This window comes from Agromyces bracchium (assembly GCF_009709675.1).
In the GTDB taxonomy this organism is placed as follows: Bacteria; Actinomycetota; Actinomycetes; order Actinomycetales; family Microbacteriaceae; genus Agromyces; species Agromyces bracchium.
The window spans coordinates 168,016-280,198 of the sequence record NZ_WMLB01000017.1; the positions used below are offsets into that span (position 1 = coordinate 168,016).

Here is a 112,183-nt window from a genome sequence, read left to right on the forward strand (position 1 = left end):
GAGCTTGCCGTCCTCCGAGCCGCTGCCGGACGTGCAGCCGGCCAGGGCGCCCGCGACCGCCAGCGCGGTGATGCCCGCGATCGCGATCCTGCGTGATGACTTCATTGTCGTGGTCCTTTCGGTGCTGTGTTCAGGTGGTGGTGCGGAGGTGGGTGCGTCCCGCGGCGAGCCGCGGACTCTCCGTCCCGGTCCGCACGCGGAGCCAGGCCGTCGAGTCGGGTGCGAGCAGGCCGTCCGCGAGCGGGGCGCTCGCGAGCAGGATCCGCTCGTGATCGGGGAGCTCGACCGGCGTGCGGCCGAGGTTGGTGACCGAGACGAGGTCGTCGCCCCGGGAGAAGGCGAGCACGTCGGGCCCGAGGTCGAGCCAGGCCATGGGACCGTCGCCGAACCCCGCCTCGCGGCGGCGGATGCGCAGCGCGTCGCGGTAGAGCCGGAGCATCGAGCCGGCGTCGGCCTCCTGCGCCTGCACGCTGAGCGCCGCCCACTCGGCCGGCTGTGGCAGCCACGGTGCGGCGCTCGCGCCGTCGGGGCTGAATCCGAAGGGCGATGCGGTGCCGCGCCAGGGCAGCGGCACGCGGCATCCGTCACGCCCCGGGTCGACCCCGCCGGAGCGGAAGTGCATCGGGTCCTCGAGCACCTCGCGGGGCAGGTCGACCTCGGGCAGGCCGAGCTCGTCGCCCTGGTAGAGGTAGAGCGAGCCGGGCAGGGCGGCGGTGAGGAGCGCCGCGGCGCGGGCGCGCCGGGTGCCGAGTTCGACGTCGGTCGGCGTGCCGAAGCGCTTGCGCGCGAACGCGAACCCCGAGTCCTCGCGGCCGTAGCGCGTGACCGGACGGGTCACGTCGTGGTTCGAGAGCACCCAGGTGCTCGGGGCGCCGACGGGCGCGTGCGCGTCGAGCATGAGGTCGATCGAGGCGCGGAGCTCCGCGGCGTCCCACGGGCGTGCCATGAAGTCGAAGTTGAACGCCGTGTGCATCTCGTCGGGACGGAGGTAGGCCGCGAAGCGGGCGGCATCCGGCACCCACACCTCGCCGACGAGCACGCGCGTGCCCTCGTACGAGTCGGCGATGCGCCGCCACGCGCGGTAGACGTCGTGCACCTCGTCGCGGTCCTCGGTCGGGTGGCCGCCGGGCTCGACGAGCTCGGGCACCTCGGGCAGGTTCGGGTCCTTGATGAGCAGGCCGGCCGAGTCGATGCGCACGCCCGCGACGCCGCGGTCGAACCAGAACCGCAGGATGTCCTCGTGCTCGGCGCGCACGTCCGGGTGGTTCCAGTTGAGGTCGGGCTGCTCGGGCGCGAACAGGTGCAGGTACCACTCCCCCGGCGTGCCGTCGGGGTTCGCGGTGCGCGTCCACGTGCCGCCCTGGAAGTTCGAGACCCAGTCGGTCGGCGGCTCGTCGCCGTTCGGGCCCTTGCCGGGGTGGAACCAGAAGCGCTCGCGCTCGGGGCTGCCCGAGCCGGCGGCGAGCGCCGCGCGGAACCACTCGTGCTCGTGCGAGACGTGGTTCGGGACGATGTCGATGATGGTGCGGATGCCGCGCTCGAGCGCCGCACCGATGAGTTCCTCCGCGTCGGCGAGCGTGCCGAACGCGGGGTGGATGTCGCGGTAGTCGGCGACGTCGTAGCCGCCGTCGGCGAGCGGGCTCGGGTACCAGGGGTTGAACCAGAGCGCGTCCACGCCGAGCTCCTGCAGGTGGTCGAGGTGCGCGAGCACCCCCCGGAGGTCGCCCGTGCCGTCGCCGTCGGAGTCCGCGAAGCTGCGCACGTAGACCTGGTAGATCACCGCGCTCCGCCACCAGAGCGGGTCAGCCGTGAGCGCCGCGGGGATCGTCGCAGGCGCGGCCTGCGGTGCGTTCGCCGACGCGTTCGCCGGTGCGTCGGCGGCCTCGGTGAGGGGCGTGGTCACGGCGGTCGTGCTCCTGTCGTCGGCGGGCGGCGCGCCGAGTCGGGGGGACCACGGCGTCGATGCCCGTCAACGTAATGAGAGCAACAGGATGATGCAACTTTTCAACATCTGAACAAAAGTTTGCGACGACTTGCGAGCGATTGCGACATTCGCTTGCGGGACGGCGGCAGCGGGCACGGGGCGGCACGGAGGTCGCGGCAGGGACGGATCGGCGGGGTTCGGCCGTCCGCCGGCGGGGTTGGGCGCCTCAGCGCCGGGCCGGCGCCGTCGAGGCGCGCACCACGAGCTCGGGCGCGAAGAAGACCTCGTCGCCGCTCGCACCGTCGCTCGTCATCTGCCGCATGAGCAGCTCGATGATCATCTTGCCCATCGACTCGATCGGCTGGCGCACGGTCGTCAGCGGCGGCTCGGTGCAGTTCATGAGCGCCGAGTCGTCGTAGCCGATGACCGACACGTCCTCGGGCACGCGCAGCCCGGCGCGGCGGACGGCGCGCACCGCACCGAGCGCCATCGGGTCGCTCGCGCACACGATGCCCGTGACGCCCGCGGCGAGGAGCTTCGCGGCGGCCGTCTGGCCCGACTCGAGCGAGTAGAGCGAGTGCACCACGAACTCGTCGGGCAAGTCGACCCTTTGCCGCTCGGCCATCGCGAGGGCCGCGGCGTGCTTGCGCTGCGAGGGCACGTGGTCGCGCGGTCCGAGGAGGATGCCGATGCGCTCGTGGCCGAGCTGCAGGAGGTGCCCGAACGCCTGCTCCATCGAGGCGACGTCGTCGCACGAGACGGTCGCGAACCCGAGGTCGTCGACGGGCGCGCTCACGAGCACGGTCGGAAGCTTTAGCTCACGCAGCCGCTCGTAATGATCGTGGTTCGCCTCGGCCTGGGTGTACGCGCCGCCCGTGAAGATCACGCCCGACACCTGCTGGTGCAGGAGCAGCTCGACATAGTCGGACTCGGAGACCCCGCCCGCCGTCTGGATGCAGAGCACCGGCGTGAAGCCGTTCTGGGCGAGGCCGCCGCCGATGACCTCGGCGAGCGCGGGGAAGATCGGGTTCTGCAGCTCGGGCATCATGAGCCCCACGAGCCGTGCACGTTCGCCGCGCAGCTTCGTCGGCCGCTCGTAGCCGAGCACGTCGAGCGCGGTGAGCACCGCGTCGCGCGTCGACGCCGAGACGCCGGGCTTGCCGTTCAGCACGCGACTGACCGTCGCCTCGCTCACGCCCACCTTGCGCGCGACGTCCGCCAGCCTCCTCGACACGGCCGCAATGCTACGTGAACGAGCGCAAGAACTCGACAGGATTGCGGGTCGACTATGCCTCAGGTTCGAATCCCGGCGTGCGACCGTCGCGGCCCACGTACTTGACGACGAGGCTGCAGTCGAGATCGCCGTATCCCTCGTCGATCAGCTGCGTGAACCGCTCCATCGCGAGCCTCCCGGCGGCGAGGTCGAGCCCGGCGGCCTCGCCGGCCTCGAGCGCGTACGACAGGTCCTTCTCGGCGAGGCGCGTCGTGAAGGTGGCCTCGAAGTTGCGGTTCGCGGGGCTGGTCGGCACGACCCCGGGCACCGGGTACCACGTGCGCAGCGGCCACGAGTCGCCCGACGACACCGTCGCGATGTCGTGGAAGATCGTCGGGTCGAGCCCGAGCGCCTCGGCGAGCCGAGCGCCCTCCGACGACGCCTGCAGCGTGATGAAGAGCATCAGGTTGTTCGCGAGCTTGGCCGCGATGCCCGCGGTCGGCCCGCCCACGACGAACACGTGCCCGGCCATCGGCCCGACGAGCCCGGCCGCCTCCCCCGTCGCGGACTCCTCGCCACCCAGCATGAACGTCAGCGACCCGGCGTGCGCGCCGGCGATGCCGCCCGAGACGGGCGCGTCGACGAAGCGGATGCCGCGTGCCTCCGCCGCGTCATGGCACGCGCGCGACGTGGCGACGTCCACGGTCGACGTGTCGAGCACGAGCGCATCGCGCCGCACGACGTCGAACAAGCCGACCCGGCCGCCCGCTCCCCCGATGAGCACGTCGCGCGAGTGCTCGGACCTCGGCAGCGAGGTGAACACGGCGTCGGCGTCGCGCGCCGCGGTCGCGGCATCCGTCACGACCCGCACGCCCGTGACGGCCGCACGCTCGGCCATGCCCGCGTCGACGTCGAAGCCCACGACCTCGTGCCCCGCCTCGACCAGGTGCGCGGCCATCGGCCCGCCCATGTGCCCGAGTCCGATCCACCCGATCACGGCCATCGCGTCCTCCTCGACGTCGCGCGCAGCCCCACCGCCGCACCCGCTCCCACGCTACGGTGCGGCGCGGCACCGCGCACGGGTCGCTCGTCCCGCGCCGACTCCCGTCGCCTCGACTCGTCGACACGGCACCGCCCACCGCCGGAGCGCCCGCTCGACTGGAACCGCGGCGCACCGTCAGTGCGGGGTCCACCCGTCGAATGCCGCGAACCGAACGAGCGTCCCTCCGCCGCAGCAGGGAGAAAAGTGTCCGCGCCCTCTTCGTCAGGCTGGCTGTGAGTCGGTTCTTGAGGAGGTTGTGGGTGTCGGTCGGTGTGGGGTTCACGGATGATGAGATTCGTGAGTTGGTGGCGGAGTATTACCGGCAGCGGCATGGGAGCAAGGGTGTGTGGCTTGCCGCGCGCGGGCTTACCCGGCGACGGATGGAGCGATGGTCTGCGGCGGTGTTCGAGGGTGATCTTGACCGGGGCTTGGTTCCACGTAAGGGTGCTCTCGTGACGGTTCCGCCGGGCAAGCGGGCCGCGTTCGAGCGGCAGCGGGCTGCGGAGCAGGCCGCGCATGAGGCCGAGATCGCGAGGCTTTCCGCTCGGATCCGCGAGTTGGAAGCGACCAACGACGCGCTGGGAAAAGCTATCGGGCTCTTGCACGAGAGGAACGGACAAGAGCCCGACGGCACCTCGATGACGGCCGATCGTCCCGATTCCTGACCACCGAGAACGAGCTCGTGGCGGCGTTGACCGTCGCGACCGGATCGCAACGGCAGACGCTCATGATGACCGGCCTGTCGCGATCCACGTGGCACTACCGTCATCATCCGCGTGCCCGGGTGCCGGACCCGGTCCCGCAGCGGGACCGGGCGTATCCGGCACGGATCGATGACGCGGACCGCGCCGTGATCAGCGAGCGGATCACCGCCGGCTGGCAGGCGGGCCACTCCGTGGATCATGCGTTCGCTCAGGCGTGGGATGACGGGGTGATGCTCGGCTCGCGCCGCTCGTGGTGGCGGATCGCGGCGGCGATCGAGGACCAGTCCGCCCGCCCGGTCGCGCCCACGAGACGAACGGCGAAGACGCCGCGGGAAGCGCCGGTGCTCGAGGCGACCGGGCCCGGGCAGGTGTGGTCCTGGGACATCACCGACCTGCGCACCCCGTGGCGCGGCGTCGCGTTCAAGGCGTACTCGATCATCGACATCTACTCCCGCAAACTCATGGGATGGCGGGTCGAGGACCGCGAGGCCGACGAGTTGGCGGTCGAGATGTTCCGGCACTCGATCGCCGCGCATGGCGCACCGAACGTGGTGCACGCCGATTCCGGGCCCGCGATGCGGTCGGACGCGCTGAAGACGTTCCTCGGCCCGCTGGGCATCACGCAGACGCACAACCGGCCACGGGTATCGAACGACAACCCGTTCTCAGAGTCCGAGTTCCGCACGATGAAATACCGGCCGAACTACCCCGGCACGTTCACCGATATCGAGCACGCCCGCGCGTACATGAGCTGGTACGTGCCCTGGTACAACCGGAACCACAAGCACTCCGGCATCGCACTGTTCTCACCCGACGAGGTCCACGACGGCAGCTGGTACTCCCGTTGGCAACACCGCGAGCGAACCCAGCAGGCGTACTACGAGAAGCATCCCGAACGATTCCGCAACCGTCCACGCACCCCAGCCCCCGCCAACATCGTCGGCATCAACCTGCCCCAACCAGAAGCCCGAAACCAGACCGAACGACTCCACGCAGCTTGACAACGCCCGGCGGGTCACCTTTCTCCCTCAATCGAGGAGAGACATGGTCTCCACGCATCGAGGAGTGAGCGGCTCATCCTGGCGAGGCGGTGACGACGCGCCGGTGGCACCGAGCGAACAGGTGGCGAAGGGGCGGGGGCACCGAGCGAGCAGGTGTCGAAGCGGCGGGGGCGATGTCCGCGGGAGTCGCGGGCACGCGGGCGTAGCGGGCACGCGGGCGGCAAGCCACGCAGGGGCGGCGGGCGGGGGCGGGGCGCGGGCGGCAAGCCACGCAGGGGCGGCGGGCGGGGGCGGGGCGCGGAACGGCGGGCAGGGCGGGGCGCGGAACGGCGCGCGGCGCGCCCTCAGGGGATCGTCTGCGCCGTCACCTCGAGGTCGGAGACGGGGCGCTCGCGCTGCGTCGCGAGCGCGACCGCAGCGGCGCCGCACACGATGAAGATCGCGATCGCCTCGATCGGCGTGAACGACTCGCCGAGCACGAGCACGCCGAAGACCGCCGCGATGACCGGGCCGAAGCTCGTGATGATCGCGTAGAGCCGCGGCGTGATGCGGCGGAGGATGTACGTGTCGAGGCTGTACGGCAACGCCGAGCTCAGCACGCCCACGCCGAGCAGCAGTCCCGCGATGCGCCAGTCGACGACGGATGCGTCGAACGTCCAGATCGCGACGGGCAGCAGCAGCGCGAGGCTCACCAGGCTCGCGACCGTCAGGCCCTCGAGCCCCGGCAGGCGAGTCGCCACGCGGCGCGTGAGCAGGATGTAGGCGGCCCAGCTCGCCGCGGCGGCGAGCGCGAGCAGCACGCCGAGCGGGTCGACGCCGTCTGCCGCCGAACCCGCCGCGGCCGCGGCATCCGCCCCGCCCTCGCCGATGCCCGGCGCGATCAGGAGGTAGACCCCTGCGCCGGCCGCGATCGCGCACGCCACGTCGAGCACGCGCCGCGAGGTGAACAGGGCGATCGAGAGCGGTCCGAGGAACTCGATGGTCGCCGCGATGCCGAGGCCGAGGCGGTCGATCGACATGTAGAACGTGACGTTCATGACGGCCAGCACGACGCCGAGCGCGATCGCCGGGCGCAGGCGGTGCCACGTGAGTTCCGCCCGCTTCGGGCGGTAGAACGGCAGCACCGCGGCGGCCATCACGAGTTGGCGCACCGCGACGACGACGAACGCGCCGACGACGGGGATGACGAGTCCGGCGAGCGACGAGCCGAAGTTGATCGACACCTCCGTGCCGAGCTGGGTCGCCGCCCCTGCGAACCGGCGGCGCCGGAGGGCGGCGTCGGCGTGGGCGGGAAGCGACCCCGGATCGGTCTCGTGCGGCACGGAACGACGATACGCGGTGCGCGACTCGCCCCCGAACCTGTCGCCGAGCCGCGGCGCGCTGCGGTTGGCTGGGATCAGGGGTGCACGATGACGAAGCCATTCGGAAGCCTGACCGACGACGAGGTGCAGCACGCGGGGCGAGTGGAGTTGCGCCGGGTCGTGGTGACCGACGACGTCGAGTCGTGGGACCTGCTGCTCTTCACGGCCGGCAGCATCGAACCGGTCGCGGTCGACGCGTTCAGCCTCGACGAGCTGAACCGCATCAACCCGCCGTCGTCGCGTGACTTGGCCGACGGCGTCGCGAAGGTGGTGCTCGGATGCCACGGCCTCCGCCGCACCGAACCCTGGACGATGTCGCGCGACGCGACCACCTGGTCGGCGCGCGTCGCACCCGTGCCGGTCGCCGCGTCCGAGGAGGCGCCGACCGGGGGCTGACGCCCGGGTCGCGACATGGGTCGCGGCGCGGGTCGGGCGGGCGCCGGCCTTCGGCGCCCGCCCGGGAGCTCACCCGTCGAGCTGCTCGACGAAGCTCGCGGGCACCGCACCCCGCCGTGCGCGGCGGCCTGCCACGACGCTCGCCTCGGCCGCCACGAACCCATCGGGGCGCACGAGGTAGAGCCGATCGGATCGCAGCCGCCCCGCCGCAGGCGGGAACATGTGATGCTCGAGACCCAGTGACTCGGCGACGCCCCGCACGAGTTCCGCGGGCGCCCCGTACCCGTGCACCTGCCACCGGAACGAGCGCAGCGCGTCGAGGTTCGACGGCTCGCCGCCGGCGTAGGGCAGCCGCTTGCCGACGACGTCGTCGCGCACCTGCGAGCGCGAGGGGCGGCTCGGCGACATCCGGTACCTGATGCGGATCTGCGAGATGAGGCCGAAGATCCGCGCGCCGCCGAGGATGCGGGGAAGCAGCGGCGCGAGCACCGGCCCGACCGTCGGGATCATCCGGCCGCGGATCGTGTGCGCGAGGCGCGACTCCGATGTCACGTTCGAGAAGAGCCGGTCCGTGGTCGCGACGAGCTTCAGCGCGACCGGGCGGCGCTCCGCCTCGTAGCGGTCGAGGCGTGCAGGGGGCATGCCGCCGACGAGGACGTCGCCGAGCGCGTTCGCGAGGTTGTGCGCGTCCTGGAGACCCGTGTTCATGCCCTGGCCGCCGACGGGCGAGTGGATGTGCGCCGCATCGCCGACGAGGAAGCAGCGCCCGTCGCGGAACCGCGCCGCCACGCGGTGGTGCAGTCGGTAGGTCGCGAACCAGGTCGACGCACGGTAGCCGACCGTGAACCCGCGGGCGAGGCGCGAGCGGAGGAGCTTCTCGGAGAGTTCGTCGGCGCCCTCGAGCTCGGTGTCGCGCACGACGCCCAGGACGCGATGGTGCCCCTCGCCGCCCATCGGGAACGTCAGCAGCAGGTCGTCGGGCGCGAAGCGCACGTTGACCCAGCCCTCGACGAGCCCGCTCGCGCCGACCGCGTCGGCCACGAAGAACGTGTGCTGGTTCGTCACGCCCTCGAACGGGATGCCGTGCAGCTCGCGGACGGCCGAGTGCGCGCCGTCGGCGCCGATGACGTGCCGCGCCTCGATGACGACGGTTCCGCCCGGATGCTCGAGGGTCGCCGAGACGAGAGAAGCCTGCGACCGCAACCCCACGAGCCGGTGTCGCCATCGGACCTCGTGCCCCGACTCGGCGAGCGCGTCGACGAGCAGCCGCTCGTTGCGGCTCTGCTCGAAGACCGTGAGATCGGGGAACGGCGTGAGCCCCTCCCCGAACCGGCGCAACGGGATCCGTCCGAGCTCGCGGTGCCGGAAGCAGAGGACGGCACCCTTCGCGTCCGCGCGACCGGCGAGCACCCGGTCGGCGAGCCCGAGCTGGTCGTAGAGCTCCATGGAACGCGCCTGCACGAGCAGCGCGCGCGACTCGTGCGTCGGGCCGTCCTTGCCGTCGACCACGATGGCGTCGACGCCCCGGCGGGCGAGCACCACCGCGGCCATGAGCCCGCTCGGCCCCGCGCCCACGACGAGCACGTCGGTGCGGAGGATCTCGGGTTCCGCCATGGCCCCAGCCTGTCACCGGGCGACGGATGACGGAATGCGTCGCCGCGGCGCGGCACGGGATGCGATGCTGGGCGCCGTGACCCACCCCCTCGTCATCGTCCCCGGCATCGGCGGCTCCGGCCCGGAGCACTGGCAGTCGCGCTGGGAGGCCGCGCTGCCCGGCACGGTCCGCATCGCACCGGGGTCGTGGGACGAGCCCGACCTCAGCGACTGGGTCGCCGCGATCGAACGTGCGGTCGCCTCGACCCCGGCGCGGCCGGTGCTCGTCGCGCACAGCCTCGGCTGCCTGGCGGTCGCCCACTGGGCGGTCGAGACGGATGCCGCCTCCGCGCGCATCGCGGGCGCCTTCCTCGTCGCACCACCCGACCCCGCCGGGCCGGAGTTCCCGTCAGCGGCGGTCGCCGGCGGCTTCACGCTCCCGCTCGGGCCGCTCGGCATCCCCGCGACCGTGCTCGCCTCCTCCGACGACCCGTATGCGGAGCTCGCGTGGAGCGCGGCCGCGGCAGCCGGATGGGGCGCCGGGTTCATCGACCTCGGCGCCCGCGGGCACGTGAACGCTGCGAGCGGTCTCGGCGAATGGCCCGAGGGACTGCAGCTGCTCGAGGACGCCGCGACTACCGCGCGCCGAGCAGCAGGTCCTCCGGCCGCGTGACCTCGCGCGGACCGGCGGCGGCGAGCGCACGCGGCATCCGGTCGGCAGCGACGAGCGCGGGCATCTCGAGCCCGGTGATCGCGGCGATGTCGGCCACCGCCACCTGGAACGTGCGGAATGGCCCGAGGTTGGGCACGGCGGTGGCGCCAGCGGCGACCCGGGCGCGCTCGCTCGCGGCGATGCCCGCCCGACTCCGGACCGGGTCGTCGAGGTCGACGACGGGCGCCTGGTCGAGCAGGAAGCCCGCGGTCGCGAGCTCGTCGACCGAACGCCAGGCGACGACCTTGACGAACCGCAGCGGCACCCGGATGCCGCGGTACGGCGGGTCGTCGTCCGCGAGCACGGGCGCGGTGAAGACGCTGAGCTTCTGCTCGTGGGCCCGCGCGAACTCGAGCACGTGGTCCTCGAGCCCGTTCCAGAGCTCGAGCGACTGGTTGAACTCGGCCTGCTGCGGTGCCGCGTTGGGGTAGCGGAACGTCTCGGCGTTCGCGCGCACCGCGACCTCGGGCGGGCCCCACACGGGATCGCGGCGCCGGACGAGGTGTCCGCGATCGAGGTCGTTGCGGGCGTACACCTCGGGCCCGGCCTGCCAGTCCTCCGGGATGCGCGCGTCGCACTGCCAGTCGTCGCCTCGCTCGACCTCGACGAGCGCGGCGCCGTCGACGTTCACGCCCGTGATGCGCGCGAACCGCCTGCGGGTGTCGAGCACGATCGCGAAGTGCAGGTAGTCGAGGGCGACGGATGCCGCGGCATCCGCCTCGGGAACGGCCGGCATCGGCGCCTCGACCCCCAGGAACCGCGCATCGAACCCCATGCGCCCAGCCCATCACGCGCCGCCGACACAGCGGGGGCGTGGCGGGGCTCGTCGCGCGACGAGACGCCCAACCGGATCGCGAGCCGCACCGAACCACTCGCAGCGGGCATCCGACTCCCGCGGCTGCGGAGGGGACATGGCGCGTACGAGCCGACCGGTGCGGGGCGCCCGACTGCGATTCCTCGCCTGGGCCGCCGCCGCCGGCATCGCGGCGGGCGCCGGGTTCCTCGCGGTCGCCGAGCTCGTCGCGCTGCTCGTCGCCCGCACGGCGAGCCCGGTGCTCACGGTCGGCGCGTTCGTCATCGACGTCGTGCCGCAGCCGCTGAAGGAGTTCGCGATCGCGACGTTCGGCGAGGCCGACAAGCTCGTCCTGCTCGGCGGACTCGGCCTCGCGGTGGTCGTCGCGAGCGCGGCGTCCGGGATCCTGCAACTCGTCCGGCCGCCGCTCGGGCTGCTCGCGCTCGGGCTCGCGGGGGCGGCCGCCGTCGCCGCCGGCATGACGCGGGCGGGCGCGTCCGGATGGTCGTGGCTGCCGGCCGTCGCGGGCACGTTCACCGCCGTCCTGCTGCTCCGCGAGGCCGTCGCCCGGCTCCGAGCCTGGCGCGACGGCGCCCGGCAGCACGCGGGGGTGGGCGCGGGGCCGGGCGCGGGGGCGGACGCCGATCGGAGCCCACGGCTCGACCGACGGCGCTTCCTCGCGCTGACCGGCGTCGCCGCGGCATCCGCCGTCGTCGTCGGCCTCGGCGCGCGACTCGCGAGCGCCGCGACCTCGTCGATCGAGGCGATCCGAGGCGCCCTGCGCCTCCCGGCGCCGCGATCGGTCGTGGCCGTGCCGTCCTGCGCCGAGCTCGACGTCCCGGGCCTCAGCCCGCTGATCACGCCGAACGCCGAGTTCTACCGCGTCGACACGGCCCTCACCGTACCCGAGGTGGACCCCTCGACGTGGCGACTCGCCGTCGACGGGTTGGTCGACCGGCGCATCGAGCTGGGCTTCGACGACCTCGTCTCGATGGGACTCGACGAGTACGCGGTGACGCTCACCTGCGTGTCGAACGAGGTCGGCGGCGACCTCGTCGGGAACGCGATCTGGCTCGGCGTCCCCGTCCGCGACATCCTCGCCCTCGCCGGGCCACAGGCCGGCGCCGACATGGTCCTCTCCCGCAGCGTCGACGGGTTCACCGCGTCGACCCCGCTCGACGCGCTGACCGACGACGAGCGCGACGCGATCCTCGCGGTCGGCATGAACGGGGAGCCGCTGCCGCTCGAACACGGATTCCCCGTCCGGATGGTCGTGCCGGGGCTGTACGGGTATGTGTCGGCCACGAAGTGGCTCTCCGGCCTGACGGTCACGACCTTCGCCGAGGACGAGGCGTACTGGACGCCCCGCGGCTACAGCGCCGAAGCGCCGATCAAGATGTCGTCCCGCATCGACACGCCGAAGCCGGGCCGCCCGGTCCCGGCCGGGCCGACCGTGATCGCGGGCGTGGCCTGGGCGCAGACGGTCGGCATCGAGCGCGTCGAGGTGCGCATCGACGACGAGGACTGGCGCCCCGCGACCCTGTCGACGCCGATCAACGCCGACACCTGGGTGCAGTGGATGCTCGAGTGGGATGCCGCGCCCGGCACGCATTACGCGACCGTGCGGGCCGTCGGCCGCGACGGGCGCGTGCAGGTCGAGGAGCGGGCCCCGATCGCGCCCGACGGATCGACGGGCTGGCAGCGCACGCTCATCACCGTGACGTGAGCTGTCAATGCCTCGACGGATGCCGCGCCCGAGACGAGCATCGGAGGAGGCGGCCCGCACGCCCAGGCATGCGGGACTCCTCGCGGGTGGCGGCCAGGGTGGTCGCCGGCGTACTCGTAGGCTGGGCCCCATCACGGCACGCTGGGGAGGACCCATGAGCGACGAGACGCGCACGGCAGGGCGGCCGCCCAAGCGGATCATCGCCGTGGTCGTGCTGACCTACCTGGCCGGATTCGTCGACATCGCGCTCGGGGTCCTGCTCGTGCTCGCACGCTACGACGCCGAGGTCCGGCGGGACGGCGAGCAGCTGCCGGTCACGCTGCTCGGCGCGGCGCTGATCCTGATCGGCCTGCTCACCATCGCCATGGCCTCGGGTCTCACGAGAGCGCGCAACTCGGCCCGGATCTTCGTCACCGCGCTCATGGGACTCTCGCTCGCGACCTCGGCGCTCGACCTCGTGCGCGACGCCGACGCGATCTGGTCGACCCTCATCGGCGCGATCGTGCCGATCGCCGTCATCCTCGTGCTGTGGACCGGTCTGGGCGCTCGATACTTCCGCGAGGGTCGCTCGTCACGCCCGGAGCCGTCTGCCTGACGGCCGCGACGAGCGCCGCCGGAACCGTCGGGGTCATCCGCGCGACCGCCCTGCGGTGCACGAACCGCACCACCTCGATGCCGGCGATCGAGACGAGCGATGCAGCGAGCGCGAGGACCGCCGTCGTCTCGCTGAGTTCGACGAGCTCGAGGAAGTCGGCGGCGATCGGGATGGCGTAGATCCCGATCAGCCCGATCGCCATGCCGCCGATGATGACGATCTTCCACCCGTCGATCGGACGCGAGAGCACGATGAGCACCCAGAGCCCGACGATGCCGAGGATCAGGGTCGAGCCGCTCCGGAGCTCGTCCTCGGGGATCCCCGCATCGGTCGCCATCCGGCTGTAGAGCGCGAGCACGAGGGCGATGACGACGCCCGCCGGGATGGCGAAGCTCAGCGACCGTCGCAGGAACCCGGGGACGTACCGGCGGGCGTTCGGCATCAGCGCGAGGAAGAACGCGGGGAACCCGATCGTGAGCGCGTCGGTGACCGAGAGCTGCCGCGGCAGGAACGGGAAGGGCAGCAGCATGACCCCGAACAGCACGGCGAGGCCCGTGGCGTAGGCGGTCTTCGTGAGGAACAGCATCGATACCCGCTCGATGTTCGCCGCGACGCGCCGGCCCTCGGCGACGACCCCGGGCAGGTGCGAGAACCGGCCGTCGAGCAGCACGAGCCGCGCGACCGCCTTGGTCGCCGACGAGCCCGACTCCATCGCGATCCCGATGTCGGCCTCCTTGATCGCGAGCGCGTCGTTCACGCCGTCGCCGGTCATCGCCACGGTGTGGCCGCGCCGTCGGAGCGCCGTCACGATGTCGCGCTTCTGCGTCGGCGTCACTCGGCCGAAGACGACCTCGCGCTCGAGCAGTTCGCCCAGCTCGTCGAGGTCGTCGGGCAGGGTGCGCGCGTCGACGCCGTGCGGGGCGTCGACGCCCACCTCGCGCGCGATCGCCGCGACCGTCTGCGGGTTGTCTCCCGAGATGATCCGCACGGCGACGCCCTGCTCGGCGAAGTACTCGAGCGTCTCGCGCGCGTCGCCGCGCACGTTCTCCCGGAAGGTGAGCAGCACGACGGGAGTGAGCGAACGAGGCAGTCGCTCGGCTGCTGCGCGTTCGGCGGTCAGCTCCTCCGGGCTGTGGGCGAGCACGAGGGTCCGACGCCCGGTCGCGGCGAGTTCGGCGGCCCGCTCCCGGAGTTCCGACGTATCGGTCGCGCCCGCGGCATCCGTCGCGGGGAAGACCATCTCGGGACCGCCCAGTACCCACGTGCCCCCGCCCGGGAAGCCGACCGCGCTCCACTTGCGCGAGGATGCGAAGGCGACGCGCGCCTGCGGCTCGAGCGCCTGCCGCACCGGGTACGGCTCGACGAGGCAGCGCGCGGTCGCGTTCGCCTCGGGGTCCGCGCCGTACCAGGCGAGCACGTCGGTCCACCCCTCCGGCGGCTCGAGCGCCACCGGGTGCGCCGCGTCGAACACGATGTCGCCCTCGGTGAGCGTGCCGGTCTTGTCGAGGCAGATCAGGTCGACGCGCGCGAGACCCTCGACGGCGGGCAGCTCCTGCACGAGCACCTTGCGGCTCGCGAGGCGCACCGCGCCGACCGCGAACGCGATGCTCGTCATGAGCACGAGCCCGAGCGGGATCATCGCGACGATCGCGGCCACGGTCGCGACGACCGCATCGTCCCAGGTTCCGCCCTCGATCGCCTCGGCCCAGCCGCCTGCGGCGGCCATCTGCGCGTTGAGCACGAGCAGGCTGACGGGTCCGATGATCCAGGCGATCCATCCGAGCAGCCGGTTCAGCGACGATCGCAGCTCCGAGGCGACGAGCGAGAACTGCTTGGCCTCACTCGAGAGCTTGTTCGCGAAGGCGTCGGCGCCGACGCGGTCGACGACCGCGGCGCCGGCGCCGCCGATGACGATGGAGCCCGACAGCACCTCGTCGCCGGGTTGCTTGTCGACGGGGTCGGACTCCCCCGTCAGCATCGACTCGTCGAGCTGCAGGCGCTCGGATGCCACGACCTTCGCGTCGGCCGGAACCTGGTCGCCCGCGCGCAGCGCGAGCCGGTCGTCGTGGACCACGTCGGCGAGGGGCACATCGTGCTCCGCGCCGTCGCGCCGGACGCGCGCGCTCGGCGCGTGGAGGAGCGCGAGCCGGTCGAGCGCGCGCTTGGCGTTGAACTCCTGCCACGAGCCGATGATCGTGTTCGCGATCGCGCTGAAGCCGAAGAGCGCGTCCTGCCAGCGGCCGATGAGGAGCAGCACCACGAAGCACGCCGCGATGATGCCGTTGAAGAGGGTGAAGACGTTCGCCTTGACGATGCTCCACGCGCTCCGGCTCGTCGGACTCTCGAACGCGTTGGTCTCGCCGCGCGCGACGCGCTCGGCGACCTCGCCCGCGCTCAGACCGTCGGTGCGCTCGTCGATGGCCGTCTCACCGGTGCCCACCCGGTCATCCCACCACAGGCGGGTCCGGCGACGCACGCACCGGATGGGCGCGGCGCCGCCGGGCGCGGCAGGATGGGACGGATGCCGCGCCCGGCGCGGCCGGGAGGAGCAGCGCGTGAGCGGCAGGGTCGTGGTCTCGGGACCGGCGTCGTGGAACCGGATGGTGCAGGTCGAGCACCTGCCCGAGCCCGTGCCGCACATGCAGTTCGCGCTGGGCGACCACGAGACGGTCGGCGGCACGTCGGCGGGCAAGGCGCTCGGGCTCGCGGCCTTCGGGAGGCCGGTGACCCTGTTCACGCTCATCGGGTCGGATGCCGACGGCGATCGCCTGCGCGGCATCCTCGAGCGGGTCGACGGACTCGAGCTCGACGTCGTCGACGGGGGGCGCACCGAGCGGCACCTCAACCTCATGACGCCCCTCGGCGAGCGCGTCTCGATCTACCTCTCGACGCCCGACGACCGCGCCACGAAGGCCGACGGCCGCCTGGCGGCCGCGATGGAGGATGCCGCGGCGATCGTGCTCGACCTCTCCGAGCGCTCGCGCCGGCTGATCCCCGATGCCCGCGCCTCGGGGCGGCCGATCTGGACCGACCTGCACGACTACGACGGCGAAGCCGAGTTCCACCGCCCCTTCCTCGAGGCGGCCGACGTGGTGTTCCTCAACGCCGACCGGCTCGGCGGCGACCCGATGCCGTTCCTGCGGCGCGTGATCGACGAGGGGGCGCGTCTCGCGGTGTGCACGCTCGGCGCCGCGGGCGCCGTGTCGCTCACGAGCGAGCACGGCCGCGTGACGGAGCACCGCGTCGACGCGGTGGCCGTCGAGGTGCTCGACGCCAACGGCGCGGGCGACGCGTTCATGTCGGGCGTGCTGCACGCGATGCTCGACGGGGCCGGGGTCGACGCGGCGCTCGAGGTCGGCGCGCAGCACGCGGCATCCGTCCTGGTCACCCGTCACCTGCACCCGACGCTGGACGCACTCGTCCTCTGATCGAGACCGCGCGAATGCAGGTCGGGCGCTGCGGGCCCGGCCGGCTGCGGTTCCGGGCAATCGGCGTCAGCGCTGGAACTCGCGCCCGCGCACCTCGGTCGGCTGGATCCGCACCCAGCGGTCCTTCTCCTCGGGCGCCCACGGGTGCACGCCGAGCGTCTCGGCGTGCTCGATCTCGCTCTGCCGCTCGAGCTGCCGCGCCTCGCCCTTCACGACCACGCTGAACGCGTCGGCGTCGGTGTAGCCGTCGACCTCGAACGCGATGTGCGAGTGAATCGTCAGCTCGAGCAGCTTCGTGCCCGCCGCCGTGCGGAAGACGAGCGCGGGCGCGTCGGGGCCGTCGCGGTCGACCATGTGGTTGATCGGGAAGATGTCGACCTCGCCCGCGGCGAAGACCGCGATGCGGCCGAACGGGGCCGCCTCGATGCGCTTCCAGCACTCCTCCTCGCTGAGCTGCTGCGTGGGGGGCCGCACGTCGTCCTGTCCGTCCATCGGGGTTCCTTTCTCCGTCCTTCTCGAGCTTGGCAGTGATCGGATGTCTCCGGCGAGCCCTCAGTCAGATCGACGCGTCGATCGCCGCGACCGGGTCGGGCGCCGCCGCGGCCCGCGCGAGGCCGGGTTCGAGCGGGGCGACCTGGCCGTGGTCGGGGACACGCACCCGCCATCCGAGCTCGTGCCTGATGCGCGCGCGGAGCGTGTCGGCCGCGTGCGCCTCGCCGTGCACGATCCAGGTCATACCGGGCGGTTCGGGTGCGGTCCGCATCCAGGCGAGGATCTGCTCGGCGTCGGCGTGGGCCGACATCGATTCGATCGTCACCACCTCGGCGCGGATCGGCAGGTCGCGGCCGAACAGCCGCAGGGTGCGCTCGCCGGCCTGCAGTGCCGCGCCGCGCGTGCCGCCCGCCTGGAAGCCGGTCAGGACGATCGCGTTGTGCGGATCCGACGCGTAGGCCTCGAGGTGGTGCAGGATACGGCCGCCCGTCAGCATGCCGCTCGCAGAGATGATCACGAGGGGGCCGCCGCGGAGGTTCAGCAGCTTGGAGTCGTCGACCGACGTGACGCGCCGGGCGAGGCCGTACATGCGCCGCAGTTCGTCGTGCCCGAGGCGGTGCTCCTCGGGGTGCCGCTCGTAGATCTCGGCCGCGTCGACCGCCATGGGGCTGTTGAGGTAGATCGGCACGTCGGGCAGTTCGCCGCGGTCCGCGAGGCGCGAGAGGTGCAGCAGCACGCTCTCGGTGCGGCCGATCGCGAACGCGGGGATGAGCACCACACCTCCGCGTCGCGTCACGCGCCGGATGACGTCGCCGAGCTGCCGCTCGGGATCGTCGTCGGCGTGCGTCCGGTCGCCGTAGGTGGACTCGGCGACGAGCACGTCGCAGCGCTCGAGCGGCTCGGGCGGTCGCATGAGCGGGTCGTCGGCGCGGCCGAGGTCGCCGGTGAAGTGCGCGGTGGCGCCGTCGACGTCGAGCCGCACCTGGGCCGCCCCGAGGATGTGGCCCGCGTGCGTCAGTCGCGCCTCGATGCCCGGCGCGACCGTGCGCGTCTCGTGGAAGTCGAGCGGCTCGAAGCGGGGCATCGTCCGCCGCGCGTCCTCCGACGTGTAGAGCGGTCGGGGGTCGGGGTGCTTCGACCAGTGGCGGGATGCCGCGTGGCGGGCCTCCTCCTCCATGAGGTACGCGCTGTCGGCGAGCAGGATCTCCACCAGCTCGATCGTGCCGGGCGTGGCGAGGATCCGGCCGGAGAAGCCGTCTCGCACGAGCGCGGGCAGGTACCCGGAGTGGTCGAGGTGCGCGTGGGTCAGCACGACCGCGTCGATCGACGCGGGTTCGACGGGGAACGCCTGCCGGTTCCGCGCGCGGAGCACCTTGTACCCCTGGAACAGGCCGCAGTCCACGAGCACGCGTGCACCGTCGCACTCGACGAGGTGGCGCGACCCGGTGACGGTGTCCGCTGCACCGAGGAACCGGATGCTCCGCGCGCCCACGGGTCTACCCGACGTCGCTGACGACGATGACCGGTCCCGTCGCGCGCAGCAGGAGGTCGTGGCTGACGGAGCCGAGCAGGAACCGCGCCATGCCGCCCGCCGTGTGGCTCGCGACGATCACGACGCTGGCGGACTCGGTCGCGACGGCCAGCACCTCCGCCGCCGATCCGCGCTCGAGTCGGCCCTTCGGGTCGGACCCGTGGGCACGGGCGTGCGCCAGCGCGTCGTCGAGCACGTCCCGCCGCATGTCCTCCATGACCGAGACGTCGCTGAGGTACTCGATGTACGCCGAGTTCCAGCTCGTCGGGACGACCCATGCGTGCACGAGCTCGAGCGGCTCGCCGAGCCGCACCGACTCCTCGATCGCGAAGCGCACGGCGTCCTTCGCCCGCGCGGATCCGTCGACGCCGACGACCACGCCGCGGCGGTCGACCGCCTCCCAGTCGGGCGGGATCACGGCGACCGCGCCGCGACCCCGTCGGCCGGCGAGTCGGGCACCGAGCGTCCATGCGGTCTCGTGGCCGCTCTGCGACGAACCGACCACGACCAGGGCGCCGCTGTCGAGGTAGGCGGCCAGTTCCTTGTCGGGGCGCCCGTGGACGGTGAGCGTGTCGATCGTCCGCGACGGATGCTCCGCCCGCAGTCGGTCGGCGCGGTCGATGAGCTCGACGCGCGCCTCGGGGAGGTCGCCCGTCGCCCGGAGGTACTCGCTCGACGTATCGGGTCCCGGCAGGGTGTGCACGATGAGCAGCGGTGCGGCGTCCCCGCGGTCCGCGGCCCACTTCAGCGCGGCCTCCGAGTTCGGCGACCCGTCCCATCCGACGACGACCTGCGTGAACACCTGCGATCACCCCTTCGTGCTGTGAGGACTGCGTGCCCCCAGCCTCGCCGAGGGCGGTCGCGGTCGCCGGGCCGAAGGTCACTCGGTCGGCAGGGGCGACGGATGCCGCGTGGCCGGTCGACGACGACCCGGCTCAGCGACCTCGGTGATCGACGAACGACATCCGCGGCCCGCGTCGCGGCCTGCCGCGCAGCCCGGCCGCCATCATCAGCCGGATCACGCGGTAGCGCTGACCGGCCCACGGTTCGAGCGCCTCGAGCATCTCGTCGTCGGTCATGTCGCGCCCGAACAGCGCGTGGCCGACGTAGTTCGACAGGTGGTAGTCGCCGACCGAGACGGCGTCGGGATCACCGAGGGCGCGCTGCGCGACCTCGGCGGCCGTCCACGCGCCGACGCCGGGGAACAGCGTGAGTCGCGCCGCGGCGTCGACGTGCGCGAGGTCGGCCGCCTCCTCGATGCGGGCGGCACGAGCGGCGACGCGCTGGATCGCGGCGGCGCGCTTGGGGTCGACGCCGGCGCGGTGCCACTCCCAGACCGGAATGCCGCGCCATCCGTCGGCCGAGGGCGCGACCCGCATCGGCCGGGGCACCGGGCCCGGCGCCGGCTCGCCGAAGGCGAGAACCAGTCGTCGCCACGATGCGTGCGCCTGCAGCGTGATCACCTTCTGCTCGAGGATGGCCGGCACGAGCGACTCCATGACGCGCGCGGTGCGCGGCACGCGCAGGCCGGGGTTGCGCCGGTGCGCGGCGTCGAGTTCGTCGATGCCCGTGCGGAAGCCGGTCGTGTCGTCGCGCTCCCCGAGCATGGACGGCGCGAGGGCGACCGCCGCCGCCGATCCCGGCCCCCACGCCTCGACGCGGATGGAATCGACGTCGCGCTGCTGGATGCGGAGGGTCGCCGCCCCGGCGTCGGTCAGCGTCGCCCGCCAGATCGCGCCGTCGGGCGTGCGCGTGAAGGTCGGGTCGCCAGGACCCCGCCGCAGCACGCCGAGCGTCTGCGCGACGTCGGTCTCGTGCGGGGCGCGCCAGTCGAGCGCGAGGTCGGGGCTCACCCCTCCAGTGTGCGCCCCGCCACCGTCGCCCGCCGACCCGTGCGACGAGCTGCGAAGCGCGGCACGCCGGTTGTCGCCGCGCGGCCCCGGTGGGATCATCCGGGTGTGGCGAAGTTGACCGCGATGCTGCTTCCGACGCTGCAGCGCAACCCGCTCACCGACCTGCTCGACCAGCTCGACCTCGGGTCGGGCGATCGGGTGGGCAAGCGCAGCGGCTTCGTGATCATGCTGGTGCTGTCGGCGATCATCGCCGCGGCCGGGGTGCTGCTCGACTCGACGGCCACCGTGATCGGGGCGATGATCATCGCTCCCCTCGGCACGCCGATCCTCGGCATCGCCGCCGGGATCGTCACCGGTCGCGCCCGGCTGGTCGTGGCATCCGTCGTCTGGGTCGCCGGCGCGGTGGCCGCCGTGATCCTGATCGGGACCGCGTTCTCGATCGTCCTGCCGACCGGCGCGAACCTCGCCGCGAACTCGCAGATCGCCGGGCGCACCTCGCCGCAGCTGATGGACCTCGTCGCCGCGCTCGCGACCGGCGTGGCCGGCGCGTTCGCCATGAGCCGCAAGGACCTCAGCGCGGTCCTGCCCGGTGTCGCCATCGCGATCTCGCTGGTCCCGCCGCTCGCCGTCGTCGGCGTCACGCTCGGGCAGGGCGACTTCGACGGCGCGTTCGGCGCGTTCCTGCTGTTCTTCTCCAACGTGGTCGCCCTGATCATCGCCGGGGCGATCGTGTTCACGCTCGCGGGGTACTCGCGCGACGCGCTCGCGCTGCCCTCCCGGCGGCGGCGCGCCTACACGATCGTGACCGTGCTGACGGTGCTGACCGTGATCCCGCTCGGGCTGAACACCCTGGTCATCGTCGCGCAGGCCACGTGGACGGCCCGGATCCAGACCGCCGCGAACGAGTGGATCGGCGACGACGGCGGCGAGATCGACGGCATCGCCTGGAAGAGCCTCGTGGCCCGGATCTCGGTCCAGGCGCCCGGCGGACGGATCCCTCCCGTCTCCGAGCTCCGCGACGCGCTCGAGTCGGAGGTGCCCTCGATCGTCGGCGTCGAGGTGGATGTGACCGACGCCGTCGTGCACCCCGTCATCGACCGGGAGTGACGCGCGGGGACCCGGCCTCCGCCTCTGCGAGGATCGAGGGACGCCGCACACGAGGAGCACGAATGCACGACCACGAGGACGCACCCGCCCTGCACCCCGAGACCGTCGCGGTCCACGCCGGCCGGCCGCCGCGCGAGCCCGACGGGCCGATGAGCACCCCGGTGCACCTCGCCTCGACCTTCCACGCGGGCGGCCCGACCGCCTACGGCCGCTACGGCAACCCGTCGTGGACCGCGTTCGAGGAGGCGCTCGGCGCGCTCGAGGGCGGCGAGTGCGTGGCGTTCGCCTCGGGCATGGGCGCGATCTCCGCCGTGCTCGCGCTGGTCCCGACCGGCGGCACGGTCGTCGCGCCGCGGCACTCGTACACGGGCACGATCGGCCTGCTCGACGACCTCGTCGCCACCCGGAACGTCACGGTCCGGTACGTCGACGTCCGCGATGCCGCAGCGGTGGCGGATGCCGCGCAGGGCGCCGACCTCGTCTCGGTCGAGTCGCCCACCAACCCCGCGCTCGAGGTGGCCGACCTCCCGGCGATCGGCCGTGCGGCCCGCGCGGCCGGTGCGCTCTTCGCGGTCGACAACACGTTCGCGACGCCGCTGCTGCAGCGGCCGCTCGAGTCGGGCGCCGACCTCGTGGTGCACTCGGCGACGAAGTCGATCTCCGGCCACAGCGACGTCGTCATGGGCGCGGTCATCGCCCGCGACGCCGCCCTCCGCGACCGCATCGTGACCCGGCGGAGCCTCGGCGGCGCGATCCCGGGCCCCCTCGACGCGTTCCTCGCGCTCCGCGGGCTCCGCACGCTCCCCGTTCGGCTCGAACGCGCCCAGGCGAACGCGCGCGACCTCGCCGCCCGCTTCGCGGACCACCCCGCGCTCGACGAGGTCCGCTACCCGGGCTTCGGCACGATCGTCTCGATCGTCGTCTCGGGCGGGGCGGTTGCCGCGGAGCGCGTCGCGGCGTCGACCCGCGTGTGGGTGCACTCGACGAGCCTCGGCGGCGTGGAGTCCCAGCTCGAGCGCCGCCGCCGCTGGCCCGCCGAGGCGGAGACGATCCCCGAGGGACTCGTGCGCCTCTCGGTCGGCCTCGAGCACGTCGACGACCTCGCGCGCGACCTCGAGCAGGCGCTCGAGGTCGCGGCCGACCCCGGCGACGGCGCGCAGGAGCGTGCGACCGGCACCACGGCGGGCCCGGTCCCGCCCGCGGCATCCGGGTACTGACGACGGCCCCGCGCCGCGGCATCCGCGTGACCTTCGGCCCAGCGGCGCCGACGGCGCCGGATCAGGCTGGGTGCCGACCCGGCCCACGCGAAGGGGGTGTCGACGATGACCATGCAGGGCATCGCGCGCCGGGTGCTGCTCACCGTGCAGATCTTCGTCGGCATCACGAGCGTGCTCGGCGGGGCGGCCCTCGTGCTGAGCGGGGTGATCGACTTCAGCGGGACCGCGCTCGCGATCCCGCCCGACTACCTCGGGGGTTCGCCGTTCACGTCGTTCGTGATCCCCGGCCTCGCGCTCACGATCGTGGTCGGCGGCACGCACCTCGTCGCGTTCGTGATGCTCTCGCGCCGCATGCGCTGGGCCATGATCGGCTGCGCGGTCGCCGGCTTCGGCATGCTCGTGTGGGTCTTCGTCCAGATGATGTTCATCCCGTTCAGTCCGCTGCAGGCGATCTACTTCGGGCTCGGCCTCATCGAGCTCGCGGCGACCATGGTGCAGCTCGACATCCTGCACCCGTGGGCGCACGCCACGGTGCACCGCGACCAGGCATCCGAGGCCGAGACCGCCGGCCACGGCTAGGCGTGCCGGCGGCGCTTCCGCCGCCTCGTGATCCGTGCCATGGTGGGGACGTGGGGGCACCTGCTGCCGGACACGAGATGAGGTCGTCATGACCCGGATGCCGCGGAACGGAGTGTTCGCCGGGCGTCGCGCCCGCGCCGGCGCGTCGTTCCTCGCGGTCGCGGTGGTCCTCGCGGCGACGAGCGTCTCGGTCGACCTCGCCGTGCCCGGATTCGGCTCGGCGATGCAGCGAACGGTCGTCGGGGTCCTCTCCGACGTGCTGGAGGTCGCCGCGGTCTGGGGTGCGCTCCCCCTCGGGCTGCTGCTGCTCCTCCTGGCGGGCGAGCCCCGGGCGTGGCGACGCTGGGTCGCCGTGCTCGTCGCGGTCGGCGCGCCGATCGTCGTGCAGCTCACCGGCGTGGGCCGCTCGCCGTTCCTGATCCTGCTCGCCCTCGCGGCCGCGGTCGGCGGCTACGCGCTCATCGCGCTCGGGCTGTCCGAGCACCGCCGCGATCCGAGCCGGCCGGACCGGGTCCGGGTCGCGGTCGTCGTCCTCGCGGCCGCGGAACTCGCGGTGATCGCGCTCGGCGTGCTGCACCTGCTCGTCTGGAATCCGATGGCGACCGTGCCGCAGCTGTCGCTCGCGCAGATCTACGGGATCCTCGTCGAACGGTTCGGGATCATCGACGGCGGCCCGTTCGTGTGGGCGTTCGGGGCCACGCTCGCGACGGCGGCGGGGTCGATCGTGGCGATCCAGGGCTCGCGACGCGGCGTCGTCACGACGCACGACGTGATCACCGTCGGGTTGCTGCTCATCCACGCCACGACGTTCTTCCTGTGGTGGGCCGGTTTCGCGCTCGGGCTGAACCTCGCCGACGCGTTCGCGGCCGTCGGCGGCGACGTCTCGTCGGTCGGCTCGCTGCTCGCGCTCGTCGGGGCATCGTGCCTGGCTGCGGCGATCCTCCTCCAACTGCGCCGCCCGGCGGTGCGCGACGACGACGACGACCCCGCGCTCGATGACGGGACGGATGCGCCCGCCGAGCGTGCGGACGGGCACTCGGCCGACGACCCGGGCGGCACCGAGGGAGCGCCGGCGGCGGTCACCCCCTAGCGTGGTGTCATGGCTGCGCGCAGCGACGACGCCGTGGTCCTCGAGGTCGGGGGGCACGAGGTCCGCGTGAGCCATCCGGGCCGCGTGGTCTTCCCCGAGCCCGGGCTCACCAAGCTCGACCTCGTCGAGTACTACCGCGCGGTCGCCGACGGCGCACTGCGCGGCGCGGGCGGTCGGCCCATGGTCCTCAAGCGCTTCGTGAAGGGCATCGGCGCCGAACCGTTCTTCCAGAAGCGCGTGCCCGAGAACCACCCCGACTTCATCGACACGGCCACGCTGCAGTACGCGCGCGGCACCTCGGCCGAGGAGGCGGTCGTACGGGATGCCGCGGGGCTCGCCTGGGTCGTGAACCTCGGGTGCCTCGACCTCAACCCGCACCCCGTGCGCGCCGAGGACCTCGACCACCCCGACGAGCTCCGCGTCGACCTCGACCCGATGCCGGGAGTCGACTGGTCGCAGATCGTGGACGTCGCGATGGTCGCGCGCGACGTGCTCGACGATCACGGGCTCGTCGGCTGGCCGAAGACCTCGGGCTCGCGCGGCATCCACCTGCTCGTGCGCATCGAACCGCGCTGGGATTTCCGCGAGGTGCGGCTCGCCGCGGAGTCGCTCGCCCGCGAGGTCGAACGGCGCGCGCCCGGGCTCGCGTCGGCGCGGTGGTGGAAGGAGGAGCGCGGTGAGAGCGTCTTCGTCGACTTCAACCAGAACGCGAAGGACCGCACCGTGGCATCCGCCTACTCGGTGCGACCGCTGCCCGACGCGCGGGTGTCGACGCCGCTCGACTGGGACGAGGTGCGTTCGCGCTGGCCGGAGGAGTTCACGGTCGCCACCGTGCTCGAGCGTTTCGCGGAGCAGGGCGACCCGCACGCCGGCATCGACGATGCGGCCGGATCGCTCGACGGGCTGCTGCGGCTCGCGGAGGAGCTAGGCCCGGCCGAGAAGGCGCCGCGAGGCGCCGCACGCGGCGACGGGTCGGGGCGCCGCGTGTCGACGATGCCGCTCATCGAGGTCGCCCGCACCGAGACGAAGCCCGAGGCGCTGGACGCGCTGGCGCGGTGGAAGGCCGCGAATCCCGCCGTGGTGCCGCTGCTGAGCCCCGCCGACGTGCTCGTCGACGGCATGCGCGGGTCGAGCTCGCTCTGGTACCGGGTGCGCGTGAACCTGCAGCACGTGCCCGAGTCGGAGCGGCCCGAGCAGGGTCCGCTGCTCGCGGACTACGACCCGTGGGCGGGGCGGTGGCCGCCCGCCGAGTGATCGGGCCCTAGCGCGAGCGGGTGGTCGGCGCGAACGCCGCGTGCAGCAGCGCCCACGCGCGCTCGGCCGTGGCTTCGCGCTCGTCGGGCTCGGTCCGCGCGACGAGGCCGGCGAGCATCGAGATCGCGAGGAGCACGTCCTCGACGTCGACGTGCTCGCCGAAGCGGCCGGCCGCCCGTTCGTGCTCGACGGCCGCGACCGCGATGTCGCGCACGCGCGCCCCGAGCCGCTCGACGCGCGGGTCGTGCGGGTTCGCGGTGATGAGGTCGATGAGCGCCGTCGAGACGATCGCCTGCGCGATGACGCCCTGCAGCAGCGCGTCGAGCCCGGCGTCGGGCGGGGCGACGGCGGCCTCGAGCTCGTCGAGGTTCTCCTCGTAGACCGCGACCGCGAGCGAGAGCCGGTCGGGGAAGTGCCGGTAGAGGCTGCCCTGACCCACGCCTGCACGTTTGGCGATGGCGCTGAACGGCGCCGAGAGCCCGTCGGCCGCGAAGATCTCGCGCGCGGCCGCGAGGAGGGCGCGGCGGTTCGCCGGGCCGGCGCTCGGGCCGAGGTTCGGCTTGCGCGGCTTGGGACCTTCTCCCTGTCGTCGCTCGGGCATGGGTGTTAGGTTACTACCGGACAAGGTTGTCCGGTGTCCGAGTGGACACGGAACGAGAGAAACAGAAGGAACCCCTCATGAGCCCCAGCAAGCCCCTCACCGGCGACTCCTCGATCAAGACCTGGCTCGAGGACCCCGTCGGCGGGCCCATCATCCGCGACCTCCTCTCGCAGGCCGGGCAGGACCCGGACGTGCTGCGCCCGGTCCACCGCCTCGCGCTCAAGCGCCTCATCAAGCTCAGCAAGGGCTCATTCTCGCAGGAGATGGTCGACCAGCTCGTCGCGCGTGCCGCGGCGGGCGACGTCCCGACCGGCGCGCCCGCGGCATCCGCCCCCGACGCCGCCGAGGCCGCCGAGGCCGCCCCCGAGGCCGAGGCCGTCGAACGCCCCGAGTGGGTCGAGCGCATCGACCAGGGCCGCTTCACGGGCAAGACCGTGATCGTCACGGGCGCCGGCTCGGGCATCGGCCGGGCGACCGCGTCGCGCATCGCGCGCGAGGGCGGCAAGGTCGTCGCCGTCGACGTCTCGCAGGAGCGCCTCGACGACTTCAGGGCCGAGCACGACGGCGCCGAGGTCGTGACCCTCGTCGCCGACATCACCGACGACGCGAAGATCGCCGAGATCATCGCCGCGGCGGGCGGACGCATCGACGGCCTCGCGAACATCGCCGGGATCATGGACGACATGACCCCGATCGGCGACCTCACCGACGCCGTGTGGGAGCGCGTCATGCGCGTGAACGTCGACGGCACCATGAAGCTCATGCGCGCGGTCGTGCCCGGCATGCTCGCGCAGGGCTACGGCTCGATCGTGAACACCGCGTCCGAGGCCGCCCTCCGCGGTTCCGCCGCCGGCGTCGCCTACACCGCCTCGAAGCACGCCGTGGTCGGCCTCACCAAGTCGACCGCGTTCATGTACGGCCCGAGCGGCCTGCGCGTGAACGCCGTCGCCCCAGGCCCGACCATCACGAACATCGAGGCCTCCTTCGCCTCGCCGCTCGGCGCGCAGCGCGTGCGTCAGGCGATGGCCCTGCTGCCGGATGCCGCCGAGGCCGAGGCCCTCGCCGCGTCGATCACCTTCCTGCTGTCCGACGACGGCGTGAACATCAACGGCGTCGTGCTGGCGTCCGACGGCGGCTGGTCGGCCGCGTGAGCCCTCCGGTGGTCGAGTAGGACGCGAAGCGCCCGTACCGAGACCTCGCACGGGGTCTCGATACGCGACTGCGGCACTACTCGACCACCGGTACGACTCGGCCGCCAGCACGACTCGACCACCGGCACGACTCGACCACCGACGGCGCCCCCATGACAGCATGGAGCGATGGGCACCAGCGCGAAGCGGATCCTGTTCATCGGCGGCAGCGGCGTCATCAGCTCCGCCTGCGTGCGACGCGCGGTCGAGGTGGGGCACGACGTGACCGTGCTGAACCGCGGCGGCTCGTCGGGCCTGCGACCGTCGCCGGCCGACGTGCGGCACGTCGTCGGAGACATCCGTCGCCCCGACACCGTGCGGGAGGCGCTCGGTCGCGGCACGGCGGATCCGCTCGAGTTCGAAGTCGTCTGCGAGTTCCTCGCGTTCACGCCCGAGCACGTGCAGGCCGACCTCGGACTCTTCGAGGGCCGCATCGGGCAGTACGTGTTCATCAGCTCGGCCTCGGCGTACCAGACGCCGCCGAGCCGGCTGCCCGTGACCGAGTCGACGCCGCTCGTGAACCCCGAGTGGCAGTACTCGCGCGACAAGATCGCGTGCGAGCAGCTGCTCGTCGACGCCGTTCGCGAGCGCGCGTTCCCCGCGACGATCGTGCGGCCGTCGCACACGTACGACGCCACGCTGATCCCCACGCTCGGGCACTGGACCGACCTCGCGCGCATGCGCGCCGGCCGGCCCGTCGTCGTGCACGGCGACGGCACGAGCCTGTGGACGATCACGCACCACGACGACTTCGCGGTCGCGTTCGTCGGGCTGCTCGGCAACCCGATGGCCGTCGGCGACACGTTCCACATCACGGGCGACCACGCCCCGACGTGGAACCAGATCTACCGTTGGCTCGCCGAGGCCGCCGGCGTGCCCGACGCCGAGCTCGTGCACGTGGCATCCGAGACCATCGCCGCCGTGCACCCCGACTGGGGCCCCGGCCTGCTCGGCGACAAGGCGCACTCGATGGTCTTCGACAACGCCAAGGTGAAGGCCCTCGTGCCCGACTTCCGCACCACGGTCACGTTCGACGAGGGCGCGCGGCGCATCGTCGAGTTCCACGACGCGCGTCCCGAGCTGCGGGTGGTCGACCGGGTCGCGGATGCCGCGTTCGAACGGATCCTCGCACTCCCCCGCCGATGACGTGCGAGGTTCCTGCAAGCCCGTTCCGCCGCACGGGGGCGCGGGCCTAGCATGAGGGCACGCGGCCGCCCGACCGCCGGGACGGCCATCCGAAGGGGGATGCCATGACCAGCTTCGTCGACCCGCTCGAGGGCCCGTTCAGCCGGGGCCAGCAGGCCGAGATCGAGTACGAGGACGAGCTCGAGGCCCAGGGCCTCGGCGAGGAGGAGGTCGAGGTCGTCATGGAGGAGGTCGCCGACCCCGAGGACGACGAGGAGGAGTTCGGCGGGCGCTGACCGACCCGCCGAACCCGGCTGCTCGGCCGGTTACGCGATCCCGCCGCCGTCGACGACGAGCGCCGATCCGGTGACGTAGCTCGACTCGTCGCTCGCGAGCCACACGACCGCCGACGCGATCTCGCGCGGCTCGCCCATGCGGCGAAGCGGCCGGTCGGCGGCCTCGGCGAGGAACGCGTCGGCGTCCTGCCCGAGCTGGCTCGCCTCGTCGCGCAGCATCCCGGTGTTCACGTCGCCCGGGTTGACCGAGTTCACCCGGATGCCCTGCGGCCCGTGATCGATCGCGAGCGCACGGGTCATGTTCACGACCGCGCCCTTCGACGCGCAGTACGAGATCGCCTGCCCGCCGCCCTTCAGGCCCCAGCCCGATCCGGTGTTGACGATCGAGCCGCCGCCGGCGGCGGCCATGACGGGCACGACGTGCTTGCACATGAGGAAGATCGAGCGCACGTTCACGCCGAAGACCCGGTCCCACTCCTCGACGGACGTCTCGACCGCCGTGGTCCGGCGGATGATGCCGGCATTGTTGAAGACGACGTTCACGCCGCCGAGCTCGGCGACGGTGGTGGCGACGATCCGCTCGATGTCGGGCTCGCTCGACACGTCGGCCTGGATGGCGATCGCGGTGAAGCCCGCGTCGCGGATCTCGGCGGCGACCGCCTCGGCCGCCGCTCCGTCCAGGTCGACGACGGCGACTGCGGCCCCCTCGGCCGCGAGGGCCTTCGCGGTCGCGCGGCCGATGCCGCCCGCTCCTCCGGTGACGATGGCCTGCTTCTGCTCAAGGCGCATGGACCGCTCCTTCGATCTCTGGTGCGTGGACTGGATAGATGCTGGTGGTGGATGGTCCGGTGACGACCTGCGCGAAGCCGGCGAGCCGCGCGTCGACACCTGCGTCGCCGGTGTCGACGAGGAGCGGACGGCCGGCGAGGTCGATGAGCTTCTGCTCCGGGGCGACGACCATCACGGGATCGTCGCCGATCGCCTCGACGACGCGGGCCGAGAGCTGCTGGTTGCCGCGGCCGAGGAGGAATCCCTGCCCGCCGATGATCGAGACGACCGCCCGGGCGGGGCCCTGGGCGACCTCGGCGAGCAGCTCCTGCTCGCTCGCTCCGGCGACGACGACGCGGCCGTCGAGCACGACGTCGACCCCCAGGGGCGTCTTCTCCACCCCGAGCTCGCGCGCGACCTCGGCCATGGTGCCGCCGGGTCCGAGCAGGTAGCGGATGCCGGGCCGCAGGCGCGTGGCCGCACCGCGGGCCGCGAGCCGCACGGCGGCCTGCTCGTCGGCGGGCGTCGCGGCCTTCCGGGCCTGGGTACGTCCGGCGCGGTAGGGCACGCGGAGCGTGCCGTAGAGGCGGGGTTCGACGCGGGCCCGGCGCAGCTGCTCCTCGTCGACGTCGAGTACCTCGCGTTCGGCCGTGGGCAGTGCGCGCTCGTCGAGCCAGGCGGCGGCGAGCGCGCCGGCCGCGCTCGGTCCGACGGCGAAGGCCGGCGAGTACATCTTGACCCCGGCCGGGATGCCGAGCGCGGCCGTCGACGCCGGCAGGCCCGCCGCGACATCCCGTGCCGTGCCGTCGCCGCCGGCGAAGAGCACGAGGTCGACGCCGACGTCGGCGAGCGCGCGCGCGGCGTCCGTCGTGTCCGACGGCGACGTCGGGCTCCGCTGGTGCCACACCACGATCGGCCTGAGGCCCGCCGCCCGCACGGCGTCCTCCCCCATCGGACCCGCCGCGGTGACGACGTGCTCGTCGGGCCGCGACGCCGCGACGACCGCGAGGGCCGCCACGGCGCGTTCGGCCGCACGGGGGCGAGCGCCGCGCTCGCCCGCGCGCCGCTGCACGTCCGCACCGTCGCTGCCGGCGAGCCCGGCGGGCCCGCCGATCCCGGCGATGGGGTTCACGATGAGGCCGATCACGTCAGGCCCCGACGGCGTCCGGGTACTTGCGGCGGTACGCCCGCCAGGTGATCGCCCAGCGCTCGGGGTCGTCGAGGTCGTCGTGGTGCGTGTGGTGCACGGACTGGCTGTGCGGCGCGGTGCGCACGACCTCGGGCGTCTCGCGCGCCTCGCGCGCGACCTCGGCGAGGACGTCGGCGTACTCGTCGAGCTCGGCCTTGGAGTAGGACTCGGTCGGCTCGAGCGTGAACGGCTGCGGCACGACGTACGGGTGGTGGCTCGTCCAGTAGTGCATGCCGAAGTCGCTCGCCCGGATGCCGATCTCCTCGGAGCTGATGCCCGTCTCCTCGAACAGCTCTTGCCACGAGTAGCGCACCTGCTCGATCCGGCGGCGGCCGGTCGCGTACGGCGCCGAGGCGCCTGGGATCTCGAGGATCCGCTTCATGAGGTAGTTGTTGTTCAGCACCGCGGTCTCGGCGACCGCGCGGAGACCCTCGGCGCCGAGGGCCATCATCCACGCGTAGGCGCGGACGATGTTCGGCACGACGCCGTGGCACGGCCCGATCGCGCCGATCGACTGCGGCCCGCCCTCGTGCACCGAGTACCGGTCGCCGTCGCGCACCACGCGCGGCCCCGGCAGGAACGGCGCGAGCGCGGCGCTGACGCCGTTCGCCCCGGTGCCCGGCCCGCCGGATCCGTGCGGCGTGCCGAACGTCTTGTGCACGTTGAAGTGGCACACGTCGAAGCCCGCATCGCGGGCTCGCGTGATGCCGAGGATGCCGTTCGCGTTCGCCTGGTCGTACGAGGCCAGCGCGCCGACGGCGTGCGCGGCATCCACCCATTCCCTGATCGCCGGGTTGTAGATGCCGGTGTCCTCGGGGTTCGTGACCATGATCGCGGCGGTGCGCGGCGACAGCGCGCGCTTCAGCGCGGCGAGGTCGGGGTAGCCGTCGGCGTCGGGGTGGAGCGTGATGACGTCGTACCCGGCCGCCTTCGCCGCGGCGGCGTTCGAGGGATGGCTGAAGATCGTCGTGATGACCTCGCGGCGCTGCGCCCCCTCGCCGTTGGCCTCATGGTAGGCGCGGATCATGGCGATGTTCGCCCAGATGGCCGCAGAGCCGCCCTGCGTATGCAGGGAGACCTCGTCCATGCCCGAGATCTCGGCGAGCATCCGCTCGGTGCGCCAGATGATCTCGAGCGCGCCCTGCGCATCGGCCGGGTCCTGCAGCGGGTGCATCGCCGAGAGCTTCGGGGTGGTGATGAGCTGCTCGTTGACCTTGGGCGCGTACTTCATCGTGCAGGTTCCCTGTCCCACGTCGACGTTGAGGTCGGCGCCGAGGTTCTCCTGCGAGAGGCGCAGGTAGTGCTTCAGCACGCGCATCTGGCCCATCTCGGGGAGTGCGGGCGGGGTCCGGCGGGCGAGCCCCTCGGGCAGCGACGCGACGACGTCGCCGACCGCGTCGCGGACGCCGGGCTCGACCGCGGTCACGAGCACGCCGCGCTCGCCCGGCGTCGACAGCTCGAAGATGACGGGTTCGTCCCAGCGCGCCTGGTGGAAGCGGCGGTGGGCGGGCTTGGGGGCGATGGGCAGGCTCATGCGCGGTGCTCCTCGGGGGTCGCGACGGTGTCGAGGGTGGCTGCGGCCTCGGCGGCGGATGCCGCGACGAGGCCGGTGACGGCGGCGGCGAGCCGGTCGATGTCTCGCTGCGCGGTCAGCTCGGTGACGCACACGACGAGCTCGTGCTCGCCGGCGACGACGCCCGGCTCGATGCCCTCGGCGCGAAGCGCGTCGACGACGCCCGACGCGGTCAGGCCGGCGCCGGCGACGTCGATCGCGAACTCCCGCAGGTGCACGGCGCCGTCGGTGAGGCGGATGCCGGGGATGGCGCCGAGCGCGCGCTGCGCGTACGCGGTGCGGGCGAGCAGCACCTCGCCGAGGTCGCGCATGCCCTGCGGTCCCATGAGCGCGAGGTGCACGCCTGCGGCGATGCCCCACAGCGCGGCGGCGGTGCCGACCCACTCCTTGCCCTCCTCGCGGTGCGCGAACGAGGTGCGGTCGTAGGCGACGTCGCCGAAGCCCACCTCGCCCGGCACGTCGGTCGTGGCGAGGCCGAAGAGGCGCGAGGGCATCTCCATGACGAAGCGCGGGTCGTCATGCACCGCGATGAAGCCGCCGTGCGCGCCGCCGTACCACTGGTGCAGGCCGAGCGACTGGATGTCGCCGCAGACGATGTCGGCGCCCTGCTCGGCGGGCGGCGTGAGCACGCCGTACCCGACGGGGTCCGTGCCGACGACGAGGATCGCGCCGACGGCGTGGGCGGCGTCGGCGATCGCCTGGAGCCGGTGCTCGATCGCGCCCGTGCGGCTCGGCGTCTCGATCCAGACGGCGGCGACGTCGTCGCCGAGCCGGTCGGCGATGCCGTCGACATCCGCCGTGCCGTCGACGGGCGTGACGGCTTCGAGGTCGAGGTGCACGCGCACGTAGTCGCGCACCTTCGAGAGCTTCGCGGGCAGCACGTCGCTCGCGACGAGCACGCGGCGCCGGCCGGTCATGCGCCCCGCCATCGCGAGCGCGGTGCCCGTGGCCTGGAACCCGTCGTAGGTCGGGACGTTGACGACGTCCATCGCGAGCAGCTCGCCCATGAGCGACTGGTACTGCCAGAGGGCCTGGAAGCGACCGTGGTCCTCGTAGGGCTCACCCGCGTAGGCGGTGAGGAACTCGCTGCGGCCGATGACCTCGTCGACGACGGCGGGGACGTGGTGCGCGTACGTCCCCTGTCCGAGGAAGCTCAGTCGCTCGGTCGTCGGCACGTTCCGGGCGAGGAGCCCGGACACGTGCCGCACGAGGTCCTGCTCGGCGACGAGGGGCTCGGGCAGGTCGAGCGCGCGACCGAGGCGGAGGTCGGCCGGGACGTCGGCGTAGAACTCCTCGACGGATGCCGCTCCGACGGCGGCGAGCATGTCGGCGCGCACGTCCGGCGCGGTGTTGGGGATGTACGGATGCACGAAGGGTTCGCTCATGGGTGGTGCCTTCAGTCGGTGGTCTCGGACAGGGTGACGAACGGGGGCTCGGCCGCACGCGGGGTCGCCAGCACGGCGACCTCGAGCGGGGCCAGCACGAGGCGCCCGGTGGTGCGGTCGCCGCCGAGCAGGTCCTCGGCGCCCTCGGGCACGTCGACGGCGACCTCGCGCGTGCCGTGGTTCAGCACGAAGGTGTAGTCGGTCTCGTCGTCGGCACGCGTGACGGCCTCGACGTCGCGGTCGATGCGGGTGCGCGCGGGCAGGCCTGCGTCGGCCAGGGCGCGCCGCATGACGGCGACGAGCCCCTCGTCGGCGAGCGCCGCGCCGACGTACCATGCGGCGCCCGCGCCGTGTACGCGGCGGGTCACCGCGGGCCGGCCGGCGAGCACGCCGGTCGCGAAGCGGGCGATGACGGATGCCTCGTCGGAAGCCTCGATCCACTCGGACCAGACGGGTGCGTCGAAGCGGTCCCCGTCGAGCTCGACCTGCTCGGCCGCGCCATCGGGCACAGGCCACGGTTCGTCGACCTCGATGCCGAGCAGGACGCGGAGCGGCCCGGGGGCGCCGCCGGGGTGGACCTTCTCGGTCGCGTCGACGACGCCCGAGAACGGCCCGACGACGACCGTGCCCCCGGAGGCGGCGAACGCCTCGAGCGCGGCGGCCTGCGCGGCATCCGCGAGGTAGAGGTTCGGGACCACCACGAGGTCGTAGCCGTCGAACGGTCCGGTCGCCCGCACGGTGTCGACGGCGTGGCCGAGTGCGTGAAGGGCGGCGTGCCAGGCGCGGGCCTGCGCGAGCCATCCGAGGCGCTGCGAGGGCAGGGACTCGGTCGCGCTCGATCCCCACCAGGAGTCCCAGTCGACGACGAGCGCGACGCGGCTGCGCACGCGCGTGCCCTTCACCGGAGCGAGACGTCGGAGTTCGCGCCCGAACGCCGCGGTCTCGCGGAACGTGCGCGACTGCTCGCCGCGGTGGCCGAGCATCGCGGAGTGGAACTTCTCCTGCCCGTAGCGGGCCTGGCGCCACTGGAAGAACATCGCGCCGTCGGAGCCGTGCGCGACGGCCTGGAGGCTGTCGATCCGCATGCGGCCCGGCGCCTTCGGCACGTTCACGTCGCGCCAGCTCACGGCGCTCGCGGCCTGCTCGAGCAGCAGCCACGGCTGCCCGCCCTTCAGCGAGCGCATGAGGCCGTAGTTCAGGGCGGCGGGCACGTGCGCCCGCGGGTCGGCGGGGTCGGGGTAGGCATCGTCGGTCACGAGGTCCTCGATCTCGGCGAAGCGCCAGTAGTCGAGGTCGCGCAGCAGGCTCATGAAGTTCGTCGTCACCGGCAGGTCGGGCGTGACCTCGCGGAGCACGTCGACCTCGACGCGGAACAGCTCGAGCAGCGCGTCGGAGGAGAACCGCTCGAAGTCGAGCAGCTGCGTCGGGTTGACCGGCCCGGTCGCGCGCCGGGGCGGCTCGATCTGCTCCCAGGCGGTGTATCGCTGGCCCCACACGTTCACGCCCCATGCCTCGTTGAGCCCGTCGAGGTCGCGGTAGCGCTCCTCGAGCCAGCGCCGGAAGTGCGCGGCCGACTCGGGGCACCAACAGCGGGCGACGTGGTCTCCGTACTCGTTCGACACGTGCCAGAGCACGACCGCCGGGTGCTCGCCGTAGCGCTCGGCCATCGCGCGGGCCATGCGGGCGACGTTCGCGCGCCAGACCGGCGAGCTCGGGCAGTACGCCTGTCGCGAGCCGAACTCGAGCCGTCGGCCGTCCGAGTCGCACGGGAGCATCTCGGGGTGGCTGCGCACGAGCCAGGCGGGCGGGGTCGCGGTGGCGGTGGCGAGGTCGATGCGGATGCCGCCGGCCCAGAGCACCTCGATGACCCGGTCGAGCCAGGCCCAGTCGTACACGCCCGGCGCGACCTCGAGCTGCGGCCACGAGAACACGGGAAGGCTGACGAGGTTCACGCCGGCCTCGCGCATGAGACGCACGTCCTCGTGCCAGACCTCCTCCGGCCACTGGTCGGGGTTGTAGTCGCCGCCGTAGGCGAGCGCGTCGAGGCGAAGGGGCCTCGTCATCGCGTTCGTCACGTCGTGTCCTCTCCGTCGGGGTGTACAGATCGCCCTGCGCACTGTATTTTGTATACAGACACGCTAAGCCGCAAGTCGAATCGGGTCAACCCCTAGGCTTACGGCGTCGGCCGACCGGCTGGAGGATGGATGGCGATCGAACGCAAGAACCTGCGTTCCCAGGTGCGAGAAGAGCTGCTCGCCCGTATGCGCGCGGGGCTGGTCAGCCCCGGCGAGGGCATCAACGAAGTGCAGCTCGCCGCCGAGCTCGGCGTCAGCCGCACTCCGCTCCGCGAGGCGCTCATCGCCCTCGAGAGCGAGGGGCAGATCACGAGCGAGAACGGCAAGGGATTCCGCTTCGTCCCGCTCTCGGCGACCGAGTTCGAGGAGCTCGCGCCCGTCATGGCCGCCCTCGAGTCGCTCGCCCTCGAGCTCACCCCCCGCGACGAGATCCGAACGATCGGGCGCCGGCTCTCCGAGCTCGCCGCCGACTTCCAACAGGAGGTCGTCGAGCACGCGCTCGTCGTCACGAAGGACGATGAGTGGCACGCGATCATGCTCTCCGCCTGCCCGAACCGTCGCCTGCTCGACACGATCGAGAGCACGCGAGGTGCCTTCCACCGCTACGAGTCGCTCCTCGTCCCGAACGACGTCATGATCGAGCGCGTGGCGGCCGAGCACGCCGAGATCGCGCGCCACCTCGCCGACGGCGACGTGGCCGCGGCATCCGTCGCCCTCAAGGCGAACTGGATGAACGGCATGCGCCGCATCCTCGACAACGCGTCGAGCTCCTACTTCAGCGCCTGAGCGGCGCGCGTCCGGGCGCATCGTCCTCGCCGATACCGCGTCACTCAGGCGTCGCGCGACAGCGCGACGGCGAGGTCGATGAACAGCGCCGCGGACCAGCCGAAGGCCGTCGTCGCCGTCTGAGCCCGCTCGCCCGTCCGCGGGTCGAAGTACTCGTGCGGGCCGCCGGCGTGCACGACGAGCTCGACCGTGCGCTCGGCGATCCGCCGGGCCCGTTCCGCATGCCCGGAGCGGTCGAGCCCCTCGGCCACGAGCGCGTTCGTGTTGACCCACACCGGTCCGCGCCACATGCGCTGCGGCGCGTGGTCGGGGTCGGAGGCGGCGACGGTCGGGATCGGCCACGGAGTCGCGAAGCGCTCGGGATCCGCGATCGCGTCCACGAGCCGGTCGACGACCGCGGAGGGCAGCCTGCCGGTCAGCAGCGGCATGAGCCCGATGACCGTGTCGCTGTCGACCGGTCGGCCGGCCGCGAGCGACCGGAATCGCCCTGATCCGTCGTCCCAGAGGCGCGCGAGCATCCGATCGAGCGTGCGCGCCGCGCGATCGCGGTGAGCGGATGCCGCGCCCGCGACCTCCGCGTCGTCGACGCCGAGCCGCTCGACGAGCTCCGCGAGCTCGAGGTCCTGCCGCACGAGGTATGCCGCCAGGTCGGGCGTCGTCGTCGGCAGCGGTCCATCGAACACGGGACTGTCGTCGAGGCCCGACGAGTAGGGGTGCCCGTACTCGGGCAGCCCGTCACCGTCGAGGTCGGAGTGGGCGAACCACCAGTCCTGCGACCGGCGGATGGTCGCGACCATCCGTCGCACCCACTCGGCCGCCTCGCCCCCGGCCGACTCGCCCCCTTGCGGCTCGACCTCGAGCACCTTGGCGAGCGCCCACGCGGCGAGCGGCGGCTTGGTGAGCGGCACCGGCGCACTCGGGTCGGCGACGGCCGACCCGGCTCGACGCAGGTTCTCGCGGTCAGACGCAGGCAGGTCGTCGCTCGAGGCCAGCACCCCGAGCTCGTGCACGACGTCGGGCAGTTGCCCGTCGGCGGTCGGGAAGCGCAGCGCGAGGTCGAGCTGCTCGCGGGCGAGTTCGGGGTCGCCGTGCCGCAGCCCGACCGCGATGAAGTAGGCGTCCCACTGCCACAGCCCGACGTAGCCGATCTTCGATGGCACGACGGCGCGCGCATCGCCGAGCTGCGGCAGCTCGACGATGTTCGCGCCGAGCACCCACCAGCAGAACGCGGCCATGCCCTGAAGGTCCTCGCGGACCACGGGGCAGCGGGCGAACCAGTCGAACCAGGTCGCTCGCGTCTCCGCGAGCGCCGCCGCGTGGGCGTCGCTCCTCGCGATCTCGACGCCTCGATCGGCGTCGACGGTGAAGACGACGGATGCCGCGTGCCGGCCGCCGATCCTGAGCGTCTCGGTCTCCTCACCCTCGCGCGCCCGCCAGGAGACCACCGCCTCGCAACCGTCGGCGACATCGGCGCTCAGGGCGTGCGGGCCCGCGAACGTGAGGGTGACGGTGCCGTCGCCGAGTTCGACGACGTGCGGCAGCACCCTGGTGACGGCGAGCCGCGCGCCGTCGCGATCGCGCACCACGAGCGCATCGATCGCCACGCACTCCTCGAGCGACCGTTCGTACTCCGAGGTGTGCACGCGCAACCGGTCGCCGTCGCGGAACACCATCAGGCGCGATCGCGGCAGCGTGAACGGCGCCCGGACCAGGTCGAGGTGCTCGCCCGCGCGTGCGGCCGCGGCCGCGGCATCCGCTCGCCCCATGACCCGGCGCGGCAGCGTCGACGCGGCGCTCATCGGCCACCCAGACCCGACGCGGCCATGCTGTTGAGGATCCGGCGCTGCCCGATCACGAACGCGACGAGCATCGGGATCGTCGCGAGCGCCGACGCGGCCATCACGAGGCCGTAGTCGACGGAACCGAACTGGCCGCGGAAGCTCGCGAGCAGCAGCGGAACGGTGAACAGGTCGGGCGAGTTCAGCAGCACGAGCGGGAACAGGAAGCTGTTCCAGACGTCGAGCGCGACGATGATGCTGAGCGCTCCGAGGCCGGGCTTCAGGTTCGGCAGGATGATGCTCCAGAACGTCCGCCAGCGGCCGGCGCCGTCCACGAGCGCCGCCTCCTCGAGCTCCTTCGGCAGGCTCAGCACGAACTGGCGCATGAGGAACACTGCGAACGGATTCACCAGCATCGCCGGCACGATGAGCGAGAGGTGCGAGTCCACCCAGCCGAACTTCGCCATGAGCAGGTAGAAGGGGATGAGCGTGACCTGCTTGGGGATCATCTGGGTCGCGAGGAACACGATGAAGAGGACCCGACTGCCTCGGAACCGGATGCGTGCGAACGCGTAGCCGGCCATCGACGCCGTGAGCAGCGTGCCGACGACCGACAGCACGCAGATGTAGATGCTGTTGAGGTAGGCCTGGCCGAACGGCACCGCGTTCCACGCATCGACGTACTTCTCGATCGTCCACGGGTCGGGCCAGAGGCTGAGCGGGTCCTGGAGCAGCTGCGGCAGCGTCTTGAACGAGGTGAGCAGCATCCAGAGGAAGGGGAACACCATCGCGAGGCCCGCGACGACGAGGGCGACGTGGATGGCGACGCGGCCGAGGGTGCGGCGCGTCCCGCCGCCTGCGGCCCGGCGACGCGGACGTTCGAGGTCGGGGCGGCCGACGAGCGTCGACTCGAGGTCTGCGGCGGTCATGCGGAATCGTCCTCGTAGTGCACGAACTTCTTCTGCGCGCCGAACTGGATCGCGGTGATGACGAGGGTCAGCACCAGGAGGATCACGGAGGCGGCGCTGGACGGTCCGAACTCGAACCGCCCGAAGCCCAGGTCGTAGATGTGGTAGACGATCGTGCGCGTCGCGTTGTCGGGTCCGGCGTTCGCGGTGAGCACGAACACGGTGTCGAACGTCTGCAGCGACGAGATGAAGGCCACGATCGAGGAGAAGAACACGATCGGCGAGAGCAGGGGCAGGCGGATGCTCCGGAAGAGCCGCCACGCTCCGGCGCCGTCGATGCGGGCCGCCTCGATGACCGACGGCGAGATGTTCTGCAGCCCGGCCAGGAAGATGATCACGTTGAGGCCGAGCGACGACCAGATCGACACGATGCACACGGCGATGAGGGCGAGGCGGGGATCGCCGAGCCAGTCGGGCGGCGCCACGCCGAACACGGCAGCGATCGCTCCGCTCAGCACGCCGTCGGCGCGGAAGAGCTGCTGCCAGATCATGGCCACGGCGACCGTGCTCGTGACGACCGGTGCGAAGAAGAGGATCAGGTACAGCGTTCGGGTGCGCAGCTTCTCGAGCGCGACCGCGACCACGACCGCGAGGCCGAGTCCGACGGGCACCGTGATGAGCGCGATGAGCAGCGTGTTCACGATCGAGCGCAGCAGCAGTTCGTCCTGCAGCTGCGCCGTGAAGTTCTCGAATCCGACCCACTCGAGCTCGGTCAGGCCGTCCCACGACGCGAACGCCAGCACGAGGCTCGCGACGAACGGCAGCAGGACGAAGAGTGCCATGCCGATGAGCTGCGGACCCACGAAGACGTAGCCCCAGCGACGGTCGCGGCGACGCCAGGCGGCCTCGCGTCGCGGTGCGCGACCGGGGCGGACGGGTCCGGCAGGCGCCGCTGCCGGCGTCGGCGCGTCCCCCGCGACAGGGTGCGCGGGCGGCGCGACCGGAACTCCGGCCGCGCCGCCCGAGGTGATCACCATGTCGGTCTCACTCCGCCGTCTTCTCCGCGACGAGGCCGGCGACCTCGTCGAGGGTCGACTGCGCGTCGGATTTGCCCTCGTACAGCTTGAGGAACAGGTCGCTGATGTCGGTCGAGAGACCGGGCACGCGCGCCTCCGGCGCGTAGTCCTCGAAGCCGATGTCGCGCATGTCGAGGAAGGTCTGCGCGTGGGCCGGGTAGCCGTCCTCGAGCACGACCTCGTCCGCGCCGGCGATCGAGGGCACCGCGTTGCCGCCGCCGGAGAGGCGGAAGACCTGGCCCTCGGCCGAGAGGAACTCGGTCCAGAACGTGAACGCGGCGTCGGTGGCATCCGTCTTGCCGTTGATGGCGAGGTAGGAAGTGGCGACGCCGGTCGGCGCGGCCTGGCCGTCGGGCGTGGGCCAGCGGACGATGTCGTAGCTGTCCTGCTCGCCGGCGCTCGACACGGTGCCGATCGTGTAGCGCCCCTGGGCGAAGAAGCCCGCCTTGTGGGTCACGAACACGCTGTCGGCGCCTGCGCCCTCGGGCATCGTGTCGGCGACGACGAACGTGCCGTCCTGGAAGTAGTCGCCGAGCGTCTCGACCGCATCGACGGTCGCGGCGTCGTCGTTGCCGACGAACGCGCCCGACTCGTCGTACGCGTTGCCGCCCTGGGCCGAGATCCAGCTGTAGTGCGTCGCCCAGTAGTTCCAGAACATCGAGCCGACGAGACCCGCCTCCGCCAGGGCGTCGTTCATCTCGAGGTACTTCTCGGTGGTCCACTCGCCGTTCTCGGCGAGTGTCGCCGGGTCCTCGGTGATGCCCGCGGCCTCGAGGGCCTGCGTGTCGTACCAGAGCACGTCGGGGTTCGAGTCGTTCGGTGCGGCGTAGATCTCGCCGTCGGTCTCGGCTGCCCCGAACAGGCCGGGGAAGAAGTCGTCGGGGTGGGTCTCGCTCGCGTCGGATTCCATGAGCCCGGTGAGCGGCAGGAGCACGTCGGCGTCGACGAACTGGCCGATCTTGTCGTCGCCGATGTAGAACACGTCGGGCGCGGTGCCGCTCGTGAGCTGGGCGAGGAGCTTGGAGTGGTAGTCGCCGTAGCTGGCGACGGGCTGGAGCTCGACCGTGATGTCGGGGTGGCGCTCCATGAACTCCTCGTTGAACTCCTCGAAGCGGGTCAGCTCCTCGGGCGTTCCCCACGTCGACCAGACGACGGTGTTCTCGTCCGACCCTCCCCCGCCACCGCTGCAGGCCGCCAGGCCGACCGTCATCGCGCCGACCGCTCCGATCGTGAGCAGACGCCTCGTCATTGAGTTCGCACGGCGCATCGCGCCCCACCTCTTCCGTCATCGGTACTTCACCGGGAGCATCCCAGCACTCAGTATTTTGTATACAGAACGCAGATCGGTCAAGTCTCGAAACGACAACGGTGCTCGGCGAGCCCGGCGCTCACCCGCCCTTCGGCGCGCGCCGACGCATCCGCTCGACGCTCTCGCCGACCGCGGTGGCGACCAGCACGAGCGCCGCGAGCGACCCGGTACCGAGCGGGTCGAGCCACGGCGTCGCGACCGCGACGACGAGGATTCCGGCGATGCCGGCGAGTTGCGCCCGCATCCAGCGACGCTCGAGCACCCGTCGGAACAGCACCGTGCCGCCGAGGAACAGCAGCGGTCCCCCGAGCACCGTCACCACCGCAGCGACGCTCTGCTCGTGCGGGTGCCCGAGCACCTCCTTGTCGCCGACGCCGAGCAGCACGATGCCGCCGACGATGAGCAGGTGCACCCACGAGTAGGCGGTCCGGGCCACGCGTCCGGGAGCCTCCGCCGCCTCGATCGCCTCCGATCCGATCCGCTCGCCGTGGTCGAAGTAGATCCACCAGCACGCGGCGGCCGCGACGAACGCGGTCACGACGGCGATGACGCGCTCGGTCGACGACTCCTCCGCGACGAACGCGAACCCGGTCACGAGCAGCCCCTCGCCGAGCGCGATGAGCACGAACAACGCGGTCCGCTCCGCGATGTGCGCGCCCGAGACATCCCATCGCCCGATCTCCATGCGGCCCCGGCCGGGCACGGGGTAGCCGAGGACGCTGCCCACGAGTTCGAGCCCGAGCGCCGCCGCCCAGAACGGCAGCTGGGCGGGCAGCGGAAGCAGGGCTCCGACGATCCAGAGCGCCGAGCCGGCGAGCGCCCAGGCGAGCACGTTGCCGAAGTCGTGCGCGACCTGCCGGTCGTGCCGCGCCGTCGCCCAGACCATGAACGCCGCGCGGCCGAGCTTCAGCACGATGTACGCGAGCGCGAACGTCCACGCCCGGTCGCCGAACGCCTCGGCGATCGCCGCGCTCATCACGAACGCCACGAACGCGAGCGCGATGACCGCGACCCGCACCGGCACCCGGACCGGATCGAGCCAGTTCGTCACCCACGTCGTCGACACCCAGGCCCACCACAGTGCGCAGACCATGATCGCGCCCTCGAGCGCGCCGAGGAGCGTCTGGTTCTCGTAGAGGTACGCGCCGAGCTGGGTCAGTCCGAACACGAAGACGAGGTCGAAGAAGAGCTCGACGTAGGTGACGCGGGCGGCGCGCTCCGAGTCGGTGGGGCGCAGCACGTCGGCGCGCAGTCCGATGGCCATGCGGACATCCTGCACCCTGTCGGGCGTCGGCGGGCGGATGCCGCGAGCTCGCCGTTCGCGCGCGCCGGTGATCCGGGTTAGCCTGACGTGACCCGCGGCGCGGCGGGGTCGCCCGACCGCACGCGTGACGTTCCCTTCGACGTGGATGAGGTACTCGCATGGCGGCTTCGGCTCGGTCCTTCGGTGCGGCGGCGGCGCTCCTGCTGGCGCTCGGCCTGACCGGATGCACCACGGGCGACGACTCCCCCGAGTCGACCGGTCCCGTGGTCCAGCTCGGCGCGCCGGGCGAGGAGAACCGCACGCTCTCGCCCGACGAGGCAGCCGCCCTCGACTCGCCGACGCACTCGGAGGCTGATGTCGAGTTCATGCAGATGATGATCCTCCACCACGACCAGGCCCTGACCATGACCGGATGGGTCGACGAGCGGACAACGGACCGCGACATCCGGCTGCTCGCGGAGCGCATGCGCATCAGCCAAGAGGACGAAATGGACTTCATGGCCGGCTGGCTGCGGGATCGCGGCACCCCGCTGCGCGACGAGCACGCCGCGCACGGCGGCGGCCAGGACATGCCCGGGATGCTCACCGACGAACAGTTCGACCGGCTCGAGGCCGCCGGCGGCGAGGAATTCGAGCGGTTGTTCCTGGAGTACATGATCCAGCACCATTCGGGCGCCCTCGAGATGGTCGCCGACCTGTGGGCGTCGTACGGCGGGCAGGAACCAGCCATCGGCCAGTTCGCGCGTCACGTCGAGGGCGATCAGGGCATCGAGATCACTCGAATGCAGGAGATGCTCGCCGAGCGCACGTCGTAGCGCATGAGGAAGCCCGACGGTCCGGGGACCGTCGGGCTCCATCGTGCGAGAGCGGAGAGGTCGGGGTCCCCGACCTCCCCGCTCTCGGATCAGCGGAGGCTGGCGGCGAGGGCCTTGAGACCCTGCACCACGTCAGAGTCGGCCGGGAAGCCGGACTCGCTCGCGGCCGCGTTGAGCAGCCCGGACGCGGACTTGCCCGACTTGCTGGACTCGGCCTTGTCGATCAGCTTGTTCACCTTGTCGAGCTCGGCGCCCGACAGCGTGCCGGCTCGCGCTGCCTGGTCGACGTAGGACCGGGCGACTGCGAAGCTCGGCTCGTTGATCAGCATCGACTGCAGCTGGGCATTGAACTCGCCGAGCTCGACTTCGCTGGCCGCGGCGATCTCATTGGCGGTCATCATGGTGCTCTCGCCGAGCGCCATGGTGTCGAAGCCACGCGCGATCTCGCTCCCGACGACGTTGCCGTTGTACCAGTACGTCGACCAGTACCCGGCGAGGTTGAACGCGCCGGGGATGGCCGGGCCGCGGTCGAGGAACGCGATCTCGGTCGGGTTCGCCGTGTCGGTGAAATCGAAGATCGACACGCCGCCCTGATACCACGCCTGCACCATGATGTCGCGGCCTGGCACCGGGACGATCGAACCGTTGTGCGCGACGCAGTTCTGGTCGGTGCTCTGCGGCACCGGCAGCTTGTAGTAGCTCGCGAACTCGAGCTTGCCGTCGACGATGTCGAACAGCGCGTTCGCGCCCCATTCGGGCCGGTCGGTCGCGCGGCAACGAGCGCCCGTACCGCCACCCCACTCGTCGGTGAAGATCACCTTCGTGCCGTCGTTGTTGAACGTCGCGGAGTGCCAGTACGAGAAGTTCACGTCGGCAACCGCATCGGTTCGCACCGGGTTGGCCGGGTCGCTGATGTCGAGCAGGATGCCGTTGCCCTGGCACGCCCCCGCGGCGAGCCCGATCTCGGGGAACGCCGTGATGTCGTGGCACGTGTTGGTGTTCGGGCTCGGAGAGTACGCGGTCCCCGACGGATGCAGCGGCTGGGTCGGGCCGTTCTGCAGCCCGTTCACCGCCCCTGTCTCGGAGTCCTGGAAGATCCGCGGCTGGCTCACGATCGCCGCATTCTGGGGATCCGCGAGCGGCACCTTGATCACATCGATGCGCCACCGGGCCGCGTCCGCGGTCTCCGGGCCACCGGTGCCGCATCCAGCGAGCTCCGCTGCCGGGCGGAAGGTGCCAGAGGTGCCGGAGTTGTAGACGTAGACGTTGGAGGGGTCGTCCGGGTCGGTCACCAGCGTGTGCGTGTGCGACCCGCGGCAGGTCTGGACTCCGGGCAACTGCTCCGGCGCGTCGATGTTGCTGATGTCGAAGATGCGGACGCCGCGGAACCGCTCGAGGTTCACCGTGCCCGGAGCACCCTGGGTGCCGCAGTCGATCCGCCCGCGGGTCTCCTCGACCGACATGAAGAGCAGGTCGCCGTACACGGAGACGTCACCCTGGCCGCCGGGGCACACGAAAGAACTGCGGAGCGTCGGATTCACCGGGTCCGAGATGTCGTAGACCTGGAAGCCGTTGTAGTTGCCGGCGATCGCGTAATCGCCCGTGAACGCGAGGTCCGAGTTGACCTTGCCGAAGTCGTTGATCGCGCCGTCGAATGCGCCAGCGCGGGGCGTGTTCTTCAGCAGGTCGAGGTTGCTCGACGCGACCGGCGCGTCGAGGTAGCCCCCCGGCAGGTCGACGCGCGGGTCGTCTTCTGCGACGGCCGCGGTGGCCGTCATCAGCGACGCCCCGAGCAGCAGTGCTCCGGATGCCGCAAGCGCGCGCCTGCGCCACGGCACGGGTCTGGGTGAGGATCTCATCGGTGGTGCCCTCTCTCTCGCTTCGCGAAACGTGCTTCACATGCAATGAACGACGCCCTCCGACGAGCGAGCCGCACGACTTCGGGCGGCTCGCCGGCCCGGACGGGCCGATCTCTGCGTCTCACGCTACCGATGCGAATGCATTTGCAACAGGATGCGTTTTCCCCCGTACTGGGTGAGCGCGCCCGTGACGGGCGTCGGCGGCGCGGCGTAGGCTCGCGACATCCGGAAATCGAAGGGCGACCCGACATGTGCGGACGATTCGTGGTCTCGCAGCAGGCCGACGACCTCACCGCGGTCTTCGATGCCGAGAACGACTTCGCCGACTGGCGGCCGTCGTACAGCCTCGCGCCGACCGACACGGTGCCGATCGTGCGCGAGCGGGCCCGCTCCGACACGGGCGAGTTCGTCCGCCGCCTCGAGCCGGCGCGGTGGGACTTCCACCCCGCGTTCATGAAGGAGTCGAAGCGGCCGCAGTTCAACAGCCGCATCGAGACCGTCGCGACGAACGGGCTCTGGAAGGGCGCGTTCGCGTCCGGCCGATGCGTCGTGCCGATGCGCGGCTACTTCGAGTGGACGGGCGAGCCGGGCAGCAAGCGCGCGCACTACCTCCACGGCCCCGACGAGCTGCTCGCCGCGGCGGGCATCTCCACCGCGCGGAAGCTCGACGACGGCACGTGGGAGGTGTCGACCTCGATCATCACGCGCGAGGCGCGCGACGCCTCCGGCGAGGTCCACGACCGGATGCCGGTGTACCTGCCGCTCGACGCGATCGACCACTACCTCGCCCCCGAGAAGCTCTCGCCCGCCGATGCCTCGGCGATGGTCGACTTCCTGATCGCGCAGTCCGATCGCGTCGCGCCGACGATCTCGGAGTACGAGGTCGACCCCCGCGTGAACAACCATCGCCGCATCGACCCGCACGACCCGACGCTGATCGAACCGCTCGGCGACGACCCGACGCTCGTGTGATCCCGCTGCCCGCTCCCATATGAGAGAGGACCGACCATGACCGACTGGACCGACGACCAACTCGACCGCGTGGGCGCCGCCGACCAGCTCGAGATCGCCTCGGTGCGCGACGACGGATCGCTGCGCCCCTTCACGACCGTCTGGGTCGTCCGGATCGGCGACGAGCTGTTCGTGCGCTCCGCCTACGGACCCGAGAACGGATGGTACCGGCGCGCGAAGGAGGCGGGCGTCGGCCGGATCAAGTCGGCGGGCGTCATCCGCGATGTCGCCTTCATCGAGGTGCCTGCGGATGACGCGGGCCTGCACGAGGCGCTCGACGCCGAGTACACGCGCAAGTACGGCCCCAACCACGCGGCGCACATCATGGCGACCGTGCTCGGCGACGACGTGCGAGGCGTGACGCTCCGACTCGACGCCCAGGACTGAGCAGTCCGCGGTCGCGTCGGGTCGCGTTCGGCCGCCGCGGTTCAGCCGCGCCGGAACCATCGCCGGCGCGAACGCCTCGCGGTGGCCTCCTCGACGCGCGCCCGGTCCGCCTCCTCGGCGGCGACCCGCCGTCGCTCGTCCCGACGGCCGCGCCAGGCTGCGAGCTCGGCGTCGACGTCGCGCGTGGGCGTGACGACCGGCGGTCCGCCGAGCAGTTGCCGGCGCGCCTCGACGACCCGCGCGTTGAACTCGTCGAGCGCGACCCGCACGTCGTGCTCGCGGTGGAGGCGATCGAGGCGCTCCTCGAGCTCCGCCGCCTCGACGCGGAGCGTGAGCGCCGGCGGCCCGAGCCCGGTGAGCCGCTCGGTCTCGATCTTGCGGCGGATCCACCAGTCCGGATCGTGGCTGCCGAGTCCCGCGAGCGGCTTGCCCGCGCCCGGGAGGTCGTCGAACTCGCCCCGACGGATCGCCTGCTGGATCACGACCTCGACGTACGCCGCCCGTTCGGCGGCGAGGGATCCGGCCGTCGTCCGGTCGGCGGGCCGCTCCGGCTCCGGCTCCGCGGCATCCGTCACCTCGTCGTCGCGGGCGTCGGCGGCGGCCTCGCGCGAGAGCGCCGTTTCGCGCTCCCATCGCTGCAGGCGGTACTGCCACGCACTGCGTCGCGGGTCGTCCACCATCCGCCATCGCCCCCGTCCGTCCGGCCGGTGCATCGATGGTAGGTCGTCCGCCTGCGAGACGCACCCCTCGGCAGGAGCCGCCGCGGTCTACCCCGTCCGGCCGCCGCGACGCCCCTCGTCGAGCGTCGCCATCAGCGCGCGGAACTCGTCGGGAGAGATCTCCCCGCGGGCGAGCCGCTCCTCGAGGATCTGCTTCGCGCGGTCGGGTTGCGCGCCCCCGGCCGCGTCGTACCCGGACGTGGCGCCGGTTCCGCCGTGCCCGGAAGCCGACCGTACGAGCAGCACGATGAGCACCACGATGCCGCCGATGACGAGTGCACCGAACAGGAGCCCCGGAAGCCACATCCACCATCCGCCGAAGCCGTAGTCCCACATCATCGTCGCCACCTCCCATCGGCACCCGGCCGGCCGGGCCCGCCGCTCATCCAGCCAAGCTCATCGCGAGCGATTCGACCGGGTCGTTGGGCCCGGCGGACCGCGACGCAGGGACGACGACGACGCAGGCATCCCCGCTACGCTCGGCGCATGCGCATCGGACGCAGCCATCGCCGGCTGCACGAACTCGAACGGCTCGATCCCGCGACCGACTACGAGCGCATCACGCGCGTCGACGGCACGCTCGAGTTCCCGTGGGACCTGCAGCAGTCGCTGAGCTTCGCCCTGTTCCGCACCTACGCCGTGCCCTCGATCGGCGGACTCCTGTACGAGACCGGCGAGTTCGAGCGCGATGCGCAGAAGCGCCACGACGACACCGTGCTCATCCTCGACGCGATCGCCGTCGATGGAATGGAATCCGACGACGGCCGTGCCGCGGTCCGCCGCATGAACCGTATGCACGGCCGCTACGACATCTCGAACGACGACCTGCGCTACGTCCTCGCGACCTTCGTCGTCACGCCGATCCGCTGGATCGCCGCGTACGGCTGGCGGCGGCAGTCGCGAGTCGAGATCGACGCTGCCGTGCAGTACTACCGGCGGCTCGGCCGGCTCATGGGCATCCGCGAGATCCCCCAGACGTACGAGGCGTTCGCCGAGTACATGGACGCGTACGAAGCGGAGCACTTCCGCCTCGACCCACGCACCCGGGTCGTCGCCGACGCGACGCTCGACCTGCTCGTCACCTTCTACCCCAGGATGGCGCGGCGGATGGTGCGTGCCTTCTCGATCGCGATCCTCGACCCGCACCTCCGCGCGGCCTTCGGCTACCCCGAACCGTCGCGCTTCGCCGTGCGCGCGTCGCACGGCGCGCTCCGGCTCCGCGGCCGGATCGTCTCCCTGCTCCCGGCGCGCCGGAGGCCGCAGTACGCCCGCGACCTGAAGCGCATCCGGAGCTACCCGGGCGGCTACCTCGTCGAGCAGCTCGGGACCTTCGCGCCGGAGGAGGCGGCCTCGGGGGCCGTGGCGGGCACCCCGCCGACCGCAGCACGACGGGTCACCCCCCTGCCGGAACGAGCTCCGTGACCGTCTCGCCGAAGTCATCGGATGCCACGATCCCCCGCCCGTGTCCTGTCAGTTGCCGCCGACCTGCGTGGGCTCGGCGGGGCCGGCTCCGGCACCCGGATACGAGGCTCCCAGTGCGTCGGTCGGGAGCTCCCGGACGCCGGGTCGCTGCGTCATTCCGAGCCCCCGAGCATCACCTGCATCTCGGCGATCTCCTCCGTCTGCGCGAGGACGATGGCCTCTGCCAACTCGATCGCGTCGGGGTGCCCGCCCTGCGAGATCCCGTCTGCGCCATCTGCACCGCGCCCTCGTGGTGCACGATCATCTGCTGCAGGAACAGGCGGGAGGCCTCGTCCCCCGTCGCCTCCTCGAGGATCGCGAGGTCGTCCTCCGACATCATCCCGTCGCCGTGGTCCATCCCGCCCATGTCGCCGAGCTCCTCCGCACCCCACGCCTCGAGCCATCCGCGCATGAGGTCGATCTCGGGCTGCTGCGCCTCCATGATCTCGGTCGCGAGGTCGCGCACCGAGTCGTCGACGCCGTCCTTGGCGAGCAACTCCTCGCTCATCTCGACGGCCTGCTCGTGGTGCGGGATCATCATCTGCGCGAACATCACGTCCGCGGGGTTCGCCGAGGCGGCGGGGGCGGATGCCGCGGCGTCGCCGGTTCCGCTGCCGACGGGTTCGCCGGGGTCCGCGCCGGCGCAGCCGGCGAGGGTGAGAGCGGCGGCGAGCGCGGTCGCCGCGGCCAGGGTCGTACGTGTGGTGTGCATGGTCTTCTCTCGATCGTGGATCGGTACTCGGAATCGGGGGTCCGACGGCTCCGCGCGTTGCGGGGCCCGGACATCGCCCGACTCAGGTCCGGCTGATCGAGAGTGCGTGGAGGTCGGGTCGGAGCCGGGCGAGCGGCGCGAGGCATCCGCTCGTCGTCGGTGCCTGCATGATCACGCGGAGCCGACCGAGGGCGCCTGGGCCGGCGGCGAGCGCGAGCACCGCGGCGAACGCGAGCGTGAGCGCGCACGCGACGGCGACCGCGCAGTCGAGGAGGAGCGACCCCGCTGAGCCGTCGGATGCCGCGGGCCCGGCGAATTCGGCAGGCACCAGCGCCGCGGCGGATGCGGCAACCACCGCGATCGCGTCGGCCGCGAACATCGGATCGTGGTGCGTGCCCGCGTGCTCCCCCGCCGTCGCCGGCATCGACGCGGCCGTCGACGCCTGCGCGGAGTGTGCGCCGTGCCCGCCGCCGACGTCGTGCATCGCGACGAGCCCGAGCGCGATCGCACCCATCAGGAGTGCACCGAGCAGGGCCGATCGGAGGGATCGGCTCCCGGGGCGCGCTGCAGCTCGGAATCGACGCATCCGCACCTCCCTGCTCACCTCGGCGATACCCCCTGAGCGTACGTCACGCGGCCGCTCGCGAAGCTGGGACGCTGCTCAGAACACCTCTGGCAGCGTCGACCGGTCGAAGCTGAAGACGCCCGCGAGGTCGATGCCGCGCACGGTGCCCTCGGCGTAGTACGCGATGCCCCATTCGTCGATGAACGACCCGTCTGCGAACGTGCATGGCGCGACCACCGGGTCGTCGGGATCCTCGGGCGCGGTGAGGCCGCCGCCGTCGGCGGTCGCGCCGAAGCTCGTCGTGCCGCCGAGCGACGCGCAGAGGGCGGATGCCGGGTTCCCGGGCGGATCGTCCGGGATCTCGGTCCGCGACAGGTAGGCGAGCGCGGCGAGCGTCGGCTCGTCGGAGGTGAGGGTGACGAGGTCGACGTAGATCCGCGAGTCGGCGTCGTCGTCGAGCGTCTGGAACCGGCACACGGCGACCGGGTCGCCGAGCGGCACCCAGTCCGCCTCGTCGAGGTTCGTACCCCAGGCCGGCTGACGCTGCTGCACCTCGCCGCCCTGCTCCTCGCAGTAGGCGGCCGCATCGGCCAGGTCGGCGGCGGATGTCGCGGGGTCGCTCGCCGTCGGCGGAGCAGGGGGTTCCGTGCACCCGGCCAGGCCGAGGCCGGCCGCGGCGATCAACGCGATGCCGGCCATCCGTCGGATCGGTCCCATGCGCACCTCGCTCCTCGTTCGCGTGCGTGCCGACGCGCCCCAGACTAGACGGCGCGATCGACGATCGACTCAGCATGGTCGCGAAGGACGGTGATGCGAGGGGGCCTTGACGTGGAGCGGATGACGGGGTTCGAACCCGCGACCTTCACCTTGGCAAGGTGACGCGCTACCAACTGCGCTACATCCGCATGGAGACGGCTCCGCCGCTCCGGTGCCGATCTTCCGACCGGCTGGATGAGCCTACCGGACCCGCGGCCCCGTCGATGACCGCCGCCGCCGCGGCATCCGTCGCAGATTATCGCATATCGGTGCATATGTGCGTATGCTCAGGCATATGCGCACCACGATCATCCTCCCCGACGAGTTCGCTCGCGCGGTCCGGGAGCGCGCGAGGGCCGAGGGCCTGACGTTCACGTCGTTCCTCGAGCAGGCGCTTCGCGAGCATCTCGATCGCCTCGACTCACGGGTGGAGGGGCGGCCGTTCGCCGTGGTTCCGTTCGAGGGAACAGGGCTCCGCCCCGGCGTCGACCTCGCCGACTCCGCAGAACTCCTCGATCGGATGGAGCGGTGAGCGCATGCTCATCCCCGACGTGAACGTGCTGGTCGGCGCCCATCGCACCGACTCCCCCGACCACGACCGGCTGCGCGCCTGGCTCGAGTCGACCGTCGCCGGGCCCGAGGCGCTCGGCCTGACCGACGCCGTGCTCGCCGGGTTCGTCCGCGTCGTCACGCACCCGCGCGTCTTCGTCGACCCGACTCCGCTCGAGACCGCGCTCGAACAGGCGGAGACGCTGCAGGAGGCCCCCGGCGTCCATCGCGTCGCCCCGGGCGCCCGGCACTGGCGGATCTTCGTCGACCTCTGCCGCACCGGCTCCGCGCGCGGCAACCTCGTCGCCGACGCCGCACACGCCGCCGTCGCCATCGAGGCCGGCGCGACCTGGGTCAGCCTCGATCGCGACTTCGCCCGGTTCCCGGGCCTCCGCTGGCGGTCACCGCTCGAGTGATCGCCCCGCGAGAGCCGGGTCCGGTCGGACCAGCCTCGCCCACGCCGTCGCGCCGGGATGACAGGATCGAAAGCGACGCGCTCGTCTCGAGGCGCGTCGTTCGGGGGAACGATCTCAGCCCGGTCGCGCGCGACTCGGGCCCCGGGTCGGTGAGGAGCGCAACCATGGCATTCGACGAGTCGGAGGGGCCGGACCGGTACCGCCTCCCGATCGGGTGGGCGCGTGCTGCGGCCGACACCCCGGTCGATGCACGAGACGCGACGAAGCCCGCACCGGCGGCACCGCTTCGACCCCCAGCCGGAGCGCCGAACGTGCTGATCATCCTGATCGACGACATGGGGTTCGGCGCGAGCAGTGCATTCGGCGGCCCGTGCGAGATGCCGGTCGCGGAACGGGTCGCCGCCGAGGGCACGCGGTTCACGCGCTTCCACACGACCGCACTCTGCTCCCCGACGCGCCAGGCGCTGCTGACGGGGCGGAACCACCACACCGCCGAGATGGGGGCCCTCGCCGAGGTGGCGACCTCCTTCCCGGGCTACACGGGCGTGCGTCCCGACGACTGCGCCACGCTCGGGCAGGTGCTGCGGATGAACGGCTATTCGACCGGCATGTTCGGCAAGCACCATCAGACGCCCCCGTGGGAGACCAGTCCCTCTGGTCCGTTCGACCGGTGGCCGACCGGCGAGGGGTTCGAGAAGTTCTACGGCTTCATCGGCGGCGACACCCACCAGTGGGTCCCGGCGCTCGTCGACGGCACCCGGCCGATCGAACCGCCGCGTACGCCCGAGGAGGGGTATCACCTCTCGGAGGACCTCGTCGACCAGGCGATCGCGTGGCTCGGCGGGCTCGACGCGCTCACGCCGGACAAGCCGTGGTTCACGTATCTGTCCTTCGGTGCGACCCACGCGCCGCACCACGTCCCGAAGCGCTACCTCGACGCGGTCCGCGGCCGGTTCGACCACGGCTACGACCGCGAGCGCGAGCTCACGTTCGAACGTCAGCGCGAACTCGGCGTCATCCCGCCCGACGCAGAGCTGACGGCGCCGAACGAGAAGATCCCCGCGTGGGACGACCTGGAGGACGACGACCGTCTCGTCGGAACGAGGCTGTTCGAGGCGTACGCGGCGATGGCGACGCACACCGACGAGCAGGTCGGGCGGCTGCTCGACGCGCTCGAGGAGCAGGGGGTCCTCGACGACACGCTCGTGTTCTACATCCTCGGCGACAACGGGGCGTCGGCCGAGGCGGGCGCCTACGGCACGTTCAACGAGATGGCGTACCAGAACAACGTCCTCATGACGACGGCCGACATCACGCCGAGGCTCGACGACATCGGCGGCCCCAAGGCGTTCAACCACATGCCGTCGGGCTGGGCGCACGCGATGAACACCCCGTACCAGTGGAGCAAGATCGTCGCATCGCACTGGGGCGGCACGCGCACCGGCATGATCGTCCGCTACCCCGGACGCGTTCCCGCGGGCGAACGGCGCTCGCAGTTCACGCACGTCATCGACATCGTGCCGACGATCCTCGAGTACGCGGGCCTGCCCGAGCCGGCGCAGGTCAACGGCGTCCCGCAGAGGGCCCTCGAGGGCGTGAGCTTCAAGTACGCCGTCGACGACTCGGCGGCGGCGGAACGCCACCATACCCAGTACTTCGAGATCGGCGGCAACCGCGGGATCTACCACGACGGCTGGACCGCGGTCACGCAGCACTGGCTGCCGTGGCCCGACCCCGACGACGTCGTCCCGGCGCTGGCGGATGACACGTGGGAGCTCTACGGACCGGATGACTGGACCCAGGCGCACGACCTCGCGGCGGAGCAACCGGACAAGCTCGCGGAACTGCAGCAGCGGTTCCTGATCGAGGGGGCGAAGTACAACGTGCTCCCGATCGACGACCGGCAGCGCGAGCGGTTCGACCCGGTCGTCGCCGGCCGGCCCGACCTGATGCGAGGACGCACGCGCCTCACGCTGCGGCCGGGCATGTCCCGGTTGAACGAGAACACGGTGCTCAACGTGAAGAACCGCTCGTTCACCGTCACGGCGGTCGCGACGCTGCCGACGGATGGTCCCGCACAGGGCGCCCTCGTCGCGCAGGGCGGGAGCTTCGGCGGATGGGCGCTGTACTTCCGCGACGGCCTGCTCGGGTACGCCCACAACTTCGTCGGCATGCACACGTCCACCGTGCGGAGCGCGGCGCCGGTACGCGGCGGCGAGCACGTCCTCGAGATGCGCTTCGACTACGACGGCGGCGGCGCAGGCAAGGGCGGTGAGGTCACGCTCCTCTGCGACGGCGAGCCGATCGGGAGCGGACGCGTCGACCGGACGGTGCCCGGCCTGTTCTCGTTCGACGAGGGCATGGACATCGGCTGCGACAGCCTCGACCCGGTCGTCGAGGACTACCTCACCCCGAGAGGCGAGTTCACCGGCACGATCGCGACGGTCACGATCGACATCGCCCCCGACGCGGAGCACGACCCCGACCTCGTGCTCCGGGCGCGGTACCGGAAGCAGTAGGCGCGTCGGGGGTCAGTCGCCGGACCGCGGCGGGACGTCCTCCTGCGCGCCCGACGCGCGCTCGGCTGACGGAAGCGCGCCCGGCGCGCCCTCGCGCGCCGCGCCGTCGCCCGACGCGCGCTCGAAGGCTCGCTCCCACTCCTGCAGCTCCTTTCGGCCGCCGATGAGGCCGTCGAGCGACACCTGGAAGTGCAGCCCCCGACGGGCGTTCACCTGCTTGATGTTCTGCACGAGCTCGCCCGACACCGCGACGACGGCCTCGCGCACCTCCCGCACGCGCTCCTCGGGGTCGTCCCAGAGGTGCGGGTGGGTGAGGATGTCGAGCAGGTAGTCGCGGTCGAGCGCGGCGGTGAGCTTGCGGAGCGTGTCGTCGTACTCGATGGCGGCGATGCCGCGCTGTCCGGCGCCCGCCCCGCCGCCCGCGCGATCGAGCCGGACGAACAGCTCCTCGACGTTCTCGGCGATGCCCATCATGTCGTTCGCGGTCTGCGCGGCGACGGCGTTGCCGCGCGCACCGACCTGCGCGTACTCGGCAGCGAGCGACCGCAGGTTGGCCACGTGCCGGCGGATCGGTTCCGGGAGCTTCGCGTCGACCGCACCGCGCCCACGGCGCCGACGCGCCCGGACCACCCCGAACACCGCGCCGGCCGCGGCGACGAGCACCGCCGCGCCGATCACGAGCCCGAGGATCGGTCCGATGCCGGCCCCTCCGTCGCCGCCACCGACGAGCGGTGCCGGCTCGTCGGCGGCCTGCACGCCCTGCACCGTCTCGGTGAGCGCGACGTCGAGGCTGCCGGCGCCGGATTCCGCCTCGTTCGCGATCTGCATCGCCTCGCCCGCGTCGAGCACGCGCGACCCGGCCGACAGGTCGTCGCCGACGGCGACGATGATCGTGTCGTAGCCGGTCGTCTCGGCGAGTTGCGTCACGATCTCGGGTCCGGATGCCTCGAGCGCGGCGTTGTCCGAGAACACGGCGACGGCGATCGAGTCGTCGCCGACCTGCGCCAGCAGCGCGTCCTGCAGCGCCGATGCCCCGTCCACCTCCGACGAGACGTAGACCGGGGTCGACTGCAGCGCGTCGGACGCGTCGTCGACGTATCCGTCCGCCGCGGCGTTCATCAGGCCACCCATCCGACGCCCCTAGAAGTTGTTGATGACCGACGCGAACACGAGGTCGATCTTCGCGGCATCCGAGGCGTCGAACCACTGGCCGCCGGTCGCCTCGGCGATCCGCTGCAACGAGCCCGTGTCGGCGCCCTCGCCGTACGCGATCGGGAAGATCCGCACCGGGGCCGCGTCACCGCCCTCGCGGGAGGTTCCGCCGATCTTCGCGATCAGCGAGTCGATCGAGATCGACGAGTCGGTGTCCTGCCCGTCGGAGAGCACGACGATCGCGTTGATGCGACCGGGCTCCGCGCGCGCGACCATCTCGTCGTACGCGACCGCGATCGCGTCGTACAGCGGCGTGCCCTCGCGGTTCGCGTAGCGCAGATCGTCGATCGACGCGCTCAGCGTCTCGCGGTCGGATCCGAGCGCCGAGACGTCGCGCAGCACGAGGAGGTTCTCCCCCGCCGAGGAGTCCACGCCCGTCGTGAACGCCCACATGCCGACCTCGTCGGTGCCGCGGAAGTGTCCGAGCGTCGCCTGCGCCCCCTCGATCGCGCCGTCGAGCTTCGACCGCCCGTCGCCGATGGGGTCGTCCATCGAGCCGGACACGTCGATGAGCTCGAGCACCGACGAGGGCTTCCGGATCTGCGTCCACTGGTCCAGCGCCGCCGAGACGACGTCGACGGCCGGCCGGGGCAGCGTGATCGCCGGGCCGGCGGGGTCGACGCCGTACTGCTCGGTGAAGAGGTCGCCGAGCGGCACCGACTCGTCGAGCGGCCGGAACCCGTACTCGGGCAGGATGCGCTGGGCCGGCTCGGTGGCGAGGAAGTCGACGAACGCCGCCCCGGCGGTGCGCTGGACGTCGGTCACCCAGTCGGCGCCGAGCACGGTGATGGGGTTGTCCGACCACATCGACCCGCCCGACGGATAGATCGCGACGAGCTTCTCCTTCGGCGGCGTCAGCGTCTCGCCGGGCTGCACCGTGTGCGAGTCGGGGTTGCCCTGGTTGTAGTTGAGCATCGAGGTCTCCTCGAGCGCCACGGCCGAGACGTAGCCGGAGCCGCCGGCGCCGTTCTGCGTCTCGTCGTACAGCGTCGTGAGCACCTTGCCCGTCGTGTCGCCGTAGTGGATCACGCACTCCTCGAACACCCGCGAGAACTCCTCAGCGCCCGCGACATCCGCTGCGGTGAGGTCGGACGTCTTGCCGGATGCCTCGTACGACTGCATCAGGATCGCCGACAGGCCCGTGGTCGACGTGTTCGGGTTGGTCTTCGAGATCTTGAACGAGCCCCAGATCGGCTTGCCGGCGCTGCTCCACCCGTCGGGGTCGGCGCACAGCGCTTCGAGGTCGGAGATGCCGATCTCGGCGTCGGGCCACCCGAGGGCCTTCGCCATCGTCTCGGGCATCGCGAAGATGATCGGCGTGTGGGTGAACGACACGGGTTCGCCGACGAGCGAAGCGGATGCCGCGGCCGCGACCCGCTCCGTCCACACGGTCGAGGCGGGCGACCAGAGGGTCGGCCAGCGCCGCGCGTCCTCGTCGGGCCAGTCGCCGCCCGCGGTGAGGAACCGCGTCGCGTCGCCCGACGACACGTTGACCGGCCGCACCGTCGCGCACTCGTCGAGCCCCGCGTGCTCCGGTGACTCCTTGAAGGCGGCGGCCAGGGCGTCGAGCATGTTGACCTTCTCCGACGAGGTCGCGACGACGACGCTCGTGCAGCCGTCGTCGGCGAAGTCCCCGCCGTCGATCGGGCCGGTGTCGACGTCGTCCTGGCCGAACGTGCAGGCGCTCAGGGCGAAGGTCAGCGCGGCGACGACGGTCACCGCGAGCCCGCCGCGAACCCCCCGGCGAGACGTCGACGTGATCGCGGGTCGAGCGGCCGTGCGCCGCGGAACGGGTGCCATGTGAACAGGTTAGGTCCCGCGAATATCGTTCGCATCACGGTCCGGACACTCGTGTCCCCGACGACCTCAGAGGAGCTCCCGCCGCACGACTCCGGCGCTCCAGCGGCCGAGCAGCAGGCCGGCGACCGTGTCCGAGATGTGGTGCTGCCCGCGGTGGATGCGCGAGAACGCGATGGCCCCCGGAATCCCGTATCGGAGCAGCGGCCCGAGCGCCCGCGCGCCGCGGACTCCGTACCGGTCGAGCAGGTCGGCGAGCGTGGTGTGCAGGGCGACGGATGCCGCGGTGTGGCCCGACGGGAACGAGGAGGTCGCGTGCGGCGGCTCGGGCCGCCACACGCCCTGCGGACGCGGCCGACCCACGAGCGCGGCGGATGCCACGAAACAGGCGGTCTCGAGCGCGAGCGCCGCGGCGGGCGCGACCGCGGCGCGCGGGTTGCGCGTCAGCACCCAGGTCACGGCGCACCAGACGGCCCCGTTCGCGATCGTCTGCGGCACGCCCGAGTACCACGAGAGCGGTGCGGTGATCCGGTCGAGCGGCCCGCGCGGTTCGGCCGTGCCCTCCGGCGCGTCGCCCGCGCCGTCGTCGTCCGGCCGATGGCCGGACGCGGCCTGGAGCGCGCGCACCGCGCGGTCCTCGGCGGGATCGTCGCCGCCGACGAGCCGTACCGCCCGGCCCGCCGCCGCGAGCACCGCGATCGCGCCCAGCCCCGGAAGGACGAACGAGCGGAGGACCCGGCGCATGCCCCGCAGCCTAGTGCCCGTAGGCTCGTGGACCATGGCCCTCGGTGCGACGATCCACACGTTCGACGTGCAACTCGCGGACGTCGACCGCGGCGTCTACGAGAACCCGACGCTCCGCGTGGCGCGCCACCCCTCCGAGACGGACGCGTTCATGGTGACCCGCCTGCTCGCCTACTGCCTGGAGTACGAGGAGGGCATCGACTTCAGCGAGGGGATCGCCGCCACCGACGAGCCCGCCGTGCTCGTCCGCGACCTCACCGGACGCGTGACGGCGTGGATCGAGGTCGGCGCCCCGGATGCCGAACGGCTGCACCGCGGCGCCAGGCTCGCCGATCGCGTCGCCGTCTACACGCACCGCGATCCGGCGAAGGTCGCCGCGGCGTGGGCTGGGAAGAAGATCCATCGCGCCGAGGAGATCCCGCTGGTCAGCTTCGACCCCGGATTCGTCGACGACGTCGCGGCGGTGCTCGAGCGCCGGAACACGATGACGCTCTCGATCACCGAGCGGCACGCCTACCTCGAGCTCAACGGGTCGAGCTTCAGCACCGCCATCCACGAGCAGCGCGCGGGCTAGATGCGAAAACGGCCCGATCCCATCCGGGATCGAGCCGTTCCTCTGGTGCGCAAGGGGGGAGTTGAACCCCCACGCCCTCACGGGCACACGGACCTGAACCGTGCGCGTCTGCCTATTCCGCCACTTGCGCATACCGCTTCGCACGAGGTGCGAACCAGCCAACCGAGACTAACACAGGTGGTCGGTGCACCCGAATCGAGCGGATGCCGCGGCCGGGGGCCGCACGCGGGCCGGAAACGGCGAGCCGAACGGGTGACGGGCACCCTTGGCATCCGCTCAGAACCGACGCCGCATCTCGCGCCGCCGCCGACCACGGGCATACCCTTGCACCACGGCACCGGCGCCCGACCGACACCCCTGATTGAAAGGATCGCCCGTGACCCACCCTCGCGACGCGCATGCGCCCGTCGATCCGCACGACGTCGACCTCGGCGGCATCCGCGGCTGGCTGTTCGACCTCGACGGGGTGCTGACGCCGACGGCGGTCGTCCACATGCACGCGTGGGCGCGGCTGTTCGCGCCGTTCCTCGAGGCGCAGGGTGCGGAGCCGTATCGCGACGCCGACTACTTCGCCTACATCGACGGCAAGCCGCGCTACGACGGGGTCCGGTCGCTGCTCGAGAGCCGCGGCATCCGCCTGCCCGAGGGCGAGGTCTCCGACGCGCCGACGGAGGAGACCGTGCACGGGCTCGGCAACCGCAAGAACGAGGCCTTCAACGCGACCCTCGCCGAGGAGGGCGTCGAGCCGTACCCCGCGAGCGTCGCGCTGCTCGACGCGATCGAGCGTGCGGGCGGGGATGTCGCGGTGGTGTCGAGCTCGAAGAACGCGCCCGCGGTGCTCGAGGCCGCCGGGCTCGCCGAGCGCTTCGAGGTCGTCGTCGACGGCGCCGTCGCGGCACGCGAGGGCATCGTGGGCAAGCCGGCGCCCGACATGTTCGAGCGCGCGGCCGAACTGCTGGGCCTCGCACCCGAGGAGTGCGCCGTGATCGAGGACGCCGAGTCCGGCGTGAAGGCCGGCGCGAGCGGGCCGTTCGCGCTCGTCGTGGGCGTCGACCGCGGGGTCGGACGCGAGGCGCTCACCGAACTCGGGGCCGACGTGATCGTCGACGAGCTCGACGAGCTGATCCCGGCGCTCGAGCGCGCCGGCGAGACCTCCGCCATTCTCAACGACGCGGCCGACCCGCAGACCCCCACCCCCGGCGCATCCGCCGTTGCAGAAGAGGAGGACCGCGCATGAGGTTCGCCGACACCGATCCGCTGAACCGCACGATCTTCCCCGTCGACGAGTGGGCGCTCGTCGAGACCGAGTTCGGCAGCGACGACATGGGCCGCACCGAGACGCTGTTCGCGGTCGGCAACGGCTACCTCGGCCTCCGCGGCAACGTCGAGGAGGGCCGCGACGGCCACGTGCACGGCACGTTCATCAACGGGTTCCACGAGACCTGGCCGATCCGCCACGCCGAGGAGGCGTTCGGGTTCGCGCGCGTCGGGCAGACGATCGTGAACGCTCCGGATGCCAAGGTCATCCGCCTCTACGTCGACGATGAGCCGCTCGTCATCACCGAGGCCGAGATCATGGGGTACGAGCGCCGGCTCGACTTCCGGCTCGGCGTGGTGAGCCGCCGCATCGAGTGGCGCACCCCGTCGGGCAAGCGCGTGCTCATCACGAGCCGGCGCATGGCGAGCTTCACCGACCGGCACCTCGGCGTCATCGACTACGAGGTCGAGATGCTCGATGCGGATGCCGCGGTCACGATCTCGAGCCAGCTGCTGAACCGGCAGGACGGGCGCGACGAGTACCGCAGCGGCGTCACCGAGGCGCCGGGCGCGTTCGACCCTCGCAAGGCCGAGACGTTCACCGAGCGCGTGCTGCAGCCGCGTGTGCAGAAGAAGTCGGAGGACGGCCGCTACGTCCTCGGCTACCAGACGACGAATTCCAAGATGGCGATCGCGGTCGGCGCGCAGCACTCGATCACGACCGACAACGAGTTCAGCGAGAGCGGCTCGATCGGCGACGACCTCGCCAAGCACATCTACCGCGTCCGCGCGCGACAGGGCGTGCCTATCCGCATCACCAAGCTCATCAGCTACCACACGGCCCGGAAGGTGCCGGCGCGCGAGCTCGTCGACCGCTGCGAGCGCACGCTCGACCGCGGCGCCGAGATCGGCGTCGCCGAGCTGTTCGCCCAGCAGCGCTCGTGGCTCGAGGACTTCTGGGCACGCTCCGACGTCGAGATCTCCGGCCAGCCCGAGTTGCAGCAGGCGACCAGGTGGAACCTGTTCCAGCTCGTCCAGGCGACGGCTCGCACCGACGGCGGCGGCGTCGCCGCGAAGGGCGTCTCGGGCTCCGGCTACGGCGGGCACTACTTCTGGGACTCCGAGATCTACGTCATGCCGTTCCTCAGCTACACCGCGCCGATCGTGGCGCGCAACGTGCTGCGCTTCCGGCAGCGGATGCTGGAGCCCGCCCGCGCCCGCGCGCTGGAGATGAACCAGCACGGGGCCCTCTTCCCGTGGCGGACCATCAACGGGCTCGAATCGAGCGCGTACTACGCGGCGGGGACCGCGCAGTACCACATCGACGCCGACATCTCCTATGCGCTCACGCAGTACGTGGCCGCGACCGGCGACGAGGACTTCCTCGCGCGCGGGGCGATCGACATCCTCGTCGAGACGGCGCGCATGTGGGAGGACCTCGGGTTCTGGCGCACGAACGCCGACGACGTGTTCCACATCCACGGGGTCACCGGTCCCGACGAGTACACGACCGTCGTGAACGACAACCTGTACACGAACGTCATGGCGCGCGCGAACCTCGCGGCCGCGGCATCCGCCGTCGACGACCTGCAGGTGCTCGACCCGCACGCGCACAAGAAGCTCATCGAACGGCTCGGCGTGACGCCCGCCGAGGTGGCCGGATGGCGCCGCGCCGCCGCGCACATGCACATCCCGTTCGACGAGAAGCTCGGCGTGCACCCGCAGGACGCCGCGTTCCTCGAGAAGGAACTGTGGGACCTCGAGCACACGCCCGACAACCGGCTCCCGCTGCTGCTGCACTACCACCCGCTCGTCATCTACCGCTTCCAGGTGCTGAAGCAGGCCGACGTCGTGCTCGCCCTCTACCTGCAGGGCGACCGGTTCACGACCGAGGAGAAGCTCGCCGACTTCGAGTACTACGACCCGCTCACGACGGGCGACTCGACGCTGTCGGCGGTCGTGCAGTCGATCATCGCGTCCGAGGTCGGGTACCACGAGCTCGCGCTCCGGTACTTCCGGTCGGCCCTGTTCGTCGACCTCGCCGACCTGCACCACAACGCCGCCGACGGCGTGCACGTGGCGTCGACCGGCGGCGTGTGGGCGGGCCTGGTGTCCGGTTTCGGTGGATTCCGCGACCACAACGGGCGCTTCACGTTCGATCCCCGGCTTCCCGACGGCTGGGAGCGCCTGTCGTTCAAGCTGACGATCCGCGGAACGCGCGTTCGGGTCGACCTGACCGAGGACGCGATCCGGTTCCGGCTCGAGACCGGCGGGCCCGATGCCGAGCTGGTGCTCGGGGTCCGCGGGAACGAGGTCGTCGTGACGGCCGACGCCCCGGTCGTCGTCCCGCTCGACGGGCACGGCGCACGTCGCGTCGGGGCGCCGACGATGCAGAACGTCCGCGGCGCGCGCCGGGCCGACGGCACCCTGCTCACGGCGTCGATCCCGACGCTGTCGCTCGACGTCGACGAGGAGGAGCAGGCCGCGATCTTCGATTGAGTCGAAGCTCTCGGAACCGCATCGTTCCGCCCGTGGCCCGGCGGGTTCGCACGGGCTGCGGTTAGCATGTGAGTCGAAAACGCACCGGACGGGAGACCTGTGGGCCTACTGGACAACTTCGAGAAGGGTCTCGAGCGCGCGGTCAACGGCGCGTTCGCGAAGACCTTCCGCTCGGGGCTGCAGCCCGTGGAGATCACCGCCGCGCTGAAGCGCGAGATCGACACGAAGGCCGCCGTCGTCTCGCGCGACCGCGTGCTGGTGCCGAATCGCTTCATCGTGCGGATGTCGCCCGCCGACCACCAGCGGATGGACTCCCTCGGTCCGGCGCTCATCGACGAGCTCACCGATCTCGTGCAGAAGCACGCGGCGAACCAGCGGTTCCAGTTCGCCGGCGGCATCTCGATCGTGCTGCATCCCGACCCGGGCCTCTCGGAGGGCATGGTGCAGGTCGAGTCGCAGAACGTGAAGGGCCGCGTCGCCTGGACGCCCGTGCTCGACGTCGACGGCCGCCGCCATCCGATCCTCAAGGGCCGCACGGTCATCGGGCGCGGCAGCGAGGCCGATCTCACGCTCGACGACTCCGGCGCCTCGCGCCGCCACGCCGAGGTCCAGTGGGACGGCCAGCGCGCCCGCGTGCGCGACCTCGGCTCCACGAACGGCACGCAGCTCGATGGGCGGCCCGTGAAGGAGTCGGTGCTCGAGCCCGATTCGGTCATCACGATCGGCCGCTCGCGTATCGTGTTCCGGGTGCTCGCCCAAGCCGACCCCACCGACACCGCGGCCGCCCGCCGCGTCGATCCGGCCGCAGAGCGTCGCGACGGCGGCGGGTTCTGGGGGCCCGAGCGATGAGTGAACTCACGCTGCTCGTCCTGCAGCTCGGCTTCCTGCTGCTGCTGTGGGTGTTCGTGTTCGCCATCGTCTACGCGCTGCGCAGCGACCTGTTCGGCCAGCGCGTGCGCAAGCTGCAGCCGGATGCCGCGGCCGCCGGCGCAGCGCCCGGCCCCGCCCCGGCGGCGAACGCGACCGCCCCGACCGCCGCGGTCTCCAAGCCGGCGCCGGTGCCGTCGGGCGGTGGTGGCGATGCGACCGCCGAGAACGCCTCGCGGCTCGTCATCACGTCCGGCGCGAAGTCCGGCGCCGAGTTCCCGCTCGGGCGCGACGAGATCACGATCGGCCGTTCGAGCGACTCGGCGATCATCATCCGCGACGACTACACGTCGACCCACCACGCCCGCCTCATGCTCTGGAACGGTCGCTGGATGATCCAGGACCTCGACTCCACGAACGGCACGTTCCTCAACGGCTCCCGAGTCACCGTGCCCACGCCCATCCCGCTCGGAGCCACCGTCAAGGTCGGAGCGACGACGTTCGAGCTGCGGCGGTAGCCCATGGCCAGCGTCAAGGCGAGCGCGGCGGTCTCGCACGTCGGTCGGGTCCGCGCGAGCAACCAGGACTCGGGCTACGCCGGCCGCCGACTGTTCCTCGTCGCCGACGGCATGGGCGGCCACGCCGGCGGCGACGTCGCGAGTGCGATCGCGACGCGCCGCATCGCCGAGGCCGACGCCGACTACGACTCGTCGGCGGATGCCGCGGCGGCCCTCGAATCCGCGCTCCTCTCGGCGAACCGCAACCTCGAGGAGACGGTCGCCGAGCACTCCGAGCTCACCGGCATGGGCACCACGACGAGCGCGATGCTCGTGCAGCAGGACCGCGTCGTCATCGCCCACATCGGCGACTCCCGCGTCTACCTCTTCCGTTCGGGCGAACTCAGCCAGGTCTCCACCGACCACACCTTCGTCCAGCGACTCGTCGATGCCGGTCGCATCACGGCCGAGGAGGCCATGGTCCACCCGCGGCGCTCGGTGCTCATGCGCGTCCTCGGCGACGTCGAGGCATCCCCTGAGATCGACACCATGGTGATCGACACCCACCCGGGCGACCGGTGGATGATGTGCTCCGACGGGCTCTCGGGCGTCGTCTCGTTCGACGACATCCACGAGATGCTCTCGGCGGACGCCGGTGCGAAGCAGGTCGCCGACCGACTCGTGAAGGCGTCGCTCGACGGCGGCGCCCCCGACAACGTCACGGTCGTGGTCGTCGACATCGGCGATCCGCCCGCCCCCGACACGCCGCCGCTCATCGTGGGCTCGGCCGCCGCGCCCCTCGCCTTCGGCACGGCGCCCGAGCCGGCGCGCCGCCCCGGCATCCGCCTCACGCCGTTCCGACCGCACCCGGTGCAGGAGACGCACTTCGAGCCCGACTCGGAGGAGTACTTCGACGAGCTGATCGAGGAGGACGAGCGCCGGCGGAGGCGTCGGCGCATCATGTGGGGCGTCTGGATCGCGCTGCTCGTCGGCGCGATCGTCACGGTCACCACGCTCGGCTACCAGTGGACCCAGACGCGGTACTACGTCGGCGAGTACAACGGCCGCGTCGCGATCTACCAGGGCATCCAGCAGGATCTCGGCCCGATCTCCCTGCACCGCCTCCACTCCGAGACACCCGTCGACATCGCCGACCTGAAGGCCTACGACCAGCAACGGGTCGAGCAGACGATCACCGCGGGCACGCTCGAGGAGGCCATGCGCATCGTGGACCGATTGGAGGAGTCCGTTGACTGACCGAGGCGCGGCACGCGCACCCGAGCGCGCCCCCGCGACGGGGAGCGTGCGCCGCATCCGCATGCCGCAGAAGCTGCGGAACCTCGAGCTCGGCCTGCTCATCGTGGCGTGCGTGATCAACGCCGGCGCGATCGTGCTCGTGCAGCTCGGCGCCCTCGGTCGCGTGGACACGCAGCTCGTGCTGCTCGGCGCGGGGCTCTCCGCGCTGGTGTTCGGACTGCACATCGCGATGCGCTTCGTGGCGCGCGACGCCGACCCGTTCCTCCTGCCGATCGCGACGGTCCTGAACGGACTCGGCATCGCCATGATCTACCGCATCGACATCGCCTACGGCGACGCCGGGTGGGACAGCGCGGCCGTCCGCCAGATCGTCTGGAGCGTGATCGCGATCGCCGCCGCGCTCGCGACCATCCTGCTGATCCGCAACCACCGCATGCTGTTCCGCTACACCTATCTCTCCGGGCTCATCGCGATCGTCCTCCTGCTGCTGCCGCTCGTGCCGGGCCTCGGCCAGACGAGGGGCGGCGCGCGCGTCTGGATCGGCATCGGCGACCTCGTCACGTTCCAGCCCGGCGAGATCGCGAAGATCGCCCTCGCGGTGTTCTTCGCCGGCTACCTCGTGCGCAACCGCGATTCGCTCTCGATGGTGGGCCGCACGTTCCTCGGCATGCGGTTCCCGCGCGGGCGCGACCTCGGGCCGCTGCTGGTCGTCTGGGCCCTGTCGATGGCGGTCATCGTCTTCCAGCGCGACCTCGGCACCGCCCTGCTCTACTTCGGGCTCTTCCTCGTGATGCTCTACGTCGCGACGAGCCGGCTCTCGTGGGTCGTGCTCGGGCTCAGCCTGTTCTTCGCGGGCGCGATCATCGCCAGCCAGACGCTCGACTACGTCAACGGGCGCTTCCAGAACTGGCTGAACGCGTTCGACCCCGCCGTGTACGACGCGCAGGGCGGCTCGTTCCAGCTCGTGCAGGGTCTGTTCGGGCTCGCCAACGGCGGACTCATCGGCACCGGACTCGGCCAGGGCCGACCCGACCTCACGCCGGTCCCGCAGTCCGACTACATCATCGCGAGCCTCGGCGAGGAGCTCGGGCTCGCCGGCCTCTTCGCGATCCTCGCGCTCTACGTGCTCTTCGTGGCGCGCGGCTTCCGCATCGGGTTCGCCGGGCAGGACGACTTCGGCAAGCTCCTCGGCGTCGGGCTCTCGTTCGTCGTGGCCCTCCAGGTCTTCATCGTCGTCGGCGGCGTGACCCGCGTCATCCCGCTCACCGGCCTCACGACGCCCTTCCTCGCGGCCGGCGGCTCGTCGCTCGTCGCCAACTGGATCATCGTCGCGCTCCTGCTCCGGCTCTCCGACACGGTCCGCAACCACCCGAGGCTGGTGATCGACGGATGAACCGCGAACTCAAGCGGGTGACGATCGTCTCCCTCCTCATGTTCCTCACGCTCTTCGTCGCCTCGACGATCATCCAGTACGTGCAGGCCGACAACCTCGCCGCCGATCCGCGCAACGCGCGGACGCTGTACCAGAGCTACTCGGTCGAGCGGGGCCCGATCCTCGTCGGGGGCGAGCCGATCGCGTTCTCCGAGCCGTCCGACGACGACTACAAGTTCCAGCGGATCTACGCCGACGGCCCGCTGTACGCCCCCGTCACCGGCTTCATCCCGGTCAACGGCGAGGCGACGGGGCTCGAGGGATCACTGAACGCCGAGCTCAGCGGCACCTCGGAGTCGCAGTTCTTCGACTCGCTGAACCGGCTCATCTCCGGCCAGGACCCGATGGGCGCCTCCGTCGAGGTCACGATCGACCCGGTGGCCCAGCGAGCGGCATGGGACGCCCTCGGCGACTACACGGGCGCCATCATCGTGACCCAGCCGAGCAGCGGGCGCATCATCGCGATGGTGACGAAGCCCACCTACGACCCGAACACGCTCGCCGTGCACAACGGCGAGGAGGTCGACCAGACCTACCAGAACCTCGTCGAGGACCCGGGCGACCCGCTCTTCAACCGGGCGACCGGCGGCGACATGAACCCGCCCGGATCGGTGTTCAAGCTCGTGATGACGGCGGCCGCGCTCGAGTCCGGCCAGTACACGCCCGACAGCACCTTCCCGAACCCCGCCGAGTTCACGCTGCCCGGGACGAGCTCGGTCGTGCGCAATTCCAGCGGCGGCTCGTGCGGCGGCGGGTCCGAGGTGACCCTCGCGACCGCGCTGCGGCTCTCGTGCAACATCCCGTTCGCCGAACTCGCCCTCGAGCTCGGCGACGACGCGATCCGTGCGCAGGCCGAGAAGTTCGGCTTCAACTCCGACTTCGCGATCCCGAACCCCACCGAGACGAGCACCTACCCGGAGAACCCGGACGAGCCGCAGACGGCGCTGACCGGCTTCGGCCAGGGCGACGTGCGGGCGACCCCGATGCAGATGGCCATGGTCTCGGCGGCGATCGCGAACGGCGGCATCGTGATGGATCCCGACCTCGTCGAGTCGATCACGGCACCCGACTTCCGCCCGATCGAGGAGTTCGACGCCTCGCAGTTCGGCCGCGCGATCAGCGAGTCCACGGCCCGGACGATGACCGAGATGATGGTCAACGGCGTCGAGAACGGCGCCGCGAGTAATGCAAGAATAGACGGCGTCAGCGTGGCCGGTAAGACGGGTACAGCGGAGAACGGCGAGGACGATCCCTACACCTTGTGGTTCACAGGTTTTGCCCCCGCCGACGACCCTCAGTATGCGATCACGGTGCTCGTGGAAGACGGCGGAGGGCTTGGTCAGGAGGGGTTCGGCAATCTGATTGCCGCGCCATTGGCGAAACAGGTACTAGAGGCGGTGCTGAACAAATGAGACCGAGTGCTGGGCTCACCTTCGGTGGACGGTACGAGCTGCAGTCCCGGATCGCCATCGGCGGCATGGGCGAAGTGTGGCAGGCCACCGACCTCGTCATCGGCCGCCAGGTGGCGCTGAAGATCCTCAAGGACGAATACCTCGGCGACCCGGGCTTCCTCGAGCGCTTCCGCGCCGAGGCCCGCCACGCCGCGCTCGTGAACCACGAGGGCATCGCGAACGTCTTCGACTACGGCGAGGAGGAGGGCAGCGCCTACCTCGTGATGGAGCTCGTCCCCGGCGAGGCGCTCTCGACGATCCTCGAGCGCGAGCACGTGCTCTCGACCGACAAGGTCCTCGACATCGTCGCGCAGACGGCCGCTGCACTGCAGGCCGCGCACGCCGCGGGCCTCGTGCACCGCGACATCAAGCCGGGCAACCTCCTCATCACGCCCGACGGCCGCGTCAAGATCACCGACTTCGGCATCGCGCGGATCGCCGACCAGGTGCCGCTCACCGCGACCGGCCAGGTCATGGGCACGGTGCAGTACCTCTCGCCGGAGCAGGCCTCGGGTCACCCGGCGTCCCCGACGACCGACATCTACTCGCTCGGCATCGTGGCCTACGAGTGCCTCGCGGGCCGCCGTCCGTTCACGGGCGAGTCGCAGGTCGCCATCGCGATGGCGCAGATCAACGAGACCCCGCCCGACCTGCCCGTCACGGTCTCCGAACCGGTGCGGAACCTCGTCTACTCGTGCATCGCGAAGAATCCCGCCGACCGTCCGCAGACGGCGGCGCACCTCGCGCGAGCGGCCACCGCGCTGCGCCGTGGCGACGTCCAGGCGGCCGCTGCGGCCGTCCCAGCGGTGCTCGGCGCCGCGGCCGGCATGACCGCGGCGACGATGCTGATGCCGCAGGCGGGCGCGAACACCGCCGCGACGACGGTGCTGCCCGCGGGAGCGGGAGTGCCCGAGGGCGAGGAGGAGGAGCAGCCGGTCGAGCGCAAGCGCAGCCCGTGGACGTGGCCGCTCATCGTGCTCATCATCCTGCTCGCGCTGGTGCTGATCGGCACGATCATCGCGCTCGCGCTGAACAGCGGCAACCAGCCCGCGGCGACCACGTCGAGCGGCCCGCCGTCGACGTCCTCGGCACCGCCCACCTCGTCGAGCGCGCCCCCGCCCGAGACGACTACGGCGGCGCCGACCACCGAGCAGGTCGACCGCGCCGCGTACATCGGGCGGAACGTCGATGAGGTCCGGGGCGAGCTCGAAGGGCTCGGATTCGTCGTGAGCACGCAGGAGGGCGCGCCCGCCACGACGCCCGACCAGGCGAACACCGTCTCCGACGTGAACCCGAGCGGACCGGTCACGATCGGCTCGACCATCACGGTGACCTACCTCGGCGCCCCCGAGACCCCGAGCGCGCCGGCGAACGCGCCGACGGTGAACCCGGCGGATGTCACCGCGGGCGGCATCGTCCAGGTCAGCTGGCCCGCAGCCAGCTGCCCGTCCGGCCAGCAGCTGAGCGGGTACGAGGTGGCCGTCACGAACGACGCGACCGCACCGAGCCCCGTCGGCGCCGGAACGACGAACGTCAACGTGCAGGCGGGGAACCAGGACTTCGAGGTCACCTACCGGTACTTCTGCGGTCAGCTCGACTCGCCGTTCTCGCCAGCGGCACCGGTCACGATCCAGCCCTAGCATCCCCGGAACGAGCCCTACACGAAACGGAGACACCGTGAACGATGAAGATCGCATGCTCGCGGGCCGGTACCGCGTGGGTGCGCTCATCGGGCGCGGCGGCATGTCCGACGTCCACGTCGGCACCGACACCAGGCTCGGGCGGCAGGTCGCGATCAAGCTGCTGAAGCCGCAGCTCGCGACCGATCCGGCCTTCCGCATGCGGTTCCGGCAGGAGGCCCAGTCGGCCGCGCGGATGGCGCATCCGACGATCGTCCGCGTGTTCGACGCGGGCGAGGAGACCGTGATCGACGCGTCGGGGCACGAGGTCCAACTGCCCTTCATCGTGATGGAGTTCGTCGAGGGGCGACTCCTCAAGGACATCATCCACGACGGTCCGCTCGACCCGACCGCCGCCGCTCGGGTGATCGACGGCGTGCTGACCGCGCTCGAGTACTCGCACCGGGCCGGCGTCGTGCACCGCGACATCAAGCCGGGCAACATCATGATCACGACCGGCGGCCAGGTGAAGGTCATGGACTTCGGGATCGCCCGCGCCGTGTCCGACTCCGCGACCACCGTCGCCCAGACCACCGCGATCCTCGGCACGGCCTCGTACTTCTCACCGGAGCAGGCCAAGGGCGAGACCGTCGACGCGCGCACCGACCTGTACAGCACCGGTGTGGTCCTCTTCGAGCTCCTCACTGGGCGTCCGCCGTTCCGCGGTGACACCCCGGTCGCGGTCGCCTACCAGCACGTCAGCGAACGACCGGTCAAGCCGAGCGTGATCAACCCGAAGGTCTCGCCCGCACTCGACGCCGTCGTCCTGCACGCCCTCGCGAAGGACCGGACGACCCGGTACCAGACGGCGGCGGAGTTCCGCGCCGACGTCGAGGCCGCGGCATCCGGCCGGATCCCCGTGCCGAAGAAGACGGAGGAGACGGCGCTGTTCTTCGGAGCGCCCACGGGTTCGCTCTCCACCTCCGAGCTGGCGCTTCGCCAGCTCACCGAAGACGACACGATGACGCGCACGCAACGTCGCCCGCCGGCGATCTGGATCTGGTCGGGCATCATCGCGGTCGTCGTCATCGTCGTCGCCGTCATGTACTGGGCGTTCAACCTGCAGCCGGCCGACACGCTGCCGTCGAACGCCCGCGAGGTCCCGCAGCTGACGGGCTCGACGTGGGATGAGGCGGCCAATGAGCTGCAGTCGCTCACGCTGCCGCCGACCCGGATGGATCGGGTGAGCGACACGGTGCCAGCAGGTGAGGTCATCGAGACCGAGCCCGCGGCCGGCGAGATCGTCGACACCGGCACGCCCGTCAGCGTCTTCGTGTCCACGGGACGCGAGGCGGTCTCGGTCCCGGACGTCGTCAACATGCAGCTCGACCAGGCGAAGACGACGATCACCGACGCCGGCCTCACGCCCGGATCCGAGACACGGCAGAACTCGCCGACCGTCGGCGCGGGGGTCGTCATCTCGACCGACCCCGAGGGCGGATCGTCGGTGGACCAGGGCAGCAGCGTCAACTTCACGATCTCGTCTGGCAACGTGACCCTGCCCGATCTCAGCGGGCAGTCGCTTCAGGCGGCGTCCTCGTACCTCGGCACGTCGTCGCTCCAGTTGACGCCGGTACCCGTTCCCGACGCCAGTTGCGCGTCGCAACCGGGTTCGCCGGTCATCCGGCAGTCGCCGGCACCGGGCGACGTGCCTCAGAAGTCCGAGGTCGAGCTGGCCTACTGCGCGGGCTGAGCCGTCAGCTCGCTCGCACCAGCGGGTTGAGCGACTGCGCGCGCTCGCGCGCCTCGGGCAGTCCGGCGGTCGCGAGCCAGTTGCCGAGCATCCGGTAGCCGCCCTCGGTGAGCACCGACTCGGGGTGGAACTGGACGCCGAGGATCGGCGCGGTCGCGTGGCGCAGCCCCATGATGACCCCGCCCTCGGTGCGGCTCGTGACCACGAGGTCGTCGGGCACGGTGCCGTCGACGACCGCGAGCGAGTGGTACCGCGTCGCCGTGAAGTGCTGCGGCACCCCGTCGTAGAACGGGCTGTCGTCGTGCACGACCTTCGAGGTCTTGCCGTGCATGAGCTCCTCGGCGTTCGTCACCACGGCGCCGAACGCCTCGGCGATCGCCTGGTGTCCGAGGCACACGCCGAGGATCGGCTGGCCGGAGGCGAGTGCGGCCTCGACGACCGGGATCGAGACGCCCGCATCGGCGGGCTTGCCCGGGCCCGGTGAGATGAGCACGGCGTCGTACTCCGCGATGCGCTCGGCGACCTCGTCGACCGGGATGTCGTCGTTGCGCACGACCTCGGTCTCCGCGCCGAGCTCCTGAAGGTACCCGTTGAGGGTGTAGACGAAGCTGTCGTAGTTGTCGATGACGAGGATCCGGGTCATTGCTCCACCGTGACGTCGATTGGGTTCACGATCCCGTCCACCCACGGGAACACCCAGGTGAACAGGACGAAGATCACGCCGGTGAGGATGGCCAGCACGAGGATGACGCGGAACCAGACCGGTCCCGGCAGGATACGCCACAAGGCCGCGTACACGCTCATCGCCCCCATTCCGAGACGGCGGCGGCGATCTCCTCGGGAGGGCCCTCAGAGGTCGGACTCCACGACTCGAGCACGCCGTACGCGATGATGCGCTCGGCGGTCGAGTAGAGCGGATTGCAGCTCGTCAGCGTGATGATGCGGTCGGTCGGCGTGAGCTCGGGATGGTGCGGCACCGGCGCGAGCACCCCGACCGTGTCGGGCGGGACGTACTCCAGGTCGCGGAACCGGTAGGTGTACCACGCGTCGGCGGTCTGGATGAAGATGCCGTCGCCGAGACGCAGCTGCTCGATCTCGTGCATCCCGCCGCCGTAGGCGCTGCGATGGGCGGCGATCGCGAAGTTGCCCACCGCACCGGGCATCTGCGTGCCCTCGTAGTGGCCGACCCCCAGGTCGACGCGGTTCAGCACGTCGAGGCCGGTGCCCTCGGCGATGGTCCGTTGCGACTCGCCGCCGAAACGTGGCACGTACATCACGGCGAACGCTTCACCGTACGACGGCGCGGCGGTGCCGATCGAGGGCTCGCCGTCGGCATCTACGGCACCGGTCGCGGCGTCGGTGGCCGCGCGCCCGCGATCGCCGTCGATTCGCGCCTGCTCCAACCAGTCGGACGAGAGGTCGGATGCCGCGGCCGACTGCTGCGCGCCCGTGATCGCGTCGTTCCACCACAGCTGCCAGCCGAGGAGGAGCAGCACGAGCGCGCCGGCGGTCAGCAGGAGTTCTCCGAGGACCCCGACCACGCCGACCCGGCGCCGACGCGGGGCAGGCGTCGCGGCATCCGTCGGCATGTGCGCGAGTCTATTGGGCCGCCGGCCCGTGCCGACCGCAGTGCCCCGCGCGGGTGCGGAAGCCCGGATGGAAGGCCGGAGTCGGTGCAGTAGAATCTCCGGCATGGCACGCACGAAATCTTCGAAGCCCGCGCGCGCGGAGCAGCCGAGCGGCGAGGACGCGCCGAATCCCGTCTGGTTCAAGCCCGTCATGTTCGGCTTCATGCTGCTCGGCCTGGTCTGGATCATCCTCTTCTACGTGAGCCAGGGTGCGCTCCCGGTGGCCGCGCTCGGTTCGTGGAACATCCTCGTCGGCTTCGGCATCGCCTTCATCGGCTTCCTCATGACCACCCGCTGGCGCTGACGCCGGCCTGAACGACCTCGAAGCGGGGCGGATGCTGCGGCATCCGCCCCGCTTTCCTCATCTCTGCACAGTGTTATCCACACCTTCCACAGGTTTCTCCACATACTCCACACCCTGTGGAGAGGTGGAAAGCGCGGAATTCCGGACGATGTGCAGAATCACACCCGTGTAACTCTCCCCAACTGTGGACAGTGTTGTGGATAACCCTCGCCGTCCGCCCACAGTGACCGGGCAGAGAGGTGTCGCGATGGCCCCGCGCGGTCGCCGAAGCGGGCGCGCGGATGGTCCCCCGGCGCGCCCGCCGACCGCCTGCAGCGGGCGATGGCCCTAGAACACCGGGAAGATGAAGAACCGCAGGCTGAGGATCAGCAGCAATACGACGAGCGCAGCGAGCAGCACCACTTGAAGGGTGCGCTGGTCGCGCTTCCGCGTCTCGACGAAGATGAGCCCGATGAGCGCGCCGGCGACGAGACCGCCGAGGTGCGCCTGCCAGGCGATGTTGAAGCCGGGCACGAACCCGATCACCAGGTTGATGCCGACGAGGATCAGCAACTGCGTCGCGTTGCCACCGAGACGGCGCTGGATCACGAGGAACGCGCCCATGAGGCCGAAGATCGCGCCGGAGGCACCGACCACGCCGGTCCGCGGATCGGAGAGCCACAGCACCGCGACCGACCCGGCGAGACCCGAGATGAGGTACAGCGCCAGGAACCGCCAGCGCCCGAGCACGTTCTCGAGGAGCTGCCCGAAGATCCACAGCGTGTACATGTTGAGCGCGACGTGGAAGATGAGCGCGGTCGAGTGCACGAACATCGACGTGATCATGCGCCACGGCTCGAAGTTGAACGGCAGGGAGTAGACGCCCGCGTAGAGCAGTCGATCGGTGAGGGCGAGCCCGGGGATCAGCTGCAGCAGGTAGACCGCCAGGGTGATGCCGATGATGGAATACGTCACCACCGGGGCGCCCCGGCCCGCAGCGGAGCGGACGCGCGTCAGCACCGCGGGCTTCGTCCGCGGTGCCGACGCGCGCTGCTCGCGCATGCATTCAGGGCAGATGACGCCGACGGGCGCCGGAGTCTGGCACTCCCCGCAGATGGTGCGGCCGCAGCGCTGGCACAGCACGAAGCTCTGCCGGTCGGGATGCCGATAGCAGGTGCTCGCGCGCTCGGGCGCCGGGTCGCTCACCGGGGGTCGGGGGCCGTGCTCAGGCCTGCTCGACGGTGATCTTCTCGATCACGACGTCGTCGAGCGGGCGGTCGCGGCCGTCGGTCGGGACCGACGCCAGCTTCTCGACGACGGCCTGGCTCGCGGCATCCGTCACCTTGCCGAAGATCGTGTGCTTGCCCTGCAGCCACGTGGTCGGGCCGACCGTGATGAAGAACTGCGAGCCGTTGGTGCCCTTGCCGCCCTGGATGCCGGCGTTGGCCATCGCGAGGACGTAGGGCTCGGTGAAGTCGAGCTCGGGGTGGATCTCGTCGTCGAAGCGGTAGCCCGGCCCGCCGATGCCCTGGCCGAGCGGGTCGCCGCCCTGGATCATGAAGCCGGGGATGATCCGGTGGAACACCACGCCGTCGTAGAGCGGGTCGGTGGTGGTCTGGCCCGTGGCCGGGTGGGTCCACTCGATCTCGCCGGTGGCGAGCCCGACGAAGTTCTTCACGGTCTTCGGTGCGTGGTTGCCATAGAGGTCGACCTTGATGTCGCCGTGGTTGGTGGTGATCGTCGCGACTGCGGTGGGATTCGGCATACCGACGATTCTCTCATGCACGATTCGGCACGGGGCTGGCAACCCCCGGCCTTCCCACCCCACATCCAGCCGGTTCGGTGGCAGGATGGAGGAGTTCGCTGCACAACGATGGAGGTCGAGATGAGCCTGTCACGCAAGCGCCGGAAGGAACTCAAGCGACTGCGCAGCAGTGCAGAGGATCTGTGGGGGAACCAGCAGGATGTGCTGGACCACGCGAGCAAGGTCGCCCGTGAGGCGAGCCGCCAGATCAACCTGCTCACGCAGGAGGAGGTCGTTCCGCGGGTGCGCACGGGCTACCAGACCTACGTCCGGCCCGGGTTCGACCAGGCACGCGGCTACGCGCGCAGTGCGGGCGACCAGGTCGAGCGGTCGCTCGGCAGTGCGCTCGGCTCGCTGCTGTCGATCGGCGACATCGCCAACGACACCCGGGTGCGCCGTGCGCTCGAGCGCGTGTCGCCGCGTGCGGCCGCCGAGGTCAAGCGCAAGCAGGGACCCGGCGTCGGCACCTACCTCGCGATCGGGGCGGGCGTCATCGCGGCGGCGGGTGTGGCCTACGCGGTGTGGCAGACGTTCCGCGCCGACGACGAGCTCTGGGTCGCCGACGAGGAGCCGGGCACGGCATCCGACTCGGGTCCTGCACCGTCGCCCGTGATCTGACCCCCACGGTTTCCCGACGGCCCCCATCCGCAACGGATGGGGGCCGTCGTCGTCTCCGCGCACGCCCGCGCGGTCAGTGCTCGCACTGATTTCGGGCGGATTCGGGAATTGCCCTTGCGTGTGAGGAGCGAACGACGCTATGGTCGTGACTCGGCCCCGCCGATCACGGCAGGGCACGGTACAGGAGAGGAGGCGAGACCCCATGATGATCCAGCGAATCCAGTCGCCCATCCGTACGGCGGTCGCCTTCCTCGGCGCCCCGTTCGCGGCCTGCTGAACCGCGCGATTCCGCGCTGACCGCCGAGTCATGACGGCTCGCAGCAGGTCCACCGCCTGACGAGCACGCCCGCATCTCGGGCGAATGCCCGTCCCATCGGCATCCGATCCCCGGATCCCGCGTCCCGTCGGACGCGAACCGATCGCCGAGCCTCTCCCGCCACGCCCGTGCGCCTCGCACCGTGCCGCCCTCGTCGGGCGACGGATGCCGCGACGCGACGTTCCGGGAGCCTTCACCCGTCACCTCCCGGCGCGACGCACCCGCGCGCGCCATCCGTCCCATCCGATGAAGGAACACACCGTGAACACCTCACTCACCGCAACGCGTTCGACCTCGCAACAGGTCGCGGCCGGCGCCGGCCGCCTGCAGGAACGCCTCGCCCGCCGCGCAGGTCTCGCGCTGCTCGCCTGGAGCCGTGCCGCCGAGGCGCGCCGAGCGAACGCCGAGCGCCGGCGAGCCGGCGAACTCGCGCGCAGGGCTGGACTCCGCGTGGAGGCCGACCGCCTCCGCGACGCGAACTTCAGCACCCTCGCGCTCGTGGCCCGGACGCTCTGATCGCCATGACCACCGAAGCCGGACCGATCTCGACGGCCCCGTCCGCTCGCCGGGCGGGGCCGTCGCCCATCGCCGGCAGTGGAGTTGTTCAGGCGCGCGACGGCGCGCCGTCCGCCGGCTCCTCCGCGTTCATGCGCAGCGCGATGTCGAGCAGGCTCACCCGCTTCAGCGAGGCGATCTCGCCCAGCGGGAACCACCTCGCCTCGTCGCTCGAGCCGCCGACCTCGTTCGCCAACTGCCCGCCGACGACGTGCGCGCGGTACACGATGCGCATCGCATACAGGGGCACCGATCCGTGGTGGCGCTTCGCCGCCGGCACGACCATGGTGTCGATCCCGAGCAGCCGGTCGATCTCGGCGTCGTAGCCCGTCTCCTCGCGGATCTCGCGGGTCGCCGCCTCGAGCGGATGCTCCGCGCCCTCGATCCCGCCGCCGGGCAGCGTCCAGGCGGACCGGCCGTGCTCGTTCCAGTGGGAGAGCAGGATCTCGCCGTCTCGGATGATCACCCCGTACGCGGCGATGCGGATGTCCATCCCGCCACTGTATTACCCGGCGATGAGCTCGAGCACGCCCGTCCGCGACTCGGTCGGGGGATGCACCCGGGTGCGCCACCCCGCGCTGCGGGCCTCCGTTGCCGCGACGGGGAGCTGCGCCGCGTGCAGTTCGAGGAGCACGCTCCCGCCGTCCGTCATCCACGTCCGCGCGGTGCCGATGAGTCGCCGCGTGTGTCCCAGCCCGTCCGGACCGCCGCCGACGAGTGCCGAAGCGGGCTCGTGCTCCCGCGCCTCGCGCGGCATCAGCACCAGGTCCGGCTCCGGGACGTACGGGGGCACGGCCGCGATCGTGGTCAGCCTGCCGCGCAGCCCGCCGGGCAGCCCGTCGAGCGCATCGGCGACGTGCACACCCGCGCCGGCGGGCAGGTTGCGTCGGGCGATGGCGAGTGCGGTCGGGTCCCGGTCCGCCGCGTGAACCTCTGCCCCGGGCACGGATGCCGCGACCATCGCCGCGAGCGGCGCCACGCCGCAGTACGCCTCGAGCATCACCGGCGCGTGCGCCGACCGCACGCGGCGCACGGCGAGGCGTGCGAGCCGCAGGCTCCGCTGCCGCGGGACGAAGACGCCGGATCCGACCGCGAGCCGCAGCCGGCCGAACCGGACCCACCCGACGATCGGCTCCAACGGCTCACCTGAAACGCGGCGGCGCACGAGCTGCTCGAGCTCGGCGTCATCCGCCGCCGCCTCGACCAGGATCGCCGCCTCGTCCTCGGCGAAGACGCTGCCCGCCGCCCGAAGGCGCGACGCGACGGCGGCGATCCGCTGACCTGAGCGAGGAGGCACTCCCCCAGTCTGGTGCGTCGCGGCGCGGTCCCGCGTGCAGGACGGGCCGGGAAACCGTCGGCGGCCCGGAACCGAGGTTCCGAGCCGCCGCCCGTCCTGGGAAGCCCCGGGACTCAGTCGCCGCAGAGGCCGCGAGCGATCTCGTTCTTCGTCTGGCCGCCGACGGCCTTGACGACCTCGCCGACGCCGTTGAAGCCGAGCGCGCCCTCGGTGTTGAGGGTCTTGTGGATCCCGCCGAAGCATGCGGCGTCGTTGGGCGCCGCGTTCGCCGGGGCCGCGGCGAGACCGACCGCAGCGAGGCCGATGATGAATCCGGTGGCGAGAATGCGCTTCATTGGACTTCCCCTTCTGTCTGCGGGTGCCTTCCACCCGATATCCACTACTTCCGGGATCGGAGCGGGATCGGATGCACCTCGTCGAGAAAATCTCCGACGGGCGTCGATGACAGGGGAAACGACCGGTGACCGGTGTACCGATCAGGGACTGGACTGTGGAGCCTAGGAGATTCGAACTCCTGACATCCTGCTTGCAAAGCAGGCGCTCTACCAACTGAGCTAAGGCCCCGTGGCGGATGCCCTGGGGCACCCGGTTGTGGAGTTATCGGAGTGGGGATACGAGGACTTGAACCTCGGACCTCTTCGTTATCAGCGAAGCGCTCTAACCGCCTGAGCTATATCCCCGAATTTCGGCCGAAGGACAGACTACCCGAAGGGTTCGGGATCGTGAAATCGAGCCGGTGACCTCGGCGTTGAGGTCTCGATACCGCGGCCCGGAAGGGGCCGCGACTCGACCTGAGCCGGCCGAACGCTGGCGCGTCCGGGGCGACTCAGTTGTTGGTGAAACCGACCAGGATGCCGCCCGTGATCTTGACGCTGAGGTTGTACAGCACGGCCACGACCGCGCCGAGCGCGGTGGTCACGACGAGGTTCAGCAGCGACGCCACCACGGCGAAGCCCATGACGTTGCCGACCGACAGGATCGAGCGCAGGTCGGTGCCCGCACCGGCGACATCCTGCACCAGGCTGTTCAGGTTCTCGAAGAGGCCCGTCGACTGGACGATGGTGAAGACCAGGAACGTCGCCACGATGTTCACGACCGAGAGGCACACGGCCACCAGGAAGGACAGCTTCACCGCCGACCAGAAGTCGATGTACACCAGGCGCAGGCGCACCTGCTTGGCCGGGGGCTTCCGGTTGGACTTCCCGGCCAGTTTCTCGGCGACACTGCTCATGACGCTCACTCCTCTCCCGCGGTCTCCGCCGCTTCGGACTCAGCGGCCTCTTCCACCAGGTTCCGCTCGGAATTCTTCGCGATCGCGATGATGCGATCGTCCGCGACGAACTTCGCGAACACGACGCCCATCGTGTCCCTGCCCTTGGCCGGGACCTCGGCGACGTCAGAGCGTACCACCTTGCCGCTGGCAAGAACCACGAGGACCTCGTCCTCTCGCGCGACCGTCAGCGCACCCGCGAGGTCGCCCCGATCGTCGCTCAGCTTGGCCACCTTGATGCCCAGGCCGCCGCGCTGCTGCTTTCGATACTCCTCGATCCGGGTGCGCTTGGCGTACCCGCCCTCGGTCACGACGAAGACGTACGTGTTCGCCGCACTGTGCTTCTGCCCCGAGGCATCCGCCGGCGCATCGGCCCCGTCGTCGCCGTTCGAATGGGGCACGACGGATGCCGCGAGCAGCTCGTCTCCGGAGCGGAAGCTCATGCCCTTCACGCCCGAGGTCGAGCGCCCCATGGGGCGGAGCGCCTCATCCGTCGCCTCGAAGCGCAGCGACATGCCCTTCTTCGACACGAGGAGGATCTCGTCGTGCTCGTCGACCAGCATCGCGGAGACGAGCTCGTCGCCCTCGCGGAGGTTGATCGCGATGACGCCGCGCGACCGGTTGGTGTCGTACGCGGTCAGCTCGGTCTTCTTCACCAGGCCGTCGCGCGTGGCGAGCACCAGGTAGCGGGCGACCTCGTAGTCGCGGATGTCGAGGATCTCGGCGATCTCCTCGTCGGGCTGCAGCTCGAGCAGGTTCGCGACGTGCTGGCCCTTCGCGTCGCGGCCGGCCTCCTGGATCTCGTACGCCTTGGCGCGGTAGACCCGGCCCATGTTCGTGAAGAAGAGCAGCCAGTGGTGCGTCGTGGTCACGAAGAAGTGGTCGACGACGTCGTCGGCGCGGAGCTGCGCGCCCTTCACGCCCTTGCCGCCGCGGTGCTGCGAGCGGTAGTTGTCGCTGCGCGTGCGCTTGATGTAGCCGCCGCGCGTGACGGTGACGACCATCTCCTCCTCCGGGATCAGGTCCTCCACCGACATGTCGCCGTCGAAGCCCGGCACGATGTGCGTGCGGCGCTCGTCGCCGAACTTGTCGACGATCTCGCGGAGCTCGTCGGCGATGATCGTGCGCTGGCGCGCGGGCGTCGCGAGGATGTCGCGGTAGTCGGCGATCTGGCGCTCGAGCTCGGCCGCCTCGTCCATGATCTTCTGGCGCTCGAGTGCGGCGAGGCGACGCAGCTGCAGCTCGAGGATGGCGCGGGCCTGGAGCTCGTCGATGTCGAGGAGCTCGATGAGCCCGTCGCGTGCATCCTCGGCCGTCGCCGAGCGGCGGATCAGCGCGATGACCTCGTCGAGCGCGTCGAGCGCCTTGAGGTAGCCGCGCAGGATGTGCATCCGCTCCTCGGCCTTGCGGAGCCGGAACTCGGTGCGGCGCACGATGACGTCGACCTGGTGGTCGACCCAGTGCGAGATGAAGCCGTCGATCGACAGGGTGCGCGGCACGCCGTCGACGATCGCGAGCATGTTGGCGCCGAAGTTGTCCTGCAACTGCGTGTGCTTGTACAGGTTGTTCAGCACGACCTTGGCGACCGCATCGCGCTTCAGCACGATCACGAGACGCTGGCCGGTCCGGCCCGACGACTCGTCGCGGATGTCGGCGATGCCGGCGAGCTTGCCGTCCTTGACGAGGTCGGCGATCTTGATCGCGAGGTTGTCGGGATTCACCTGGTACGGCAGCTCGGTGACGACGAGGCAGGTGCGGCCCTGGATCTCCTCGACGTTGACGACCGCGCGCATGGTGATCGACCCGCGACCCGTGCGGTAGGCGTCGTGGATGCCCTTCACGCCGAGGATCTGCGCGGCCGTCGGGAAGTCCGGGCCCTTGATGCGCTGGATCAGCGCGTCCTGCAGTTCCTCGCGCGTGGCATCCGGGTTCTCGAGCGCCCACAGGGCGCCGTCGGCCACCTCGCGCAGGTTGTGCGGCGGGATGTTCGTGGCCATGCCGACCGCGATGCCCACCGATCCGTTGACGAGCAGGTTCGGGAACCGGCTGGGCAGGACCGTCGGCTCCTGCGTGCGGCCGTCGTAGTTGTCCTGGAAGTCGACGGTCTCTTCCTCGATGTCGCGCACCATCTCCATGGCGAGCGGCGACATCTTCGTCTCGGTGTACCGGTGCGCGGCCGCGCCGTCGTTGCCGGGCGAGCCGAAGTTGCCCTGCCCGAGCGCGAGCGGGTAGCGCAGCGCCCACGGCTGCACGAGGCGGACGAGGGAGTCGTAGACGGCCGAGTCGCCGTGCGGATGGAACTGGCCCATGACGTCGCCGATGACGCGCGTGCACTTCGAGAACGCGCGGTCGGGGCGGTAGCCGCCGTCGTACATCGTGTAGATGACGCGGCGGTGCACGGGCTTCAGGCCGTCTCGGACGTCGGGCAGCGCGCGCCCGATGATCACGCTCATCGCGTAGTCGAGGTACGAGCGCTGCATCTCGAGGTGCAGGTCGACCTGGTCGATGCGCCCGTGGATGCCGAAGCCCTCGCCGTCGGGAACGCCGGGCTCGATGGTGTCAGATGTCAAGGAAACGCACGTCCTTCGCGTTCTTCTGGATGAATGCGCGGCGCGACTCGACATCGTCGCCCATCAGCGTCGAGAAGATCTCGTCGGCCGCCGCGGCGTCGTCCATCGTGACCTGCAGCAGGGTGCGGGTCTCGGGGTTCATCGTCGTGTCCCACAGCTCCTGGTGGTTCATCTCGCCGAGGCCCTTGTAGCGCTGGACGCCGTTCTCCTTGGGCAGGCGGCGACCGGCGGCCTGGCCGTCGGCGATGACCGCGTCGCGCTCCCGGTCGGAGTAGACGTAGTCGTGGTCGGCGTTCGACCACTTGATGCGGTACAGCGGAGGCTGCGCGAGGTAGACGTAGCCCATCTCGATGAGCGGGCGCATGTAGCGGAACAGCAGCGTGAGCAGCAGGGTCGTGATGTGCTGGCCGTCGACGTCGGCGTCGGCCATGAGCACGATCTTGTGGTACCTGGCCTTCTCGGGGTTGAAGTCCTCGCCGATGCCCGTGCCGAACGCGGTGATCATCGCCTGGATCTCGGCGTTGCCGAGCGCCCGGTCGAGGCGCGCCTTCTCGACGTTCAGGATCTTGCCGCGGAGCGGCAGGATCGCCTGCGTCTCGGGATTGCGACCGGTCTTGGCCGAGCCGCCGGCCGAGTCGCCCTCGACGAGGAAGATCTCCGACACCGTCGGGTCCTTGCTCGTGCAGTCGCTGAGCTTGCCCGGCATGCCGCTGGTCTCGAGGAAGCCCTTGCGGCGGGTCGCCTCGCGCGCCTTGCGGGCCGCGATGCGGGCCGTGGCCGCCTGCTGCGCCTTGCGGATGATGTCGCGGGCCTGGTTCGGGTTGCGGTCGAACCAGTCGCCGAGCTGGTCGCCGACGACGCGCTGCACGAACGACTTCGCCTCGGTGTTGCCGAGCTTGGTCTTCGTCTGGCCCTCGAACTGCGGCTCGGAGAGCTTGACGGAGATGACCGCCGTGAGGCCCTCGCGCACGTCGTCGCCGGAGAGGTTGTCGTCCTTCTCCTTGAGGATGCCCTTCTCGCGCGCGTAGCGGTTCACGAGCGTCGTCAGCGCCGCACGGAACCCCTCCTCGTGCGTGCCGCCCTCGTGCGTGTTGATCGTGTTCGCGTAGGTGTGCACCGACTCGGTGTAGGCGGTCGTCCACTGCATCGCGACCTCGAGCGCGATGTTGCGCTCGGTGTCCTCCGCCTCGAACGAGATGATCTCGTCGTTGACGAGCTCGGCCTTCTTCGTCTTGTTGAGGTACTCGACGTAGTCGACGAGTCCGCGCTCGTAGAGGAAGGTGTCGGTGCGCTGCACCGGGATGGTGATCGCGCCCGTGGTCGGGGTGTCCTCCGGGTCGATCTCGACGTGGCCTGCACGGAGGTCGGTCAGCGTGATGCGGAGGCCCTTGTTGAGGAACGCCATCTGCTGGAACCGTGCGCGCAGGGTCTCGTAGTCGAACTCGACCGTCTCGAAGATCTCGGCGCTCGGCCAGAAGATCGTCGTGGTGCCGGTCTCGGACTCGGCGATCGCCTCGCCCTTCGCGAGCGGTGCGTCGGGCACGCCGACCGTGTACGACTGACGCCAGATGTGCCCCTGGCGCTTGACCGCGACGTCGAACCGGCTCGAGAGCGCGTTCACGACGGATGCGCCGACGCCGTGCAGGCCGCCGGAGACCGCGTACCCGCCGCCGCCGAACTTGCCGCCGGCGTGGAGGATGGTGTGGACGACCTCGACGGTCGACCGGCCCTCGGTGCGGTGGATGTCGACCGGGATGCCGCGGCCGTCGTCGACGACGCGGACCGCGCCGTCGTCGAGGATGGTCACGTCGATGTTCGTCGCGTACCCCGCGAGCGCCTCGTCGACGGAGTTGTCGACGATCTCGTACACGAGGTGGTGGAGCCCGCGTGGCCCTGTAGAGCCGATGTACATTCCGGGCCGCTTCCGAACCGCTTCGAGGCCCTCGAGAACCTGGATCGCGTCGGCGCCGTATTCAGGCGCACCCTGGGCCTTCGTCGGTTCCGCTGTCATGGGTGAATCGGGCTCCAAACCGTCGTTCTGGCGACTCTCGATCCTATCAACTCCCGGTCGCCCCCAGAATCGCTCCGCGCCGATCTGAGGGCTCGAGACGGCGAAGTGACCGATTTTGCCGTCTCAGCCGTAGGTGTCGCGCGGACCGCGCCCTGGAACCGATCTGGGACCCTTTTTCCAGGTGGGGGCATCCGGGCCTTGGAAACGGATGGTGTCGACCCCCGCCCGCGGGTGCCGCTCGAGGATGGCGCGGATGAGCTCCTCGCGCATCATCCGGAGCTGCGTCGCCCAGGCCGTCGACTCGCAGCGCACCTGGAGCACGCCGCCCTCGATCGCGATCGGCTCGGAGTGCCGGGCGATGTCCTCGCCGGCGATCTCGGGCCAGGCCGAGAGCAGCTCCTGCTGGGAGAGCGCGCCGGTCCAGCCGAGCTGCGCGGTCAACGCGTCGATCGCGGCGCCCAGGGGCTTGGGGTCTCGTCCGGGCGCGAACGGCTCGCTGCCTTCGACCTCGCGCACGCGCGTTCGGGCCCTCCCGGGGCGGATGCGGGGTTCTCCGCCGAAGATCTCGCGGAAGTGCTGGTAGGTGCGCGCGGCCTCAGACACCGGATGCCTCCGACGGCATGCGTTCGGCGGACGCCGCTGGCTCGTCGTGCGACGAGTGCCCGCTCGTCGCCGGCGGAGTCTCGACCACCTCGCCGCCCGCGATGCGGATCACGCGGTGCGAGAGCGGTTCGGGCACGTCCTCGAGGACGGCCGCGGTGATCAGCACCTGCTCGTAGCCGCCGACCGCCGCGGCCAATCGCTCTCGGCGAGACCGGTCGAGCTCGGCGAACACGTCGTCGAGCACGAGCACCGGATCGCCCGTGGTCGAGTCGCGCCGGAGCAGCTCGGCCGACGCGAGTCGCAGCGCGAGGGCGAACGACCAGGACTCGCCGTGGCTCGCGTACCCCTTGGCCGGCAGGCCGTTGAGGAGCAGGAGCACGTCGTCGCGGTGCGGGCCCGCAAGCGTCACGCCGCGCTCGAGCTCCTTCCGGCGAAGCGACGTGAGCGCCGAAGCGAATCGCTCGGCCGTCGGTGCCGGGCCGCTCGAGGCGGCAGCGGGCTCGTCGCCGTCCGTCGCGGTGTCGGCTTCCGTCGTCTCGTCGTCGGGATCGGCGCCGTCGATGGAGAGCACCGACCGGACCTCCGGGCGGTGGTCGTCGTCGACGATCGAGCGGTACGCGGCCGCGAGCGGGTCACGGAGCTCGGCCACGAGTTCCTCCCTCCGGTCGACGAGCTCGGCGCCGAGCGCGACGAGCCGCTCGTCCCAGATGTCGAGGGTGGTGAGCTGCGAGGCCGCGAGCCCGCGCGCCCGCGCGCTCTTCAGGAGCGAGTTGCGCTGCTTGAGCACGCGGTCGTAATCGGCCATGACCCCCGCGAGCCGCGGCATCCGCTGCACGAGCAGACCGTCGAGCATGCGGCGCCGCACCGACGGCTCGCCCCGGACGATCGCCAGGTCCTCCGGGGCGAAGAGCACGGTGTGCGCGTAGCGCGGCAGGTCGCGCGGCTTGGCCGCACCGCGGTTCACCTGGGCGCGGTTCGCGCCCTGGCGGTTGAGCTGCAGCTCGAGCAGCACCTCGCGACCGCCGGAGGACAGCAGGGCCCGCACGATCGCGGCATCCGCCCCCGACCGGATGAGGGCCTGGTCGCTCGAGACGCGATGCGAGCCGAGCGTGGCGAGGTAGCCGATCGCCTCGACGAGGTTCGTCTTGCCCTGCCCGTTGCGCCCGACGATGACCGTCGCGCCCGGCTCGAACGAGAGCTCGGCCGAACGGTAGTTGCGGAAGTCGGTGAGCGAGAGCCTCGCGACGTGCACGGTGCGGCTCCCTTCTCGCGAACCACCACGGTACCCGCCCGCGCCGACATCGCGGCCGCGGGATCGGCCTACCGGAGGAGCAGGTTCGGCTGCAGGAGGTAGCGGTAGCTGTCGGCGCCCGCCTGCTCGCGCGAGGTCTGGCTCGTGATGAGCACGGGGCCGGGCTTGTTCGGGTTCTCGGTCTTGGTGAACGAGATCCGGACGAACTCGCTCGGCACCGCCTGCAGGCCGTCGAGGAGGAACTGCGGCTTCAGCGACACGACGGTCTCGTCGCCCGTGAGGATGGCATCGATCGACTCGGACGCCTGGGCCTGCTCGCTGCCGATGGCCTCGAGCGTGAGTCCGTCGGCCGTGAACGAGTAGCGCAGCGCGGCCTCGCGCTCGAGCACGAGCGCCACTCGGCGGGTCGCCTCGATGAGCTCGGCGGTGTTCATGACGGCGTAGTTGTCGACGGTCTCGGGGAAGAGCCGGCGGACGGGCGGGAAGTTGCCCTTGATGAGCAGGCTCGTGACCGTCTTGCGATCGGCCGAGAACGCGATGAGCTCGCGGTCGTCGCGACTCGTGATCGCCACCGAGATCGTGCCCGAGTGGCCGAAGGTCTTGCCGACCTCCTGCAGGGTCCGGGCCGGCACGAGCGCGGTCGTCGCCGCGTCGCCCTCGCCGGCGACGCCCCCGCCGTCCCAGTCGATCTCGCGGATCGCGACGCGGTAGCGGTCGGTGGCGACGAGGCTCAGGTTGGTCTCGCGCACCTCGAGCTGCACGCCCGTGATGACGGGCGTCACGTCGTCGCGGGATGCCGCGACCGCGACCTGTGCGACGGCCGACGCGAACTCCTCTGCCGGGACGACGCCGGTCTGCTCGCCGATCTCGGGGATCGACGGGTACTCCTCGACGGGCATCGACAGCAGCGTGAAGCTCGCCGAACCGCACGTCACCGAGATGCGCGACTCCTCGGTCGAGACGCGCACCGGCGCGTTCGGCAGGCGGCCGGCGATCTCCGCGAGGAGTCGGCCCGACACGAGCACGGTGCCCGGTTCCTCGACGTCGGCCTGGATCTCGGTGCGCGAGGACACCTCGTAGTCGAAGGACGAGAGGACGAGCCCGTCGCCCTCGGCCTGGATCAGCACCCCGGAGAGGATCGGGAGGGTCGTGCGCTGCGGGAGGAGCTTGACGGCGAACGACACGGCCTCACTGAAGACGTCGCGATTGACCTGGAACTTCACGGTTCTCCCGTCGTGGAGGTGCTGGGTGGCTCCCATGCTATCCGGACGCCCGTTTCCGGCGGCGTGTTTTCGAGGGCTGCGACGCGGCGGCGCCGCTCGCCCGACCGGCCCGGTCCCAGGTTGCCGAACGCCGTGGGTTAATCCATCTATCTCTTAACGGTGTTAACCGGTGTGGAAACTGTGGATGGTGTTCGGAGATCCGCGAGCTGGTGCCGATCGAGGGCCGTCGGGGCTGTGCACGGTGTGTGGAAACCCGTGGGAGCGGCATCCGTCGTCGTCGACCGGTGCACGGAGTTGTGCACAGGCCGACGGGCCGTCTCAACAGTCGTGGCGCGGTTGCTCGTTAACAATCCACAGATTTTCCACACCTGTGCGGAATCGTGTCGGCGGGCTCTCAGGAACGGCTCGCGAGCCGTCGCGGGGCGCGCCGACGAGCCGCGCGGGCGCGCGGCATCCGTTACCGGGCCGGGTCAGCGGTAGCGGGCGGTCTGCTTGATGCGCGCGGTCAGCTCGGTGACCTGGTTGTAGATCGAGCGGCGCTCCTTCATGAGCTCCGAGATCTTCTTGTTGGCGTACATCACCGTCGTGTGGTCGCGGTTGCCGAACAGCTGCCCGATCTTCGGCAGGCTGAGGCTCGTCAGCTCGCGGCAGAGGTACATCGCGATCTGGCGCGCCGTCGCCACCGCCTGCGAGCGGCTCGAGCCGTACAGGTCGTCGACCGTGAGCTTGAAGTAGTCGGCGGTCGCCGTGATGATGTCGACCGGCGCGACGACGTTGTCGGTGTCGTCCGTGATCAGGTCCTTCAGGACCGTCTGCACGAGCGGCATGTCGACCGGCGTGCGATTCAGGCTCGCGAACGCCGTCACGCGGATGAGCGTCCCCTCGAGCTCGCGGATGTTGCTCGAGACCTTCGAGGCCATGTACTCGAGGATGTCGTCGGGCACCTGCAGGTGCTCGTTCTGCGCCTTCTTGCGGAGGATCGCGATGCGCGTCTCGAGGTCGGGCGCCTGGACGTCGGTGATCAGGCCCCACTCGAAGCGGCTGCGCATCCGGTCCTCGAAGCCCGTCAGGTGCTTCGGCGGCACGTCGCTCGTGATCACGACCTGCTTGTTGTGATCGTGCAGCGTGTTGAAGGTGTGGAAGAACGCCTCCTGCGTCTCCGCCTTGCCCTGCAGGAACTGGATGTCGTCGATCAGCAGGATGTCGATGTTGCGGTAGCGCTGCTGGAAGAGCGAACCGCGGTTGTTCGCGATCGAGTTGATGAAGTCGTTCGTGAACTCCTCGGAGGAGACGTACCGCACGCGGATGCCCGGGTACAGGCTCATCGCGTAGTGGCCGATTGCGTGCAGGAGGTGCGTCTTGCCGAGGCCCGAGTCGCCGTAGATGAAGAGCGGGTTGTACGCCTTCGCCGGCGCCTCGGCCACGGCGACGGCCGCAGCGTGCGCGAAGCGGTTGGACTGGCCGATGACGAAGCTGTCGAACGAGTACTTCGGGTTGAGCCGAGCGTCGCGCGGGCGGTCGACGCTGCCGCTGCCGCTGTCGAAGATCGGCTGCGGGCCCGGCGGCATGTCATCGGTGCCGTCCAGGCCGATCGGGCCGGCGGTCATGCCGACGCCGCCCATTCCGGGTGCGGTCGGGCCGACGGATGCCGCGGCGCCCATGGGTCCGACCGCATCGGGTTCGACCTGCCGCAACTGATCGAGCTCGGGGTTCACGACCACGTAGAAGGAGGTCACCGGCGACGGCGCCTCGATCGCGCTCATCGCGGAGAGCAGCGAGACCCGCATGCGCTGGTTGAGCATGCTCGCGGTGAAGTCGTTCGGGACTTCGAGGTAGAAGGTGCCCGCAGCGATGCCCTTGGGCTCGACCAGGTTGAGGAAGCCCTGGAGCATCGGCGTGATCGCCTCGTCGTCGGAGAGTCGCTCGAGGACCGTCGCCCACGTCTCGCTGATGGGCTGTTCCGTCATCGCTCCCCGCAATCTCTCGCACCGTTCGGCGGCCGCTCGTCGCTCCCCCGAGCGATTCGGCGGAGCGGCCCGAAGGCGTCTGTTCACAGCGTTCTCCACCGCCTGTGGGCAGACTTGCGAGAACCGCGGGATTCCGCCGCACAGGCTGGGGATAACTGGTGTCACACGCTAGCGAATCGGACCTGCTCGGACAAATGCCGGTTCGAGGATCCGCCGCGCCCCGGCGTGTCGTTCCGCACGGCAACCTGTGGATCGGTGCAGAATGTCCCTTTCGTGGTGCGCTCGGTTTGACCGTGGCATCCGCAGGCCGTAGTTTTAATCAGTTGACCGCAGCCCTTTCGGGCACCGAGTTCTCCCCGCCGGCGCACCTGTGACGCGTCCGTGCGCGGAATTTCCCAGCCGGAGAAGAAGATGAGCAAGCGTACGTTCCAGCCCAACAACCGTCGTCGCGCCAAGAAGCACGGCTTCCGCGCCCGCATGCGCACGCGTGCCGGCCGCGCGATCCTCTCGGCCCGCCGCTCCAAGGGCCGCACCGAGCTCTCCGCGTAAGTTCCTCGGTGCTCGCCAAAGCCAACCGCATCACGAGCGCCGATGACTACCGGTTCATCGTGCGCCGTGGTGCGAAGGTCGCCGGTGCCCACACCGTGAGCTACATCCGCTCGCGGGAGGCGGGTTCCGACGCGCGCTTCGGCTTCATCGTGTCCAAGAAGGTCGGCACCGCCGTCCGCCGCAACCTGGTTCGGCGGCGGTTGAAGGCGGCCGGCCGCGAGTTCGTCGACGGCGGGGTCACCGCCGTCGACGTCGTCGTCCGTGCGCTGCCCTCCGCATCCGCCGCCGGCTTCGCCGAGCTCCGCGACGAGCTCGGCGCGGCGCTGACGTCTCGTTCCGGTCGGCCGGGTCCGGCCGCCCCCGCCCGACGCCCGTCGTCGAGTTCCGGCTCCGACGCGCCGGTCACCGCCGTCCGACTGGAAGAGCGCTGACGTGAAGGACCTCGCCTGGTTCGTCTGGCTCCTGCCCCGCAACGCGGGCGTGCTGCTCATCCGCGCCTACCGGGCCGTGGTCTCCCCGCTCTACGGCGACGTGTGCCGGTACTACCCCTCGTGTTCGGCCTACGGGCTCGGCGCGGTGCAGCACCGCGGACTGGTCGTCGGGTCGGTCCTCACGGCGTGGCGCATCGTCCGATGCAACCCCTGGTCCGCCGGCGGTGTCGACGACGTGCCCCTGCCTCGCGTCCGACGCTTCCATGTCACCCGGTTCGGTCTCGTGATCCCGGCCGGCTGGGCCGGAGCGGCAGCCGCCGACCGCCCTCACGCACGCAGCGGGCGCCGACGGGTCGGCGTCCCGGTCACCGCTGATGCCCACGGCGGGCACACCCACGCGCCGCGCGAAGCGGCGCACACCCACGACCACTCCCCGGCCGGCGACTCCGTGGCATCCGCCCCGCCCCGTCTCGCGGAACCCGAACTCTCCCCCATCACGTCCCGGAAGGACTGACCCGCTCCCATGGACATCTTCAGCATTCTCCTGTGGCCCATCAAATGGGCCATCGAGCTGATCCTCGTCGCGTTCCACTCGCTGTTCACGTTCTTCGGGATGGACCCCGCCGCGGGCATCACCTGGGTGCTCGCGATCACCGGCCTCGTCATCGTCGTGCGTGCCGCGCTCATCCCGATCTTCGTGCGCCAGATCAAGAGCCAGCGGCGGATGCTCGAGGTCGCGCCGCAGCTGAAGAAGATCCAGGACAAGTACAAGGGCAAGAAGGACCAGTTCTCGCGCGAGGCGATGTCGCGCGAGACGATGGAGCTCTACAAGCGCACCGGCACCAATCCGCTGTCGTCGTGCCTTCCGCTCCTGCTCCAGATGCCGATCTTCTTCGGCCTCTTCTCCGTGCTGAACGACGCGTCGATCCACGCCGAGCGCGGCGGCGTCGGGGCGATGACCCCGGAGCTCGCCTCGCAGTTCTCGAACGCGACGTTCCTCGGTGCGCCGCTCAACTCGACCTTCATCGGCGAGTGGAACGCGATGATTGCCGGCGACCCGTTCAGCGCCTCGACCATGTTCGTGGCCGTCACGATGATCATCCTGATGACCGCTTCGCAGTTCATCACGCAGCTGCAGATCGTCTCGAAGAACATGTCGCCCGAGACCAAGGCGAGCCCGATGTTCCGCCAGCAGCGGATCCTGCTCTACCTGCTCCCGCTGGTCTTCGCGTTCTCGGGTGTCGCGTTCCCCCTCGGCGTGATGTTCTACTGGCTCGTCTCGAACTTCTGGACCATGGGCCAGCAGTTCATCGTCATCCGCAACATGCCGACCCCCGGCAGCGACGCCGCCAAGGCGCGCGAGGCGCGCCTCGCGCGCAAGGGCAAGCTCGTCGTCGAGACCAAGTCCGACGGCGAGGACGCCGAACCGCAGAAGCCCGCCCCGACGCAGCGGCAGCAGCCCATGGGCAAGAACCGCTCGAAGAAGCAGAACAGGAAGTGACCCCGATGACGGACGTCCAGCACGACGCCGCGACCCGGACCCTCGCGCAGCTCGAGGAGGAGGGCGACATCGCGGCCGACTACATCGAGGAGCTCCTCGACATCTGCGACCTCGACGGTGACATCGACATCGACGCCCGCAACGGTCGCGCGTACGTCTCGGTGCACGCCGCCGAGGCGGCGAGCCTCACGGTGCTCTCGCGGCCAGACACCGTGACCGCCCTGCAGGAGCTCACACGCCTGGCCGTCCAGACGAAGACCGGTGCGTTCTCCCGGCTGATCCTCGACGTCGGCGGATCGCGCGATGCGCGCCGGGAGGAGCTCGGCCGACTGGTCGCGCGGGCGGCCGAGCGTATCGAGACCGGTGCCTCGGAGGCCGCGCTTCCGCCGATGTCGTCGTACGAGCGCAAGCTCGTGCACGACCTCGTCGCCGAGCGTGGCCTGCACTCCGAGTCGCGCGGTGAAGGCGCGGACCGGCACACGGTGATCACCCGCGTCGGCTGATCACTCGCTGACGTTTCACGTGAAACATGACTGATCCCACCCCTGCCCCGTCGACCGGTCTCGAGCCGGAGCCGCCGTCGGCCGCCGCCGTGTTCGGCGACCGCCTCGACGTCGCGCGCACGTTCACCGAGAACCTCGCCCGGCACGGTGAGGAGCTGGGATTGATCGGCCCGCTCGAGCTCCCACGTCTGTGGTCTCGACACGTCGTGAACTCGGGTCTCGTCGCTCCCCTCCTTCGTCCGGGTCGCGTCGGAGACGTCGGCTCCGGAGCCGGCCTGCCGGGTCTCGTGCTCGCGATCGCGCGTCCCGACGTGCACCTCACGCTGATCGAGCCGATGGAACGTCGCGTCGCATGGCTCGAGCGGCAGGTCGCCGAACTCGCGCTCGGCAACGTCGACGTCGTGCGTGCTCGGGCCGAAGAGGTCAAGCTGAAGGGGAGACTCGACCAGGTCACGGCCCGCGCTGTCAGCGCCCTGCGCACGCTGATCCCCATCACCGCTCCCCTGCTCCGTCCCGGCGGCGAGCTCGTGCTCATGAAGGGCAGCGGGGTCGACGGCGAGATCGGGGCCGCAGAGAAGGCGATCCGCAAGTTCCGTCTCAGTGATGTCGAGGTCGTCGTGCTCGGCGAGGGCATCGTCGACGACGTGACCCGCGTGTTCCGGGCGCGGGTGCCGTCGGAGTAAGCGCCGGTCCGGCACACCGGCGCCGTGGCGTTCCGGCACGGCAGTGCGAGATGATCGGCCGATGGCGCCCGACCGCGTGATCCAGCCAACCAAGGCGCTCCCCGGCGATCGGGTCGCTGTGCTCTCACCCGCATGGGCGGCGCCTGCCTACTTCCCCGCGACCCACGAGCAGGCGATGCGGCGTCTCACCGAACTCACCGGTCTGGTCCCGGTGGAGTACCCCACCACTCGATGCCCCGATGCGTCGCCCGCTGACCGCGCGGCGGACCTGATGACCGCATTCACCGATCGGTCGATCCGTGCCGTGCTGGCCACCATCGGCGGAGACGATCAGATCCTCGTGATCCCGCATGTGGACGTGGCCGCGATCAGCGATGATCCGAAGCCCTTCGTCGGCTACAGCGACAACACCAACCTTCACAACTGGCTGTGGACGCACGGGATCGGAAGCTTCTACGGGGGAAGCACCCAAGTCCACCTGGGGTGCCGGTCCGCGGGTGGATGAGGTGCATGCGCGATCGTTACGTGCCGCGCTTCTCGACGGCGGTGAGCTCGCGGTCGTCGATCCCGTCGAATCCGAGGATTTCGGTCTGCCCTGGGACGATCCGCGTTCGTTGACCGAGTCTCCCCCGCGTGAGCGAACGGAACCGTGGGTCTGGGCCGGCGGATCGACGCCCGTGTGCGGTCCGACGTGGGACGGTTGCCTCGAGGTCATCGACCAGATCCTCGTTGCGGACCGGTTCCCAGTCCCGCCGGATGCGTTGGAAGGCGCCGTGCTGCTGATCGAAACGAGCGAGTTGCTTCCGCCTGCAGACTGGGTCGCGAGAATCCTCCGTGCGATGGGTGAACGCGGCCTACTCGAACCGCTCGCTGCCGTGGTTGCCGCTCGTCCGCCGACGAGCTCTCACGACGAACTGCCGTCGCCCTCTGCCCGGGTCGCTCGACGAACCGCGCAGAGGGACGCCATCGTCGCCGAGGTGGCGCGGTACAACCCGCACGCCGTCGTGTGCATTGGACCGCCGTTCGGACATACGCGGCCGCAGTGGATCCTCCCCCATGGTGGCGTGATGAGCCTCGACCCGACGACACGATCGATCACCGCCGATTACGGCCCCGCCGCGGCGCGTTGACGGTTGGGCCGACCTGACGTTTCACGTGAAACATCGAGACGGGATGCCGGTCGGTCTGGTCCGGGATCGCCCGGATTCACGATCGGAATCGAGAGCGACGAGAGCTCCGCGTCATGGGCCACTGCACCCGCCGTGCAGTGGCGTCTGGCCCGATGACTCGAGTCAGTCGGCTTCGGCTGGGCCCTGAGTGATGCACTCAGCGATCTGCCTCGCGCGGCACCGTCCGTCTCACCGCGGCCGTTCCGCGGCGACCGCCGGACGGACTGTTCGGTTCGCACGTCACCCCGGAGGTTCATTGCGGACGGACCCGGTGACGGACTGAAGTCAGCCAAGGGGGCAGTCAGCCCAGGGTCGCCCTCCTGGCCTTCCGGTGATCGATCGAGCAAGGGCATGCGATGGACCGGAGACTCGGGCCGAGAGCCGTCGGACTGGATCCGCCAGCGTTTCACGTGAAACGGGGTGCGGAGCGAGACCTGTGCGGCGCGGTTGCTCGTCGCGCCGTCGAGGGATAGCGTCGCGTGGTGGATCGCACGCCACCGACGGTGTCGACCGCGTGGCAGGAGCTCCACTGGTCGAGCCTCCTGCGTTTCACGTGAAACAGGCTTCGATCGCGAGACCGGATCTGTGCGGACGCGCGGCTGTCCAGTCCCGGTTGGTCCGATCCACCTTGCGCACTTTCGGAACAACAGCGCTTCGGCGCCACGCACGCTGATTCGCTTGTGCACCGGGGCGCCGCGCGGCTGGCGTTTCACGTGAAACACGGCTCAGTTCTCCCTGCGTGATCCGTGCTGCACGGCACTGTGTTCTCCCTGCGGTCGCGGGTTCATCCGAGGGGGTCGCTTCGACGAAGGGCGCGTCCGTGCGCTCAGCCCGGCTCACGACGATCCCGCCCGCCCGATCGGTGCCGGCCACTTGGGCGTCGAGCACGCGGCGCGAGGAGGAGTGCATCGTCGGTGAGTGCGACCTCCACGCGTCACGCTCCGGCGGTGCCAGGGTCCGGTCGGACGTCGGTGCAGTCGCGGCGGTTCGATCCCGCCCGTCCGAAGCGACCTCCTGAGCATGGGTGCCGCGAACGGGGCAGCAGTCAGCGGCGTACCGAGCGATTCAGGATTTCTTCGTCGTGGCCGAGCCGTGGCACGATGCCGAGTGCGCTCCCCTCGTCGAATACCCGTATGAATCGGCCGCGACAGCGACCGGGGTGCAGGATGCAGGTTGGCTGATCGGGATCGATTCCGTCGAAAGCCCGTGACGATGATCTCGTGACGTCCGTCAACCGGGCAGTCGGCCCTCGCCGGTGGAAGGAGGTCACGCGGGGCGGGACAGCGAAGCGCTGAGCGATCGGTCCTCCCACTCGGATCGTGCTGCCCTGATCAGATGGGCTGTCGTTTGGACGATGGACGTTCGTGTGTCGGATCGCCGTGCGATGGCCCGGGTGCCGAGCGCGATCCCATGGACGTCATGCCGGCAGGTTCCACGCACGATCGCCTCCCCGCCGCAGAGGTCGGCGCCCACGCATCGCGGACGGCTCGGAACAATCGGGCAGGGGCAGGGGCAGGGGCAGGGGCAGGGGCAGGGGCAGGGGCACGGGGTCCGTAGCCAGGGCGAGGGGCGAGGCGCGGATCGCGCCGCCACGGTTCCGCGACGCCTCGCGGCGACACCGCCGACATCCCCACGCAACGGCTCGTGGGCGACGAGATCCATGTCCGACGCGAGGGCACCGAAACATGGCAACGCAGCAACGGCGACGACGCGCACGATCATTGACGACGATCGCCATCCCGAGCCTGATTCCGGGCGGACGACCGCCATACGCCGACCCGGGGAGCTGTTCGCCTGAAGATCCCGTTCCATGCCCGATACTTCGCCATCCCGGTGCGTTCGGCTCGGGAGGGCACCAACCGGGATCGAGGCCGCCCCGGTTATCTTCCACGACGAGTGAGCTGATGAGGTGATCGCAGCACACGACATCGTGACCGGCCGACGAGAAGGCCATCACCACGACGGAGGCACCGAGGCGTTTCACGTGAACAGTGCAATCCCCGATCCGGCGACTGCAGCATTCGTCGAGTTCACCGATCCACGGCGAGACGCTGCTCGAGCGTCGGCGTCGACGATTAGGCTTGACGCTCGAAGCGATCGCACGCTGGTGCATGGTGCGAGATCTCGGGACGGGTCAGGAGTGGGGCATGGCGAACGGTGGCCGCGGCTGGTTCCAGCGAAGGAAGCCGCAGTCCGACCCAGTCCAAGCGGTGCCGGAGAAGCGCGAGACCGAGCTCACACGCATCGAGGCCTACGAAGCCCAGCGTCGTGCCGAGGCCGCCGAGGCCGCCGAGGCGGCGAGGAGTCGGGTCTCGCAGGGCGGACAGCCTGACTTCGACTCGCTGTTGCGACCCGCCGCCGCACCGAGTCGTCCGAGCGAGGACGCACACGCCGGTGTGCTCGCATCGACGCCGACCCGGAACGATCCGAGCGGCGTTGCCGCTCGAGCCGACTCTGAGACAGACCGCCGCTGGGCTCCCCCGGAGACCGCTTGGCGGGGTGCGGCGGAACCCAGGCCGCCCTCGGCCACCGACGTGACGGCGGCGGCGCGCGAGACGCCGAAGCCCGCCGAGGTTTCCGCCTCGACCGGCACCGACGGATCGGAGCAGGCCGAGGAGACCTCGAACGGGAATGCATCGCGCACCGATTCAGGCAGCCGTCCGTCCGCCCAGCGATACGACTGGGATGCGGCGACCGCCGCCGCGCTTTCCGAAGAAGCGGCGCCGCAGGTCTCGCCGGCGAACCCTCCGCTCCCCCACAGCGACCCGGACAAGCTGCTCGAGGACATCATCCGCGAGATCGTGGGTGACGCGACCGCGGAGACGGTCTCGAGCCTGCACCAGCCACGAGCCGCCACTCGAACCGACTCGCAGACCGGCATCGCCGATGTCGCTGATTCGGTATCGCGATCGATGCCCGGTCCCGAAGGATCACCCGAGGTGCCGCGGGACAGGAACGAGGCCGCGGAGATCAGCGGCGGAGACGCCGTGCCCGCGGGGGTCGACGTCGATCGCCCCGAGGGCGCCCCAGAGGTCGACCACGGGGTCGCTCCCGAGGCCGGCCCCGAATCGGAATCCGAGTCCGAGGAGTCGTATGCTGTCGGGGCGGGAGATGAGCCGTCGGACACGTCCCATGGGGACGGCGTCGAGCGAGCCGAGCCGGCCTTCCACCCCTACGCCGCAACCATGAATCACGCCGTCGCCGCCGGTCCGCACGGGTCGGTTTCACGTGAAACATCAGAATCACACGGAGGAACTCCACTGGCCGATCAGCTTGCCGACGAGACCCGGCGCCGTCTCGCGCTCGACCAGGCCGTGCTGCCGCTTCCCGAGGCCACGCGCGTCTTCACGATCTCCAATCAGAAGGGCGGCGTCGGGAAGACGACCTCCGCGGTGAATCTCGCTGCGGCGCTGGCTCGGGCCGGAGCGCGCGTGCTCGTCGTGGACCTCGACCCGCAGGGCAACGCGTCGACCGCCCTCGGCGTCGATCACCGCTCCGAGCTGCAGAGCGTCTACGAGGTCCTCGTCTCCGACCTGCCGATCGCTGACGTCGTGCAGCCGTCCACCGAGCACGAGAACCTCGACTGCGTGCCGGCGACCATCCACCTCGCCGGCGCCGAGATCGAACTCGTGTCCCTGGTCGCCCGTGAGCAGCGGCTGCGCCGCGCGCTCGACGCGCACCTGGCCGCGATGGAGCATCCCTACGACTACGTCTTCATCGACTGCCCGCCGTCGCTGGGCCTCCTCACGATCAACGCTTTCGTCGCCGCGCGCGAGGTGCTCATCCCGATCCAGTGCGAGTACTACGCGCTCGAGGGCCTGTCGCAGCTGCTGAGCAACATCGAGCTCATCGAGCGCCACCTCAACCCCGAGCTGCGCCTGACGACGATCCTGCTCACCATGTACGACTCGCGCACGAACCTGGCCCAGCAGGTGGCCCAGGAGGTCCGCGACCACTTCCCCACGCAGACCCTGGACACGATCATCCCCCGCTCGGTCCGCGTCTCCGAGGCACCGAGCTACGGGCAGAGTGTGATCAGCTACGATTTCGCGTCGACCGGATCGCTCTCCTACCGCGAAGCCGCGGCGGAGATCGCCTGGCGTGGGACGCGGAACGCGTCCGAACAGAAGGAGTCCGACTGATGGCGACCAAGCGCACTGGACTCGGCCGCGGGATCGGCGCCCTGATCCCGACGACGGAGGACGCGGCACCGCGGGCGACTCGGCCCGTCGATGTCTTCTTCCCGGACAGTGAGGCGCCGAAGACGGCGGTCGCGGCCGTCGAGAACGCCGTCGAGGCGAACCTCGTGACGGTGCCCGGTGCCCATCTCGCGCGGCTGAACCCCGACGACATCGTCCCGAACGCGCAGCAGCCGCGGTCGGTGTTCGATGCCGACGATCTTGAGGAGCTCGTCCACTCGGTCCGCGAGTTCGGCGTCCTGCAGCCCATCGTCGTCCGGCCGCATCCCGATGAGCCCGGCAAGTACGAGCTCGTCATGGGAGAGCGACGTCTCCGGGCGACCAAGGCGGCCGGCCTCGACAGCATCCCCGCCGTCGTCAAGGACACGGCGAACGAGGCGATGCTCCGCGACGCGCTCCTCGAGAACCTGCACCGCTCGCAGTTGAACCCGCTCGAAGAGGCATCCGCCTACCAGCAACTGCTCGCCGACTTCGGAATCACCCAGGAGGAACTGGCGTCGCGGATCGGACGGTCCCGACCCCAGATCTCGAACACGCTGCGCCTCCTGAAACTCCCGGAGCCGGTTCAGGTGCGGGTGGCGGCCGGTGTGCTGAGTGCCGGGCACGCACGCGCGATCCTCGCGGCCGGTGACCCGCAGGCGATGCAGCGCCTCGCGGACAAGATCGTCAACGAGGACCTCTCGGTGCGCGCCGCTGAGGCGATCGTCTCGGCGGCGCCGAAGCAGGCCCGGGTGAAGCCCGCCGCGGGCAAGCGCCAGGAGTTCCTCGACGACCTGTCGACCCGGCTGGGCGACCGTCTCGACACGCGCGTCAAGATCTCGCTCGGTGCTCGAAAAGGCCAGATCAACATCGACTTCGCCACCGTCCAGGACCTCCGGCGGATCCTGTCGGAACTCGGCGAGAACCTCGAAGGGCTCTGAGCACGACAGCGCCAGCGTGGAGCGAGGCGGCCCGAACGCACCGCCGGGTCGCGACTCAGGCGCCGCGCCGAGCCGCCGTGCGCACCAGCGCGTCGTAGACCGTCGACGCATCGGTGTCGGACGCCTCGATCGCGAGCGGCACGAGTGAGGTCTCGGTGAGCCCGGGCAGCACGTTCGCCTCCAGGAACCACGGCGTACCCTCGTCGTCGACGATGAGGTCCACGCGTGAGATGTCGCGGAGTCCGAGCGTGCGGTGCGCAGCGAGCGCGGCAGCCGTTGCACGTTCGACGGACTCCTCCGGAAGGCGGCACGGCGAGAAGAACGTGGTCTCCCCCGCGTTGTACCTCGCCTGGAACGAGTACACGCCGGCGGACGGAACGATCTCGACCGCCGTGAGCGCGCGCGGCGCGCCATCCGTCTCGACGACCGCGATCGCCAGTTCGGTGCCGACCACGCGTCGCTCGACGACGGCGACGTCGGCGTAGGTGAACGCGTCGACCATGGCCCGCGGAAGGTCGGCCGGCGCCTCGACGATCGTGACGCCCTGCGCCGACCCGCCCGAGCCGGGCTTCACCACGAGGTCTCCGGGCAATGCGTCGCGGACGACCCGCAGCACGCTCGCGGCCCCGAGCTCTCGGAACGCCTCGTGCGACAGCACGATCGACTTCGGAACCGCGCCGCCGGCGGCGGCCACGAGCGAGCTCGCCACCGGCTTCGACCATGCCCGACGGGCTGCCGCACCGGTCGAGCCGACCGTGGGGATGTCGAGCGCGGCGAGCAGTTCGAGCAACGTGCCGTCTTCGCCGCTCGACCCGTGCAGCGCCGGGAACACGACGTCGGGTCGGTGCTCGGCGAGGTACGGCAGGAGGGCGGCGTCGGGATCGCGCAGTTCGACGCGATGACCGGCCTCGGTCAGGGCGTCGGCGACTCGTCGGCCGGAGCGCAGCGAGACATCGCGCTCGTGGGAGATGCCCCCGGCGAGCACGACGACGGAGAGGCCGGTGGAATCGCTCATGATCAGGGGTTCTCCACTACTTGAGGTCGGTGGGCGGGGCGAGTTCGATGCCCGGGCGATCGGGAAGCTGGAGGGTGCCGGTGCCGGCGAAGGTGTCGAGGAGATCGAGCTCGCCGTTGACGACCGTCGCGAGGCGGCGGATCCCGAGGCGGATGGCGTCGGGAGTCGGGTAGCAGAACGAGAGCCGCATCGCGTGCCGACCCCGCCCGTCGGCGAAGAAGGCCGTGCCGGGCGTGTAGGCGACGAGCTCCCGCACGGCGCGCGGCAGCATCTGCTTCGAGTCGAGCATGTCGGGCAGCGTCACCCAGACGTAGAACCCGCCGTTGGGGTTGGTCCACGAGAGCTGCGGGAGGTACTCCCCCAGCGCCTCGATCATCGCGTCCTTGCGTTCGCGGTACACCCCGCGGAACGCGTCGATCTGCCCGCGCCAGTCGGCCTGCGACAGGTACTCCGACACCACGAGCTGGCTGAAGGACGACGGCGAGAGGATCGCGGACTCGGCGGCGAGGATGAGCTTCTCGCGGATCGCATGCGGAGCGAGCGCCCAGCCGACCCGGAAACCCGGGGCGAGCGTCTTCGAGAACGAACCGAGGTAGATGACACCCTCGGGGTCCATCGATCGGAGGGCGTCGGGCGCCGGCTCGTCGAAGTGCAGGAGTCCGTACGGGTTGTCCTCGAGCACCAGGATCTCGTTCGCGCGGCAGATCTCGAGGATCTCGGGTCGCCGCGCCGCGGAGAGCGTGACGCCGGCGGGGTTGTGGAAGTTCGGGATGGTGTAGAGGAACTTGATGCGGCGCCCCTGACCGCGCAGGTGCGCGATCGTCTCGCGGAGCGCCTCCGGGATGAGGCCCTCGTCGTCCATCGCGACGTGCACGACCGACGCCTGGTACGAGCGGAAGACGCCCATGGCGCCGACGTAGGACGGGGCCTCGGCGAGGACCACGTCGCCGGGGTCGAGGAAGAGCTTCGCCACGAAGTCGAGGGCCTGCTGCGAGCCGGTCGAGGTCACGACGTTGTCGACCGAGGCGCGGATGCCCTCGAGGGACATGACCTCGAGGATGTGCTCGCGGAGCGACGGGATGCCCTGGCCCGAGCCGTACTGCAGGGCGACCGGCCCCTGCTCGCGCATCGTCCGCTCGAACGCGGAGGTGATGAGCTCCTGCGGAAGCGCCGAGACGAACGGCATGCCGCCGGCGAGCGACACCACCTCGGGCCGCGACGCCACGGCGAACAGGGCACGCACCTCGGAGGCGGCGAAGCCGGCGGCTCGCTCGGCGTAGTTCGCGTACCACGGATCGAGGTTGTTGCCGGCCCGCTCGGGCACTCCGTCAGAGGTCACTGCTGGATTCCGTTCTGCTCAGGCTCTCCATGCTAGCCAGCCGCGTCGGGGCGCCCGAACCGGATGCCACTGCGTGACGCCGAGCGCCCGGGCCAGCCGCGCAGACGCCGAGGGCCCGTAACCGATCAATACGGTTACGGGCCCTCGGACCGATCAGGCGATGATCAGCCGATGAACTCGGCCAGGTCCTGCTCAAGGATCGGCTTCGGCTTCGCACCGATGACGGTGCGGACGACCTCGCCGCCCTTGAAGACCTTCATCGCGGGGATCGCGGTGATCTGGTACTTCATCGCGAGGCCCGGGTTCTCGTCGACGTTGAGCTTGACGATGTCGAGCTTGTCGGAGTGCTCGGTCGCGATCTGGTCGAGGATCGGGCTCACCGCGCGACACGGGCCGCACCACTCGGCCCAGAAGTCGACGAGGACGGCCTTCTCGTTCTGGAGGACCTCCTGCTCGAAGGTGGCCTCGGACACTGCACGTGCAGTCATGGATATCTCCTTTGGTGGAAGCGATGGCCCGGAGCGTCCGCCGGCATACATGTCGATGTCGGCATCAGACCCGGAAAGCGTGGTCAGCGGGCGGCGTCCGCGAGGTCGACGGCGACGAGCTCGTCCACCTCGGCGGCCTCCGCCGCCGCTGCGACGGGCTCGCCGTGCGTGTCCTCGAGCGCGGCGAGGTAGTGCTCGGCGTCAAGGGCGGCGACGGTGCCGGAACCGGCCGCGGTCACGGCCTGCCGGTAGGTCGGGTCGATGACGTCGCCGGCGGCGAACACGCCGGGCACCGACGTGCGCGACGAGCGGCCGTCGACGGCGATGGTGCCCTCGGCGGTCAGGTCGAGCTTGCCGTGCACGAGGTGCGTGCGGGGATCGTTGCCGATGGCGACGAACAGGCCGTCGAGGTCGAGGGCGCTGACCTCGCCGGAGACCGTGTCGCGCAGCGTGACACCCGTCACGGCGGTGTCGCCGTGGATGGCGTCGACGGCGGCGTTCCAGACGAACTCGATCTTCGGGTTGTCGAAGGCGCGCTGCTGCATGATCTTCGACGCCTTGAGCTGGTCGCGGCGGTGGATCACGTAGACCTTGTCGGCGAAGCGGGTGAGGAAGGTCGCCTCCTCCATCGCGGAGTCGCCGCCGCCGACGACCGCGATGGTCTTCTCGCGGAAGAAGAAGCCGTCGCAGGTGGCGCACCACGAGAGTCCGTGGCCCGAGAGCCGCTCCTCTTCGGGCAGGCCGAGCTTGCGGTACGCCGAGCCGGTCGCGAAGATGATCGCCTTCGCCTCGTGCTCACCGCCGTTGCCGAGCTTGACGCGCTTGACCGGGCCCTCGACCTCGAGCTCCACGACGTCGTCGTAGACGACCTCGGTGCCGAAGCGCTCGGCCTGGGCCTGCATCTTGCCCATGAGGTCGGGGCCCATGATCCCCTCGGGGAAGCCCGGGAAGTTCTCGACCTCGGTCGTGTTCATGAGCTCGCCGCCGATCTCGACGGAACTGGCGATGAGCAGCGGCTTCAGCTCGGCGCGGGCCGCGTAGATGGCGGCGGTGAATCCCGCCGGCCCTGACCCGATGATGATGATGTCGCGCAAACCCGCTCCTGTCGTTCCGTGCGATGCCGCGGCATCCTACTCACCGGATGCCACGACATGGTGAACACAGTCTAGGCGGCGCCTATTCCGGCCCCGATGGCGCTCACGGGCGGGTCACAGGCTGGGCAGCGAGCGAGCGGATGCCGCGGGCTCGAGCCCCGCGTCATCCGCCGTCATCGGCGCCGGAGACGGGCCAGCACGGGCCCGGCGAAGCCGAGCAGCTCGGGTGAGCGGAGCAGCCACAGGATGCCGCCGTAGAGCAGCGCCATCACTGTTCCCGTGAGGGCCATGACGAGGATCGCCCCCCAGCGGTCGGCGATCGCGAAGCCGCCCTCGGTGAAGGCGCCGAACGCCGAGACGATCGCGAAGCCGGCGACGACGGGCACGATGACCGCGGCGATGTCGCGCGCGAGGCTCGCGAGCACCCGTGTGGCGTCGAGGCGCTGGAGCTTCGGCCGGAGCAGCAGCAGTGCGAGGCCGAGCTGGACCGTTCCGGAGATCGTGGTCGCCAGCGCGACGCCGACGGCGGTCCACTCGACCGGGAGCAGGAGGGCGGTCAGTGCCAGGGCCGTGAACACGACGACCTGGACCAGCGTGAACATGAACGGCGTCCGCGTGTCGCCGAGCGCGTAGAACGTCCGCTGCACCACGAACAGGATGCTGAAGCCCACCAGGCCGATCGCGAACGCGACGATCACGTTGCCGAGGGCGGCCGCATTGGCCAGGTTGCCGGGCTGGAAGACGGCCGCGAACGGGTAGGCGACGACGACGAGCACGGCCGAGGCGAGCACCAGGATCAGCGCGACCGCCCGGACGGCACCGGAGAGGTCGTCGCGCACGCGGTCGAGGAAGCCGTCGCGGGCGTGCTCGCTCATCCGGGTGAAGTACGCGGTCGCGATCGAGACCGTGATCACCGAGTGCGGGAGCATGAAGATGAGCCACGCGTTCTCGATGGCCGCGACCGATGCGCCCTGCTCGGACGCGGTCGCCGCGACCCGGGTCTGCACGATGCCGGCGAAGGTCGTGAGCAGCAGCATCCCGAACGTCCACGCCGCCATGCGGCCCGCCGAACGCAGTCCGACGCCGCGCCAGCGGAAGTCCGGGCGGTACCGCAGTCCGATCCGGCGCCAGAACCAGAAGAGCACGACGGCCTGCGCCGCGATGCCGAGCGTCGCCGAGCCGGCGAGCAGCGCGATCATCCCGGGCGTCCACTCCTCGGCCGTGCGGGTGCCGTCCGGGTCGAACCCGAACAGCAGGCCGAAGGCGACGAGGCCCGCGAGGGCGACCACGTTGTTCAGGACGGGCACCCAGGTGAACGGGCCGAAGCTGCGGCGGGCGTTCAGGACCTCGCCGAGCAGGGTGTACAGGCCGTAGAAGAAGATCTGCGGCAGGCACCAGAACGCGAACGCCGTGGCGAGCGCGAGCGTGTCGGGCGGGAAGCTCCCGCCGTAGATCCACGCGAGCACCGGCGCGAGCGCGGTCGCGACGATCGTGGCCGCCCCGATCACGACGAGCGCGAGCGTGACGAGCTTGTTGATGTACGCGCTGCCGCCGTCGGCGTGCGCGCTCGCGCGCACGATCTGCGGCACGAGCACCGCAGAGAGCACCCCGCCGGCGACGATGACGTACACCGTGTTCGGCAGTCCGTTGGCGACGGCGAACGCGTCGGCGCTCGCCGAGCCCACGACGCCGATGGTCGCGGCGAGGACGATCGCCTTCAGGAACCCGAGGATGCGGGAGACGATCGTCCCCGACGCGAGGAACAGGCTCGCCCGGGCGATGCGATCGTCAGCCATTCGAGGGGTCCTCCGGTCGGGTCGCGGCGTCGGCGTCGCCGTTCGACCCGGCGTCGTCGGGCGAGGCCTCCGAGGCGGCATCCGTCGCCTCACCCGCCGCGGCGCGCTGGCGGCGGCGGCGCAGGATGGTGCGCAGGATGCCGGCGCCGAAGACGACGACCGCGAGCACGGCGAGGATCGTCGCGCCGACGCCCTCCCAGTCGGCGTGCACGTTCGCCGGGATCCGGACGACCGAACCGAGCGGGGTGCCGCCGGGCGACGTGAGCGAGACCTCGAGGTCGACCTCGCCGCTGCCGACGCCGGCCGCGACCGGCACCTGGACGGTGCGGCGGCTCTCGCCCTCGACGGTCGCCTCGACGGTGTCCTCGACGAGCAGCCGTCCGTTCGACGGGTCGACCGTCACGACCACGTTCACCGCGAACGGCAGGTCGTTCTCGATCGTGATCGGGATGCCCGTCTCACTCGCGACCACGAGCACGCTGCTCGTCGGCACGACCGAGACGGAGTCGGTGATCGCGCGCTGGTCGACCAGCCATCGGCCGACCGCCTCGGTCCATTCGGTCGGGAGGTCGAGCCATCCGACGGCGAGGAGTTCGAGGAGGTCGCGTCGCGTCGGCGCGGTGAGCAGGGTCGGGTCGTCGAGCACGTCGGAGAACTCGTCGACCGCCGATTCCGCGCCGAGCAGGCGGTCGACGTTCTCGAGACGCTGGGCGTCCTCGGGGAGCGAGACCAGGGTGCGAGAGACCGGCGGTGCGCCCACGGCCTCGGTCAGCGTCGCGGTGCGCGACCACTGCGATCCGTCGAGGGCGGCGAGCGTCTCGCCGACGCGCTCGGCGTCGGCCCCGGCCGAGCGTGCGAACGAGCCGAGGAGGGTCGCCGACGCGTCACCCGGGCCGAGCGCCAGCTCCGCGAGCAGGCGCGAGGTCGCGCTGCGCCACTCGGCGTCCGTCTGGGCGGCGGCGGCGAGGCGGAGCGGAGCCTGCAGCCGGGCGTCGGCCACGACGGCCCCGCGGCCGTCGATCGTGGCCGCCGCGTTCGACGCGCCATCCGTCATCTCGACGTTGCCGGGAGCGAGGATGGCGGTGGTCAGGCCGCCCGCGGCGAAGCGGTCGAGGTCGCCGGATGCCACGGTGTCGTCGGCGGGCCAGGCGAGGTCGGTCCGGGTGAAGTCCCAGTCGAGCAGCTCGGCATCCGTCGGCGCCTCGCCCGGGGCGTTCGTCGCTCCGGCGGGACCCTGGGCGTCGGCGAAGTCCGCCGCGTCGACGACGTCGGCGAACCCGAGCGGCTCGAGCGGTGCGTCGAGTCCGGCCTGCGACTGCGCGGCGATGTCGGCGTCGGCGTAGGCGAGGGGGAACACCTCGTTGGGCATCTCCGCCAGCGCCTCGAGCCATGCCACGGCGGACTCGGGCGCCGACGAACCGAGCGCGCGGATCGAGACGGGGATCCGGGGGTCGATGCCGATGGCGACGCCGGTCCCCGACACCGCCTCGAGCTGGCGGGTGAGCAGGCCGGTCGGACCGGTCCACGACTCAAGTCGCTCGGCGGGGAGCATGCCGCCCTCGTTCACCGGGACCGTGAGCGGATACACCAGCGCCAGCCCGGGACGGTCCTCGTCGGTGACGAGCGCGTTGGCGACCGCGGTGGTGCCCCACGCGACATCCGCCCCACCGGATTCGAGGGACGCGGCGAGGCCGACCGCCGGGTCGGCCGCGCCGGTGGCGCTCGCCGGGAGCGTGAACTCCAGCGTCGTGACCGCGCCGACGGGGAGCGCTGCGGTCGCGCGCTCGAACACCGTGCGCGCCGACGCGGGGAGACCCCCGTCGCTCGCCCAGGCGTCGAGGTCGCCGACGTCGTCGAGCCCCGAGGCGGCCACGCCGAGCGAGAGCGTGCCGGCCGCGACCTCGGCGTCGCCGCCGTTCACGATCTCGACGACCACGTCGATGGGCGCACCGGCCGCGACCGCGGTGCCGTCGGCAGGGGCGACGCTGACGCTGACTCCGCTCTCGGGCTCGGCCGCGCGGGCGGCCGGAGCGCCCGTCGGACCGTCGAGCGGCGCGACCGCGCCGGCGACCCCGAGGGCCACGGTCGCGGCCCCGGCGAACAGGAGGGCGAGGAGTCGGCGCAGGCGTCGAGGAGGGGTCGACTCGGCCGGCATGGAGGCGATTCTACGGGGAGCGAACCGGGAGGTTGCGGGGCGGCGCCGGGGCGGCGCCGGGGTGCCGACGGCCGATGCCGCCGGCCGATGCCGCCGTCGGGGGCGGCGGCGCTCACGGCGTCCTGCCTAACATGGAGCAATGCAGAGTGTCGCTGAGGCCCTCGACCGGCTCGCGGGTCTGGCGGCCTCGCCGACGGTCGCCACGCTCGCCGACGCCTTCGAGGCGGCCGGCTTCGAGCTCGCCCTCGTCGGCGGTCCGGTCCGCGACGCGTTCCTCGGCCGGTCGACGAACGACCTCGACTTCACGACGGATGCCACGCCCGACGAGATCCTCGCCGTCGTGAAGCCCGTCGCCGAGGCGCACTGGGACATCGGGCGCGCCTTCGGCACCATCGGCGCAATCGTGCAGGGGCACACCGTCGAGATCACGACCTACCGTGCCGACGCGTACGACGGCACCTCGCGCAAGCCCGAGGTGGTCTTCGGCACGTCGCTCGAGGACGACCTCGTCCGCCGCGACTTCACCGTGAACGCGCTCGCGCTGCGACTGCCGCAGCGGACGCTCGTCGACCCGTCGGGCGGGGTCGAGGACCTCATCGCGCAGGTGCTGCGGACGCCCGCGGCGCCCGAGGTCTCGTTCGGCGACGACCCGCTGCGGATGATGCGTGCCGCGCGCTTCGCGGCGCAGCTCGGGTTCGAGGTCGAGCCGGGCACGCACGCCGCCATGTCCGAGCTCGCGCCCGAGATCGACCGGATCTCCGCCGAGCGCGTGCGCGACGAGCTGTCGAAGCTGCTGTGCACGGCGGCGGCGAGCCGCGGCATCCGACTGCTCGTCGACAGTGGGATCGCGGCGCGCGTGCTGCCCGAGATCCCGGCGCTCCGCCTCGAGATCGACGAGCACCACCACCACAAGGACGTCTACGAGCACAGCCTGACCGTGCTCGACCAGGCGATCGACTACGAGGCCTCGCGCGCGGTGCTCGACTCCCCCGACCTCGTCGTGCGCCTCGCCGCGCTGCTGCACGACATCGGCAAGCCCGCCACGCGCCGGCTCGAGCCGGGCGGTGCGGTCTCGTTCCACCACCACGACATGGTCGGCGCGAAGCTCGCCCGCAAGCGACTGCGCGCGCTGCGCTTCGACAACGACACCATCAAGGCGGTTTCGCGCCTCATCGAGCTGCACCTGCGCTTCTTCGGGTACACGGATGGCGCGTGGTCCGACTCGGCCGTGCGCCGCTACGTGCGCGACGCCGGCGACCAGCTCGAGCGCCTGCACATCCTGACCCGGGCGGATGTCACGACCCGCAACCGACGCAAGGCCGACCGCCTCGGCTTCGCGTACGACGACCTCGAGGAGCGCGTCGCGCGCCTGGCCGAGGAGGAGGAGCTCGCGGCCGTGCGCCCCGAGCTCGACGGGCAGGAGATCATGGCGGCGCTCGGCATCCGCCCCGGGCCGGTGGTGGGCGAGGCGTACAAGTACCTGCTCGACGTGCGGCTCGACGAGGGCCCCATCGGGGCGGATGCCGCGCGCGAGCGTCTGCTCGCCTGGTGGGCCGCCCGCGGCGACGCCTGACACGCGCCGCCGCGCCGCGTGCGCGCCGCCGCGCCGCCGCGTGCGCGCATCGCTGCACTCGCTTCCGTCCGGGGTGCGCGGATCCGCGACAAGTGCGCAGGTCCGAGGCTGCGCATCGGTCGTGCAACTGCGGACCGGATGGTCGAGTCGTCCTCCACATCCGGCCGAACGTCGACGGCGTCCGGGGGCGGCGTCGAGCACCGGCTCGGGGCCGGCTGATCGCGCAACGGTGGCCGTATGTCCGCTGTCGCGTTTCCGATCACCCTGTCGTACGTCGGCGATGAGCTCGGCGCAGAACCGTCCGCGCGTCGAGTGCAACGCTCGGCACGGTCGAACGGTCACCGCCGGGTGTTGCCCGGAGCGTACGTCGACGCGTCAGCTTGGGACGCCCTGGCCTCCGAACAGCGGCACCTCCTCCAGATCGCGGCGACGTTGCGTCGCCGATCCGACGACCCGGTTCTCGTCGGCGAGAGCGCGGCACTCGTACTCGGCATCCCGACGCTGCGTCCGCTGCCCACGTGGGTCCACCTTGCGACGACGGATCGGACGCCGCCACCATCGACGACCTCCGTGCGTTGGTATCGCGGACCCCTGGCAGAGGAGGAGATCATCCGCGCTCACGGTGTGCGGGTGACGAGCGTGGCCCGGACGACGGTGGATGTCGCACGGTCCCGGTCGTTTCCCGCGGCAGTGACCGCGGTGGATGCCGCGCTCAAGACCGTCGTTCGGGCGCTGCCCTGGAGGTTCGTCGACGGGCAGGTACGTCCGGCGGGAGTGCTCCGACACGACGGCGCTCGGCGCGAGGACCTCGCGCGGATCGCCGAGCCGCCGAGAAGCGGAGCCCGGACCGCACGGGCCGCGGTCGGGTTCGGCGATGCGCTCGCGGCAAGCGCCGGCGAATCGATGAGCAGGGCGCACATCCGCCTGCTCGGATTCCCCGACCCCCGCCTCCAGCAGAGGTTCGTCGACCCGGACGGCTCGGTCGCCGTCGTCGACTTCGACTGGCCCGAATTCGGGGTGAGCGGCGAGTTCGACGGGTTCGTGAAGTACTCGACCGACGAGTACCTGAAGGATTCACTGCCCGCCGATGTGCTCTGGCGTGAGAAGGAGCGGGAGCGGCGGCTCAAGCGCTACCACGACCGCGACGTCGCACGGTGGGTATGGTCGGACCTCGGGTCGGGCGCAATCGGTCTGCGCGACGAACTCATCGCCGCTGGGCTGCCGTGCAGCAGATCATGAGTGCGCGGTTCGGCGACGAGTGCGCAGGCTCGTGCCCGCGCACTGGTCGCAAGAGCGCGCACCTGCGATCGGCGGCGCGCGGCGCGCGCGGCGCGCGGCGCCGATGTGCGCGGGCGCGAGGCATCCGTTACACTTGACCGGTTGTCTGCGTGCCCGACTCCGGGCCTCCGCAGTACGACGCATGTACACCCTCCTGTCACAGACCGTCTGTGACCGCTGAGTCCGAAGGAGGTGGGTCTGTCATGCACCAGTACGAGCTGATGGTCATCCTCGATCCGTCGATCGACGAGCGCACCGTTGCTCCCAGCCTCGACAAGTTCCTCAACGTCATCCGCAACGATGGCGGCACCGTCGACAACGTCGACATCTGGGGCAAGCGTCGCCTGGCGTACGAGATCAACAAGAAGTCCGAGGGCATCTACGCCGTCGTCGACTTCACCGCCGAGTCCGCGACCACCAACGAGCTCGACCGCCAGCTGAACCTCAGCGAGGCCGTCATGCGCACCAAGGTGCTCCGTGCCGAGGAGGGCATCGCCCAGGTCGCCGCCGCGAAGAAGGCCGAGGAGGCGAAGGCCGCCAAGAAGGCCGCCGCCGCCGCGAAGGCCTCCGCCAAGAAGGACGCCTAGTCCCCATGGCCGGCGAGACCGTCATCACCGTGGTGGGCAACCTCACCGCCGACCCCGAGCTGCGCTACACGCAGAGCGGGCTGGCTGTCGCGAACTTCACGATCGCGTCGACGCCCCGCACGTTCGACCGTCAGGCGAACGAGTGGAAGGACGGCGAAGCCCTCTTCCTCCGTGCGAGCTGCTGGCGTGAATTCGCCGAGCACGTCGCGGGGTCGCTCACCAAGGGAACCCGGGTCATCGCTTCCGGACGTCTCAAGCAGCGCTCCTACGAGACGAAGGAGGGCGAGAAGCGCACCAGCATCGAGCTCGAGATCGACGAGATCGGCCCGAGCCTGCGCTACGCCACCGCGTCCGTGACGCGCGCCCAGTCCAACCGCGGCGTCGGCGGAGGCGGCTCCTTCGGGGGCGGTCAGCAGTCGTCCGACGACGCGTGGGCGCCCAGCGCTCCCGCCCAGTCCTCGGGCGGCGGCGACGTCTGGAACACCCCGGGCACCAACTACGGCGACGAGACGCCCTTCTAGGCCGTCAGGCCGGCGACGGATGCCACGTGGCATCCGCTCGCACCAGAAACTCACACACGACAGGAAAGAACCATGGCTGGAAAGAGCAGCGGCGACCGCCGCAAGCCTCGCGGCGGCAAGGGCGCGAAGAACGCCGCCCCCGCGAAGTCCGTCAAGGTCGGCGTCATCGACTACAAGGATGTCGCGACCCTTCGGAAGTTCATCTCGGAGCGCGGCAAGATCCGCGCCCGTCGCATCACCGGTGTCTCCGTGCAGGAGCAGCGCCTCATCGCCCGCGCCGTGAAGAACGCGCGCGAGATGGCGCTCCTGCCCTACTCGGGCTCCGGCCGCTAAGGAGCACGGAAATGGCAAAGATCATCCTCACGCACGAGGTCTCCGGTCTCGGCGAGGCCGGCGACGTGGTCGAGGTCAAGAACGGGTACGCCCGCAACTACCTCGTCCCCCAGGGCTTCGCGACCCCGTGGACCCGTGGCGGCCAGAAGCAGGTCGACCAGATCAAGGCCGCGCGCGCCGCGCGCGAGCTGCACTCGCTGGAGGACGCGCAGGCCCTCAAGGCCAAGCTCGAGTCCACCAAGGTGCGCCTGAGCGTCAAGGCCGGCCTCGGCGGTCGCCTCTTCGGCTCGGTCAAGCCGGCGGATGTCGCGGCGGCCGTCGCCGACGCCGGTCTCGGCGAGATCGACAAGCGCAAGGTCGAGTTCACCGCTCCGGTGAAGTCGGTCGGCGACCACGAGGTCACCGTCAAGCTGCGCGACGAGGTCACCGCGACGATCACCCTCCAGGTGGTCGCGGCGAAGTAATCGCTTCCGACGCAGCGTACGACGCGGCGGTGGGCTGAGGCCCCCGCCGCGTCGTCGTGTGCGGGGTGCGTCGGCCGCACTACACCCGTGGAGAGGGCCGCCGCAAGTCCGCACTTTGGGGTGCTGTCCTCAGGTTTGTACACAGGACCGGCGCGGCGTCGGTTGGGAAACGGAAGAATTTTCCCCCCACAGGTGTAGATTCATGAAATACCCGATCAGGTGCGAATTCACGCCATGTCATTCACCACATTTCCACAGTTCTCCACAGGGTTTGTGCACACGTTCGACGGCGTTTCGCCCACGTCGTCCACAGAGTTATCCACAGGCTGGCTTGTGCTGTGGGAACCCCTTCCTTATGGTGAGTCAGTCTCCTTCGGAATGACGCCGTGAACGGGCCCCGCCAACGCCGTTCGACGAGGTGTCGGGGGGTCCGGCGAGACTGGTCGCGGGGCGATGGAACATGCCCGGCGGGCGAGCGGAGGTAGGAAGTGTCGATCGCGCATATCGGGATCGCCGAACCGGTCGA

General features: G+C 71.2%; 105 protein-coding genes, 4 tRNA genes and 1 pseudogene (2 of these 110 running past the window's edge). 53 read left to right on the forward strand and 57 right to left on the reverse strand.

All coding sequences use genetic code 11. The features are described from left to right. The 4 genes from GJ743_RS06190 to GJ743_RS06205 all read right to left on the reverse strand — a co-directional run. A protein-coding gene (locus tag GJ743_RS06190; protein ID WP_155051024.1) for an ABC transporter substrate-binding protein crosses the window boundary here: on the reverse strand, positions 1-105 show its 5' end (the start). It extends 1,257 nt beyond the left edge of the window; only the first 105 of its 1,362 coding nucleotides appear in the window; the start codon lies at positions 103-105; the stop codon falls past the left edge of the window. Positions 106-130: 25 nt separating this feature from the next. Further along, positions 131-1,825 carry a glycoside hydrolase family 13 protein gene (locus GJ743_RS06195; protein WP_328288878.1) on the reverse strand — a complete coding sequence of 565 codons (1,695 nt, stop codon included), beginning with the start codon at positions 1,823-1,825 and terminating at the stop codon, positions 131-133. 325 nt (positions 1,826-2,150) lie between these two features. Then, positions 2,151-3,158, reverse strand: coding sequence for a LacI family DNA-binding transcriptional regulator (locus GJ743_RS06200; protein WP_328288857.1), 1,008 nt, complete (start codon positions 3,156-3,158; stop codon positions 2,151-2,153). A 52-nt stretch (positions 3,159-3,210) separates the two neighbouring features. Next, the gene (locus GJ743_RS06205; protein ID WP_155051026.1) at positions 3,211-4,140 is read right to left on the reverse strand and encodes an NAD(P)-dependent oxidoreductase; all 930 of its coding nucleotides are present in this window, start codon (positions 4,138-4,140) and stop codon (positions 3,211-3,213) included. Between the two features lie 299 nt (positions 4,141-4,439). Between GJ743_RS06205 and GJ743_RS06210 the strand changes: the two genes are divergently transcribed. Beyond that, complete coding sequence (locus GJ743_RS06210; RefSeq protein ID WP_328288858.1) at positions 4,440-4,844, forward strand: hypothetical protein; 405 nt, start codon at positions 4,440-4,442, stop codon at positions 4,842-4,844. 26 nt (positions 4,845-4,870) lie between these two features. Further along, positions 4,871-5,884 carry a DDE-type integrase/transposase/recombinase gene (locus tag GJ743_RS06215; RefSeq protein WP_155051027.1) on the forward strand — a complete coding sequence of 338 codons (1,014 nt, stop codon included), beginning with the start codon at positions 4,871-4,873 and terminating at the stop codon, positions 5,882-5,884. Positions 5,885-6,228: 344 nt separating this feature from the next. Here GJ743_RS06215 and GJ743_RS06220 read toward each other — a convergent pair whose 3' ends face one another. Beyond that, positions 6,229-7,206 (reverse strand): EamA family transporter, encoded by a 978-nt coding sequence (locus GJ743_RS06220; RefSeq protein WP_328288859.1) that lies wholly within the window; start codon positions 7,204-7,206, stop codon positions 6,229-6,231. Between the two features lie 87 nt (positions 7,207-7,293). Here GJ743_RS06220 and GJ743_RS06225 point away from each other — a divergent pair, with 87 nt between their 5' ends. After that, positions 7,294-7,641, forward strand: a complete 348-nt coding sequence (locus tag GJ743_RS06225) for a hypothetical protein (protein ID WP_155051028.1) — start codon at positions 7,294-7,296, stop codon at positions 7,639-7,641. 69 nt (positions 7,642-7,710) lie between these two features. On the opposite strand, the gene GJ743_RS06230 is transcribed toward GJ743_RS06225, so the two are convergent. Next, positions 7,711-9,255 carry an FAD-dependent monooxygenase gene (locus GJ743_RS06230; protein ID WP_155051029.1) on the reverse strand — a complete coding sequence of 515 codons (1,545 nt, stop codon included), beginning with the start codon at positions 9,253-9,255 and terminating at the stop codon, positions 7,711-7,713. A 76-nt stretch (positions 9,256-9,331) separates the two neighbouring features. On the opposite strand from GJ743_RS06230, the gene GJ743_RS06235 reads away from it, so the two are divergent. Beyond that, complete coding sequence (locus GJ743_RS06235) at positions 9,332-9,907, forward strand: RBBP9/YdeN family alpha/beta hydrolase (RefSeq protein WP_328288860.1); 576 nt, start codon at positions 9,332-9,334, stop codon at positions 9,905-9,907. Here the strand turns inward: GJ743_RS06235 and GJ743_RS06240 are convergent. Next, on the reverse strand, positions 9,870-10,721 hold the full coding sequence (locus GJ743_RS06240) for a DNA/RNA non-specific endonuclease (RefSeq protein ID WP_155051030.1): 852 nt from the start codon (positions 10,719-10,721) through the stop codon (positions 9,870-9,872). The two genes, GJ743_RS06235 and GJ743_RS06240, sit on opposite strands and share 38 nt — an antisense overlap. A gap of 136 nt (positions 10,722-10,857) precedes the next feature. On the opposite strand from GJ743_RS06240, the gene GJ743_RS06245 reads away from it, so the two are divergent. Both GJ743_RS06245 and GJ743_RS06250 read left to right on the forward strand, forming a co-directional pair. Continuing rightward, complete coding sequence (locus GJ743_RS06245) at positions 10,858-12,465, forward strand: molybdopterin-dependent oxidoreductase (RefSeq protein ID WP_155051031.1); 1,608 nt, start codon at positions 10,858-10,860, stop codon at positions 12,463-12,465. Positions 12,466-12,619: 154 nt separating this feature from the next. After that, positions 12,620-13,060: a hypothetical protein gene (locus tag GJ743_RS06250; RefSeq protein WP_155051032.1), complete on the forward strand. Its 441-nt coding sequence runs from the start codon at positions 12,620-12,622 to the stop codon at positions 13,058-13,060. On the opposite strand, the gene GJ743_RS06255 is transcribed toward GJ743_RS06250, so the two are convergent. Further along, positions 12,981-15,500, reverse strand: a complete 2,520-nt coding sequence (locus GJ743_RS06255; protein WP_328288861.1) for an HAD-IC family P-type ATPase — start codon at positions 15,498-15,500, stop codon at positions 12,981-12,983. The two genes, GJ743_RS06250 and GJ743_RS06255, sit on opposite strands and share 80 nt — an antisense overlap. 115 nt (positions 15,501-15,615) lie before the next feature. Between GJ743_RS06255 and GJ743_RS06260 the strand changes: the two genes are divergently transcribed. Continuing rightward, positions 15,616-16,488, forward strand: coding sequence for a carbohydrate kinase family protein (locus GJ743_RS06260; RefSeq protein ID WP_196216941.1), 873 nt, complete (start codon positions 15,616-15,618; stop codon positions 16,486-16,488). A gap of 66 nt (positions 16,489-16,554) precedes the next feature. On the opposite strand, the gene GJ743_RS06265 is transcribed toward GJ743_RS06260, so the two are convergent. The 4 genes from GJ743_RS06265 to GJ743_RS06280 all read right to left on the reverse strand — a co-directional run bounded on the left by GJ743_RS06265 (position 16,555) and on the right by GJ743_RS06280 (position 20,364). Further along, a complete protein-coding gene (locus GJ743_RS06265; protein ID WP_155051035.1) occupies positions 16,555-16,980 on the reverse strand; it encodes a pyridoxamine 5'-phosphate oxidase family protein in 426 nt (141 codons plus the stop codon). 64 nt (positions 16,981-17,044) lie between these two features. Further along, the gene (locus GJ743_RS06270) at positions 17,045-18,472 is read right to left on the reverse strand and encodes an MBL fold metallo-hydrolase (RefSeq protein WP_328288862.1); all 1,428 of its coding nucleotides are present in this window, start codon (positions 18,470-18,472) and stop codon (positions 17,045-17,047) included. Positions 18,473-18,476: 4 nt separating this feature from the next. Next, entirely contained in the window at positions 18,477-19,313 is an 837-nt protein-coding gene (locus GJ743_RS06275) for a universal stress protein (RefSeq protein WP_155051036.1), read from the reverse strand. 133 nt (positions 19,314-19,446) lie between these two features. Next, positions 19,447-20,364, reverse strand: coding sequence for a DNA-3-methyladenine glycosylase family protein (locus tag GJ743_RS06280; protein ID WP_196216933.1), 918 nt, complete (start codon positions 20,362-20,364; stop codon positions 19,447-19,449). Positions 20,365-20,469: 105 nt separating this feature from the next. Here GJ743_RS06280 and GJ743_RS06285 point away from each other — a divergent pair, with 105 nt between their 5' ends. From GJ743_RS06285 to ligD, 5 genes are all read left to right on the forward strand, one after another. Continuing rightward, positions 20,470-21,471 (forward strand): TIGR00341 family protein, encoded by a 1,002-nt coding sequence (locus GJ743_RS06285; protein WP_328288863.1) that lies wholly within the window; start codon positions 20,470-20,472, stop codon positions 21,469-21,471. Between the two features lie 62 nt (positions 21,472-21,533). Continuing rightward, positions 21,534-22,688, forward strand: coding sequence for a trans-sulfuration enzyme family protein (locus GJ743_RS06290; protein ID WP_155051037.1), 1,155 nt, complete (start codon positions 21,534-21,536; stop codon positions 22,686-22,688). Positions 22,689-22,793: 105 nt separating this feature from the next. After that, entirely contained in the window at positions 22,794-23,267 is a 474-nt protein-coding gene (locus GJ743_RS06295; RefSeq protein WP_196216934.1) for a hypothetical protein, read from the forward strand. 88 nt (positions 23,268-23,355) lie between these two features. Next, positions 23,356-24,357 carry a hypothetical protein gene (locus tag GJ743_RS06300; RefSeq protein ID WP_155051038.1) on the forward strand — a complete coding sequence of 334 codons (1,002 nt, stop codon included), beginning with the start codon at positions 23,356-23,358 and terminating at the stop codon, positions 24,355-24,357. Positions 24,358-24,366: 9 nt separating this feature from the next. Continuing rightward, complete coding sequence (ligD, locus tag GJ743_RS06305; protein ID WP_155051039.1) at positions 24,367-25,611, forward strand: non-homologous end-joining DNA ligase; 1,245 nt, start codon at positions 24,367-24,369, stop codon at positions 25,609-25,611. A 7-nt stretch (positions 25,612-25,618) separates the two neighbouring features. On the opposite strand, the gene GJ743_RS06310 is transcribed toward ligD, so the two are convergent. Continuing rightward, a complete protein-coding gene (locus tag GJ743_RS06310) occupies positions 25,619-26,212 on the reverse strand; it encodes a TetR/AcrR family transcriptional regulator (protein ID WP_155051040.1) in 594 nt (197 codons plus the stop codon). 77 nt (positions 26,213-26,289) lie between these two features. On the opposite strand from GJ743_RS06310, the gene GJ743_RS06315 reads away from it, so the two are divergent. From GJ743_RS06315 to GJ743_RS06325, 3 genes are all read left to right on the forward strand, one after another. Next, a complete protein-coding gene (locus GJ743_RS06315; protein ID WP_155051041.1) occupies positions 26,290-27,363 on the forward strand; it encodes an SDR family NAD(P)-dependent oxidoreductase in 1,074 nt (357 codons plus the stop codon). A gap of 168 nt (positions 27,364-27,531) precedes the next feature. Next, a complete protein-coding gene (locus GJ743_RS06320; protein ID WP_155051042.1) occupies positions 27,532-28,548 on the forward strand; it encodes an SDR family oxidoreductase in 1,017 nt (338 codons plus the stop codon). Between the two features lie 104 nt (positions 28,549-28,652). Beyond that, positions 28,653-28,823 (forward strand): hypothetical protein, encoded by a 171-nt coding sequence (locus tag GJ743_RS06325; RefSeq protein ID WP_155051043.1) that lies wholly within the window; start codon positions 28,653-28,655, stop codon positions 28,821-28,823. A 30-nt stretch (positions 28,824-28,853) separates the two neighbouring features. On the opposite strand, the gene GJ743_RS06330 is transcribed toward GJ743_RS06325, so the two are convergent. The 5 genes from GJ743_RS06330 to GJ743_RS06350 are packed head-to-tail and all read right to left on the reverse strand — an operon-like array spanning position 28,854 to position 35,813. Further along, entirely contained in the window at positions 28,854-29,612 is a 759-nt protein-coding gene (locus GJ743_RS06330; protein ID WP_155051044.1) for an SDR family NAD(P)-dependent oxidoreductase, read from the reverse strand. Continuing rightward, entirely contained in the window at positions 29,602-30,738 is a 1,137-nt protein-coding gene (locus GJ743_RS20135) for an ATP-NAD kinase family protein (protein ID WP_328288864.1), read from the reverse strand. Before GJ743_RS20135 ends, GJ743_RS06330 begins: the two co-directional genes overlap by 11 nt. Position 30,739: 1 nt before the next feature. Further along, positions 30,740-32,314, reverse strand: coding sequence for an aminomethyl-transferring glycine dehydrogenase subunit GcvPB (gcvPB, locus tag GJ743_RS06340; RefSeq protein WP_155051045.1), 1,575 nt, complete (start codon positions 32,312-32,314; stop codon positions 30,740-30,742). After that, the gene (gene gcvPA / locus GJ743_RS06345) at positions 32,311-33,738 is read right to left on the reverse strand and encodes an aminomethyl-transferring glycine dehydrogenase subunit GcvPA (RefSeq protein ID WP_155051046.1); all 1,428 of its coding nucleotides are present in this window, start codon (positions 33,736-33,738) and stop codon (positions 32,311-32,313) included. The genes gcvPB and gcvPA overlap by 4 nt, the downstream gene beginning before the upstream one ends. A gap of 11 nt (positions 33,739-33,749) precedes the next feature. Continuing rightward, positions 33,750-35,813: a beta-galactosidase gene (locus tag GJ743_RS06350; RefSeq protein ID WP_328288865.1), complete on the reverse strand. Its 2,064-nt coding sequence runs from the start codon at positions 35,811-35,813 to the stop codon at positions 33,750-33,752. Between the two features lie 129 nt (positions 35,814-35,942). On the opposite strand from GJ743_RS06350, the gene GJ743_RS06355 reads away from it, so the two are divergent. Next, positions 35,943-36,599: a GntR family transcriptional regulator gene (locus GJ743_RS06355; protein WP_155051047.1), complete on the forward strand. Its 657-nt coding sequence runs from the start codon at positions 35,943-35,945 to the stop codon at positions 36,597-36,599. A 44-nt stretch (positions 36,600-36,643) separates the two neighbouring features. Here GJ743_RS06355 and GJ743_RS06360 read toward each other — a convergent pair whose 3' ends face one another. The 5 genes from GJ743_RS06360 to GJ743_RS06380 form a co-directional block, all read right to left on the reverse strand. After that, on the reverse strand, positions 36,644-38,398 hold the full coding sequence (locus GJ743_RS06360; RefSeq protein WP_155051048.1) for an amylo-alpha-1,6-glucosidase: 1,755 nt from the start codon (positions 38,396-38,398) through the stop codon (positions 36,644-36,646). Continuing rightward, positions 38,395-39,306, reverse strand: a complete 912-nt coding sequence (locus tag GJ743_RS06365) for a carbohydrate ABC transporter permease (RefSeq protein ID WP_155051049.1) — start codon at positions 39,304-39,306, stop codon at positions 38,395-38,397. The genes GJ743_RS06360 and GJ743_RS06365 overlap by 4 nt, the downstream gene beginning before the upstream one ends. Then, entirely contained in the window at positions 39,303-40,322 is a 1,020-nt protein-coding gene (locus tag GJ743_RS06370) for a carbohydrate ABC transporter permease (RefSeq protein WP_155051050.1), read from the reverse strand. The genes GJ743_RS06365 and GJ743_RS06370 overlap by 4 nt, the downstream gene beginning before the upstream one ends. Positions 40,323-40,329: 7 nt before the next feature. Further along, positions 40,330-41,610, reverse strand: a complete 1,281-nt coding sequence (locus GJ743_RS06375; protein ID WP_230386556.1) for an extracellular solute-binding protein — start codon at positions 41,608-41,610, stop codon at positions 40,330-40,332. A 139-nt stretch (positions 41,611-41,749) separates the two neighbouring features. After that, positions 41,750-42,934, reverse strand: a complete 1,185-nt coding sequence (locus GJ743_RS06380; RefSeq protein ID WP_155051052.1) for a low temperature requirement protein A — start codon at positions 42,932-42,934, stop codon at positions 41,750-41,752. Between the two features lie 158 nt (positions 42,935-43,092). Between GJ743_RS06380 and GJ743_RS06385 the strand changes: the two genes are divergently transcribed. Next, entirely contained in the window at positions 43,093-43,749 is a 657-nt protein-coding gene (locus GJ743_RS06385) for a DUF305 domain-containing protein (RefSeq protein WP_155051053.1), read from the forward strand. An 89-nt stretch (positions 43,750-43,838) separates the two neighbouring features. Here the strand turns inward: GJ743_RS06385 and GJ743_RS06390 are convergent, their stop codons facing one another. Next, positions 43,839-45,608: an LVIVD repeat-containing protein gene (locus GJ743_RS06390; RefSeq protein ID WP_155051054.1), complete on the reverse strand. Its 1,770-nt coding sequence runs from the start codon at positions 45,606-45,608 to the stop codon at positions 43,839-43,841. Between the two features lie 249 nt (positions 45,609-45,857). Between GJ743_RS06390 and GJ743_RS06395 the strand changes: the two genes are divergently transcribed. Together GJ743_RS06395 and GJ743_RS06400 are read left to right on the forward strand one after the other, a co-directional pair. After that, positions 45,858-46,580 carry an SOS response-associated peptidase gene (locus GJ743_RS06395; protein WP_155051055.1) on the forward strand — a complete coding sequence of 241 codons (723 nt, stop codon included), beginning with the start codon at positions 45,858-45,860 and terminating at the stop codon, positions 46,578-46,580. A gap of 36 nt (positions 46,581-46,616) precedes the next feature. Continuing rightward, positions 46,617-47,006 carry a DUF2255 family protein gene (locus GJ743_RS06400; RefSeq protein WP_155051056.1) on the forward strand — a complete coding sequence of 130 codons (390 nt, stop codon included), beginning with the start codon at positions 46,617-46,619 and terminating at the stop codon, positions 47,004-47,006. A 41-nt stretch (positions 47,007-47,047) separates the two neighbouring features. On the opposite strand, the gene GJ743_RS06405 is transcribed toward GJ743_RS06400, so the two are convergent. Together GJ743_RS06405 and GJ743_RS06410 are read right to left on the reverse strand one after the other, a co-directional pair. Beyond that, entirely contained in the window at positions 47,048-47,686 is a 639-nt protein-coding gene (locus tag GJ743_RS06405; protein WP_155051057.1) for a DnaJ family domain-containing protein, read from the reverse strand. An 87-nt stretch (positions 47,687-47,773) separates the two neighbouring features. Beyond that, complete coding sequence (locus GJ743_RS06410; protein WP_155051058.1) at positions 47,774-48,064, reverse strand: SHOCT domain-containing protein; 291 nt, start codon at positions 48,062-48,064, stop codon at positions 47,774-47,776. A 147-nt stretch (positions 48,065-48,211) separates the two neighbouring features. Between GJ743_RS06410 and GJ743_RS06415 the strand changes: the two genes are divergently transcribed. Beyond that, complete coding sequence (locus GJ743_RS06415) at positions 48,212-49,147, forward strand: oxygenase MpaB family protein (RefSeq protein WP_155051059.1); 936 nt, start codon at positions 48,212-48,214, stop codon at positions 49,145-49,147. Between the two features lie 172 nt (positions 49,148-49,319). Here GJ743_RS06415 and GJ743_RS06420 read toward each other — a convergent pair whose 3' ends face one another. The 4 genes from GJ743_RS06420 to GJ743_RS06435 all read right to left on the reverse strand — a co-directional run bounded on the left by GJ743_RS06420 (position 49,320) and on the right by GJ743_RS06435 (position 51,368). Beyond that, positions 49,320-49,898: a DUF305 domain-containing protein gene (locus GJ743_RS06420; protein WP_328288866.1), complete on the reverse strand. Its 579-nt coding sequence runs from the start codon at positions 49,896-49,898 to the stop codon at positions 49,320-49,322. 82 nt (positions 49,899-49,980) lie between these two features. Then, the gene (locus tag GJ743_RS06425; RefSeq protein ID WP_155051060.1) at positions 49,981-50,412 is read right to left on the reverse strand and encodes a hypothetical protein; all 432 of its coding nucleotides are present in this window, start codon (positions 50,410-50,412) and stop codon (positions 49,981-49,983) included. Positions 50,413-50,559: 147 nt separating this feature from the next. Continuing rightward, positions 50,560-51,180, reverse strand: a complete 621-nt coding sequence (locus tag GJ743_RS06430; RefSeq protein WP_155051061.1) for a DUF333 domain-containing protein — start codon at positions 51,178-51,180, stop codon at positions 50,560-50,562. A gap of 112 nt (positions 51,181-51,292) precedes the next feature. After that, positions 51,293-51,368, reverse strand: a tRNA-Gly gene (locus GJ743_RS06435). 146 nt (positions 51,369-51,514) lie between these two features. On the opposite strand from GJ743_RS06435, the gene GJ743_RS06440 reads away from it, so the two are divergent. The 3 genes from GJ743_RS06440 (at position 51,515) to GJ743_RS06450 (ending at position 54,703) form a co-directional block, all read left to right on the forward strand. Beyond that, entirely contained in the window at positions 51,515-51,751 is a 237-nt protein-coding gene (locus GJ743_RS06440) for a ribbon-helix-helix protein, CopG family (RefSeq protein ID WP_155051062.1), read from the forward strand. A gap of 4 nt (positions 51,752-51,755) precedes the next feature. After that, on the forward strand, positions 51,756-52,184 hold the full coding sequence (locus GJ743_RS06445) for a TA system VapC family ribonuclease toxin (RefSeq protein WP_155051063.1): 429 nt from the start codon (positions 51,756-51,758) through the stop codon (positions 52,182-52,184). A gap of 164 nt (positions 52,185-52,348) precedes the next feature. Beyond that, positions 52,349-54,703 (forward strand): arylsulfatase, encoded by a 2,355-nt coding sequence (locus tag GJ743_RS06450; protein ID WP_155051064.1) that lies wholly within the window; start codon positions 52,349-52,351, stop codon positions 54,701-54,703. Positions 54,704-54,715: 12 nt separating this feature from the next. Here GJ743_RS06450 and GJ743_RS06455 read toward each other — a convergent pair whose 3' ends face one another. The 3 genes from GJ743_RS06455 to GJ743_RS06465 form a co-directional block, all read right to left on the reverse strand. Next, positions 54,716-55,834 carry a hypothetical protein gene (locus GJ743_RS06455; protein WP_155051065.1) on the reverse strand — a complete coding sequence of 373 codons (1,119 nt, stop codon included), beginning with the start codon at positions 55,832-55,834 and terminating at the stop codon, positions 54,716-54,718. 9 nt (positions 55,835-55,843) lie between these two features. Next, positions 55,844-57,715, reverse strand: coding sequence for a substrate-binding and vWA domain-containing protein (locus GJ743_RS06460; protein WP_155051066.1), 1,872 nt, complete (start codon positions 57,713-57,715; stop codon positions 55,844-55,846). Between the two features lie 66 nt (positions 57,716-57,781). Further along, entirely contained in the window at positions 57,782-58,456 is a 675-nt protein-coding gene (locus GJ743_RS06465) for a phosphatase PAP2 family protein (protein ID WP_196216935.1), read from the reverse strand. 34 nt (positions 58,457-58,490) lie between these two features. On the opposite strand from GJ743_RS06465, the gene GJ743_RS06470 reads away from it, so the two are divergent. After that, positions 58,491-59,030 carry a YaeQ family protein gene (locus GJ743_RS06470; protein ID WP_155051068.1) on the forward strand — a complete coding sequence of 180 codons (540 nt, stop codon included), beginning with the start codon at positions 58,491-58,493 and terminating at the stop codon, positions 59,028-59,030. A gap of 43 nt (positions 59,031-59,073) precedes the next feature. On the opposite strand, the gene GJ743_RS06475 is transcribed toward GJ743_RS06470, so the two are convergent. After that, positions 59,074-59,160 (reverse strand) — tRNA-Leu (locus tag GJ743_RS06475). A gap of 306 nt (positions 59,161-59,466) precedes the next feature. Here GJ743_RS06475 and GJ743_RS06480 point away from each other — a divergent pair. From GJ743_RS06480 to pknB, 9 genes are all read left to right on the forward strand, one after another. Next, complete coding sequence (locus GJ743_RS06480) at positions 59,467-60,267, forward strand: HAD family hydrolase (protein ID WP_328288879.1); 801 nt, start codon at positions 59,467-59,469, stop codon at positions 60,265-60,267. Further along, on the forward strand, positions 60,264-62,786 hold the full coding sequence (locus GJ743_RS06485; RefSeq protein ID WP_155051069.1) for a glycoside hydrolase family 65 protein: 2,523 nt from the start codon (positions 60,264-60,266) through the stop codon (positions 62,784-62,786). Before GJ743_RS06480 ends, GJ743_RS06485 begins: the two co-directional genes overlap by 4 nt. A gap of 99 nt (positions 62,787-62,885) precedes the next feature. Continuing rightward, positions 62,886-63,635: a DUF3662 and FHA domain-containing protein gene (locus GJ743_RS06490; RefSeq protein ID WP_328288867.1), complete on the forward strand. Its 750-nt coding sequence runs from the start codon at positions 62,886-62,888 to the stop codon at positions 63,633-63,635. Beyond that, entirely contained in the window at positions 63,632-64,171 is a 540-nt protein-coding gene (locus tag GJ743_RS06495; protein ID WP_155051070.1) for an FHA domain-containing protein FhaB/FipA, read from the forward strand. The genes GJ743_RS06490 and GJ743_RS06495 overlap by 4 nt, the downstream gene beginning before the upstream one ends. Before the next feature lie 3 nt (positions 64,172-64,174). Continuing rightward, positions 64,175-65,407 carry a PP2C family protein-serine/threonine phosphatase gene (locus tag GJ743_RS06500; protein WP_155051071.1) on the forward strand — a complete coding sequence of 411 codons (1,233 nt, stop codon included), beginning with the start codon at positions 64,175-64,177 and terminating at the stop codon, positions 65,405-65,407. 61 nt (positions 65,408-65,468) lie between these two features. Continuing rightward, on the forward strand, positions 65,469-66,800 hold the full coding sequence (locus GJ743_RS06505; protein WP_155051148.1) for an FtsW/RodA/SpoVE family cell cycle protein: 1,332 nt from the start codon (positions 65,469-65,471) through the stop codon (positions 66,798-66,800). Continuing rightward, the gene (locus tag GJ743_RS06510; protein ID WP_155051072.1) at positions 66,797-68,251 is read left to right on the forward strand and encodes a peptidoglycan D,D-transpeptidase FtsI family protein; all 1,455 of its coding nucleotides are present in this window, start codon (positions 66,797-66,799) and stop codon (positions 68,249-68,251) included. The genes GJ743_RS06505 and GJ743_RS06510 overlap by 4 nt, the downstream gene beginning before the upstream one ends. Next, positions 68,248-69,930, forward strand: coding sequence for a serine/threonine-protein kinase (locus GJ743_RS06515; protein WP_155051073.1), 1,683 nt, complete (start codon positions 68,248-68,250; stop codon positions 69,928-69,930). Before GJ743_RS06510 ends, GJ743_RS06515 begins: the two co-directional genes overlap by 4 nt. A gap of 55 nt (positions 69,931-69,985) precedes the next feature. Continuing rightward, on the forward strand, positions 69,986-71,662 hold the full coding sequence (pknB, locus tag GJ743_RS06520; RefSeq protein ID WP_155051149.1) for a Stk1 family PASTA domain-containing Ser/Thr kinase: 1,677 nt from the start codon (positions 69,986-69,988) through the stop codon (positions 71,660-71,662). A gap of 4 nt (positions 71,663-71,666) precedes the next feature. Here the strand turns inward: pknB and GJ743_RS06525 are convergent, their stop codons facing one another. From GJ743_RS06525 to GJ743_RS06530, 3 genes are read right to left on the reverse strand one after another with little or no spacing between them, the layout of a single operon-like run. Continuing rightward, positions 71,667-72,305 (reverse strand): anthranilate synthase component II, encoded by a 639-nt coding sequence (locus GJ743_RS06525; protein ID WP_155051074.1) that lies wholly within the window; start codon positions 72,303-72,305, stop codon positions 71,667-71,669. Next, positions 72,302-72,466 (reverse strand): hypothetical protein, encoded by a 165-nt coding sequence (locus GJ743_RS19230; RefSeq protein WP_196216936.1) that lies wholly within the window; start codon positions 72,464-72,466, stop codon positions 72,302-72,304. Before GJ743_RS19230 ends, GJ743_RS06525 begins: the two co-directional genes overlap by 4 nt. Beyond that, complete coding sequence (locus tag GJ743_RS06530; protein ID WP_196216937.1) at positions 72,463-73,251, reverse strand: class E sortase; 789 nt, start codon at positions 73,249-73,251, stop codon at positions 72,463-72,465. Before GJ743_RS06530 ends, GJ743_RS19230 begins: the two co-directional genes overlap by 4 nt. 103 nt (positions 73,252-73,354) lie before the next feature. Between GJ743_RS06530 and GJ743_RS06535 the strand changes: the two genes are divergently transcribed. Next, positions 73,355-73,594, forward strand: coding sequence for a cell division protein CrgA (locus GJ743_RS06535; RefSeq protein ID WP_155051076.1), 240 nt, complete (start codon positions 73,355-73,357; stop codon positions 73,592-73,594). 327 nt (positions 73,595-73,921) lie between these two features. On the opposite strand, the gene GJ743_RS06540 is transcribed toward GJ743_RS06535, so the two are convergent. Both GJ743_RS06540 and GJ743_RS06545 read right to left on the reverse strand, forming a co-directional pair. Beyond that, positions 73,922-74,635 carry a rhomboid family intramembrane serine protease gene (locus tag GJ743_RS06540; RefSeq protein WP_230386558.1) on the reverse strand — a complete coding sequence of 238 codons (714 nt, stop codon included), beginning with the start codon at positions 74,633-74,635 and terminating at the stop codon, positions 73,922-73,924. Between the two features lie 163 nt (positions 74,636-74,798). After that, the gene (locus GJ743_RS06545; protein WP_154346077.1) at positions 74,799-75,338 is read right to left on the reverse strand and encodes a peptidylprolyl isomerase; all 540 of its coding nucleotides are present in this window, start codon (positions 75,336-75,338) and stop codon (positions 74,799-74,801) included. A gap of 120 nt (positions 75,339-75,458) precedes the next feature. On the opposite strand from GJ743_RS06545, the gene GJ743_RS06550 reads away from it, so the two are divergent. Next, the gene (locus GJ743_RS06550) at positions 75,459-75,995 is read left to right on the forward strand and encodes a hypothetical protein (RefSeq protein ID WP_155051077.1); all 537 of its coding nucleotides are present in this window, start codon (positions 75,459-75,461) and stop codon (positions 75,993-75,995) included. Positions 75,996-76,572: 577 nt separating this feature from the next. Further along, complete coding sequence (locus tag GJ743_RS06555) at positions 76,573-76,827, forward strand: hypothetical protein (protein WP_155051078.1); 255 nt, start codon at positions 76,573-76,575, stop codon at positions 76,825-76,827. A gap of 88 nt (positions 76,828-76,915) precedes the next feature. Here the strand turns inward: GJ743_RS06555 and GJ743_RS06560 are convergent, their stop codons facing one another. The 12 genes from GJ743_RS06560 to dnaA all read right to left on the reverse strand — a co-directional run bounded on the left by GJ743_RS06560 (position 76,916) and on the right by dnaA (position 89,059). Further along, the gene (locus GJ743_RS06560) at positions 76,916-77,359 is read right to left on the reverse strand and encodes an NUDIX hydrolase (RefSeq protein ID WP_155051079.1); all 444 of its coding nucleotides are present in this window, start codon (positions 77,357-77,359) and stop codon (positions 76,916-76,918) included. Between the two features lie 12 nt (positions 77,360-77,371). Further along, positions 77,372-78,163 carry a N5-glutamine methyltransferase family protein gene (locus GJ743_RS06565; RefSeq protein WP_155051080.1) on the reverse strand — a complete coding sequence of 264 codons (792 nt, stop codon included), beginning with the start codon at positions 78,161-78,163 and terminating at the stop codon, positions 77,372-77,374. A 113-nt stretch (positions 78,164-78,276) separates the two neighbouring features. Continuing rightward, positions 78,277-78,498 (reverse strand): hypothetical protein, encoded by a 222-nt coding sequence (locus GJ743_RS06570; RefSeq protein ID WP_155051081.1) that lies wholly within the window; start codon positions 78,496-78,498, stop codon positions 78,277-78,279. Between the two features lie 156 nt (positions 78,499-78,654). Next, a tRNA-Ala gene (locus GJ743_RS06575) sits at positions 78,655-78,727 on the reverse strand. A 42-nt stretch (positions 78,728-78,769) separates the two neighbouring features. Next, positions 78,770-78,843: transfer RNA gene (locus GJ743_RS06580), tRNA-Ile, on the reverse strand. A 146-nt stretch (positions 78,844-78,989) separates the two neighbouring features. Continuing rightward, positions 78,990-79,394 (reverse strand): DUF3566 domain-containing protein, encoded by a 405-nt coding sequence (locus GJ743_RS06585; RefSeq protein ID WP_129233062.1) that lies wholly within the window; start codon positions 79,392-79,394, stop codon positions 78,990-78,992. A gap of 5 nt (positions 79,395-79,399) precedes the next feature. Beyond that, on the reverse strand, positions 79,400-81,913 hold the full coding sequence (gene gyrA / locus GJ743_RS06590) for a DNA gyrase subunit A (protein WP_376862001.1): 2,514 nt from the start codon (positions 81,911-81,913) through the stop codon (positions 79,400-79,402). A 79-nt stretch (positions 81,914-81,992) separates the two neighbouring features. Then, on the reverse strand, positions 81,993-84,014 hold the full coding sequence (gene gyrB / locus GJ743_RS06595) for a DNA topoisomerase (ATP-hydrolyzing) subunit B (RefSeq protein WP_155051083.1): 2,022 nt from the start codon (positions 84,012-84,014) through the stop codon (positions 81,993-81,995). A gap of 123 nt (positions 84,015-84,137) precedes the next feature. Beyond that, positions 84,138-84,617, reverse strand: coding sequence for a DUF721 domain-containing protein (locus GJ743_RS06600; RefSeq protein ID WP_328288868.1), 480 nt, complete (start codon positions 84,615-84,617; stop codon positions 84,138-84,140). Beyond that, positions 84,610-85,869, reverse strand: a complete 1,260-nt coding sequence (recF, locus tag GJ743_RS06605) for a DNA replication/repair protein RecF (protein WP_328288869.1) — start codon at positions 85,867-85,869, stop codon at positions 84,610-84,612. Before recF ends, GJ743_RS06600 begins: the two co-directional genes overlap by 8 nt. 68 nt (positions 85,870-85,937) lie before the next feature. Then, the gene (gene dnaN, locus GJ743_RS06610) at positions 85,938-87,092 is read right to left on the reverse strand and encodes a DNA polymerase III subunit beta (protein WP_328288870.1); all 1,155 of its coding nucleotides are present in this window, start codon (positions 87,090-87,092) and stop codon (positions 85,938-85,940) included. Positions 87,093-87,562: 470 nt separating this feature from the next. Next, positions 87,563-89,059 carry a chromosomal replication initiator protein DnaA gene (gene dnaA / locus GJ743_RS06615; RefSeq protein ID WP_155051085.1) on the reverse strand — a complete coding sequence of 499 codons (1,497 nt, stop codon included), beginning with the start codon at positions 89,057-89,059 and terminating at the stop codon, positions 87,563-87,565. A 411-nt stretch (positions 89,060-89,470) separates the two neighbouring features. On the opposite strand from dnaA, the gene rpmH reads away from it, so the two are divergent. The 10 genes and pseudogenes from rpmH (at position 89,471) to GJ743_RS06660 (ending at position 99,014) form a co-directional block, all read left to right on the forward strand. Continuing rightward, entirely contained in the window at positions 89,471-89,608 is a 138-nt protein-coding gene (gene rpmH / locus GJ743_RS06620) for a 50S ribosomal protein L34 (protein ID WP_064002918.1), read from the forward strand. 8 nt (positions 89,609-89,616) lie between these two features. Further along, on the forward strand, positions 89,617-90,039 hold the full coding sequence (gene rnpA, locus GJ743_RS06625) for a ribonuclease P protein component (protein ID WP_328288871.1): 423 nt from the start codon (positions 89,617-89,619) through the stop codon (positions 90,037-90,039). A gap of 1 nt (position 90,040) precedes the next feature. Continuing rightward, positions 90,041-90,328, forward strand: a pseudogene (yidD, locus tag GJ743_RS19485) (membrane protein insertion efficiency factor YidD); the annotation flags it as partial. A 234-nt stretch (positions 90,329-90,562) separates the two neighbouring features. Then, positions 90,563-91,540 (forward strand): membrane protein insertase YidC, encoded by a 978-nt coding sequence (gene yidC, locus GJ743_RS06635; protein WP_155051086.1) that lies wholly within the window; start codon positions 90,563-90,565, stop codon positions 91,538-91,540. Positions 91,541-91,545: 5 nt separating this feature from the next. Further along, the gene (locus tag GJ743_RS06640) at positions 91,546-92,043 is read left to right on the forward strand and encodes a Jag family protein (RefSeq protein ID WP_155051153.1); all 498 of its coding nucleotides are present in this window, start codon (positions 91,546-91,548) and stop codon (positions 92,041-92,043) included. 26 nt (positions 92,044-92,069) lie between these two features. Then, complete coding sequence (gene rsmG, locus GJ743_RS06645) at positions 92,070-92,726, forward strand: 16S rRNA (guanine(527)-N(7))-methyltransferase RsmG (protein ID WP_155051087.1); 657 nt, start codon at positions 92,070-92,072, stop codon at positions 92,724-92,726. A gap of 61 nt (positions 92,727-92,787) precedes the next feature. Beyond that, positions 92,788-93,231 (forward strand): LD-carboxypeptidase, encoded by a 444-nt coding sequence (locus tag GJ743_RS20140; protein WP_328288872.1) that lies wholly within the window; start codon positions 92,788-92,790, stop codon positions 93,229-93,231. Next, a complete protein-coding gene (locus tag GJ743_RS20145) occupies positions 93,224-93,856 on the forward strand; it encodes a hypothetical protein (protein ID WP_328288873.1) in 633 nt (210 codons plus the stop codon). The genes GJ743_RS20140 and GJ743_RS20145 overlap by 8 nt, the downstream gene beginning before the upstream one ends. Before the next feature lie 3,224 nt (positions 93,857-97,080). After that, positions 97,081-98,037, forward strand: a complete 957-nt coding sequence (locus GJ743_RS06655; protein WP_155051154.1) for a ParA family protein — start codon at positions 97,081-97,083, stop codon at positions 98,035-98,037. Further along, positions 98,037-99,014 carry a ParB/RepB/Spo0J family partition protein gene (locus GJ743_RS06660; protein WP_155051088.1) on the forward strand — a complete coding sequence of 326 codons (978 nt, stop codon included), beginning with the start codon at positions 98,037-98,039 and terminating at the stop codon, positions 99,012-99,014. The genes GJ743_RS06655 and GJ743_RS06660 overlap by 1 nt, the downstream gene beginning before the upstream one ends. A 55-nt stretch (positions 99,015-99,069) precedes the next feature. On the opposite strand, the gene GJ743_RS06665 is transcribed toward GJ743_RS06660, so the two are convergent. The 6 genes from GJ743_RS06665 to GJ743_RS06690 form a co-directional block, all read right to left on the reverse strand. Further along, on the reverse strand, positions 99,070-100,029 hold the full coding sequence (locus tag GJ743_RS06665) for a D-alanine--D-alanine ligase family protein (RefSeq protein ID WP_155051089.1): 960 nt from the start codon (positions 100,027-100,029) through the stop codon (positions 99,070-99,072). A gap of 16 nt (positions 100,030-100,045) precedes the next feature. Next, complete coding sequence (locus tag GJ743_RS06670) at positions 100,046-101,368, reverse strand: aminotransferase-like domain-containing protein (protein ID WP_328288874.1); 1,323 nt, start codon at positions 101,366-101,368, stop codon at positions 100,046-100,048. Between the two features lie 164 nt (positions 101,369-101,532). After that, entirely contained in the window at positions 101,533-101,856 is a 324-nt protein-coding gene (gene trxA, locus GJ743_RS06675; protein WP_155051090.1) for a thioredoxin, read from the reverse strand. An 83-nt stretch (positions 101,857-101,939) separates the two neighbouring features. Next, a complete protein-coding gene (trxB, locus tag GJ743_RS06680; RefSeq protein WP_155051091.1) occupies positions 101,940-102,950 on the reverse strand; it encodes a thioredoxin-disulfide reductase in 1,011 nt (336 codons plus the stop codon). 173 nt (positions 102,951-103,123) lie between these two features. Beyond that, positions 103,124-104,746 carry a murein biosynthesis integral membrane protein MurJ gene (gene murJ, locus GJ743_RS06685; RefSeq protein WP_155051092.1) on the reverse strand — a complete coding sequence of 541 codons (1,623 nt, stop codon included), beginning with the start codon at positions 104,744-104,746 and terminating at the stop codon, positions 103,124-103,126. Beyond that, complete coding sequence (locus GJ743_RS06690; protein ID WP_155051093.1) at positions 104,739-106,901, reverse strand: DUF6049 family protein; 2,163 nt, start codon at positions 106,899-106,901, stop codon at positions 104,739-104,741. Before GJ743_RS06690 ends, murJ begins: the two co-directional genes overlap by 8 nt. 139 nt (positions 106,902-107,040) lie before the next feature. Here GJ743_RS06690 and GJ743_RS06695 point away from each other — a divergent pair, with 139 nt between their 5' ends. The 7 genes from GJ743_RS06695 to dnaB all read left to right on the forward strand — a co-directional run. Then, the gene (locus GJ743_RS06695; RefSeq protein ID WP_155051094.1) at positions 107,041-108,474 is read left to right on the forward strand and encodes a CCA tRNA nucleotidyltransferase; all 1,434 of its coding nucleotides are present in this window, start codon (positions 107,041-107,043) and stop codon (positions 108,472-108,474) included. A gap of 903 nt (positions 108,475-109,377) precedes the next feature. Then, positions 109,378-109,713, forward strand: a complete 336-nt coding sequence (locus GJ743_RS06700) for a hypothetical protein (protein ID WP_155051095.1) — start codon at positions 109,378-109,380, stop codon at positions 109,711-109,713. Between the two features lie 242 nt (positions 109,714-109,955). After that, a complete protein-coding gene (rpsF, locus tag GJ743_RS06705) occupies positions 109,956-110,339 on the forward strand; it encodes a 30S ribosomal protein S6 (protein ID WP_155051096.1) in 384 nt (127 codons plus the stop codon). 5 nt (positions 110,340-110,344) lie between these two features. Then, positions 110,345-110,860 (forward strand): single-stranded DNA-binding protein, encoded by a 516-nt coding sequence (locus tag GJ743_RS06710; RefSeq protein WP_155051097.1) that lies wholly within the window; start codon positions 110,345-110,347, stop codon positions 110,858-110,860. A gap of 72 nt (positions 110,861-110,932) precedes the next feature. Continuing rightward, entirely contained in the window at positions 110,933-111,193 is a 261-nt protein-coding gene (rpsR, locus tag GJ743_RS06715; RefSeq protein WP_067947514.1) for a 30S ribosomal protein S18, read from the forward strand. An 11-nt stretch (positions 111,194-111,204) separates the two neighbouring features. Next, on the forward strand, positions 111,205-111,657 hold the full coding sequence (gene rplI / locus GJ743_RS06720; RefSeq protein WP_155051098.1) for a 50S ribosomal protein L9: 453 nt from the start codon (positions 111,205-111,207) through the stop codon (positions 111,655-111,657). Between the two features lie 488 nt (positions 111,658-112,145). Further along, positions 112,146-112,183 carry the 5' end (the start) of a replicative DNA helicase gene (gene dnaB / locus GJ743_RS06725; RefSeq protein ID WP_328288875.1) on the forward strand. It continues 1,336 nt past the right edge of the window, so 38 of the gene's 1,374 nt are visible here — the first part of the coding sequence; the start codon lies at positions 112,146-112,148; its stop codon lies beyond the right edge, outside the window.

Excerpts from the sequence above, each read along its gene's own strand:
- GJ743_RS06470 (WP_155051068.1), top strand. The coding sequence starts at position 58,491 with ATGGCCCTCGGTGCGACGATCCACACGTTCGACGTGCAACTCGCGGAC.
- gyrB (WP_155051083.1), bottom strand. The coding sequence starts at position 84,014 with ATGACAGCGGAACCGACGAAGGCCCAGGGTGCGCCTGAATACGGCGCC.
- GJ743_RS06500 (WP_155051071.1), top strand. The coding sequence starts at position 64,175 with ATGGCCAGCGTCAAGGCGAGCGCGGCGGTCTCGCACGTCGGTCGGGTC.
- GJ743_RS06230 (WP_155051029.1), bottom strand. The coding sequence starts at position 9,255 with ATGGCGGAACCCGAGATCCTCCGCACCGACGTGCTCGTCGTGGGCGCG.
- GJ743_RS06445 (WP_155051063.1), top strand. The coding sequence starts at position 51,756 with ATGCTCATCCCCGACGTGAACGTGCTGGTCGGCGCCCATCGCACCGAC.
- GJ743_RS06265 (WP_155051035.1), bottom strand. The coding sequence starts at position 16,980 with ATGGACGGACAGGACGACGTGCGGCCCCCCACGCAGCAGCTCAGCGAG.
- GJ743_RS06485 (WP_155051069.1), top strand. The coding sequence starts at position 60,264 with ATGAGGTTCGCCGACACCGATCCGCTGAACCGCACGATCTTCCCCGTC.
- GJ743_RS06430 (WP_155051061.1), bottom strand. The coding sequence starts at position 51,180 with ATGGGACCGATCCGACGGATGGCCGGCATCGCGTTGATCGCCGCGGCC.
- GJ743_RS06420 (WP_328288866.1), bottom strand. The coding sequence starts at position 49,898 with ATGCACACCACACGTACGACCCTGGCCGCGGCGACCGCGCTCGCCGCC.
- rpmH (WP_064002918.1), top strand. The coding sequence starts at position 89,471 with ATGAGCAAGCGTACGTTCCAGCCCAACAACCGTCGTCGCGCCAAGAAG.
- GJ743_RS06375 (WP_230386556.1), bottom strand. The coding sequence starts at position 41,610 with ATGACGAGGCGTCTGCTCACGATCGGAGCGGTCGGCGCGATGACGGTC.
- rpsR (WP_067947514.1), top strand. The coding sequence starts at position 110,933 with ATGGCTGGAAAGAGCAGCGGCGACCGCCGCAAGCCTCGCGGCGGCAAG.
- GJ743_RS06550 (WP_155051077.1), top strand. The coding sequence starts at position 75,459 with ATGAGCCTGTCACGCAAGCGCCGGAAGGAACTCAAGCGACTGCGCAGC.
- GJ743_RS06300 (WP_155051038.1), top strand. The coding sequence starts at position 23,356 with ATGACCCGGATGCCGCGGAACGGAGTGTTCGCCGGGCGTCGCGCCCGC.
- GJ743_RS06295 (WP_196216934.1), top strand. The coding sequence starts at position 22,794 with ATGACCATGCAGGGCATCGCGCGCCGGGTGCTGCTCACCGTGCAGATC.
- GJ743_RS06710 (WP_155051097.1), top strand. The coding sequence starts at position 110,345 with ATGGCCGGCGAGACCGTCATCACCGTGGTGGGCAACCTCACCGCCGAC.
- pknB (WP_155051149.1), top strand. The coding sequence starts at position 69,986 with ATGCTCGCGGGCCGGTACCGCGTGGGTGCGCTCATCGGGCGCGGCGGC.
- GJ743_RS06385 (WP_155051053.1), top strand. The coding sequence starts at position 43,093 with ATGGCGGCTTCGGCTCGGTCCTTCGGTGCGGCGGCGGCGCTCCTGCTG.
- GJ743_RS06700 (WP_155051095.1), top strand. The coding sequence starts at position 109,378 with ATGAGCAGGGCGCACATCCGCCTGCTCGGATTCCCCGACCCCCGCCTC.
- GJ743_RS06455 (WP_155051065.1), bottom strand. The coding sequence starts at position 55,834 with ATGGGTGGCCTGATGAACGCCGCGGCGGACGGATACGTCGACGACGCG.
- GJ743_RS06380 (WP_155051052.1), bottom strand. The coding sequence starts at position 42,934 with ATGGCCATCGGACTGCGCGCCGACGTGCTGCGCCCCACCGACTCGGAG.
- GJ743_RS06655 (WP_155051154.1), top strand. The coding sequence starts at position 97,081 with ATGAATCACGCCGTCGCCGCCGGTCCGCACGGGTCGGTTTCACGTGAA.
- GJ743_RS06405 (WP_155051057.1), bottom strand. The coding sequence starts at position 47,686 with ATGGTGGACGACCCGCGACGCAGTGCGTGGCAGTACCGCCTGCAGCGA.
- gyrA (WP_376862001.1), bottom strand. The coding sequence starts at position 81,913 with ATGCAGCGCTCGTACCTCGACTACGCGATGAGCGTGATCATCGGGCGC.
- GJ743_RS06315 (WP_155051041.1), top strand. The coding sequence starts at position 26,290 with ATGAGCCCCAGCAAGCCCCTCACCGGCGACTCCTCGATCAAGACCTGG.
- rplI (WP_155051098.1), top strand. The coding sequence starts at position 111,205 with ATGGCAAAGATCATCCTCACGCACGAGGTCTCCGGTCTCGGCGAGGCC.
- murJ (WP_155051092.1), bottom strand. The coding sequence starts at position 104,746 with ATGGCTGACGATCGCATCGCCCGGGCGAGCCTGTTCCTCGCGTCGGGG.
- GJ743_RS06370 (WP_155051050.1), bottom strand. The coding sequence starts at position 40,322 with ATGGTGATCACCTCGGGCGGCGCGGCCGGAGTTCCGGTCGCGCCGCCC.
- GJ743_RS20140 (WP_328288872.1), top strand. The coding sequence starts at position 92,788 with ATGGCGCCCGACCGCGTGATCCAGCCAACCAAGGCGCTCCCCGGCGAT.
- GJ743_RS06450 (WP_155051064.1), top strand. The coding sequence starts at position 52,349 with ATGGCATTCGACGAGTCGGAGGGGCCGGACCGGTACCGCCTCCCGATC.
- GJ743_RS06525 (WP_155051074.1), bottom strand. The coding sequence starts at position 72,305 with ATGACCCGGATCCTCGTCATCGACAACTACGACAGCTTCGTCTACACC.
- GJ743_RS06540 (WP_230386558.1), bottom strand. The coding sequence starts at position 74,635 with ATGCGCGAGCAGCGCGCGTCGGCACCGCGGACGAAGCCCGCGGTGCTG.
- GJ743_RS06310 (WP_155051040.1), bottom strand. The coding sequence starts at position 26,212 with ATGCCCGAGCGACGACAGGGAGAAGGTCCCAAGCCGCGCAAGCCGAAC.
- GJ743_RS06325 (WP_155051043.1), top strand. The coding sequence starts at position 28,653 with ATGACCAGCTTCGTCGACCCGCTCGAGGGCCCGTTCAGCCGGGGCCAG.
- GJ743_RS06390 (WP_155051054.1), bottom strand. The coding sequence starts at position 45,608 with ATGAGATCCTCACCCAGACCCGTGCCGTGGCGCAGGCGCGCGCTTGCG.
- gcvPB (WP_155051045.1), bottom strand. The coding sequence starts at position 32,314 with ATGAGCCTGCCCATCGCCCCCAAGCCCGCCCACCGCCGCTTCCACCAG.
- GJ743_RS06460 (WP_155051066.1), bottom strand. The coding sequence starts at position 57,715 with ATGGCACCCGTTCCGCGGCGCACGGCCGCTCGACCCGCGATCACGTCG.
- GJ743_RS06640 (WP_155051153.1), top strand. The coding sequence starts at position 91,546 with ATGACGGACGTCCAGCACGACGCCGCGACCCGGACCCTCGCGCAGCTC.
- GJ743_RS06290 (WP_155051037.1), top strand. The coding sequence starts at position 21,534 with ATGCACGACCACGAGGACGCACCCGCCCTGCACCCCGAGACCGTCGCG.
- GJ743_RS06360 (WP_155051048.1), bottom strand. The coding sequence starts at position 38,398 with ATGAGCGCCGCGTCGACGCTGCCGCGCCGGGTCATGGGGCGAGCGGAT.
- GJ743_RS06515 (WP_155051073.1), top strand. The coding sequence starts at position 68,248 with ATGAGACCGAGTGCTGGGCTCACCTTCGGTGGACGGTACGAGCTGCAG.
- GJ743_RS06410 (WP_155051058.1), bottom strand. The coding sequence starts at position 48,064 with ATGATGTGGGACTACGGCTTCGGCGGATGGTGGATGTGGCTTCCGGGG.
- GJ743_RS06225 (WP_155051028.1), top strand. The coding sequence starts at position 7,294 with ATGACGAAGCCATTCGGAAGCCTGACCGACGACGAGGTGCAGCACGCG.
- GJ743_RS06545 (WP_154346077.1), bottom strand. The coding sequence starts at position 75,338 with ATGCCGAATCCCACCGCAGTCGCGACGATCACCACCAACCACGGCGAC.
- GJ743_RS06690 (WP_155051093.1), bottom strand. The coding sequence starts at position 106,901 with ATGCCGGCCGAGTCGACCCCTCCTCGACGCCTGCGCCGACTCCTCGCC.
- GJ743_RS06415 (WP_155051059.1), top strand. The coding sequence starts at position 48,212 with ATGCGCATCGGACGCAGCCATCGCCGGCTGCACGAACTCGAACGGCTC.
- gcvPA (WP_155051046.1), bottom strand. The coding sequence starts at position 33,738 with ATGAGCGAACCCTTCGTGCATCCGTACATCCCCAACACCGCGCCGGAC.
- GJ743_RS06425 (WP_155051060.1), bottom strand. The coding sequence starts at position 50,412 with ATGGGTGCGATCGCGCTCGGGCTCGTCGCGATGCACGACGTCGGCGGC.
- GJ743_RS06400 (WP_155051056.1), top strand. The coding sequence starts at position 46,617 with ATGACCGACTGGACCGACGACCAACTCGACCGCGTGGGCGCCGCCGAC.
- GJ743_RS06570 (WP_155051081.1), bottom strand. The coding sequence starts at position 78,498 with ATGAAGCGCATTCTCGCCACCGGATTCATCATCGGCCTCGCTGCGGTC.
- GJ743_RS06465 (WP_196216935.1), bottom strand. The coding sequence starts at position 58,456 with ATGCGCCGGGTCCTCCGCTCGTTCGTCCTTCCGGGGCTGGGCGCGATC.
- GJ743_RS19230 (WP_196216936.1), bottom strand. The coding sequence starts at position 72,466 with ATGAGCGTGTACGCGGCCTTGTGGCGTATCCTGCCGGGACCGGTCTGG.
- GJ743_RS06660 (WP_155051088.1), top strand. The coding sequence starts at position 98,037 with ATGGCGACCAAGCGCACTGGACTCGGCCGCGGGATCGGCGCCCTGATC.
- dnaA (WP_155051085.1), bottom strand. The coding sequence starts at position 89,059 with ATGACGGAACAGCCCATCAGCGAGACGTGGGCGACGGTCCTCGAGCGA.
- GJ743_RS06560 (WP_155051079.1), bottom strand. The coding sequence starts at position 77,359 with ATGGACATCCGCATCGCCGCGTACGGGGTGATCATCCGAGACGGCGAG.
- GJ743_RS06205 (WP_155051026.1), bottom strand. The coding sequence starts at position 4,140 with ATGGCCGTGATCGGGTGGATCGGACTCGGGCACATGGGCGGGCCGATG.
- GJ743_RS06665 (WP_155051089.1), bottom strand. The coding sequence starts at position 100,029 with ATGAGCGATTCCACCGGCCTCTCCGTCGTCGTGCTCGCCGGGGGCATC.
- GJ743_RS06510 (WP_155051072.1), top strand. The coding sequence starts at position 66,797 with ATGAACCGCGAACTCAAGCGGGTGACGATCGTCTCCCTCCTCATGTTC.
- GJ743_RS06585 (WP_129233062.1), bottom strand. The coding sequence starts at position 79,394 with ATGAGCAGTGTCGCCGAGAAACTGGCCGGGAAGTCCAACCGGAAGCCC.
- GJ743_RS06245 (WP_155051031.1), top strand. The coding sequence starts at position 10,858 with ATGGCGCGTACGAGCCGACCGGTGCGGGGCGCCCGACTGCGATTCCTC.
- GJ743_RS06495 (WP_155051070.1), top strand. The coding sequence starts at position 63,632 with ATGAGTGAACTCACGCTGCTCGTCCTGCAGCTCGGCTTCCTGCTGCTG.
- GJ743_RS06535 (WP_155051076.1), top strand. The coding sequence starts at position 73,355 with ATGGCACGCACGAAATCTTCGAAGCCCGCGCGCGCGGAGCAGCCGAGC.
- GJ743_RS06365 (WP_155051049.1), bottom strand. The coding sequence starts at position 39,306 with ATGACCGCCGCAGACCTCGAGTCGACGCTCGTCGGCCGCCCCGACCTC.
- rpsF (WP_155051096.1), top strand. The coding sequence starts at position 109,956 with ATGCACCAGTACGAGCTGATGGTCATCCTCGATCCGTCGATCGACGAG.
- yidC (WP_155051086.1), top strand. The coding sequence starts at position 90,563 with ATGGACATCTTCAGCATTCTCCTGTGGCCCATCAAATGGGCCATCGAG.
- GJ743_RS06695 (WP_155051094.1), top strand. The coding sequence starts at position 107,041 with ATGCAGAGTGTCGCTGAGGCCCTCGACCGGCTCGCGGGTCTGGCGGCC.
- GJ743_RS06530 (WP_196216937.1), bottom strand. The coding sequence starts at position 73,251 with ATGCCGACGGATGCCGCGACGCCTGCCCCGCGTCGGCGCCGGGTCGGC.
- GJ743_RS06505 (WP_155051148.1), top strand. The coding sequence starts at position 65,469 with ATGCCGCAGAAGCTGCGGAACCTCGAGCTCGGCCTGCTCATCGTGGCG.
- ligD (WP_155051039.1), top strand. The coding sequence starts at position 24,367 with ATGGCTGCGCGCAGCGACGACGCCGTGGTCCTCGAGGTCGGGGGGCAC.
- GJ743_RS06250 (WP_155051032.1), top strand. The coding sequence starts at position 12,620 with ATGAGCGACGAGACGCGCACGGCAGGGCGGCCGCCCAAGCGGATCATC.
- GJ743_RS06395 (WP_155051055.1), top strand. The coding sequence starts at position 45,858 with ATGTGCGGACGATTCGTGGTCTCGCAGCAGGCCGACGACCTCACCGCG.
- GJ743_RS06355 (WP_155051047.1), top strand. The coding sequence starts at position 35,943 with ATGGCGATCGAACGCAAGAACCTGCGTTCCCAGGTGCGAGAAGAGCTG.
- trxA (WP_155051090.1), bottom strand. The coding sequence starts at position 101,856 with ATGACTGCACGTGCAGTGTCCGAGGCCACCTTCGAGCAGGAGGTCCTC.
- GJ743_RS06440 (WP_155051062.1), top strand. The coding sequence starts at position 51,515 with ATGCGCACCACGATCATCCTCCCCGACGAGTTCGCTCGCGCGGTCCGG.
- rsmG (WP_155051087.1), top strand. The coding sequence starts at position 92,070 with ATGACTGATCCCACCCCTGCCCCGTCGACCGGTCTCGAGCCGGAGCCG.
- GJ743_RS06330 (WP_155051044.1), bottom strand. The coding sequence starts at position 29,612 with ATGCGCCTTGAGCAGAAGCAGGCCATCGTCACCGGAGGAGCGGGCGGC.
- GJ743_RS06240 (WP_155051030.1), bottom strand. The coding sequence starts at position 10,721 with ATGGGGTTCGATGCGCGGTTCCTGGGGGTCGAGGCGCCGATGCCGGCC.
- GJ743_RS06320 (WP_155051042.1), top strand. The coding sequence starts at position 27,532 with ATGGGCACCAGCGCGAAGCGGATCCTGTTCATCGGCGGCAGCGGCGTC.